The sequence below is a fragment of the Streptomyces sp. NRRL B-3229 genome (assembly GCF_000719505.1).
GTDB classification, from domain to species: domain Bacteria; phylum Actinomycetota; class Actinomycetes; order Streptomycetales; family Streptomycetaceae; genus Streptomyces; species Streptomyces griseorubiginosus.
Genome location: NZ_JOGP01000004.1, coordinates 1 through 115343 on the forward strand (window position 1 = coordinate 1; position 115343 = coordinate 115343).

Consider the following 115343-nt stretch of genomic DNA (forward strand, 5'->3'; position numbering starts at 1 on the left):
GTCTTGCGTTTCCGACTCTATCAGACCGTTTCCGGTTCCGATTTCCTCGGTGCTTTCCAGGTTCCCGCTTCCGCGTTTCCCTTTCCGGCGGTTCCGACTTTATCAGAAGTTCTGAGTCGGAATTCCCGCCCCCCGGAGGCTGGCCCCGGAGCACGAAGCTGGCCGGGTTCCCCCTCGGGCGGAGACGTAAACGTACTGGAGCGGGGAGCCTCGATGCAAATCGAGGCTCCCCGCTCCCAGTTCACTCGGACGGCTGTCCGACGGGCCGTCAGACCTCCACGACCACCGGGAGGATCATCGGCCTGCGGCGATACGTGTCGGAGACCCACTTGCCCAGGGTCCGCCGCACCAGCTGCTGGAGCTGGTGGGCCTCGACTACGCCGTCCTGCGCGGAGCGCTCCAGGACCTCGGTGATCCTCGGGATCACGTCGCCGAACGCCGAGTCCTCGATGCCCGAGCCGCGCGCCTGGATGTGCGGGCCGCCGGTGATCTTGCCCGTGGACGAGTCCAGCACCAGGAAGACCGAGATGATGCCCTCGTCGCCGAGGATCTTGCGGTCCTTCAGCGCCGGCTCGCCGACATCGCCGACCGAGAGGCCATCGACGTAGACGTAGCCCGCCTGGACCTTGCCCGTGATCTTCGCCTTGCCCTCGACGAGGTCGACGACCACGCCGTCCTCGGCGATGACGATCCGGTCGTGCGGGACGCCGGTGAGGGCGCCCAGTTCGGCGTTGGCACGCAGGTGGCGCCATTCGCCGTGCACCGGCATCAGGTTCCGGGGCCGGCAGATGTTGTAGAAGTACAGGAGCTCGCCCGCGGACGCGTGGCCCGAGACGTGCACCTTGGCGTTGCCCTTGTGGACGACGTTGGCGCCCCAGCGGGTCAGGCCGTTGATGACGCGGTAGACCGCGTTCTCGTTGCCCGGGATCAGGGACGAAGCCAGGATCACGGTGTCGCCGTTGACGATCCGGATCTGGTGGTCGCGGTTGGCCATGCGGGAAAGGGCGGCCATCGGTTCGCCCTGGGAGCCCGTGCAGACCAGGACGACCTCGTGGTCGGGGAGGTCGTCCAGGGTCTTGACGTCGACCACCAGGCCCGGGGGGACCTTCAGATAGCCGAGGTCCCTCGCGATGCCCATGTTGCGGACCATCGAGCGGCCGACGAAGGCGACCCGGCGGCCGTACTCGTGGGCCGCGTCCAGGATCTGCTGGATGCGGTGGACGTGACTGGCGAAGCTCGCCACGATGATGCGCTTGCGGGCATCGGCGAAGACCTGCCGCAGGACTTTGGAGATGTCCTTCTCCGGCGGGACGAAGCCCGGGACCTCGGCGTTCGTCGAGTCCGCAAGCAGAAGGTCGATGCCCTCCTCGCTCAGGCGGGCGAACGCGTGCAGGTCCGTGAGGCGGCCGTCCAGCGGGAGCTGGTCCATCTTGAAGTCGCCGGTGTGGACCACCATGCCCGCGGGGGTGCGGATGGCGACGGCCAGGGCGTCCGGGATGGAGTGGTTCACCGCGACGAACTCGCAGTCGAAGGGGCCGATGCGCTCGCGCTGCCCCTCCGCCACCTCCAGGGTGTACGGACGGATGCGGTGCTCCTGGAGCTTGGCCTCGATGAGCGCGAGGGTCAGCTTGGAGCCGATCAGCGGGATGTCCGGCTTCTCGCGCAGGAGGAAGGGGACGCCACCGATGTGGTCCTCGTGGCCGTGGGTGAGGACGATGCCCTCGATGTCGTCGAGGCGGTCCCTCACGGACGAGAAGTCCGGCAGGATCAGGTCGATTCCGGGCTGCTCCTCCTCCGGGAAGAGCACGCCGCAGTCGACGATGAGAAGGCGGCCGCCGTACTCGAAGACCGTCATGTTTCGGCCGATCTCGCCGAGACCACCGAGGGGGGTGACCCGCAGGCCGCCCTCGGGGAGCGGCGGCGGCGGGGCCAGTTCAGGATGCGGATGACTCAAAAGACTCTCCTCACCACACACGCCACGTACCGGTGGGCACGTGGCGCGCGTGACGTTCGTGCGTGTAGCAGTTGTCGTTGTGGTGCGGGCACCGGTGGCCCGCGTATTCAGTTGTTGAGTCCGGTTGCGCGCCGGGCGCGCGAAGTCTGGTGCTAGAGCTGTACCCCGCCGGCAGCAAGATCGATCTTGAGCTGCTCGATCTCCTCGGCGGAAAGTTCCACCATGGGGGCGCGCAGGGGTCCGGCGGGGAGTCCCTGGAGGGCGAGCGCCGCCTTGGTGGTCATCACGCCCTGGGTGCGGAACATTCCCGTGTAGACGGGCAGCAGCTTCTGGTGGATCTCGGTGGCCTTCTGGACGTCCCCTGAGGTGAACGCCTCGACCAGGGCGCGCAGGTCCGGGGTGACCACATGGCCGACGACCGAGACGAAGCCGATCGCGCCCACGGAGAGCAGCGGGAGGTTGAGCATGTCGTCGCCGGAGTACCAGGCGAGGCCGGAGCGGGCGATGGCCCAGCTGGCGCGGCCGAGGTCGCCCTTGGCGTCCTTGTTGGCGACGATCCGCGGGTGCTCGGCGAGGCGGACCAGCGTCTCGGTGTTGATCGGGACACCGCTGCGGCCGGGGATGTCGTACAGCATGACCGGCAGTTCGGCGGCGTCGGCGACGGCCTTGAAGTGCCGGTACAGGCCTTCCTGAGGGGGCTTGTTGTAGTACGGCGTGACGATCAGCAGGCCGTGTGCGCCGGTGCGCTCGGCCGTGCGGGCCAGCTCGATGCTGTGGTGGGTGTCGTTGGTGCCGACTCCGGCGACGACATGGGCTCGGTCGCCGACCGCCTCCAGTACGGCTCGTACGAGGTCCGCTTTCTCCGCGTCGCTGGTGGTGGGGGACTCGCCGGTGGTGCCGTTGATGATCAGGCCGTCGTTGCCTGCGTCCACCAGGTGGGTGGCGAGCCGCTGTGCGCCGTCGAGGTCGAGTGCGCCGTCCGCCGTGAACGGCGTGACCATGGCGGTGAGGACCCGCCCGAAGGGGGTCTGCGGAGTGGAGGTCGGAGCCATGGCATACACGCTACTCGGTGCTCATCGCGCGGTCTGCCCTCGGGGGGCTCGGAAAAGTCAGGACAAATGCGGAGCCCGGCACTGCCTGCTCGGGGGTTCAAGCAGTGCCGGGTCCGTTTGATCAGGCTAGATGAACTTCTCTAAATGCCGCAATACGGACACTTCGCCAGGTGGACCCGTACATGTGTGCTCTGCGGGAAAACAAGCGTCCGTTACGGCGCCACACGGCCGTTCGCATTGAAGGCCGCGTAGGTGAGCGGCATGAGCTTCGCCCACTCCGCCTCCATCTTCTCGCCGACCATCTCGATCTCCCGCTGCGGGAAGGACGGGACCTTCGCCTGTTCGTGCTGGGTGCGCAGACCGAGGAAGTGCATCAGCGAGCGGGCGTTGCAGGTGGCGTACATCGAGGAGAACAGACCGACGGGCAGGACCGAACGGGCGACCTCGCGGGCGACGCCCTCGGCGAGCAGCTTCTGGTAGGCCGTGTAGGCCTGCTGGTAGGAGTCGTCGAGGACGCTGCGGACGATCTCGTGCTGCTGCGGCGAACCCTCGACGAACACGTACTTGCCGGGACGGCCCTCCTGGACGAGCTTGCGGTCCGCGCCGGGGACGTAGAAGACGGGATCGAGCTCCCGGTAGCGACCGCTCTCCTCGTTGTACGACCAGCCCACGCGGTGCCGCATGAACTCACGGAAGACGAAGATCGGCGCACTGATGAAGAAGGTCATCGAGTTGTGCTCGAAGGGGCTCCCGTGCCGGTCCCGCATCAGGTAGTTGATCAGGCCCTTGGACCGCTCGGGGTCCTTCTGCAACTCGTCGAGGGACTGCTCCCCCAAGGTCGAGACTCGGGCGGCGAACAGGACATCGGAGTCCGAGGCGCTGGACTTCACCAGCTCGACGGAGACGTCGCTGCGCGTGGAGATATCGGGGTCACCGACGGGGGTCACGGAAGGTCCTTCCCATCACATCTGCGGTCGGCGCCCACTCTACGCGTCAACCGATTTGGCAATGGTGGGCACCATTTGCGGTACCCGCTCGTCTGTACAGGCAGGAGTTGTCTGTTCGATCCCCGAAGGGAGAAGTGCCCCCATGCTGTTGCGTCGGCGCGAGCCCGTACCGTTCGCCTTTCTCGCCGAAGCCGACAGGTTCCGCAGCGATGTCGCTCCGCCGCCCCGTGAGCGCGCGTCCGCCGGTGAGATAGCCGGGCGTTGGCTGCTGGGACTGACCATCGTCGCCGGACTCGTGGGCTCCCTGGTCCTCGGGATGCCGGCGCTGTCGCAGGATCAGGCGCCTTCACAGAGCCAGCAGTCCCAGGCGTCCCAGGGGCACTGACTCGGACGGGCCCCTGAAGGTGGCTCGCGGGGACGACGGCGGATAGCCTCACCGGGCACATCCACGCCTGGATCGAGTGAGGACCCGCCGTGCCCCTGCCCTTCCTGACGGCCGACCGCGCATTCGACACGACGGACGACGTCGCGTTGCCGTACGACGACCGTGACCGCTGGCGGCGTCCGTACCGGCCCGGTCCGTGGCGGGTGGGGGTGGCGGCGCTCCTGCTGCTGCTCGCCTCGTACGTGCTGTTCGCGGCGGTGATCATCGCGCTGACCGACTCGCCGTCCGAGGCGGCCGCGGTGCTCGGTGTCGCGGTGCTCGTCATCGTCGGCGCGCTGCGGCTGCTGCGCGTGGGGGTGTGGGTGAGCGCCCGCGGGGTCCGTCGGGTGGGGTTCCTGTTCACTCGCACGGTGTCCTGGGACCAGGTCGTCGCCGTGCGCACGGCCCAGCAGCCGGTGCGCTGGCTCGGACTTCCGCGCACCGTCCAGGGACAGGCCCTGACCCTCGTACGGCAGGGGCAGGCGCCCCAGGACGTGCCGCCGCTGCTGACCACGCACAACGCGGACTTCCTCGCGCGCGGCCAGGCGTTCGACCGGGCCGCGGACGCGGTGGAGGCCTGGGCGGCGGAGTACGGGCGGGTCTGACCCTCATCGGTCATGGAGAAGGGCCGCTCGCACCAGGTGGTGCGGGCGGCCCTTCTCCATGCTGGGAACGCTCAGAGCTGCTGAACCGGCCTGCCGTCGTGCAGGGCTATCGCGCGCTGCATCGCCTTGCGGGCCCGCGGGGTGTCGCGGGCGTCGTGGTAGGCGACGGCGAGGCGGAACCAGCTGCGCCAGTCGTCGGGGGCCGCCTCGGTCTCGGCCTTGCGCTGGGCGAAGACCGCGTCGGCCGAGTCGCGGTCGATGCGGCCGCCGGGCGTGCGCTTCAGCTCGTCGACGGGCAGGCCGCCCTCGGCGTCGAGTTCGGCGGCGAGGACGTTGGCCCTGCGGACGAACTGGGTGTTCTTCCACAGGAACCACAGGCCGATCACCGGCAGGATCAGCACCGCGACGCCGAACGTGACGGTGACGAGCGTGCCGGACTCGATCAGCATGACGCCGCGGCTGCCGACCAGGACGAAGTAGAAGACCAGGACGGCGGCCGTGACGGCGTAGGACAGCTTGGCGCGCATCAGCCCAGGTCCAGGAAGTTCTCCAGGCCGAAGGTCAGGCCCGGGGTCGTGACCACGCGGCGGGCGCCGAGCAGGATGCCCGGCATGAAGCTGCTGTGGTGGAGGGAGTCGTGGCGGATGGTCAGGGTCTCCCCCTCGCCGCCGAGCAGGACCTCCTGGTGCGCCAGCAGACCCCGCAGGCGGACGGAGTGGACGGGGATCCCGTCGACATCCGCGCCGCGCGCGCCGTCCAGAGCCGTCTCGGTGGCGTCCGGCGCCGGGGCCGTGCCCGCCTCGGCACGGGCCGCGGCGATCAGCTGGGCCGTGCGCGTGGCCGTGCCCGAGGGGGCGTCCACCTTCTTCGGGTGGTGCAGTTCGACGACCTCCACCGACTCGAAGTACGGCGCGGCGATCTGCGCGAACTTCATGTTGAGTACGGCCCCGATGGAGAAGTTGGGCGCGATGAGGACGCCGGTCTCCGGGGAGTTCGACAGCCAGCCGTTCAGGTGCGCGAGGCGTTCGTCGGTCCAGCCCGTCGTGCCGACGACGGCGTGGATGCCGTGGCCGACGCAGTACTCCAGGTTGTCCATGACCGATGCGGGGGTGGTCAGTTCGACCGCCACCTGGGCGCCGGTCTCGGCCAGGGTCTCCAGCCTGTCGCCCCGGCCCAGGGCGGCGACCAGCTCCATGTCCTCGGCGGCGTCGACGGCCTTGACCGCCTCGGCGCCGATCCGGCCCCTGGCTCCGAGAACGGCCACGCGCAGCTTGCTCATCTTCTTGCTTCCTTCACCAACAGCCGAAAGGGACGGGGTCAGGCAACGGTCTCGTGCAGTCGCGCGGCCTGCTTGTCCTTCAGCGGGCCGATGACCGACAGCGACGGGCGCCGTCCAAGGATCTCGCGGGCGACCGCGCGGACGTCGTCCGGGGTGACCGACGCGATCCGGGTCAGCATGTCGTCGACGGACATCTGCTCGCCCCAGCACAGTTCGCTCTTGCCGATGCGGTTCATCAGCGCGCCGGTGTCCTCGAGGCCGAGGACGGTGGAGCCCCGCAGCTGGCCGATGGCGCGGCCGATCTCGTCGTCGGTCAGGCCGTGCTCGGCGACCTGGTCGAGTTCGTCGCGGCAGATCTTCAGCACGTCGTGGACCTGCGAGGGCCGGCAGCCGGCGTACACGCCGAACAGGCCGCAGTCGGCGAAGCCGGAGGTGTACGAGTACACGCTGTAGGCCAGGCCGCGCTTCTCGCGGACCTCCTGGAAGAGCCGGGAGGACATGCCGCCGCCGAGTGCGGTGTTCAGCACGCCGAGGGCCCAGCGGCGGTCGTCGGTGCGGGCGAGGCCCGGCATGCCGAGGACGACATGGGCCTGTTCGGTCTTGCGGCCGAGCAGTTCGACCCGGCCCGCGGTACGCAGGGCGCGCCTGCCGTCGCGCGGGGCGATGGGGACCGCGTCCTGGTTCTTGAGGGCGCCGGCCTTCTCGAAGGCCGCGCGGACCTGTCGTACGACCTTGTTGTGGTCGACGTTGCCCGCGGCCGCGACCACCAGGTGGGTGGGGTCGTAGTGCTTCTTGTAGAAGCGGCGGATGCGGTCGGCGGTCAGGGCGTTGACGGTGTCGACGGTGCCGAGGACCGGGCGGCCGAGGGGGTTGTCGCCGAACATGGTCTGCGCGAACAGGTCGTGCACGCAGTCGCCCGGGTCGTCCTCGGTCATGGCGATCTCTTCGAGGATGGCGCCGCGCTCGACGTTGACGTCGTCCTCGCGGATGAGGGAGCCCGTGAGCATGTCGCAGACGACGTCGATGGCGAGCGGCAGGTCGGAGTCGAGCACGCGCGCGTAGTAGCACGTGTACTCCTTCGCCGTGAACGCGTTCATCTCGCCGCCGACCGCGTCGAGGGCGGAGGAGATGTCCAGGGCGCTGCGCTTGGCGGTGCCCTTGAAGAGGAGGTGCTCCAGGTAGTGGGTGGCGCCGTTCAGGGACGGGGTCTCGTCGCGGGAGCCGACGTGGGCCCAGATGCCGAAGGTCGCGGAGCGGACCGAGGGGAGGGTCTCGGTGACGATCCGCAGGCCGCCCGGGAGGGTGGTCTTGCGGACGGTGCCGATGCCGTTGTCGCCCTTGATCAGGGTTTGGGTACGGGCGACGGCCCGCGCCTCCGAGGAGGTGCGGGCCGTCGCCGTGGAGTTGCTCGACGTCACTTGTCGGTGTCGTCCTTCTGGTCGTCCGAGCCCTCTTCGCCCTCGATCACGGGGATCAGGGAGAGCTTGCCGCGGGAGTCGATCTCGGCGATCTCGACCTGGACCTTCTGGCCCACGCCGAGGACGTCCTCGACGTTCTCCACGCGCTTGCCGCCCGCGAGCTTGCGGATCTGCGAGATGTGCAGCAGACCGTCCTTGCCCGGGAGCAGCGACACGAACGCGCCGAAGGTCGTGGTCTTGACGACCGTGCCCAGGTAGCGCTCGCCGACCTCCGGCATGGTCGGGTTGGCGATGCCGTTGATCGTGGTGCGGGCGGCCTCGGCGGCCGGGCCGTCGGCGGCACCGATGTAGATGGTGCCGTCGTCCTCGATCGTGATCTCGGCGCCGGTGTCCTCCTGGATCTGGTTGATCATCTTGCCCTTGGGGCCGATGACCTCGCCGATCTTGTCCACGGGGATCTTGACGGTGATGATCCGCGGGGCGTTCGGGGACATCTCGTCCGGGGTGTCGATCGCTTCCATCATCACGTCGAGGATGTGGAGGCGGGCGTCACGGGCCTGCTTGAGGGCCGCGGCCAGGACGGAGGCCGGGATGCCGTCCAGCTTGGTGTCGAGCTGGAGGGCGGTGACGAACTCCTTGGTGCCGGCGACCTTGAAGTCCATGTCGCCGAAGGCGTCCTCCGCACCGAGGATGTCGGTGAGGGTGACGTAGTGCGTCTCGCCGTCGATCTCCTGGGAGATCAGGCCCATGGCGATACCGGCGACGGGGGCCTTGAGCGGCACACCGGCGTTCAGCAGCGACATGGTGGAGGCGCAGACCGAGCCCATGGAGGTGGAGCCGTTGGAGCTCAGCGCCTCGGAGACCTGGCGGATCGCGTAGGGGAACTCCTCGCGGGTCGGCAGGACCGGGACCAGGGCGCGCTCGGCGAGGGCGCCGTGGCCGATCTCGCGGCGCTTCGGGGAGCCGACGCGGCCGGTCTCGCCGGTGGAGTACGGCGGGAAGTTGTAGTTGTGCATGTAGCGCTTGCGGGTCACCGGGGAGAGGGTGTCCAGCTGCTGCTCCATGCGGAGCATGTTGAGGGTGGTGACGCCCAGGATCTGGGTCTCGCCACGCTCGAACACCGCGGAGCCGTGCACGCGCGGGATGGCCTCGACCTCGGCGGCGAGCGTACGGATGTCCGTGACGCCACGGCCGTCGATGCGCTTCTTCTCCTTGATCACGCGCTCGCGGACGAGCTGCTTGGTCAGGGAGCGGTACGCGGCGGAGATCTCCTTCTCGCGGCCCTCGAACTCCGGCAGGAGCTTCTCGGCGGCGAGCGCCTTGACGCGGTCCAGCTCGGACTCGCGCTCCTGCTTGCCCGCGATGGTCAGCGCGGAGGCGAGCTCCGGGCGGACGGCGGCGGACAGCGCCTCCAGGATGTCGTCCTGGTAGTCGAGGAAGATCGGGAACTCGCCGGTCGGCTTGGCGGCCTTGGCGGCGAGGTCGGCCTGGGCCTTGCACAGGACCTTGATGAAGGGCTTCGCGGCCTCGAGACCGGCGGCGACGACCTCCTCGGTCGGGGCCTCGGCGCCGCCCTTGACCAGCTGGATGGTCTTCTCGGTGGCCTCGGCCTCGACCATCATGATCGCGACGTCGCCGTCCTCCAGGGTGCGGCCCGCGACGACCATGTCGAAGACGGCGTCCTCGAGCTCGGAGTGCGTCGGGAAGGCGACCCACTGGCCGTTGATCAGCGCGACGCGGACGCCGCCGATCGGGCCGGAGAAGGGCAGACCGGCCAGCTGGGTGGACGCGGAGGCGGCGTTGATCGCCACGACGTCGTACAGGTGGTCGGGGTTGAGCGCCATGATGGTGGCGACGACCTGGATCTCGTTGCGCAGGCCCTTCTTGAAGGACGGGCGCAGCGGGCGGTCGATGAGGCGGCAGGTGAGGATCGCGTCCTCGGAGGGCCGGCCCTCACGGCGGAAGAAGCTGCCGGGGATCTTGCCGGCGGCGTACATCCGCTCCTCGACGTCCACCGTCAGGGGGAAGAAGTCGAGCTGGTCCTTGGGGTTCTTCGAGGCGGTGGTCGCCGACAGCACCATGGTGTCGTCGTCCAGGTACGCCACGGCGGAGCCGGCGGCCTGCTTGGCGAGGCGGCCCGTCTCGAAGCGGATGGTGCGGGTGCCGAAGGAACCGTTGTCGATGACGGCCTCGGCGTAGTGGGTCTCGTTCTCCACTAGCGTGTTCTCCGTTACTTTCGTCTGCGTTTCGTCTTTTGTCCCTGGCCGCCCGTGTGGCGGGGGGACGTGCGCGGAGAAGCGCTCCATCTGGTGCGGGCCGGTCTTCGATCGAAGCACCCGGGTTCGCAAGGCCCGGGGGCCACTACCGAGGACCGGCGGCGGCGAGGTGCACTTCTCCTCGTGGTACTGCCTTGTTACTGCGTTGTGCTACCACACTACAAAGCGGGTGTGACACCGCGCACGTTTCCAAACGTACGGCGCGCACGTGCGGCGCGCGCATACGGCAAAGGGAGCGGCCCCCGATCGTTTCGGGAACCGCCCCCTTCACGGCGTCCTACTTGGCGCCCGCCGCACCGCGGCGGATGCCGAGGCGGTCGACCAGCGTACGGAAGCGCTGGATGTCCTTCTTCGCCAGGTACTGGAGAAGGCGACGGCGCTGACCGACCAGGATCAGCAGACCACGACGGGAGTGGTGGTCGTGCTTGTGGGTCTTGAGGTGCTCGGTCAGGTCGGAGATCCGACGCGAGAGCATGGCGACCTGGACCTCGGGGGAGCCGGTGTCGCCCTCCTTCTGGCCGAACTCGGAGATGATCTGCTTCTTCGTAGCGGCGTCGAGCGACACGCGTACTCCTCGTAGTCTTCTGGGTAGCCACCGAGTGCCCCTGGTCCACTTCTCAGGGGAGCTTCCGTAACTCGGGAGGCGGGGATCCGCTGGGCGCGGCCTCCAGAACACTGGGCTCCGGGGGTGCGTACACAAACGGCCGTCAGCCAGGGTATCAGCCCGGCGGCAGTGCCCCGGGCCATGCCGGCGTCGTCCACATGCCACGGCGGCTGCCACCCGTACGGGGGACAGCCGCCGTCGGCCGATCGGGGCGGGCGTCAGCTGGTCATGCCGCGGGCCGCCGCGTACAGGTCGAGGACCGCGAGGCACAGCGGGACGAGGGAGAGCAGCACCGCGCCCTCGCTGAGGTCGAGCATGCGTCCCCAGAACGGGGTCACGCCCTTGCGCGGGACGATCAGCGCGACGGCCACCAGGAGCATCGCGCCGAAGGCGACCGCGGCGGAGAGCCAGACGGTGCGGATGTCCAGCGGGGCGTGGTTGTGGTTGTAGACGAGCTCTTCCATGATGTCGGCCGGCGGGTTCAGGGCGAGGCCGAGGACCAGCAGGCTGACGGTGACGATGCCCGAGATCATCAGGGTCACGACCTGGGACGTGTAGAGGAAGAGACGGGCCCGCATCAGCATGGCGAGGCCGGCCGCCAGGGAGAGCAGCTGGGCCCAGCCGCTGGTGGAGAAGCCGAGCACCACGCCGGCGGAGGCGACACCGGTGACCGCGCAGCCGCCGACGAGGCCGAGCAGCAGCTCGTGACCGCGGCGGGCCTGGTCGGTGATGAGCCGGTAGTCGACCGGCTCCTGCTCCTGCTGGTCCTCGGCGCGACCGCGCTTGGCGATCTGGTCGGGCGAGCGGAAGCCGATGGGCAGCCGGGAGAAGCGGGCGGACCAGCCGGGCAGGAAACCGATGCCGGCGATCATGACGACGGCGGTGACGGCGGCGGTCTCGCGCGGCTCGGCCTCGGAGACGATCGCGGCGAAGGTGGCCAGGACGCCGATGCCGGCGCCGACCGCGGCGGCGATGAAGGCCGCGTCGTTCTGCGGGAGCATCAGGACGAGGAGCACCGCGGCCACGAGGACGGCGGCGAAGCCGACGAGGAGGTTCAGCCGACCGGGGCCCTCACCCGCGTCGAGGCCCATGATCCCGGAGCCGCCGACCATCAGGTGCGGCAGCGCGGCGATGCCGAGGGCGACGGCCGCGTGGTGGTCGTCGTAGACGCGGGCCCGAACGGAGGCGAGGGCGACGAGGACGACGCCGGTGACGCCGGCGATGACACCGGGCAGTCCGTGCATGTCGTGGCGCAGCGGCTCGGAGAACCACAGGGCGAAGGCCATCATGGTGAGCAGCAGCGCGCCGGAGATGAGGCCGACGGTGCGCATCATGCCGTCGTTCCAGCTGCGCCGGTCGGCCTCGACGGCCGCGGCCACCGCGTCCACGACGTCGTCGAAGACGGCGGGCGGCAGCGAGTCGGCGAACGGCCTCAGGAGCAGCAATTCGCCATCGCGTATCTGCTGTTCGGCGAGCGAACGGCCGTCGTCGAGGACGGAGCCGTCCCTGCGCACGAGGTTGTACCCGGTGGGCGCGGCCTCCTCGGGCGTCTGTCCCGACAGCCGCAGGATCTCCGGGTATACGTCAGAGAGCGGCACGTCCTCGGGAAGTGCCACGTCGATCCGGCTGTTCGGTGCCGCCACCGTGACCCGGCAGAATCCGGTTGCTGAAACCGTACTCACCTGACGGTTCCCCCTAGTCCAGTACTCGGTGATTCGTCGCGGTTTGCCAGGGCGAAACCCGCCCCGCGCATCGTTCGGTGCGTCACCCTACCGTCCCCTTGCGGCATCTCCTCATCCCCTCCCGGCTCAACAGGCCCGCAGAACAGTAGGATCAACGCCCGACTCATGTGAGGGCCGAGCCCCATGAGTCGACGAACGTACGGGGGCCGTCACACGGGGGCGGTTCGACATTGCTATCGCGTGAAGGACTGGTGGAACGGTGAGCGTCGTCATCGTCAAACGCCCGCCGCGGGTGTACCCGCCGGAGGTGCCGAGCGAGGAGGTCAAGCTCGAGTCCCCTCCCGAACTGCCTCGTACCGAGGACGACAGTCTGCTGATGAACCTGCTGCCCATGCTGGGCATGGGGTCGTCGGCCGCGTTCTTCTTCATGCCGGGCGCCCAGGGCTTCATGAAGATCATGGGCGGCCTGATGATGGTGTCCACGGTCGCCATGCTGGTCGCGCAGATCGTGCGGGCCAGGAAGGGCCCTTCCGGTCAGATGGCCGAGGCCCGGCGGGACTACCTCAAGTACCTCGCGCAGAAGCGGCGCGAGGTGCGGCGCACGGTGCACAAGCAGCGCGACGCCCAGTACTACCTGCACCCGGCGCCGGAGCAGCTGTGGGCGCTGGTCGCCGAGGGCTCCCGGCTGTGGGAACGGCGTTCCATGGACCAGGACTTCGTCCAGGTACGGATCGGCCTCGGCCCGCAGCAGCTGGCCACCCCGCTGGTCGCCCCCGACACCGCGCCGGTGGACGAGCTGGAGCCGCTGACCGCCCACGCGATGCAGCAGTTCATCGCGAGCTACGGCACGCTCGGTGAACTCCCGCTGGCCATCGGGCTGCGCTCCTTCTACCACGTGACGATCTCCGGCGACGCCGAGACGGTCTACGGCCAGACCCGTTCCGTCATCGGCCAGTTGGCCTCGCTGCACTCCCCCGAGGACGTGGTGATCGCGGTCGTGGCCTCGCCGGGCGCGGCGGTGGACTGGGAGTGGACCAAGTGGCTGCCGCACATGCAGCACAAGGAGGCCGACGGGGCGGGTTCGCGGCGTCTGCTCTGCTTCGACCTCGGCGAGCTGGAGGAGATGATCGCCCACCAGCTGGAGGGGCGTCCCCGCTGGAGCCGGGACGGTTCGCCGGTGCTGGACCAGCCGCACGTGGTCGTCGTCCTCGACGGCGGCGGGGTGCCCGCGGACTCGGTGCTCGCCTCCGCGGAGGGCCTCCAGGGGGTGACCATCCTCGAGGTCGTGCCCGGTGAGCTCGACGAGGCGCGGGGCTCGTTGTCGATCCGGGTGTGGCCGGACGCCATGGAGCTGGAGGCGGGCACCGGTGTCTTCACCGGCACCCCCGACGTGCTGTCGCAGGCGCAGGCCGAGTCGCTGGCCCGGCAGCTGGCGCCGCTGCGCCTCGGCGCGGCCGACGCGGACGAACCGCTGCTGGCGAACCTGGACTTCACCGACCTGATGCAGATCGGCGACGCGGCGGGCGTGGACGTCTCGCGCACCTGGCGGCCCCGCACCCTGCACGAGCGGCTGCGGGTGCCGATCGGTCTCGGCGAGAACGGCGAGCCGGTCATGCTGGACATCAAGGAGGCCTCGCAGGAGGGCATGGGCCCGCACGGCCTGTGCGTCGGCGCCACCGGTTCCGGAAAGTCGGAGCTGCTGCGCACGCTGGTGCTGGGCCTCGCGGTCACGCACTCCTCGGAGACGCTCAACTTCGTCCTCGCGGACTTCAAGGGCGGTGCCACCTTCACCGGCATGGGCTCCATGCCGCACGTCTCCGCGGTCATCACCAACCTGGCCGACGAACTCACCCTCGTGGACCGCATGCGCGACTCCATCACCGGTGAACTGACCCGCCGCCAGGAGCTGCTGCGGCAGGCCGGCAACTACGCCAACATCACCGACTACGAGAAGGCCCGGGCCGCCGGTGCCGCCCTCGACCCGCTGCCCTCGCTCGTCCTGATCATCGACGAGTTCAGCGAACTCCTCGCCGCCAAGCCGGACTTCATCGAGATGTTCATCCAGATCGGCCGGATCGGCCGTTCGCTGGGTGTGCACATGCTGCTCGCCTCGCAGCGCCTTGAGGAGGGCAAGCTGCGCGGCCTGGACACCTTCCTGTCGTACCGCATCGGTCTGCGCACCTTCTCGGCGGCCGAGTCCCGTACGGCGATCGGTGTGCCCGACGCCTACCACTTGCCGAACGTGCCGGGCGCGGGCATCCTCAAGTACGACACCGAGACGATGGTGCAGTTCAAGGCCGCGTACGTGTCGGGCACCTACCGGCCGAACGGGCCGATGGCGCAGGGCGGCGGCCGGATCGACCGCTCCCCCGTACTGTTCACCGCGGCGCCGGTGCCGGTGCGGATCCTCGCCGAGCCGGAGCCGGAGACCCGGGGCAACCAGGTCGACGACGCGCTCGCCGACACCGTCCTCGACGTCATCGTCAGCCGCCTGGACGGACAGGGTCCGCCCGCCCACCAGGTGTGGCTGCCGCCGCTGGACGAGCCGTTCAGCCTCGACCAGGTGCTGCCGGCGCTGGGCGTCAGTCCGGAGCGCGGTCTGCACGCCGAGGGCTACCACCTCCAGAGCAAGCTGGCCGTGCCGGTCGGTCTGGTCGACAAGCCCTTCGAGCAGCGCCGTGACGTGATGTACGCCGACCTGTCCGGGTCCGCCGGCCACGCGCTGATCGTGGGTGGCCCGCAGTCCGGCAAGTCGACGCTGGTGCGCACGATGATCACGTCGTTCGCGCTCACCCACACCCCAGCCGAAGTGCAGTTCTACGCCCTCGACTTCGGCGGCGGCGGCATGCTCGCGCTGGAGAACCTGGCCCATGTGGGCGGGGCCGCCTCCCGGTTGGACCAGGAGAAGGTCCGCCGTACGGTCGCGGAGGTGCACGGCATCCTCAACGCCCGTGAGGAGTTCTTCCGTTCCAAGAGCATCGACTCCATGGGCACCTTCCGCAACCGCCGGGCGCAGGGGCACTACCCCGACCAGCAGTGGGGCGACGTCTTCCTCATCATCGACGGCTGGGCGACCTTCAAGAACGACTACGAGATGCTCGACCCGGTCATCGCGGACATCGCGACGCGTGGTCTCGGTTTCGGCATCCACCTGATCGTCACCGCGACCCGGTACACCGAGATGCGGCCCGCGCTGCGCGACCAGATCCTCAGCCGGCTCGAACTGCGCCTGGGTGACGCGATGGAGTCGGAGTTCGACCGCAAGCGGGCCGAGAACGTGCCGATGGGCAAGCCCGGCCGCGGTCTGTCGCCGGACAAGCTGGACTACCTCGCCGCCACGCCCCGTATCGACGGGTCGACGCAGGTGGAGGACCTGGCCGACGGCATGGCGCACCTGGTGCAGAGCGTCAACAGCGCCTGGCAGGGCCCGACGGCTCCCAAGGTGCGGATGCTGCCGACGATGCTGCCCGCCTCGGAACTGCCCGGCGGCGGCGACTTCGGCAGCCGGGGTATCGCGATCGGCGTGGACGAGCTCACCCTGTCCCCGGTGTTCGTGGACTTCGAGACCGACCCGCTGTTCGTCATCTACGGCGAGAGCGAGTCCGGCAAGTCCTCGCTGCTGCGGTTCATCGCCAAGCAGGTCTCCGAGCGCTACCAGCCCAACAAGGCGCTGTTCGTGGTCTCGGACTTCCGGCGCGCGCTGCTCGGCCAGGTGCCCGAGAGCCACATGTACAAGTACTGCGCCTCGGGTCCGCAGCTCCAGGAGGTCATGGAGTCGCTGGCCGGCTCGATGAGCCGCCGTATGCCCGGACCGGACGTCACACCGGACCAGCTGCGCAACCGCTCCTGGTACAACGAGCCCGACGCGTTCATCTTCATCGACGACTACGACCTCGTCGCCACGTCGATGGGCAACCCGATGTCGGTGCTCATGGAGTACCTGCCCTTCGCCCGTGACCTGGGTCTGCGGATCATCCTGGCCCGCACCACCTCGGGCGCCTCCCGCTCCTCCTTCGAGCCGGTCCTCACCCGGATCAAGGAACTCGGCGCCCAGGGCATCGTGCTGTCGGGCGACCCGTCGGAGGGCCCTGTGTTCAACAACATCAGGGCCACTCCGCAGCCGCAGGGCCGCGGCCAGTTCATCTCACGGCGGGCCAGCGGGCAGCTGGTGCAGACGGGGTATCTCCCGGAGAGCTGAGCCCCCGCGCGGACACGGCGACGGCGGCACCCGAAGAGGGTGCTGCCGTCGCCGTATGTGTGCCGGAGTTCCGGTCAGGCCGACCAGAAGTGCAGGACCGCCTGTGCGTAGGCGACGCGGGGGTCCAGCGCCGAGGGGCGGATCTTGTACTTGTCGGTGATGCCGGAGAACTTCAGGGGGGCGGGGCCGCTGCCGGAGCGCCAGACCGTGCGCGAGGGCAGGTGCCAGTCGACGCCGTATCCGCCGATGAGGCTCGCGGCGGTGTAGAGCAGCGTCAGGGGGAAGAGCAGGACGTACACGAACCACCCGGGGACGGTGCCGACCCGGCCGGTCAGGTGGGTGCCGTCGGGGAGTTCCAGTTCGTACCGGCGGCCCTTCGGCGGGTGCAGCACGGCCAGCACGGATCCGTCGGGCGCCGTCACGGTCAGCCGGCCGTTCGCGCCCTGGGGGGCCACGGTGCACAGCGGCTTGTGGCCCGCCTGGTCCTCGTAGAGGGTGAAGTCCGTGGCGAGGCCGCTCGCCGTGCTGTCGCCCGATGATCCTCTGGCCACGTGGACGGGGTCCGCGCCCCGCACCTTGATGACACTCTGGAGGTCGAGGGCCGTGTTGCCCTGGGGGGCCAGCGCGTGCACACCAAAAACAGTCGTCATCGCCATCTCTCTCCGGTGACCGGCTTCAGCCAGCCAGGCAGTGCGTGATGCGGAAGCCCCGCCGCCGACAAGACCTGAAGGTACCCGTTGACCTGGTCGCGGGTTCCGTCGCGCAGCCACACGTGGCGGAACCAGAAGGCCCGCGCCAGCAGGTACAGGCTGAGCGCGAGCAGAAGGGCCACCGGGGTGCACAGCACCACGGCGACCGTCGTGTCGTACGCCGCTCCGCCCAGGGTGTCGGTCAGGAACCAGGCTCCCACCGCCCCGGGCACGAACAGCAGACCGCCCCATGCCCCGCGGGAGTTCATCCCGCCGAGCAGGCGGCGGTGACGCAGGAGCATCGCCGCGACCTGCGGGTCCGACAGGTAGTCGATGCCCCTGTCGGACCCGATCACGCGCGCCGCTTCGGGCAGGCCCGGCACCGTCGCCAGCTGCGCGGCCCTGACCTGCAACAGGTCGAGGCCCGGTGCCGGGACGGTGCCTTCGGCGCCGTTCATCCGAACACGTCTCGCATGGACTGGGCCTGGAGGGGCACGTGGACGCCGTTCGCCGCGTCCGCAGGCGCGCTGGGAGGAACGGCCGCCGGCTGCTCGGGCACGTGCGCCTCGACCGGGCTGTCGCTGTGCACCTCGATGGTGTTCACGATGTTGAAGAACAGGTCGGAGTACAGGTCCCAGTCCTGCATGCACGGAGTGCTGAGTTCGAACAGCACCATCTCCGCCTCCCGACGGAGCGGCAGGAAGACGGCGATCTTCCCGACCTGCACCTCCTCGGGGCGACCGGAGTCGGTGAGCTCGGCCGGGAGGGTCGTGACGTCCGCGGTGAACCGGACCGCCGCCTCGCCGGCCGTGAGCCACACCGTCTCGACCTGGGCCGTCTCACCACCCAGGCCCGCGAGTTCCGCGGCGACACTCGCGGCCGTCATCTTGCGGCCGTCCGGCACCGACTCCAGCAGGGCGCCCGTCACCGTCGCCGTGCTGCGCCGTCCGTCGAGGTCCAGGAGACAGAAGCCGGCGTAGTCGACTCCGGCCTCCATCATCTGCGCGACCAACGGCAGTTGGGTCGCCGCGTACTGGAACCAGAGCTCGGGCGTGCCCTGCGGGTAGATGTCCTGGGCCAGCTCGATCAGCGCCTGGCCGACCTGCTCCTCGCTCTCGTACACGGGGAGTTCGAAGAAGGCGGGGGGCACCCGGAACGTCAGGCGCGGCGTGGCGATGACCGCGGTGCCGGCCGGGCCGCCGCCGGGATACATGGTGCTCATCGGTTACGCCGCTCCCGCCGCAGACATGAACGCGTTGCTGGGCGGCGCGGCGGCCGCCTTGGTGTCGGCGCCGCCGCCCGAGATGAGGCCGAACGCCAGGCCCACGCCCTTGATGCCGCCCATCGTGCCGCGCATCAGCCCGCTGCCGACGTCCACCGCCTCGTCGCCGAGGCCCATCGCCTTGCCGGCCCGCGCCAGGCCCTTGTACATGAGGCCGTCGGCCATGCCTCGGGCCATGTTGACCGAGGTCGCCATCTCGTCGGCGTGGGAGAAGACACCGGCGAGCCGTTCGCCCGTCGCCGCGGCCCTGGCCGCCTTCGCTCCCGCAGTGATGCCCTTGACCGCTCCGATGCCCGGCAGCACACCGAGCCCGGCGCCGACCCAGTCCATCACGCCCACCTTCTCGCCGCGGGCCGTCCTGGCGCCGTAACCGGCGAGCGCGAGGGCGCTGGCGCCGATGGCGAGGCCGCCGAGAATGGCACCCACGGGCGGGATGGCCATGGTGGCCAGGGAGAGGATGGACAGCACGGATCCGATCTTGGAGAACAGGTCCGCGTGGTCGGCGAGGAAGTCCGTGAAGCCGTCCCAGGCGCCCTTCAGACCGTCCGTGATCTTGTCCCAGACGCTGATGTCCGGCGGCCGGTTGTTCGCGGCCTCGCGAATGGCGTTCTCGGCCTTCGCGGCCTGCTCCTCCCAGTACTTGCGCAGCGCCTCGGCGTCCTGGATGAGGAGTTTGAGGTCGGTCGCGGCGTCCTGGGCCGCGCGAGTGGCCGAATCGGCCTCCTCGGACAGGGCCTTGGCCTGCTGTTCGCTGATCTGCTGGAACTGCACGCCCTCGATCTTGACGTTGACCCGGTCGACGTCGGCGTTCTTCTGGTCGAGCCGCTTGCGGGCCTCGACCGCGCGGTCCTCCAGGTTCCTGGCCTGGCGCTGCATGGTCTCCAGCTCGTCGTGCCAGCCCTTGAGCGCCTTGGAGCAGGCGGCCATCGACTCGTGGCCCTGCTGAAGGTACTTGGGCAGCTCGCCGACCTTGTCCTGGAACTTCTTGGCGGCCTCGCCGTCCCAGATGCCGTCCGTCTTCCCGATGCCCACGAGCATCTCGCGCATCTCGTCGAGCTCGTCGCCGACCGTCCTGACGTCGTACGCGAGCGACTCGATCGTGTGCAGGTCGCCCTTGGCCGGATTGAACGTCAGTCCGGGCCAGTTGGGATCGTCGAACATCCCCATCGTCTTCTCCCCGTTGAGTGCGTGTGCTGTGTGCGTGTGCGAGGTGTCTCAGCGTTGCCGGCGAGGTGTCTCAGCAGTGGTGCCGGCTACTTCTGACTGAAGCCCTTCTGCAAATCCTGGTCGATCGTCTGGTAGGCCTCGAGGGTCTTCTGGAGCCCCTCGTGCAGCTGCTTGGCGCCGTCGGCGATCCGCTTGATGCCGTCGCCCCAGTCGTCCTGGAAGCCGTCGCAGGCGTTGTCGAGACCGTCCGTGCCCAGACCCTTGGGACCGACCTTGTTGAGCCGCTCCTGGGCGCCGCGCATGCGGTCGCCCACCTGGTCCAGCCTGCTGATCAGGGTCTTCATACGATCTACATCGATCTGGAAGTCAGCCATCCCCGTTGCCTCCCCGTAGCGTCATCGGTGATCGCCGGTCAGACTATCGGAGCAGCAACTTCCGGCCTACCTCGCGATGTTCGCTGTCGCCAATTCTTGGCCTCCGCAAGCCAGGCGCGGTCCCATACGTGCAGCACGGCCTGTGCACAGGCCAGCCGGTGGTCCAACCGGGTTGCGACCAGACGGTACCTGCGGCCTGTCCGGTACTCGACGGCCGGCTCGGGCTCACCGGCCGCACGCCACCGCGTCCACGTCGGCGGCTCCATCTCCCAGGCGGCTTCCTTCTTCGCCTCGCCCTTCTCGCCGAGCAGCAGCCAGAGTGAGCCCTGGGCGGCCATGACGGCCCAGCCCAGGAAGTACAGCGGGGAGATCAGGACGAACACCGCCCACGCGGTGCGGGTGCCAACCTCGCCGGTCAGCGCCTCGCCCCGGGCGGACTGCACGCTCCAGCGCACGCGGCGCGGCCACGGCAGGGTCCGGCCGCTTCGCCGCGTGATGCGGCCGAGGGGGGCACCGTCCCCGTCGTACACCTCGTAGACACCGTCGCCTAGGGACCGTACCGAGCTGAGCGGTGCGCCGTTCGGGCCGGTCAGGGTGAACGCCGGGCGGGCCTGGCGGCCGCCCTTGGGGGCGTCCTGAGGCACGTGGACGTACGCCAGAGGTGCGCCGTCCGTGCCGGGGGCGGCCTGCCGGAGGGTGGTGGTCGGGTCGCCGGCTGCGATCTTGTCGTAGCTGCGCAGTCCCCTGTCGGGGATGTGGATCACGGTCTCCGTGGGAGCGGGAGGGGGCGCGGTCGCGGGCTCGGGCGCTGGCGCCGGAGGGGGCGCCGGAGCGGTCGCGTGGCTGTGCGGAGGCCCCGGTTGCCGCGTCTGCGGGGCCCGTTGCCGGCTGCTGTGGTTCATGGCCGCCCACTGTCGGTCTGGTTGGCGATGTCGGTCGACAGACTCTCAAAACCGGGTCGGCGATGTCGCGGGGTGGTCGGTGTCAGCGGGGCCTGGGACGACTTGTCCACCGAACATTCACGCCGTGCCCCCCGAAGGACTACGGCCGTCCCGGATCAGCCTCCGGCGCGGCGGGCCTGCCACAGGTCCCGCAGCAGGGCGATCTCCGCCATGTGGTGAATGAGTTCGAGGTTGGAGCCCCACAGCACGGAGATGTACGGCTCGTCGGGGGCCGAGCTGTACGGGTACTGGGAGAAGCCGATCGTGTCGAGCTGCTCCTCGGTGACCTGCCCGACGGCTTCGCGCCAGCGGTCGAGCAGGGACCAGAAGCGTTCCTGGGCCAGGGCCGCCGAGGGGGTGAAGTCGACCAACTGGTGGGGATCGGTGCGGCGTTCGCCGAAGGTCCACTCCCATTCGCCGGCGAAGCAGGAGTGGAGGTGCCCGAGTCGCCAGGCGATCGTGGTGACCGGGCTGATGTCGGGTTCCACCGGGCCGGTGTGGGCGAGGACCTCCTCGACCCGTTCGACGCTCACGCTCCAGTCCTCGGCGATCTTGGCGACGCTCATGCCGTCGGCGGCCTGCCGGGCGACCTCGGCGTACTCGTTGGAGGGGATGTCCGGGGCGCCCTTGTCGATCACCCACGCGCCGGGGCCGTACGCCCGGGGAGTCACCGCCTCGCTCCGGCGCCGGATCGACCAGCAGCCGGGCACCGGCTCCCACAGGTACTCCTCGTCACCGAGCCCCTCGAGCCGGATCTGCGCCCGCTCGCGGACGCAGTCGAACTGGTCCAGCAGTACGCCCAGTCGGTCGGTCCGTACGCGTCCCGTCTCCATGCCCGGCTCCCCTCGCGGCCCACGTCCAGGCGGAGGGTAACCACCCACCCGCGGGGAGCGCGACGGATTTCCGTGCCGTCAGGTTCCGTTCGGAATGGTCTGCGCCAACTGGGCCTCAGATCAAGTCAAGTGACTGTGGATCAACTTGTACACAAGATTCGATCAAAGTTACGTTGCACAGAGAAACTTTCGAACGGGGGCCCTTGTGGGTGTAGTCCTGCCGAACGAGCTGGATGCGGCCCTGGACCTGATAGGCATCAGCTGGCCCAACGTCGACGAGGACGACTACCGCGACATGGCCCAGGCCATGCGGGAATTCGCAGACGACATCGAGGACGGCGCGGCGGACGCGCACCAGGCGATCACCGATCTGGTCGGCGGCAACGAAGGCCTCGCGATCCAGGCGCTCGAGCGGCACTGGGACCTCGTCAAGGGCAAGCATCTGACCAACCTCGCCGAGGCGGGCCGGGTGGCTGCGACCGCGCTGGACGCGGTCGCGGTGCTGATCGAGGGCGCGAAGATCGCCGCGATCGCCCAACTCGGCATCCTGGCCGCGGAGATCGCGGCCGCCCTCGCCGCCGCCCCGCTCACCTTCGGTCTGTCCACGCTGGGCGGGGTCGCCGGTACGCAGGTCACCCGGATCGCCGTGAAGCGCATCTTCGAGGAGGTGTGCGAGGAGATCGCCGGGCGGATCATGGAGGTCGCGATGGGCCCGGTCTTCCAGGCCCTCGGCGCGATGGCGGGCGACCTGGTGGTGCAGATCGGCGGCAACGCCCTCGGCACCCAGAACGGCGTCGACCTCGGCCAGACGGCCAAGGCGGGCGAGAAGGGGCTGGGCGAGGGCGTCGACAGCCTCAAGTCGGGCGGGATGCAGTTGGCGAGCGCGGGCGGGGGCGGCGGCTCGATGCAGCTGGCCGGTGCCGACGGCGGATCCAGTGGGTCCGGCTCGGGCGGCGGTGGTGGCGGTGGCGGTCAGTTCAGCATGGACCTGGAGTCCTACGACCGGGCGGGGAACGGCCTCAAGAGCGCGGGCGGCAAGATCCGCGACGGCGCCGGCAGCAAGCTGACCCGCGCCAGGTCCTCGCACGGCCGCGCCCGCGGCAAGGACCCGCTCACCAACCTCCTCGACCCCATGGTCGACGAGGTCATGGAGGGAATCGGAAAGGGCATCAAGCGCTCCGCCGACCACCTCGACGAGAGCATGACCGGCGGCCTGAAACAGATGGCCAAGCGGCACAAGGACAACGACGACGAGACCGCGCTGTCCCTGAAGCAGCTCCAGAAGGGCAACGACGGCAAGACTCCGATGTATCTCATGGGCGACGACGGTTCGCTCAAGAGGCTGCGGGCGGACGGCGGGACGGACAAGCTGGCTCAGGAGGACCGGGATCGTCTCGGCCTCAAGCTCGACGGCGACAACGCCGGTCGGCCATTGCCGGGGGAACCGAACCTCAAGCTCCACGGCAAGGAGCGGCCGCGCCCCCTCAGCAACTCGCAACAGGTCGAGCTGGGGAGTACGCCTCTGTCCCAGGCCGTACAGCTGGCCCGGCACTCGGACAAGAGCTACGGCAACCACAAACAGGTCAACGGGCAGGACAAGTTCGAGAGCAACAACTACGCCGCCGCCCGGTTCAACAGCGCGAAGCAGGACGACGGCAACTTCATCATGGTCGCGCGCAGTTCGGGATTCCGGCACTCCGAGCGCATGATCGGGTTCCCGGTCCTCAGGGACGGAGCTGGTGGTCGTATGACCGAGCTGTACACGGAAAGAGCTCCCTGTTCGTCCGCGCCGAACTGCAGCGCATGGATGAAGGAAAGACTTTCGCACGTGGATGTGACCCACAGCATCGATTACGGAAACACCAAGGAATCCAGGGCCCAGGGCAACGCGGAAATGATGGGTTATCTGGACCGCCTCAAGGCGAACCGACACAAATAGGCACATGCTAGCATCGGGCACTCCGATCATTCGCAAGGCAGGCAGGTCACGAGATGACGTCCCCCATTGACCGGGAGACCCTGGAATCCGAGTTCGATCCGGAGGAGCTCACCACCTTTTCCGCCGCGGTGGTGGCGAACATCCAGCACCAGCCAAGTGCGGACTTTCTTCGCGATGTCGGCATTCCGGCCCGCCCAAATCCCTGGTTCGACCTCGTGGACGGCTCCCCCGAGCAGGCCAGGACGCTCGGCGAGGCCTACGACGACCTGCGTGAGCGGTGGACGGACCTGCCCCAAGGGGCCGAGAACTGGCTTCTGCTGGGCATGGTGCCCTATGACGACATCGCCTTGGACGGGGTCACCGGGGTCGTGCACTGCCTGCCGGGCGAGGACTCCGAGACCTATCCGCTGAACAAGGATCTCCCCTCCTTCGCCCACTTCCTCTTCCTCCTGGAGAAGGAGCGCCCGAATTACGACTTCGAGTCGGAACTCGAGAATATCGACCCGGAAGGCGCGGCGGCCCGGCTCGCCGAGCGAATGCGGGAGATCGACCCGGCCGCGCTAGAAGTCAGCAATTCCCGTTGGCACGACATCCTGGAGTATGTCGCCGAACCCGAGGCGAGGTAATGCCGATGAATGACAGCGATATTCGGCGCATCGGCGACATCACCGTTCCCCTGACCGTGGGCCCGTACTTCACGACGTCCGGGTCCGACCCCGTACCGCTGCACGAGTTCGCCCGGTCCGTCGACCGCACGGTCGTACTCGACGAGTGCCGGGAGTGGACGCGGTTCGGCTCTGACCGCGGGTTCGAGATCTGTGCCGACCAGGAGGGCGTCGTACGCGCCGTGCTCCTCGACTGGAGCGAGGACCCGCGGTTCGTGAACGCGACCGCGGAGGCCTTCGCCCAGTCGCTCCTCGCCCTCGACCAGGCCCTCGCCGTGATCCTCGGCACCGACGAACCGCGGACGGCCTCCGCCGCGTACGCGGAGTTGGAGCAGCGGTTGCGGAACATCGATCCGCGGGCGTTCGAGGGGCGCGAGCACTGGTGGCCCCTGGTCCTCGACGACATCCGGGACACCGCGAGCGCGGAGTGGTTCACCGCCTTCGAGATCGTCGACGGACAGGGCGAGAAGCAGATCATCACGCAGGCCGGCGACATCGGCGTCCACCCGGAGGAGCGGCTGTGGGCCCGGTTGCAGGCAGCGGGGGTCGAGCCTGACCAAGTGCTGCGGATCCACACCGAGTTGGAGGCCTGCTTCATGCCGGGCCACTACTGCTCGCTGTGGCTCGGACAGGTCTTTCCCGAGGCGCAGCTGACGCACAACTTCCCTTACGGCGAGACGGCCGAGTCCCGCGCCGAGGGCATCCGGCAACTGCGTGAGGCAGCGGCCCAGCAGCCGCAGTAGAGGGGAATCAGCACATCATGACCGCCGGTACGACCGCCGCGACCACCGCCACGCCGGACATCACCGCCTGGCCGCCGCTGGACGAGAACAAGCGGTCCCCGGGGCAGCGGTTGCTCCACTGGGCGGCCGACGGCGAGGGGCCCCGGCTGTGTCTGGTGCGGGGCGCCGGAGGCAGCGGCAAGAGCGCTCTGCTGGCCTGGCTCCTGGCCGGGACCGTCGGCCGGCCGGGCCTCACGATCCATGCCACCGTGCCGTCCGAGGGACTGACCACGGAGACCTTCGCCTGGGAACTGGGCCGCCAGCTCGGCTACGGCGCCCTCTCCCCCGGCCGTCTGCTCGACCGAGTCGGCGCCGACGAACGGCCGTTGCTGCTCCTCGTCCCCGATCTGCACCGGGCGGGAGCGGGCCCGGCGGACCTGCCGTCCGCCGCGCCGGAGACCCTGGTCGCCGAACTGCTGGAACCACTCCTGGCCCTCCCCCACCTGCGCGCGGCCGTCGAGGTCGGGACGTCGGAGTTGCTGGCCACGCACAGCGGTACCGCCGTCGTGGACCTGGGTGAAGGCGTCGGCCGGGGCACCGGGCGGGCGTCGTACGCCGATCTCGCCGCCGCGGTCCCGCGTACCGCAGGCGACCGCCCCGACTGGTCCCGGGCGCCCGCCCCGGTGCGGCGCCGCATCCTCGACGCGGCACTGCGCGCCGACGGCCAAGAGGTGTCCGTCCGGGGCCTGTTGACCGATCCCGGGTTCCTGGTGCACGGCTCGGCCGCCGCGCTCACGGCCACCCTCGCCGACGAACGCATCCCGGTGCCCGGCCGGTTGCGCGAGGTGTGGAGGCGGGCCGCGCCGGAGTTGACGGCGTATCACGCCGACAGCGCCGAACGGGCCGCCCTCCTGCACGCCGCCGCGATCGGCACGGACCCGGACCTCGCCGAGTACCTGCGACCGCTCGCCGCACAGCACTGGTGGTCCGCGGAGTGGGCGCGGCCCGCCCTGCCCGTGACCGCGCTGGCCCTGATCCCTGGCGAGGAGCGCCAGTTGATGGCCTCGGACGCGACCGGGCGGCTGCGGACGTACGACGTGGAGGGCGGGGCAGGGGCACCTCTCACCGCCTCGCCCCGCCTCTCCGAAGAGTCCGCCGACTCGCCGTCGGCGCACCCCTATGCCGTACGACCGCGCTCTCTCGCTCCTCGCGACGCCCGCTCGGCGCTGTTGCTCGACGGGTCCGACGCGCTGCTGCCGCTCGTGACCGAGGACGACCCGACCACGGCGTTCGCGCTCGGGCGGATCGCCGAGCACCACGGCGCGGCCGCGCTCACCGGGGAGGAGTCGCTGGTCACCGCGCTCGGCGGCGGTAGCGACCGGAGCCCGTACGCGGTGGTCGGCGACCGGGGCGGCTCGGTGCACGTGTGGTCCCTGGGCGAGTACCAGGACGTACCGCGCTCCCACCGGGTGCATGAGCAGCCGGTCACGGCCGCGGCCTGCGTCGACACCGCCGACGGGCTGACGCTCACCTTCAGTGCCGGGGCGGACGGTTCGGTGCGGCTGTGGGAGATCTCGGCCGAGCCGATGCCGGTACCGGTGCAGCAACGGCCGCACCGGACCACGGCGCTGGCCGCGGCGGACACCTCCGCCGGCCCGGTGCTGGCCGCGGCCTGGAGCGACGGCGAGCTGCATCTGTGGCACGTGCTGTCCGGCAGGGTGCGGGTACTGCCCTGGCTGCGGCGCTGCGACGCCCTGGCGCTGACCCCAGAGGGGCTGCTGGTCATCGGGGACTCGGAGGGGCTTTGCGGGGTACGGCTGCGGTGGGATGCGCTCTGGGAGGGCTGAGGTGGGTGTCGGCCGACCGACGGGGCCGCATGCCGCGGTGACGGCAGTCACCGGTTCGCGGGCCGGTGCCGGAGCCGTGAAGGAGATCCCGGCTGCCATCAGCGTGGCCGGCGCCGGAAACTCCTCCTCGGCCTCGAAGACTTCGGTGCACACGTACACCGCCACTGCCTGCGGTGTTCGCGGGAGGGCAAGCTGGAAGGTGGCGGTGCGTTCGGCCGAGGTGTACTCCCCAGCGACTTCGAACAGCGCCCCGGGGGCTCTCGGCCTGCCCTCGTGGAGTACCTGCGGCACGTTCCATCAGCTCACCTGCTCACCTGCTCACCTGCTCACTGCGGCGAAGGGACCGCACGGTCACCGGTACGCGCCACCGCCCGCACCATGAAGCCGACGCCTGGAGCCAGCACACCCGCCAGGGCGACCCACCACCGCCAAACCCCACTGTCAGGGACGAGCAGCAGGGTCACCAGGCATCCGAACGCCACCGCGAACCCCGCAACTCCCGACAGGGACGCGGTCACGAGCCATCCGGCCCCGAGATCCAGTGTCCGAACCCGCCGTTCGAAGTCTGGGCGCGCAGCTTCGGTAAGACCCTCCGCTACAGCCTCCTCAGCCACCCGGATCGGGACGGCGCCCGGCAAGTGCCACCCATCGTCGCTCACCAACTCGGCGAGAACATCCCGGCCTCGCCGCTGCGAGGGGTGCCAGAGCAGCCAGCCCCTCGTACCGATGAGCACTTCTCCGGCCGGCTCGATCCCCATCTGGGAGTGAAAGGGAATCCCCTGCCCACGCCCCTCCAGCACAAGGCACTGCACCCTGCGCGTGTTCTCCCGACGCTTCTTCTCATCGGCGCCTTCGGGGCTTCCGGGCGGGGGCACTTCGGTGTGCTGCCCCGTACCGCCGACGGTCACCCGTAGGGCGTGCCAATCGGGGGTCACGGTGCGGGCGGGGCGGTGGGTGGCCTCTGATCGCCACGCACCGACGACCAAGGCGAGGGTCACCAAGGCCCATAGGCCCCCCAAGTCCCGCGCCGTGCCGGACTCCACAGCTCGCCCGGCGAGTTGGCGCTTCACCTCCGCGAGTCGATCATCACCGATGGCACCGAGTTCAGGCTGCTCCGGCACATACGCCACGTACAGCTTGCCGCTGATGCCCTGGCGCCGGTGCGTGGCGGCCTCGAAGGTGGCGGGTACGCCTTCCTTCCGGGTCGGCGAGGGAAGCAGGACGGTGTAGTCGGCCTGTGCGGAGGAACGAGGGCTCCAGCCGGCATCTTCGTTCTCGATCTTCACGATGGGGAGCCGTTCGATCACCGCGCCCGCCTCGGCCAGCACCGCGCTCGTACCTGTACCGCGAGCGTCGGCGGCGGCCAGGGCCACCCACAGCGCCGTCAGCGTAGGCACCACGACCAACAGGCTTACGAGGCGCGCCGACTGCCGGCCTCCCCCTCGCAAGCGCAACGGCACCGTGCCCTCGCCACACCCGGGGGTGGCCGATGCGGCTCGCACGACCCACCGGTACGTATCGCGCCGGGACTGGTCGCCGTTTCGCAGCGTCACCACCCCCCACACCACGAGACACGCGGCAAGCGATGCCAGCGAGCACCACAGGAGGACAGCGCGCACCGGTGTAGCTCCCAGAAAGAGCCACACGGTAGTCAGCACCACGAGGGCCGAGGGGGCCGCCAAGGTGACGAACCGTCCGCACCGCGGAAAGTGGCGGGTGTCGGTCACATCCTTGCTCATGGTCCACCCGCTACTCACCCGAACGCTCCATATCTCCGCTGATCAGGACGCTCCCTTAGAGCCCTGGCGTCCTCACTCGCACGCCTCTTCGCGTCAGCGGCCGCGCCAGGCCTGTCCTTTTCCTCCTCCGCGTTGGGATCGCCGTTGACCGCACCATCGCTGGACTTGGAAAGGTTGCCTCCCGCACCAAGACCGAAACTCACAGGGACGTTGGTGGCCAGATCGCCCGTGAGACCGCGAGCCCGGGACAAGGACCGTCCGTCCGTCGCCCGGTGAACCGCGGCACTTCCAGCCCCACCCGTGAGCCCTCCCGCTACGGCGCCAAGCGTCATCTGTGAGGCGTCGAACCGATCACCGTTGCGAAGGTTGTTGACGGTGTCACCGGCAACCGACGAGAACGCGCCCAACACCGTGCCGTCCACGGCCGTCGCGACCACTCCTCCGCCGAGCCTGGACGCCAGATGGCCTGCGGCGAACGTGCCGCCAAGAGCGCCAAGGCCACCGTTGTACAAGTTGCTCATGTACTCGGGTTTCTCGCCCGTGGCCAGGTTCGTCACGATGCCTGTGCCAGTCCCGGCAGCCCACTGCGCACCTAGTTCGACCGCAAGCCCCAGAACCTTCTTGTCTCTCACGGACGTCCGAATGGTTTGGAAGAAACGTGCGGCAGCCCCCAACAATCGCCCCAACCTCGTAGCCGCCTCCGCAGCCTGCGCTCCCAAGCGCAGCGCGTTCGCCGCCCCGGCCGCCGCCGAGAACCCGACAGTGACGAAGGAGAGCAGTACGGACGCGCCGATCGAAACACCGATCTCGAGGTAGATCTGATGAATCTCGTCATTGATCTCCTCAATGTGGTCCGCCGCCTTCTCGAGCCCTCTCGAGGCCTGCTCGAAAAGCGGCATGGTCTGCTCGACCGCCTTCCCGACATCCCGCCAGTACTCCTGGAAGGCGTCGGCCGATTTCCCTCGCCAGTGCTCACCGAGGACACACCGCACTCTTCGGTCGAGCCCTCCGTACGCCTCCTCCAGTTCCTCCCCCACCGTCCGCCACGCCTTGGCTGCCGTACGCAGCACATCGGGTCGGCCACCGGGATTCACGACCTCGATCCCGGCTTCGTACACCTTCTCGGCGACGCTCTCCTCGCTCAACTCTTCCCACCCTCAAAGAGTCCGGCGAGAGCGTCGTCCGCCGCTTCCGAGTTCTTCGCGTTGTCCTGGGCGGCCTGACTCACCGCCTCGAATTGCCGAGCCAGACTCCCCAACGCCTCGACCATCTCCGCGGCCAGGTCGATGTAGGCCGATGTGACCTCTTCCGACTCCGTCAGAAATCCGAAGCCGTCATGGATCTGCTCCGCACCCGCTCTACGCTCGAATACTTTGACCGCACTTGCCAGGTCACGGGCCCGAGTGTCGAACGCCCCCGCCAGCTGCCCCAGTTCCCGCGCGTCCAAGTAGAAGTTCCCAGACATACGCCGCTCCGCGCTCCCCGTCGTTCGAGATCTTGACGTGCACTTCCGCAACCCCGCTGCGACCGAAGAGTCACGGGCTGCACACGATGGAAGGACGGAGTCAACTCAGTGCGGACGCGCGTCATTGCACCGACGGCTCGGCGAAGTGCGCCGGATCCGCCCGTTCCTTGTCCGTGAGCGGGTCCGAGGAGAACGTCAAGTCGCTGCCCTCGACCGGCGTCCCGCGACGAGCTTGCAGGAGGACACGGGCGCTCACTCCAACGTCGACCAAAAGTCAGCAGCTTGCACGCGATGGGAGTGCTCAGGCTGTGAGGCGCTGGACCGCATGATTGAATCACCCAAATGATCAACGGTACTTGCGGCGGTACCCCCTCGCGCGACCTGCCCACGGTGGTGAAAGCCGTCGCGCAACAGCAGGCCTCACCGCGGGAGTTGCTGGATGCCTGATTGGGCGCCACGGTGTACTGAGCCCGCCCGGACCTCCCGGCGTGTACATCGCCGAAACGCCGGAAGACCAAGTGATGGGCGTCTGAACGCCGTTGGAGGAACTGGCGCGCTTCGCGACCGAGTGCGACTGGTTCTCCACGACGGGATCGGACCTGCTGGCGCAGTTGCCGCCCCGGGTGGACATCGTCCTCGACCCGTCGGGCCTCACCCTCTGCGGATGAGCCCCGGGGCTCTGGACCCCCGACGCAAGCCCCCACCCACCACTTCCCTGCCCCCTGGATGGACCCGATGAGTGGCCTGGTTCCCCACCGTTTCGATGTGCTCGCCTACCACGGAGAGCGGCACGCCCCCGCAGTGCTGCGCTGGGAGGGAGGGGACCACGACTACACCGTGACCGCCGACGGCCCGTGGGGCCGGGTGACCGGCCGAGGGACCGACAGCTTCGAGGCCCTCGTGCGCGTCCGTGAGCAGATCGAGCCCGCGGGCTGGCTTCTCGGCGTCAACGGTGCCCGCCGCGACACCTGGCCCTCCGGGATGTGCCGCGGCATGGGCGGCTTCCTTGTCTACCGCCTGACTCCTCACCAGCGCCTCAGCGGCGCGGACCGCATCCAGACCTTCCACGAGGCGCCCCGGGAAGCCCTGGCCACCGTCGACGAACAGATCCGCTTCGAACAGCAATGGAACGCGACCCCGTGACGACACCTCCCACCGTCCCTCCGGTCACCGAGGCCCTCCGCGCCCAGGCAGCCCGCCAACGCGGCGGCTACGTCTACGCGATCGACCCGTACTTCGACGCCGACGGGGCTGTACCGCCGTACGGGATCGTGGGCGGCTGGTCCGTCGACGAGGAGGGCCGGCTGGTCACCTTCAGCCACAACCCGAACTACCGGCCGTCCCCCGTGGCCCTGGAGTTCCCCGCTCCCCCGACCCCCCTGGACGCCGCCATCCAGAAGGCCGTGACCGGCTACGCGGGCGAGGCGGAACTGCTCGCCGCCTTCCGCGAAGCCACGCTCATGCTCTTCGCCCAGGAGGGACAGCAGGGCCTGTACACGGTCACCGAGGACGACGGCAGCCGTTACGTCCCCGCCTTCACCCACCCGAGCCACACGCCTGACTCCTGGCACCAGTGGCACCACACCCCGGGCCACCAACTCGCGGCCGCGGGCGTCCCGGTGCGCCTCAATCCGGGGCATCGCCTCAGCTTGACGATTCCGGCGGAGGCGCTGCGGCAGCTGGGCGGCCGCTGACGCCGGTCATCTGAGTACGCGGCGCAGAGGACCGGCGTGCATGAGCCGCCGGGTCCTTCACGAAGCGCACCGTCGGACGTGCATCTCCGTCCCGGGAACCATTGGTCGTCCAGCCCCTGCCCTCGGCGGCCGCCGACGCCCACGTTCAAGAGGACAGGGCCGCTGGCTCGCCGCACCCGTGCCGAGCACGACTGCTCGCCGAAGTGCGCCAGATCCGCCCACTGCTTCTTGGTGAGGGGTCAGCCGACCGCACTGCTCACCCGAACAGGGCCCCTGAGGCCCTGCCCCGTTCTCATTCCTTGTGCCCCTGTTCATTGCACAAAGGGCTGGCCAGGTCATTGCGTCGACGAACTACTCGAAGAGTTCGGGGAGCTCGAACCGGAGTTCCCCGTGGAGCGAATCGCGGCACACTTGAACACTTCGCCGCCGATGTACCGCGCGGCGATGGTCGCGGCCGAAGCGAACGTGTTGCGCTGCCCCTTGTCGAGCGTCCGGGTCGGCGGCATATTGGCCACCTCGACTTCGAGGAGTTCGTGCTTGCTCACGGTCCGCCCCTCCCAGGCGCAGGGGATGGCGACGAAGGCACGGTTCTTCTCCACGTACCCGACAGCAGAGTCGACCTTGAACGACTTGACGGTGAAGGCATTGGGCGACCAGTACTTGTCGAGATTCTCAAGATCGTCCGAGTGCCAGAGGTAGTCGATCCGGACGGAGTCCTCTTTCCCAGAGAGCTCGCACCTCCCGGCAGCCGTCCACTTCGCAGGAGAGAACTTGACGGTCTTCTCCGAAACGACACCGCTGTCACCGACCAGCGTCGCGAAGGCCTGCCCCTTGAGCTTGCCGTCGCACACCGAGGTGCTGCGGTTGTCCGTGCTGTCGTCATCCTGGCCGCTGCACCCGGTCAGGACCAGGACTGCCACCGTGACAGCGGCCCAGACCCTCAGGCCCTGCCGAGGTTCACGGGCTACGCGCGCCTCGCGAGGATTCAGCACTATGGAGTTCATCGCCCGCTCCCGGAAGAGTTCCACGTCGCCCCCGTGGTGTGCCCGTCGTCCGCTGCCCGCGCCGCGTACTCGGCCAGTGTGTTGAGCTTCTTAGCGGGCATGTCCACTCCCGAGTTCCTGATTGCTTCGCGGAGCGAATCCGCGGTGGAGTCCCGCACGGCCGTGCGTCCTTCCGCGTACCTGGTGTACGCCTCTTTCTGAGCCTCGTCGGTGGTGTCCTGCTGGACCTGCTCCACCACCATGGCCTGGATGTCCTCGACGGCCCAGCCCGCGATGGTTCCGACGATCGGAGCCGCTGTCCCCGTCACCGCGCCGACCGCCATGCCGAGGCCCCGCCCGGCCCACTTGTCGCCGGTCGCCACAGCATCGTTGAAGTCCTTGTCGGACGCCGAGTGCTCCTCGAAGATCGCCTGATCACGGGCGTCGCTGAGAATCCCGGCCACGATGCCGCCCGGATGCGCCACATTCCCCATCGCGGGAGTCATCACGTCGTAGTCGGGGTGCTGTTTCGCCACCTCCTGCATCCAGATAGCGGTGTTGGCTTGCGAGGCCTCGCTAATCGCGACGTAGGCATCCGGATCGCGTCCGACGTTCGCAAGAAAGGGCACGAGCGTGCCGGTCTCGAAGCCGTTAGGAGGATTGACAGGTTCCCCGAAGGGCTTGATCGTGCCCTGTTCATTCCCGAACGCCGCCTGGACGTCCGCCATGTACTCGGCCGTCATGTTGCCCAGGCTGTCCCGCATCTCGTCACGGGGAGAGCCGCTGACCAGTTCGGGGTCACCGCCGATGGTCTCTACGAGTTCGTTCATCAGGGCCGCGCGCTCTGCGGTGTGCTTGACGGGAGCACCATTGTCGTCGAAGGCGCGACCCGAGGTGGCGGACTCCATCGCGTGGCCGAGGTTGTTGTAGCCGCTCGGGTTGGCAGGGTCGCCCGTGTATCCGGGTCCCTCGGGCCAATGCCGGTCCTTGAGCAGGTAGTCGAGGTGGTCCACCTTCTCACCGTCGATCGTGGCCTCCGAGGTGAGGAACTCGGTGGATGCGTCGGGGTTGTGGCCCAGGGCGTCCATGAAGCCGGTCATCGGGTCGAGCGCCCCGATGTTGGTCGTGCCCAGCGTCCGTGGGTAGCCCCAGTAGGCGTCCGGGTTCTGCCCCCCGTTCGCGCCGTTCTTCTCCGCGGTGATCAGCGCGTCGCCGTAGTCCTGGAGGAAGTCCTTGTCCCACTTGCCCTCGCTCATCAGGCTGCTGGTGAGCTGGTAGCCGCTGAGGCCGTACGGCGACTCGGTGGGGTTGGCGTTGAAGTCGCGCTGGCCCGCCTTGAGGAGGTCGTTCTGGAACTTGGTGATCTCCGGGTCGGGGCCGCCCTTGCGGTGGTCGTCCGACGTCGTGGCCGTACCGATGGTCGTGCCCAGGTTCGCCTTGAGTTCCTTGAGCTGGGCCAGCTGCGCCTTGGAGAGCGTGGTGCCGGCCGGCGGGCTCATGAGCTCGTTGTACTTGCTGAGCATGTTCTCGCCACCGGTCTTGACGGCGAAGTCCCGTGCGAACTCGGGGTCGTTCTTGTTGGCGGACAGGAGCAGGTTGAGCTTGGTGATCTCGGCGTCGGAGAGACGGTCCTTCTTGTTCATCAGCGCGGCGGCCTGATCGGCCTCCACGGCGTCGAGGGTCGTGTAGACGCTGGTGTTGAAGGAATCGCTGTCCCCACCGTTGGCGTCGCGCTCCAAGGCCGAACTGGCCGCCTCGTCGGCGGCGGTGGCCACTTCCAGGACCCGTGTCAGCCGGGAGACGAGCGAGTCCAGCTTCTTCTTGCGCTCCTCGGCGAGGCCCGGCGAGGCAGACGCGGTGGGGCTGTCCTGCCGCGGGTCGACGTCCTCGACGCGGCCGTCGTCGTAGACCTTGTAGTGGTCGTCGCGCGCCTCGTCGAGCAGGGCATGCAACTGCTTCTGGGAGGCGGCGAATTCACCGTGCGCGTCCTGCAACAGCTTGCCGATGCGCTCCGCCTCGGTGGCGGCGTTCTCGTACTCCGTACGGGCCTTGCCCATGGTGACGAAGGCGGCGTCGGCCGCGTCCCCGTCCCAGTGGCCCTTGAGGTGGTTGACGACGCGCTGCTCGAACTCCCTTTGCAGCGCCTCGTACTTGGCCGGCAGGGCCGCCCAGGAAGCGGCGGCGTCGGCCAGCGGCGCCAGGTCGGCCTTGTCGAGGTAGGGGATGGACACCATGTGCGACTGCTCCTTGGGAAGGGTTCCGGTACGACTCGATGGCGCTCCCGGGTGCGGCGCCACAGCCCTGCGGCTCTCGCGCGTCTACGCCTCTACGGCGCGCCCGGGGCGGCTCAGCTCACCCGAAGGGGGTGCTGATCGCGTTCTGCCGGGCCCGTTCCTCCTGCTCGGTGCGGGTGTAGTGCCCGCTGGTGGCGTGGAGCTTGTCGCTGATGTCCTGGAGCAGTCGCTTGAGATTCTGGACCTGGGAGCCCCAGCGGACGTCCATGGTCACCAGGGAGCCGGCGGTCGCCCAGGAGCCGCCCTCGGCCATCCCGCCGGCCGTGTGCTTGTTCAGGCCGCGGGAGGCGCTGAGGCAGTCGTCGTCGGCGCCGTTGTCGACGTTCTCGGTGTCACCGCGCAGCTCCACGAGGGCGTTGGCGGCTTCGTCGAGGCGCTGGGTGTCGACGTTGGTACCACCGCCGCCACCACCTCCACCGCCGTCCGCGGGCACGGAGTTCAGCCGCGTCCGAGGAGTTCCGCTCTGTGATGCCCCGTCGAAGGGAGTACTCATCCCTTATCCCATCCCCGTTGTGTCAGTGGTGGACATGCCCGGTTCGCTCACACGACCGCGGGTTGCGTTGCACGCATTAGCCGTGAGGTGCCCGTTCCGGCCGAACCGAGGGCTCGGCGCCTAGGCAAGAACATGCCAATCAAGCAGGCCGAACATACCGGATCTTTCTTTGCGTGGACCAGCGGTCAACGGGCTGTGAGACCCAGTCGGCTTGACGGACGTCTGCCCGCCAAGCCATAGGTCGTCGATCGGCCGCTGACGCCCCCTTAGTGCCGAGGCGGCCAATGGCCAGGCGGTGGACCGTGCTGCTGGTATGGATTTTGCTGTGGCGGAGCGGGCTGCTGGTACGGGTTCTGCTGTGGCAGAGCGGACGGCGGGACGGATTGCGCATAGGTGACAGGACCGCTGGGCTCGACACCCCAGGAGCCTTGCGCCCGCACGCGACGACTGCCTTTGAAGAGCCAGAAGCCGCCGAGCAGAAGGAGGAGGGTAATGAGGGCTCCTACGGCCGAAACACCGACCATGGCGGAGTCCACCCCCTGCGAGTACGTCTTCGGTGTGCCGTCGTCTCCGGGTCCGAAGTGCAGACCTGTCCCCGTCTCGCCAATCGTCACTTCCTTCTCCGGAGTGAGCTTCGCCGCAGCCTGTAGGGCCGCCTCGGCATTGATCACCCCGTATCCGGTCTCTGCGCTGTATCCGCGGGTTGCATGTGAAGCAGTCCTCTCAAGGACGGTTTCCACCTGGTGCGGCGTGAGATCCGGGTACTTCGAGACGATCAGCGCGCTTACGCCCGCAGCCAACGCACAGGCTGCGGAGGTGCCCCCACCGGACGTGCGCCCGCTGGAGCGGGAATCCGCCTCATTGATCGCAACGCCCGGAGCCGCGATGTCGATGTAGGAGTGCACCGACGAGAACGACGCGCGCGAACCGTCCTGGGTCGAAGCGGCCACGGTGATGACGCCCGGGTAGGCGGAGGGGTAAGAAATGGCGTTGTCGTGCCCCGCCCGCTTGTCCCCCAGGTTGCCGACCGCACCAAGAATGGTGACGCCCTTCGACAGGGCGTAGTCGATGGCTTTCAGATCCCCCACTTGGTAACCGCCAAAGGACTTCCTGGAACCGATGGACATGGAGATGACATCGGCTCCGTGGTCCGTCGCGTAGGCGATCGCCTGCGAAAGCGCGTCAGGGTTGCTCAGGCGGCCACCCTGGTAATTGGGGTCATCCTCCTCTCGGACCACCCGCAGGCCGAGGACCTTCGCTCGGGGAGCGACGTCGAGGACACTGGAGGCCATCGCTGTCCCGTGCCCGCCGTACCACGGCTGGGACTTGTCATTGGCCTTGAGGAAGTCCGGGCCCTCGGTGGCACGGCCTTTCAGCTCTGGATGGTCGGTGCGGATGCCGGTGTCGATCACCGCCACGGTGACGCCCTCCCCCTTGCTGATGGCGTGGGCGGCCGGCACGGACATGGCAGGAAGTTCCCAGCCCTGGGGTGGAGCGGCGGATGCTGTGTTCGCGTTGCTCAAGGTCAGGGCCGCCGCCAGAAGGACACCTGTCACGATGTGCTTGCTCACTTCCCCAACACCGTCCTCCGCAGATCCTCGGCGTAGATGGCCGCGAGGGCCTGCGCGGTTTCCCTGTAGGGGTGCCGTTCCTCCCAGCCGATGAAGGTCCAGGGTTCAGGCAGCTGACCGACCGGACGTGCGGGGTCGGTGGGCCCGGTGGTGATGGTCACGACATAGGGCGAATCAGGCATGAAGACCTGTGCCGAAGCACCTCCGATGCCCATCTTTTCGCTCCAGTCGGCAGCCTGTGTGCCAGGAACGGCAAACGGTCGGACCGTCGGCGCTCGATCAGAACCCGCGGCATCGCTCTGGATTCTCTCGATCTTGGAGTCCACGGCGTTCGCGGCCGCGGGCGAATCAGCTACGACAAGTCCGATGGTCGCGGCCATTTCGCCGCTCAAGTCGGTGTACGTCGCTCGGAGTACGACCTTGCATCCGTCGGCCGTCACATCCCTTGCGAGATCAGCGGTGAACGCCGCCTCGCAGGAAGTGTTCTTGGAAATCCCCTGGCGTTCCCAGACGCTGGCATCGCTGCCGACCGTCTCGCTGGTGAGGCGAGCGGGAAAGATGTCATCGCTTTGCAGGTTGTGCCACGCTTTGGGGATGAAAGCGTCGTTCGAGTTGCGCTCCTTTGAACCCTGAACGGTCTTGTAGACAGTCAGAGCGGTACCGAGGAGCGGAATAACGGCAAACAGGATCAGCAGGATCCCGAATACTTTGCGGGCTCCACCCTTCGATTTAACCTGGGGCGCCGGCTGGTACACCGAAGAGGGCCCTCCCGAAGCAGGGTACGGCACACCGTATTGGGGAGAATCGGGCTGAATGTGCCCTGGAGACGGCTGACTGGAGTGCACTGACTTCCTTTTTACTCTGGCACAACTGAATGCGGCAGACGTGCCATGATCGCTCGCGGCATGTGGCCACGGTCGGCATCGATTGCCATGTGAGCCCATGACCCCACCGGGCGGTCGAGCGATTACTCAGCGCGGCCCCATGCGGTACGGGCGCGACGCTCACCGGCGTCACGCCCGTTCAACGATCCAAGTCGTTCTCGGCTACTGCTGCGGCGGCCACTGACTCTGGGGCGGCGAGGGCTGCTGGTACGGGTTCTGCTGTGGTGGGGCAGGTTGCTGGTACGGGTTCTGATGCGGCGCGGCGGGCTGCTGGCCGTAGTGCGGGTGGCTAGCGGGGCCACCAGGGCCGCCACTGTTGTTCTTGTTCCGCTTGGAAGCCCTGACGACCAGGAAAACGATCAGGCCGACGACAGCGAGGCCAATGACACCGATGACAGCCCAGATGAGCATTGCTTTGTTGTCAGCCTTCTCTTGTTCGGCAGCCGATGAACCCGGCGACGAGGTCGCGGACTTTTCCTTCAAAGACTCGGGGACTGTGAGCGGGCCGTACTTCGAGCCTGCCGGGATATCCGCTTTGAGAGCTGCCAGCGGCTGGATGATCCCATACCCATATCCTTTATCCGGCAGGGAGAGACCCTTCTCAGAATCCGGCAAAGCCGCCGTCTTCACCAAACGGTTTACGATCTGCCCTGCCGTCAAATCAGGATATTTGGAGCGGAGCAAGGCAACCGCCGCTGATGTGTAGGCAGCAGCGTCTGAGGTGCCGTTTGCCGCATGATAACCGTAACCATCTGCGTTCGCTGAGACGATATTGGCACCAGGGGCGGTCAATGCAACGAAACTACCGGTGTTCGATCCACTCCAGAGGAGCCCGTCATTCTTGACAGCACCGACCCCCAGCGCTCCAGGTGAGGCCGCTGGATAGCACTTTCCACCTTTATCATCCTCGTTGCCAGCCGCGCCGACGACCAAAACGTCTTTACTCAAAGCATAGGCCACAGCATCTGATACATCTTTCAACGCTTGCGGATCACTAGAATCAAAGCAAGAGGAGACGTTAATAACGGAGGCGCCATTGTCAACAGCGTACCTAATTGTCCCTGAGAGCTTCACCTTGACCGAATCCCGAATCGGCAAAATTTTTGCCTTCGGGGCCAGCCCAATCACTCCATCATCCACTCCATGCCCATGGGCGGCGATGATCGAAGCCATGGCTGTTCCATGGTTTTCCCCGGGGTCCGGCTCGGTGCTCCCCCCATCTACAAAATCCTTACCCTCTAGGACATTTCCCTTCAGGTCGACATGATCTGCATTCACCCCGTTATCGATTACTGCAACAATGACGCCACTACCCTGGGAGATTTTCCACACGGATTCGGCGTTAAGAGCCTTCAGCGCCCACTGATCATCTCTCACTTGGTCTGCAGTTGCGGTCGGCGCAGATGCGAACAACACCCCGCTGACCGCTGCGCAGTATCCCAAAACTCGAAGTGTTCGCTTGAAGCCCATCCGTGTTTCCTCCCTGAGGCCGACGCGGGGGATGCATCCCGCGAGTGCACCCCCCGCGCCTTCCTACCAGCTACAGCACGCTGGCTGGTCTATTCCTCGATGACCCGAGGTGCCACGTCACGCTGCGGAGTCCAGGTCTCTTCATCCTCGACCAAGTAGTCGGGACGCTCGCCCTCGCGCTGCTCGTCTTCCTTGCGTCGCCCAGTACGCGAGCCGGGGGCACCTGCGATGCCGCCCTTGCGGACAGCGCTCGCACCCTTTCCTGCGGCTCCACGGCTGCTGTGCAGGCCCGAGCCGCCGGCAGTGCCCCTGCCTGCACCCGCACCGGACTTGGGTGTGCCGCCGACCACACCACCACGAGCCGTGCCTCCGACACGTCCAGCCGCACCCTTTGCGCCTCCAGCGCCTCCGGCACCTACGCCGCCAACACCTCCGGCACCAGCACGACCGGCCATACCGGCAGCAGACGCACCTGCACGCCCCGCCATACCAGCGCGAGCGGCACCGGCTCCGGCGGCCCCGCCCACGGCACCGCCGATGAAGCCGCCTCCGCCACTGATGCCACCACCGCCAGCGGATCCACCACCGACCGTGCCCATGCCGCCAACCGTGGTGCCTCCAGTACGGCCCCCCGAGATGCCGTCAATCGCTGTCCCGACGTGTCCCGTCGGTGGGGTCGGCTTATGTGCTCCACCGGTGACTCCTGAAGGCGGAGTCACAGCCTTGGACGAGCTGATGCCACTCGTCTGGGCCGTTCGGGCAGTACCAGAAGACACACTTTGCGGGCTCCGAGGCGAACGGGCCGTCGGCACAGGCACGGGTGTCGGAGCAATTCCGCCGGGATCCCCCGGATAGTCATGATCATCCTCACGCCGGGGCAGCTTGTTCCACGACCCCATAGCCCTGGCCTGAGAGTTATAAGAAGCCCCCAGCGTCTCCATCTTCGCGGCCATCTTCAGCTGCGCCTCCCGGCCCGCCGAAAGGTCGTCCGCGTTCGCGTCGAGGGCGTCCTGCGCGCCCTTTCCGGCAGCCAGGTCCTTCTTCAAGCCGTCGTCGCTGCGCGTGAAGCCGTCGCCCAGGCTGTTCATCGCACTGGAAAGCTTGCTCGGCTTCTCCATCGCCATGACTTCGGGCTTGATGAGGCTCAGCGTGTGGCCCGCGTTCGCCATCGCCGTCGAGGTGTGGCTGGCGTACTTGGCGGTGTCGCCGATGCTCTTGCTGACCTGCTTCGCCTTGGCGGCGAACCTGTCGGCCGCGGCCCCCTTCCAGTGTTCCTGGATCCGGGCCACTTCCTTCTCGAACTCCGACTGGATGCTCGTCAGCTGGGTCGACAGCCCCATCCAGCCCTTGGCCACGCCGGACACGAGTTCAGGCCTGGCATGCTGCACCATGGCCTTCATCTCGTCCATGTCCTTGCCGCTGGCAAAGGGTGTCGTGTGCTTCTCGTTGAAGCACATGTTCATCTCGGTGTAGTCGTAGTCGATGTGGCCGTCGCTCTCAGCCATGCCCCTGTGCCCCCTCGTTGATTCGCACCTCAGCCCTCACGATGATCATCGATCACTGCTTTCCCGCGTTGGGAAAACTTGCCTGGGCGTCATAGTCGGAGTCCTGATACGCCCCGTGCGCGTATTTCGTCTTCTGTCCGAACTCGTCCATGACGGAATTGAGGTACATCACAGCATCCTCGATGTACGTCTTGATCTCGTTGTGAGCGTTGGCGAGCTTTTCCGCCTCGTCAAAGCCCGTTCCCAGCGCACCCGCCGGAAGGTAGGTGTTGGTTTTCGAGTCGGTGTCCGCCTTGCCGAGATCACTGAGGACCCGGTTCAGCGCGGTGACGGTCTTCTCGAGCTCGTCGAGATCGACGCTTACTTCTTCAGCCATGCTCAGCTCCCCGTTGACTCCACGTTGTTACCCACACCCTGCTTGCGTCGCCAGTCGCCCAGTACCCGGCCGCCGCCCACCAGCAGCAGCACCAGGGCGAACCCCGCTGCGACCACGTACAGCGCGTACCGTTCCGTTCGCTGCTGTTCCGTCTCGCCGAGGACCAGTGTCGCGGCCTGGACGTCGGCCGCGTCGCCCACGGGGCCGGCCGAGTCCGGCTTGGGGCCGTCGGCCGAAGGCGTCGTCGTGTCGTCGTTGACCGCTGCGGTCGGGTCGACGACCCCCCAGCCGACGAAGTCGTCACGACCCGCCTTGGTCCGGTCCGCCGTCTGCTCGATCTGGGTGATGACCTGCTTGTAGTCCCAGTCCGGGTGCTTGGCGCGGATCAGGGCGGCCACGCCCGAGACGTACGGCGCCGCGAAACTCGTGCCCTGGTCGACGCAGTTGCCGCCCACCGGGACCGTCGAGACCATGTCGATGCCCGGTGCCGCCACACCGACGAAGGGGCCCGACTGGGAGAACGGGGCGCGGGCGTTGTTGCGGTCCGACGCCGCGACCGCCAGGACGCCGGGGTACGCCGCCGGGTACGTCTCCTTGACCTTGCCGTCCGCCCCGTCGTTGCCGGCCGCGGCCACGATCAGCGCGTCCTTCGACTGGGCGAACTTGATGGCCGACTGGAACTCCGCGTCGACCGCCGGGTCCATCTTCGACGCGGTGTCCTGCGAGATGTTGATGACCTTCGCGCCCTGCGAGGCGGCCCACCTGATGGCGGCCATCATCGTGCCGACATTGCCGCTGCCCTGGTCGTCGTTCTGACGGACCGGCAGGATCGTCGCCTCCGGAGCCAGGCCGATGAAACCGGTGCCGTCGAGCTTCCGGGCCGCGATGATGCCCGCCACCTTGGTGCCGTGGCCCACCTTGTCCGTCTTGCCGTTGCCACCCGCGTGCAGGTAGTCCTTGCCGTTGACGACAGCCTTCTTGAGCTGTGCGTTGACGGTGTCCACGCCGGTGTCGATGACGGCGACCTTGACGCCCTTGCCCTTGGTGTCCTTCCACAGCTGGTCGAGGACCACGCGCTGAAGCGACCAGGGCGTTCCCTTGATCACGTCGGACGGGAACGAGCAGCTGGTGTCGTCCACCTGGAAGCGCACGTCGTCGTCGGCCAAGACGGTCCGTACCCGGTCCGCGGCGGCTGCCGGCGCGGCGCCCGCGAAGGGCAGCCCACAGGCCAGGACCGCCAGGGCGGCGGTACCTGCGGCGCTCCGGCGCGCGGCGGCGGTGCCTGCGACGCGTCGACGCGCCGCGCGCGATGCCCCGGATCCCACTTGTTACGTCCTCCCGTTGTGTTTCCCCGTACGGCGTGTGGACCAGCCGCGAAGGCGCGGAGAGCCGGCGGCCCGGCCCCGCACCCGCACCCGCACCCGCACCCGCACGGGACTCGGCCCGCACAGGGCGGGATTCGGTCCCACGCCAACGACACGACCGCAAGCCACTCAAGCGACCGCGAGCCGACTACCCACTACGCACCAAAGCCCCGGCTATGAACCGAAACGTCCACACACCCCGTGAAGCACCGATGGGGGCGAGCGCGCTGTCGCGCACTCGCCCCCATCAGGCGGTCACGTCAGCCGCCCCAGATCTGGGCGTTCTTCGACTCGGTCGCCTGGTAGTTCTGCGCGGCGCTGTCGAGGGCCTTGGCGATGGCCTCCAGCGTCTGCTGCATGGAGGCGGCGCGCTGGTCCCACTCGGCCTGCTTGGCGCGGTAGGACTCCTGGGCCGAGCCTTCCCAGCTCGCGGAGATCCGCTTCACGCCGCTCTCGAGCTCGTCAAGCTGCGTACGGATCTTGCCCGCGGTGCTGCGGACGTCCTGCGCGGCCTGGGAGATCGTGGCGAAATTTACAAGAATCTGCCCGGACATCTCTTCTGTGTCTCCTCAGATGTATGGATGGTCGATCACGGACGTACGCCGCGGCGCACGGGTGCGATCATCCGAAGGGGGACGAGGCCGCGATGTTCTGGATGGACGCGCGCTGCTCCTCTTCCGAAGCCGCGTAGGCCTTGGTGCTCTGGTCGATCGCTTCCTTGATGTCGTTCAAGATCTGGTTGATCTTGTTCGCATCCTGGTTCACCTGCGACTGCAAGTTGTTGTACGCGGTGGCCGCCGAGCCCTTCCAGCCGCCCGTGATCGTGTCGATCACGGTCTGAAGGCGGGAGATTTCGCCCTGGATCGAGGAGTTGACCGAGGAGATCTTGCCGCTGAACGCGACCATCTCCTCCTCGGTCATGGTGAACTGCTGTCCAGCCATGTCGTGTCCCCCATGAGACGTAGGAGTTCTGAGTAGACCCTCGCTCGGAACGCCGGCCCCGAAGGGGGTCGGTCGTACCCAGTCCGGTCTGGTTCCACTCTAGTCGCATCCGCTGACAGAGCGAACATCAGTTGGGGCATGTAGCAAGATCGCGATGAAGTCAACTCACCATTTTCACAAGTGCGTTCGTGAAGTGTGAGCGGCCCGCGACCCACAGCGGGGCTACGGACTACGACCCCTGCGCCTGCTCCGCGTTCCCGCTGCTCAGTTCCGGCCCCGCCGCCAGCAGGTCCGCCCACGTCGCCGGGACCACCGCCGCGCGGATCTTGCCGTAACCGAGGCGCACCTGGGACGTGTTGGTCTGCTGGGTGTTGGCGTCGGCCTTCTCGCCACCCGTGACCTCGCTGTCGTTGCGTGCGGGGACCGAGTAGCGCAGACCGGTGTCGGTGACGAGGAAGGTGCTGCCGCCGCCGGCGTCGGTGCCCGTGACCCGCTTGAAGAGCAGGCCGCTGCCGGGCGAGACGTAGGTGCGCGAGCCGCTCTGGGAGAGGTCCTTCGGATAGTCCCGGCCGCTCCAGACCGTCATCAGGGGCCGGTTGGTGTTCTCGTTGACCGCGCCGCCGTGCCAGATGCTGCACGAGACCTTGTCGCCGCCCTGCTTCCAGTGCGTGTTGGCCTGCACCACCGTCTCTTCGGGCCACTTCTTCGGCGCCATCCACTCACCGTTCTCCGGGTGGATGTCGTTGAACCCGACCTGGACCGGCGCCGGGGTGGTGCCGGCGTACACGGCGTTGATGAACGGGCTGCTGAGCCACATCTCCGCCGTGAAGTCGGAGATGGGCCGCACCTCGTTCTTCAGCACGATGTACTTCTGCTGCCGGTCCCCGGTGCCGGTCACCAGGACCATGCCCACCTTGGCGACGCGGGTCGGAAGCCCGTCGACGTTCGCCTGCGCCCCGGCGTCCCCGCCCAGCGACGGGAACTCGAGGTCGCCCACGACGTTCAGCGTCTTGATGAAGTCCGGGCTGACGCGCTGCGGCTGCACCCCTTCGCCGAACACGGCGCGCTGGATGTCCTGGAGCGTGTTCTCGCTCGCGAGCCGCCAGCCCGTGCCGCCGATGAGATAGGCGCTGCCGTCCGGAGTGACCATGTACCGCGGTCCGTTGCCGCTGAGCGAGCCGGGGTCCTTCGGTCCCTCGACGTACAGGACCTTGTTCCCCCTCAGCTCCCCGCGCTTTTGCAGCAGCTTCTGGTAGTCGCTCCTGTCCAGCACGTACGTGGCGCTGACCGGCTGGCCGTCCTGGCCCGGGGCCTGGCACAGCGCCCAGGTCTTCGCCGTCTTGGCGTCCTCCGGGGACGGCAGCCGGTCCGGGGCGAAGGGGATGCCGACCGTCGCGCCCATCGAGTACTTGCTGTTGTCGAGCACCGACTCCTTGATCTTCAGGACCTGGGGGTTCTCGCCGTTGAGCAGCAGCTTGGCGGAGGCCAGGTTGAGGACCGGGTGCAGGCTCGGCTTGCTCTCGCCCTTGGTCTTCACGAGCACGTAGCGCGTCGTCGACTCGCTGCCGACGAGGATGTTCTTGCCCTGCGCGTCCCAGCCCTTCGGCGCGGTCGGGCTGAGCATGCCCCAGGCGCCGAATCCGATGAGCACGAGGACCGCCACACCGAGACTCGGCAGGACGGTCTTGAGGGGCCGCGGTGCCGCCTCCTCCGAACCGTGCGGCGACGGCTGAAGAAACGCCGCCACCGTGCGCCTGCGCGCGAAGGAGTAAGCGTTCAGCTCATCCCGACGTGTCGCCATCGATGGGTCAACTCCCCGTTATTTCGCTTTGTTTCCGACTGCGGAACTCCCCAGGGCCGCCCGGTACTCCGTGGCGTTTGCTCCTGCAGGGGCCTCTACTATGCCGTGTGACGATCGCACCGTACGGTACGGGGTACGGTGATCCGCCGCCAGCTCGAGTCGCGGCCAGACAATGCAAAGGGGTTGTACCGGGGGATGAGCACTGCGACCAGGTCCCGGCGCCGAAACGGCAGCCGTCGTACCCAGGAGAACCAGGGACCGGGGCCGGAGCCGGAACCGGCACAGCCGTCCTCGGGCGCGCGGCCCGCGAGCCCTGCCGCACCCTCGCTGGCCCGGCGCCCCGGCAGCATCGGACCCCTGCGCGTCCAGCAGCTGGTCGGCTTCGAACTGGCCGCCGCGGTCCTGCTGATCGGCTGGCTGCTGCGCCCCATCGGTCTCACCGTCGGCATCGTGCTGGCCGTACCCCTGGTCCTGGCCGGGCTGCTGCGCCGCCGCGGCCGTCCGCTGCCCGAGTGGTTCAGCACCGCCCGCGCGCTGCGCGACCGCCGCAGGCGCAACGCCGACCCCGTGCCGCCCGGCACCGACCCCGGTTTCGCGCCGGCCGTCGAGTGCGACCCGGCGCTGCGCACCTACAGCTTCCAGGACCGCGAGCAGCGCGAGATCGGGATGCTCGGCGACGGCACCTTCCTCACCGCGCTGGTTCAGGTGCAGGCCGCCGACACACCGCTGCGTCCGGCCTACGGCACCGGGGACATCCCCCTGGACCTGCTCCAGGGCCTGCTGGAGGTGGACGACATCCGGCTCGCCTCCGTCCAGGTCGTCCAGCACACCCAGCCCGCGCCCGCCCCGCATCTGCCCCCGCAGGCCATGGCGGTCCGTTCCTACGGCCCGCTCCAGGCCCAGAGCATGACGCCCGGACTCCGTATCACCTGGGTCGCGCTCAAGCTCGACCCGGAGCTGTGCCCGGAGGCCGTGGAGGCGCGCGGCGGCGGTATGCAGGGTGCCCGGCGGGCGCTGCTGCGGGTCGCCGACCAGCTGGCCAGCCGTCTCATGGGAGCCGGCATGCAGGCCAAGGTGCTGAGCGAGGCGGACATCTGCGGCGCCATCGCGACCTCCAGCTGTGTGAACCCGATGGCGACGACCGGCGGTGCCGCGCTTGACGGCAGCCGCTCCGGACGCCGTACGGCGGAGAGCACCCGCACCTGGCGCTGCGACGACCGGCTGCACACCACGTACTGGATCTCGAAGTGGCCCCAGTTCGGCGGTGCCGGACCGGCCTTCCCCCGGCTGGTCGGTGCGCTGACCTCGGCGCCGACGCTCGCCAGCACCTTCTCGCTCACCATCAGCAGGCGGCGCGGCAAGCTCCTCGCCCTGTCCGGGCACGTACGGCTGACCGGCCGCGGCGAGAACGAACTGGGCGAGGCCGCCCAGCACTTGGAGCGCGCCGCGTCCGCGTTCAAGGTCGGCCTGGTACGGCTCGACCGTGAGCAGCTGCCCGGAGTCCTGGCCACCCTGCCGCTGGGAGGTACCCGCTGATGTCCGCTCCCACCATGCGTCCCGGCGGCCGCTCCGGCTTCGGGAACTCCACCCCGGGCTTCCCCGGTCAGCGCCCCGGGCATCTGCCCCGCTCCCCCGAGCCCGCCCGGCTCGGTCCCGAGCGGCGCCTGCGGGAGGCGTTCGGCCTGCTCGGCCCGCGCCGTGAGCGCCACCTCGTCGACGCCGACGTGCTCGCGCAGCTGACCCTGCCGGTCGGCGACGACGGCCTGATCCTCGGCATAGACCAGGACAACAACCCCGCCGTGCTGGGCCTGTGCCGTCCCACCCGCCTCGACATGGTGCTGGTGGGCGGAACCTGGATGGCCCAGGTCATCGCCCTGCGCGCGGCGGCGATCGGCGCGCGCGTGGCCGTCGAGACGGCCCGTCCGCAGCTGTGGGCGCCGATGGCGCAGGCGGCCGGCGGGGGCCAGCAGTGCGTGACCGTGCACCAGGTGGGGCGGATCGCCCCGCAGGGCCCGTCCCCGGCCAGCCCGGTGCTGATCATCCGCGACCTGGGCATCCGCCCGCCGCGCAGCCGTCTCACCACGACGCCCTGGCAGTCGGTGCTGACCCTGCTCCCCTATCTCGGCCCCACCGCGCCCCGGCTGCTCGCCAACGCGGACGTCGTCGGGGTGCAGCGGATCTCCCCGCAGGAGTCCCAAGTGGTCGGCAAGTCCATGCGGTTGCCCCAGGGCGACTCCGCGTCCCTGTCCTCACTCGCCGACAACGTCGCCCTGTGGTGCACGCAGAAGTCCCGGCAGTACGTGATGACCCAGCCCACCGACGCGGAGACCGGTCTCCTCGGAGCGCCTCGCCGGATGGACTGACCGGAGCGGTCACGGCAGGCCAAGGCGGCACCCTCTCACACGAGTTCGTGATCGCACCGTAGCGCTGTGTGAGGGGGGCCAGGCCAAGTAGGGTGCTCCTGCACGAGGTTCGCTCAGGAGAAAGGGCCCGCCGACCATGGCTGACGCGGACGACATCGCCGCAAAGACACCGGACGACGACGTCCGGGCGCGAAAGGCGAGGGAACGGGACGAGCTGTACGGCCTGGACATCTCCGGTGTCGAGTGGCACAGCGCGCCCGGCACCGAGGATCACGAGGAACGCGTCGAGATCGCCTACCTCCCCGAGGGCGCGGTGGCCATGCGGTCCTCCCTGGACCCGGACACCGTGCTGCGGTACACGGAGGCGGAGTGGCAGGCCTTCGTACTGGGCGCCCGCGACGGCGAGTTCGACCTGGAGCCCGCGTCGGACCCCGGCGGTCTCCCGGCGGAGTAGGGGCGGCGGCCGGGCCGCGGAACCGACCGTCCCTCCAGAAGACAGCCAGAAGACAGACAACCGTCACAAGGCCGACATCGGGGCAGGCGGACGTCCGGTGCGTGCGAGCGCACAGCGGACGGGCCTGCCCCGCTGACGGGTGTGGCGTTTAGGCTTGATGCGGGTGCGACGCAGGAACCCACGGGTGGGTCGTTCGCGTCCAGGGACTTCAGTCGGATCGGCCGACAGGAACGGTCGCCCCCGGCACGGCACATGAGTGCCCACACGGCACGAGGGTGCTCGACCAACCAGGAGGAATTGTGCAGAGCGATCGGGACGGGCTGCGCGCGGGCTGGACCACGCCCAGCGACGACCAGTCCGACGCGGAGTCCGCCACGGAGATGACGGGCGAGTTCACCATCGACTACGCCGCACCCGCCTGGTACACGCAGAGCGCGGCGCCCCAGCCCGAGCCCGAGCCCGAGGCAGCGCCTCCCGCGCCGACTTCTGCCCCCGCCGCGCCCGCACCGCACCCCGGTCACCCCGATCCGTCCGGTCCCGCGCCGTCGCCGGCCGCCGCGACCCCGCCGCCCCCGCCGTGGTCCGGCGCCCCGACGGCCCCTCAGCCGCCGGCACCCCCGCACCCCCAGGGCGGCTACGGCTACCCGCAACCGCCGAACCCGCAGGCCGGTTACGGCTACCCCCAGCCGCCCGCGCCGCCCAACCCCCAGAGTGGCTACGGCTATCCGCAGCCCCCGAACCCGCAGAGCGGCTACGGCTACCCGCAACCCCCCGCGCCTCCTACGGCGCCCCCCGCGGCCTCGGCACCCCCGGCGCCCCCGGTCGCTCCCGTCTCCCCCGGTGACGCCCCCGCCCCGACGGCGAGCACCCCCGAGCCCCCTACGGCCCCCTCGGCTCCGGTGGCCAACGCCCCCGAGCCCGCGGCACCCGCCGTAGCCCCGCAGGCACCCTCGGAAGCCGAGGCGCAGGCGGCTCCGGCCGAGCCCGCCTCCCCCGAGGAAACCGGATCCGGCAGCGAGGACGCGGACACCGCCCAGGCCTCCGAGGACACGGCACCGGAAGCCCCTGAAGCCCCGCTCACCGCTCCCGCCGTCGACCCCGAGCCCGGCGCCGAACCCCAGGCAGCCGCGCCCGACGCCCCTGCCGTCCAGGCCGACGCCCCGGAGCAGACCCCGGCCGCACCGACCGCATCCCCTGAGCAGCCGCAGGCACCCCAGAGCGCCTCCCCGGAGCAGCCCCAGGCCGCCCAGGTCCCGCAGGTCCCCCAGATCCCGGCACCGGAGCAGCCGCAAACAGCAGCCCAGGCACCCGCTCCCGAGCAGCCGCAGCCCGACACCCAGCCCGAAGGCTGGCGTCCTCCACCGGCGCCGCAGGGCGCGGTCCCGCCGCTGCCGCCGCAGTTCGCCCAGGCGGCCCCGGGTGCGGCCCCCGCGCCGGCGCCGGAGTGGTCGACGGGCGGACAGCCGCAGCCGCCCACCGCTCAGCCCGGCGCCGCGCTCCCGCCCGCCCAGCCGACGCCGACCGCGGGACAACCCCAAGCTCCGCAGGCCCCGCAGCCCGCCCCGGGCACGTGGCCGGCCACCCCGCACCACCCCGACGCCCAGGCGGCACCGGGCGGTTACGGCTACCCGCAGCCCCCGGCTCCCCAGCCCGGTTACGGCTACCCGCAGCCGCCCGCGCCCCAGCCCGGCTACGGGTACCCGCAGCCGCCGGCGCCCCAGCCCCACCAGAGCGGTTACGGCTTCCCCCAACCGCCCGCCCCCCAGCCCCCGCAGAGCGGTTACGGCTACCCCCAGCAGCAGCCCCCGGCACCTCAGGGGCAGCCCGGCCAGCCGGGTCAGCCCGTGCCGCCGCCCCCCGCCCAGCCGGGACCCCCCGCCCAGCCGGAGCAGCCGCAGCCGCAGTTCCCGGGGCAGCAGCCGCCCCAGGCGCCGAACCCCAACCCCTACGCGGGCGCTCCGGGCCAGCCCGGCGTGGACCCCCGTACCGGTGCCGGGTGGCCGGCCGCCGTCCAGCACGACCAGCGGCAGCAGGTCGCCGGCGCGGGTGCGCCGCTCGGCTACAACGCCGCCGTCGAGCTGACCTCGGACCGGCTGGTCAACAGCAAGAAGCAGAAGGCCAAGAGCAGCAGGCCGACGCCGGGCGGATCGAAGTTCAAACTCGGCGGCAAGAAGGAGGAGGCGGAGCGGCAGCGCAAGCTCGACCTCATCCGCACGCCGGTGCTGTCCTGCTACCGGATTGCGGTGATCAGCCTCAAGGGCGGCGTGGGCAAGACGACCACGACCACCGCCCTCGGCTCGACCCTCGCCACCGAGCGCCAGGACAAGATCCTCGCCATCGACGCCAACCCGGACGCCGGCACCCTCGGCCGCCGGGTGCGGCGCGAGACCGGGGCCACCATCCGTGACCTGGTCCAGGCGATCCCGTACCTCAACTCGTACATGGACATCCGGCGGTTCACCTCGCAGGCGCCGTCCGGCCTGGAGATCATCGCCAACGACGTCGACCCGGCCGTCTCCACGACGTTCAACGACGAGGACTACCGGCGTGCGATCGACGTGCTGGGCCGTCAGTACCCGATCATCCTCACCGACTCGGGCACCGGTCTGCTCTACAGCGCGATGCGCGGGGTGCTCGACCTCGCCGACCAGCTGATCATCATCTCGACGCCGTCGGTGGACGGGGCGAGCAGCGCCAGCACGACCCTGGACTGGCTCTCCGCGCACGGATACGCGTCCCTCGTCTCGCGCTCCATCACCGTGATCTCGGGTGTCCGCGAGACCGGCAAGATGATCAAGGTGGAGGACATCGTCACCCACTTCGAGCAGCGCTGCCGGGGCGTGATCGTCGTACCGTTCGACGAGCACCTGGCGGCCGGTGCCGAGGTCGACCTCGACATGATGCGCCCGAAGGTCCGGGAGGCGTACTTCGACCTGGCCACGATGGTGGCCGAGGACTTCGCGCGGGCCCAGCAGGAGCAGGGTCTGTGGACGGGCAACGGCACCAACCAGCCGCCGACCATGGCTCCCCCGATGCCGGGTCAGCAGCAGGCCCCCGGCCAGCCGCAGCCGCCGGCCCCGCAGCCGCCGTTCCAGGGCTTCCCCGGCGCCCAGCCCGGTCAGCCGTGGCAGACGGGTCAGCCGCAGCCCGGATACCCGCAGCAGCCGTACGACCCGAACGCGGGTCAGCCGCCGCAGCAGTGACCCGAACACGGAAGGGGGCCGGCACCTCGAAGGTGCCGGCCCCCTTCCGTGCGTCCGGGGTTGGTCCCGTCGGATTCGACGGTCCCGTCAGTGCCGTCAGTTTCCGGCGGCGGCCTCGATCAGCTCGCCGCAGCGCTTCACGTCCTCGCCCATCGCCTTCAGCAGGGCGTCCAGGGTGTCGAACTTCTGCTGCCCGCGGACGTAGGCGAGGAAGTCCACCGCCACGTGCAGGCCGTACAGGTCGAGCCCGACGCGGTCGATGGCGTACGCCTCCACCGTGCGCTCGGTGCCGTCGAACTGCGGGTTGGTGCCGACGGAGATCGCGGCCGGCATCGCCTCGCCCTGGGCGTGCAGCCAGCCGGCGTAGACGCCGTCGGCGGGGATGGCGGTGTGCGGGAGGGTCTCGACGTTGGCGGTGGGAAAGCCCAACTCCCGTCCCCGCTGGGCGCCTCGGACGACCACGCCCTCCACGCGGTGCGGGCGGCCCAGGATCTCCCCGGCTCCCTCGACGTCCCCCTCGGCGACCAGGCGCCGGGTCAGCGTGGAGGAGAAGGGCTCGCCGCCGCCCGCCGTGCCGGACACGTACAGGTCGACGACCTCGACCTCGAAGTCGTACGTCTTGCCCTGCTCGGCGAGGAAGTCGACGTTGCCCGCGGCCTTGTGGCCGAAGCGGAAGTTGGGGCCCTCGACGACCGCCTTGGCGTGCAGCTTGTCGACGAGGACCTTGACGACGAACTCGGCGGGCGAGAGCTTCGAGAACTCGGTGGTGAAGGGGAGGATCAGGACCGCGTCCACGCCCAGGTCCGCCATGAGTTCGGCGCGGCGGTGGTGCGGGGCCAGCAGCGGCGGGTGGCTGCCGGGGCGGACGACCTCGCTGGGGTGCGGGTCGAAGGTGACGACGACCGAGGGAACGCCCAGCTCACGCGCGCGGTCCACGGCGTGCCGGATGATCAGCTGGTGCCCGCGGTGGACCCCGTCGTAGGACCCGATGGTGACGACGCTGCGCCCCCAGTCCTCGGGGATGTCCTCCAAGCCACGCCAGCGCTGCACTGTGACCGCTCCTCGTCGAACCCGTGTCCGTATTGACTCTCAAGACCTGCGCAGGTCTAAGGGTGCCATGCCGGGCGCCCGTCGCTCGCATCGGCATGGGGGTGTGACCCGACGCACGCGCGCCCGGGACGTGGCGGACCTCAGGCGGGGACCCGTACGCCCGCGAGGTTCCCGATCATCCTCCGGGTGCTGGGCCCGACCACCGCCGCCCACTCCTGCGGGGCCTCGGCGAGCCAGCCGGCCACCAGCGCGGCGAACCCGGGGACGTGCCGGCCGAGGTCGACGAGTCCCCTGTCGAAGCGGGAGGCGCCGTCCGGGGTGCGGACCAGCAGGAGGCCGATGCGGTGCACGAGCTCGCGGATGTCGGCGTCCGCGCGCGCGGCGACCGCGGGCAGCAGGGCGATCAGCACCGCGGGCTCCTCCTCGTGGTCCAGGAGGTGGTCGAGGAGTTCGTCGCGCAGCGGGCGGGAGGCGGGGGTGCCCGGGCCCGCGAGGACGGCCGCCAGCACGGCCCGTACGCGTTCCGGACCGCCGTCGAGGAGCCCGGTGACCAGCGGCAGGAGGACGGCCCGGACGGTGGGCCCCTGGTCGAGGCGCCGGTCGACGTACGCGGCCACGTCCCCGGCGGTCTCCGGGCGTCCCTGGACGGCCTCCCGCACCAGCGCGGCCACCCGGCGGGCCAGGGCGGGCGTGGTGACGTCGGCGAGGGTGCGCAGCACGCCCCCGGCGCCGGGCCGCCGCAGCCGCTCCCGGAAGGCGTCCAGGACCGGGCCGAGGTGGGTGGCGAGGGCGGGGACCAGCGCGTCGAGCGGGAACCGGGGGTCGCCGGCCGCGAAGTGCCCGAGCGCCTGCGGGAGATGACGGTCCCGTGTCTGCGGGTCGCGCACCAGCAGGGCGAGCGCGCCGCCGTGCAGGGTGGCGTCCTCGGGGCGGGCCAGCAGGGCGAGGGCCGCGTAGCGCAGGAGCTCGCGGTCGGCGTCGGTGCGTACGTGCGGCGCGGCCCGCAGTCCGTAGGTCATCGCCGCCACCCTTCTCCCCGGCCGCTCGTCGTGGGCCCACCGGTCCACGGCCCGGCACACCGCCGACGGCTCGTCCTCGGCCAGCACGGTGAGCAGTTCGTCGCCCCGCCGGTGCGCGCAGGCGACGAGCACCTCGGTGAGGTCGTCCAGGGCCCTGGCACGGTGGGTGTGCAGCAGCGCCTGGGCGGCCTCGGCGACGGTCGCGTGCGGGGTCGCGGGCAGCGCCTGGTCGTCGTCGAACCAGCGGGTCAGCTGCGGCTGTACGGCGGTGGGGTCGACGGCGAGCAGCTCCGCCACGGCGTCCAAGAACCGGGGTCCGGGCTCCTGTGGGGGTCCGTCGGCGAGGACGAGTCGGCGCAGCAGGTCGAAGCGGGCGCCCGGCGGGAGCGGGAGGGCGGTCCAGAAGGCGGGTCCGAAGGCGTCCGGGACCGGCTCGCCGCGGCGGCGCCCGGCCACGAGACGGTCGGCGAGCTGTCGCAGGACGTCGGTGTACGGCGTCGCGTCGGTCACCCGCCGGAGGGTCTCGGTGAGGAGCCGGGCGGCCCACCAGGAGCGCGGGTCCGCGTCGAGGGCGTGCAGCAACTCCTCGAGCCGGTGGGCCAGTTGCGGGGTGCCGTGCTGGCGGGCGACGAGCAGCAGCGCCTGGACGACGGGGCCGATGCGGTGGTGCGGGACGGGCAGGGGGTGCTGCGGCGGACCGGAGCGGCGGCGGTGGACGAGGGCGCGCAGGGCCTCGTCCAGGTCGAGGTGCGTGCCCTGGATCCAGTCGGCGAGCTCCTCGTGGGCGAAGCGGTAGCCGGTGCCGGCGGGGACCAGGAGGCCCTCGGCGAGGACGGCGGAGGCCCAGCCGGAGCCGCCGAGCCGCTTCGGCGCCGGCCCCCAGGGGAACACCGCCTCGAACGACGTGCGGTCCAGCTCGCCCTGGCCGGGACCGAGGCTGCGGCGGGCGGCCTCGTGGACCTGCCCGGAGACCTTCGCGGCGAGTCTGCGCACGGCGGTGCCGCGCAGCCCGCCCGGACCGGCCAGCCGGACCGCGATGCGCAGGCACATCAGGTCGAGGTAGGCCTCGAAGACCTGGTCACGGTCGACGGGGGCATGGGGGGTGTCGGGGAGGGCGGCGCGGACCTCGGAGAGCAGCCGGAGGGTGAGGGGGTGCCGGTCGTCCGGGGCGGTGAGGGTGCCGTCGGGGAGGGCGTAGCGGGCCCGGGCCCGGCGGGCCTCGTCGTCGGTGAGGTCGGTGAGGGGCACGCGGGGCGGGATGTGCCGGCCGGGATCGCCGTGGAGCAGGTCCGCCGGGAAGTCCGTGCCCTCCCAGTACTCCTCCCGGCACGCCACCACCAGCCGGGCGCCCGTCTCTTGCAGCCAGCGCGCCGTGCCCCGGGTCCAGTCGCCGAGGCGGTGGGCGAGGACCGGGGGCATCTCCTCGGGACCGTCGAGGAGGAGGAACAGGGGGCGGCCTGCGTCCCGGGCGAGGTGGGCCAGGCGTTCGGGGGTGAGGTCGCCGAGGTCGGCCGGGCCGGAGTCCGCTGAGGTCGCGACGATACGGGCGGCCCGGCCGAGAGCGCGGCGGGCCGCGTCGGCGACCGAGTCGTCGGTGTCCTCCAGGTCGGCGCCGCGCAGCCAGAGGGTGGGGGCCGGGGCGGGGCCTCGGTGGCGGCGGGCGGCGAGGGCGGCGAGTTCCGTCGTACGGCCGCTGCCGGGCGGCCCGACGAGGCCGAGGACGCTGGCCGTGCCGTCGGTGAAGGCGGCGAACTCCCGTGCCGTGACGGCTCGTTCGACCGGTTCCGTCGCGTCCCCCCGGCCCGCGGGTGGGCCGTCCTGGCCCACGGAGGTGGCGGTCAGCTCCAGCACTCCGGCGAGGTTGAGGTCGGCGCCGTAGGCGGGGACGGTGGCCGCGTTCTCCGCGAGGAGACCGGCGAGGGGGCCGGGAGCGGCGGTGCGGAGCGGGATGGCGTGACCGGTGTCGCGGTGGCCGCTCTGGAGGGCGGTGCCGAGGACGGCGACGACGGCTCCGGTAGCGGCGTCGAGCACGGGCCCTCCGGCGGCTCCGCCGCCCAGCCGCAGTGCGTCGCGGCCCGCGGTGCCGATGGCCAGCTCCAGGACGCCGTCGAGGAGATGGCGGCGGTCGGTGGCCGTGTAGGTCACGGTGGCCGGGCCGAGCACGCGGGCCTCGCGCCAGCAGCCCGCGGGCAGGCGCACATAGGTACCGGGCTCGACGGTGTCGCGCGGGGAGAGGGGCAGCGGGTCCACGCCGAGGCCCTCGGTGCGGACGAGCGCGAGATCCTGCCCGGGCAGCGGGGTCACGGCGTCGGCGCTCACCACGCAGCTGCGGTCACCGGCGTGCAGCACGATCCGGGCCAGCCCGTCGACGGCCTCGTGACTGGTGACGACGGTGCCGTGGTGATCGGCCACGAAGCCGACCCCGCGGAGCCGTCCGGCCAGGTCGTGCAGCCGCACGAGATCGTCGTCCCGCCCGGCCCCGCCGCCCTGAGTACGCGCCGACCGCCCACCCGCGTGCCGCAACCGCCGCCCCCACCCCGACGCCCGTCCCCCGACACACCCACCACCAGCGATGCCCGCGCCAGAACCGACCCGCTCGACGCCACCGGCCGCGACACCCGCACCCGAACCGGCCGAAGAGACGTCACCAGCGGCGAGGCCCACACCGGAACCCACCTGCTCAACGTCACCGGCCGCAAGACCCGCACGAAGACCGGCCCGCTCGGCATCACCGGCCGCAGGACCGTCACGGAGACCAACCCGCTCGGCATCACCAGCCGCAAGACCCGCACGAAGACCAACCCGCTCGGCATCACCGGCCGCAAGACCCGCACCCCAACCGGCCCAAGAGGCGTCACCGGCCGCAAGGCAAGCGTCCGCGCCCGAACCCGCCCGAGTCGCGTCACCGGATGTGAGATCCGCGCCGGAATCAGCCCATCCGCCGTCACCGGCCGCAAGGCTCCCACCCCCGCCGGAAATCCGCCCCGCGGCCCCCGCTCCGGCGTCGTTATCCCGCCCGCCCGGCCGGGCCGTCTCCCCCGCGCCCCCGTATCCCCGTCCCCCGCTCTTCCCTGCGGAGCCAACCGCTCCGCCGACGGAGTCACCCCCTGCCGTCATGGTCGAGCCTTCCCGCCGTACGCACGTTCCTGTTTTCGACGGTAGGTGCGGCGTGATCAGCGGGACAGATCGCGTGCGGAACGCGCCCCCTTCCACTCCCCCGGTTCACTCCGAGCGCCTGCCCGCGCGGGTGAATGGAAAGGGACCTGCGGATACACCCTAGGGGTGGGGGAACCGAGGGGGGACCGTGGAGCGGCGGCACAACCCCGTGATCGCCGCTCCACGGGCGAAGACCGCCCCGGTGCCCCGCGAAGAGGCCTCAGCCGAAGACGGCCAGGCTCTTCGCCTTGCCCTTCTGTTCCTCGACCAGCGCGAGGAAGGCGCCCTCGGGGCCGAAGACGGCGACCGTGCCGGCGCCCGCGTACTCCTCGGGCATGTCGAGCCGTACGCCGTTGGCGAGCAGCTTGGCCCGACGGGCGTCGACGTCCCAGCGCGGGAAGGCGGCGGCCGCGGCCTCACCGATGGGCATCACCGTCAGCTCCTGCTGGAGCTGGTCGAGGGTCCGCGCGGAGTCCAGCTTGTACGGTCCCACCCGGGTCCGGCGCAGAGCCGTCAGATGGCCGCCCACGCCCAGGTCGGCGCCCAGGTCACGGGCGAGCGCCCGGATGTAGGTGCCGGAGGAGCAGACCACGGAGACCACCAGGTCGAGGACCGGGGTGCCGTCCTCGGCGACCGCGTCCCGGACGTCGTACACCGCGAAGGACGAGATCCGCACGGGGCGTGCCGGGATCTCGAACTCCTCGCCCTCACGCGCCCGCTTGTAGGAGCGCACGCCGTCGATCTTGATGGCGCTGACCTTCGACGGCACCTGCATGATGTCGCCGCTCAGCTTGGCGATCCCGGCGTCGACAGCCTCCCGGGTGACCTTCGAGGCGTCGACCGACCCCGTGATCTCGCCCTCGGCGTCGTCGGTCAGGGTCGTCTGGCCGAGCCGGATGGTGCCCAGGTACTCCTTCTCGGTCAGCGCGAGGTGCCCGAGGAGCTTGGTCGCCCTCTCGACGCCGAGGACGAGCACGCCCGTCGCCATGGGGTCAAGGGTGCCGGCGTGCCCGACGCGGCGGGTCCTGGCGATCCCGCGCATCTTGGCGACCACGTCGTGCGAGGTGAAGCCCGACGGCTTGTCGACGATGACAAGGCCGTCGGGCGTCCGGTTCTTCTCGGTCATTCGGCGGCGTCGTCCGTCTCGTCCTCGTCGCCCGGCTTACGGTACGGGTCGGCCTCGCCGGCGTACTTGGCGCCGGCCGAGACCTCGCGCACCTTCTCGTCGGACTGGCGGGCCTTGTCGAGGAGGTCGTCGATGGTCTTGGCGGTGTCGGGCAGCGCGTCGGCCACGAAGGTCAGCGTGGGGGTGAACTTCACGCCCGCCGCCGCTCCGACCGCGGAACGGAGCACGCCCTTGGCGCTCTCCAGTCCGGCGGCCGCGGCCGCCCGCTCCTCCTCGCCCCCGTACACCGTGTAGAAGACGGTCGCCTCCCGCAGGTCACCGGTGACCCGGGTGTCCGTGATGGTGACGTGTGAGCCGAGCCGCGGGTCCTTGATCCCGCGCAGCAGCTTCTGGGCCACCACCTCTCGGATGAGGTCCGCCAGCCTCTTGGCGCGCGCGTTGTCGGCCACTGGTCCGTCTCCTTAAGTACTTACTTGTTGCGTCAGTCTTCGTCGCTGTGGAGCCTGCGTCGAACCGAGAGCAGTTCCACCTCGGGCCGCCCGGCCACCAGCCGCTCGCAGCGGTCCAGTACGTCGGTGAGGTGTCCCGTGTCCCCGGACACCACCGCCAGCCCGATCTCGGCCCGGCGATGGAGGTTCTGGTTCCCCGTCTCCGCCACGCTCACCGCGTACTTGCGCTGGAGCTCGGCCACGATCGGACGGACGAGAGAGCGTTTCTCCTTCAGCGAGTGCACGTCGCCGAGGAGCAGGTCGAAGGACAGAGTCCCCACATACATGTGTGTCCGGATGTCCCGCCGGTTCGGGGTACGGGCGCCGCGTCGACGCCGATACGGGAACCGTACACGCAACGGCCGGGGCCGATCGACGGATATTCCCAGAGGGAACGGCTCCGCCGATCGGCCCCGATCGCGTGCTGTGACGGTCAGCTGCGCGGCTTCTCGCGCATCTCGTACGTCGCGATGACGTCGTCGACCTTGATGTCGTTGAAGTTTCCGAGGTTGATACCGCCCTCGAAGCCTTCCCGGATCTCGGTGACGTCGTCCTTGAAGCGGCGCAGACCGGAGATGTTGAGGTTCTCCGCGATGACCTTGCCGTCGCGGACGAGGCGCGCCTTGGTGTTGCGCTTGACCTCGCCCGAGCGGACCAGGACACCGGCGATGTTGCCCAGCTTGGACGACTTGAAGACCTCGCGGATCTCCGCCGTGCCGAGCTCGACCTCCTCGTACTCCGGCTTGAGCATGCCCTTGAGGGCCGCCTCGATCTCCTCGATGGCCTGGTAGATCACCGAGTAGTACCGGACGTCGACGCCCTCGCGCTCCGCCATCTGCGCCGCGCGGCCCGCAGCGCGGACGTTGAAGCCGATGACGATGGCGTCGGAGCCGGTCGCCAGGTCGATGTCCGACTCGGTGACCGCACCCACGCCGCGGTGCAGGACGCGGATGTCGACCTCTTCGCCGACGTCGAGCTGGAGCAGCGAGGACTCGAGAGCCTCCACCGAACCGGACGCGTCGCCCTTGATGATGAGGTTGAGTTCCTGCACCAGACCGGCCTTGAGGGCCTCGTCCAGGTTCTCCAGGGAGAACCGGACTCCGCGCCGGGCGAAGTTGGCGTTGCGCTCGCGCGCCGCGCGCTTCTCGGCGATCTGACGGGCCGTACGGTCCTCGTCGACCACCAGGAAGTTGTCGCCGGCACCCGGGACGTTGGTGAGACCGAGGACGAGGACCGGGGTCGAGGGACCCGCCTCTTCCACGTTCCCGCCCTTGTCGTCGAGCATCGCGCGGACACGGCCGTACGCGTCGCCGACCACCATGGTGTCGCCGACCCGCAGGGTGCCTCGCTGCACCAGGACGGTCGCGACGGCACCGCGGCCACGGTCGAGGTGGGACTCGATCGCAATACCCTGCGCGTCCTGCTCCGGGTTGGCCCGCAGGTCGAGCGAGGCGTCCGCGGTGAGGACCACGGCCTCCAGCAGGCTCTCGATGTTGAGGCCCTGCTTGGCGGAGATGTCGACGAACATGGTGTCGCCGCCGTACTCCTCGGCCACCAGGCCGTACTCGGTCAGCTGACCGCGCACCTTGGTCGGGTCGGCACCCTCGACGTCGATCTTGTTGACCGCGACGACGATCGGGACGTCAGCCGCCTTGGCGTGGTTGAGCGCCTCGACCGTCTGCGGCATGACGCCGTCGTTGGCCGCGACGACCAGGATCGCGATGTCGGTCGACTTCGCACCACGGGCACGCATGGCGGTGAACGCCTCGTGACCCGGGGTGTCGATGAAGGTGATCTTGCGCTCTTCGTCGTTGACCTGGGTGGTGACCTGGTACGCGCCGATGTGCTGCGTGATACCGCCGGCCTCGCCCGCGACGACGTTCGTCTTGCGGATGGTGTCGAGGAGGCGGGTCTTGCCGTGGTCGACGTGACCCATGACGGTGACGACCGGCGGACGCGCGACGAGGAACTCCTCGCCACCCTCGTTCTCGCCGAACTCGATGTCGAAGGACTCGAGCAGCTCGCGGTCCTCCTCCTCCGGGCTGACGATCTCGACGATGTAGTTCATCTCACCGGCGAGCAGCTGGAGGGTCTCGTCGGAGACGGACTGCGTGGCAGTGACCATCTCGCCGAGGTTCATCATCACGGCGACGAGCGACGCCGGGTTGGCGTTGATCTTCTCCGCGAAGTCGGTGAGGGAGGCACCGCGCGACAGGCGGACGGTCTGTCCGTTGCCGCGAGGCAGCATCACGCCGCCGACCGACGGGGCCTGCATGGCCTCGTACTCCTGGCGCCTCTGCCGCTTCGACTTGCGACCGCGACGCGCGGGACCGCCGGGGCGGCCGAAGGCGCCCTGCGTGCCACCACGGCCACCGGGACCGCCGGGACGACCACCGAAACCGGGACGACCGCCGCCACCGGCGCCGGGACCACCCGGACGACCGGCGAAGCCGCCGCCACCGCCACCGGGACCACCGGGACGACCGGCGAAACCGCCACCGCCGCCACCGGGACGACCGGCGAAGCCGCCGCCGCCACCCGGGCGACCGCCGCCGCCACCGGGACGACCGCCTGCGCCGGGACCGCGACCGCCGGGGCCACCGCCGCCGGGACGCGGCCCGGCAGCCGGACGCTGCGGCATCATGCCGGGGTTGGGACGCGGGCCGCCGGGGCCGCCGCCGGGACGGGGACCGCCCTGCGGACGGGGCATGCCGCCCGGGCTGGGACGGGCGCCGCCCGGAGCCTGCGGACGGGGACCGCCCGCCGCGCCCTGGGGACGGGGACCGCCCTGGCCCTGACCCTGCGGACGCGGGGCGCCGCCGGGAGCGCCACCGGGGCCACCCGGGCCGCCGGGACGCGGGGCGCCGCCGGGACGGGGCGCCTGCGGGCGCGCCATGCCGGTGGAGCCACCAGAGGTGAAGGGGTTGTTGCCCGGACGGGGACCGGCCGGACGGGCACCGGGACGAGCACCCTGGCCACCCGGACGCGGGGCGCCGGGACGGTCGGTGCGGTCACCACGGCCCTGGCCGCCCTGACCGGGGGCACCGGCCGGACGCGGGGCGCCGGGACGCGGGGCCTGCTGGCCGGCCGGACGCGGGGCGCCCGGACGCGGGCCGGAGCCCTGGCCCTGCGCACCCTGGCCCTGGGAGGCCGGAGCGGCGGGAGCCGACGGGGGTGCCGTGAATTCGGGCGTGGTCGGAGCCGGGGACGCCGGCGCGGGGCGCGGCGCGGGCTTCGGGCCCGGGGTGGGACGGGGGCCGGGAGTGACCGGCGCGGCGGAAGCCGCGGGCCGCTCGGCGGCGGCCGGCTTGGGGGCCGGCGGGCGCGGGGCGGCCGGACGGGCTGCCTGCGCGGGAGAGGGGGCCGCCGGACGTGCCGGGGCGGCCTTGCGTGCGGGGGCGGCCTTGCCGCCTCCGTTGCCCTGCTGGAGGGCGTCCGTCAGCTTACGGACGACGGGCGCTTCGATGGTCGAAGACGCCGAACGGACGAATTCACCGAGTTCCTGGAGCTTGGCCATGACGACCTTGCTCTCAACCCCGAACTCCTTGGCGAGTTCGTATACCCGGACCTTAGCCACTTCGCTCCTTTTAGGTCCGGGTGTGTCCGGACCGTCGCTACTTCATGGGCGTACTCATCGCGTGCTCATCGAGTGCTCATCGCAATCTCGACCTACTTCCAACTCGCGGGGTACCAGGGCCGCACGGGGGTTCCGCGCGACCTTCCTTACGGTGTTGCCTGCCGGCAACTCTCTGTCTGCTCGACGTACTGGCGCAACGCGTTTGTGTCGAGCGCTCCCGGGGCGCGCAGCGCCCGCGTGAACGCCCGGCGGCGTACCGCCTGGTCGAGACAGACCAGGGCGGGGTGGATGTACGCACCCCGGCCGGGCAGCGTACCGCGATGATCGGGGACGCATGCGTCCTTGATCGCCACGATGCGCAGCAGATCGGTCTTGGCCGCTCGCTGCCTGCATCCCACACAGGTGCGTTCAGGGCATGCTCGGGCGTGCGTCCGGCCAGACACTCTTAAGTCTACCTCCCCGTAACGACCTCACCCCTTGGGGGCAGGGATCGAACGGTTGTTGTCGTGATCTCAGCGGCGTACGGCTTGGATCTATTCCTCAGCCCTGCTCCGCTGTCCTGTGCTGCGGCCCTGACGGTCTCAGCGGTCCTGGTCGGCGGGCTGCTCGGTGTCCGGCCGGATGTCGATCCGCCAGCCGGTGAGCCGGGCGGCGAGCCGGGCGTTCTGCCCTTCCTTGCCGATGGCGAGGGAGAGCTGGTAGTCGGGGACGGTCACGCGCGCGGAGCGGGCCGCCATGTCCACGACCTCCACCTTGGAGACCCGGGCCGGCGACAGCGCGTTCGCCACCATCTCGGCCGGGTCGTCCGACCAGTCGACGATGTCGATCTTCTCACCATTGAGCTCGCCCATGACATTGCGCACCCGGCCGCCCATGGGGCCGATGCAGGCGCCCTTGGCGTTCAGGCCCGAACGGGTGGACCGGACGGCGATCTTGGTGCGGTGACCGGCCTCACGCGCGATGGCGGCGATCTCGACGGAGCCGTCGGCGATCTCCGGCACCTCCAGGGCGAAGAGCTTCTTCACCAGGTTGGGGTGGGTGCGCGAGAGGGTGACGGACGGGCCGCGCACACCCCGCGCCACCCGTACGACGTACGACCGCAGCCGCATGCCGTGCGGATACGTCTCCCCGGGGACCTGCTCCTGCACCGGCAGGATGGCCTCCAGCTTGCCGATGTCCACGAGGACGTTCTTCGGGTCGCGGCCCTGCTGGACCACGCCCATGACGATGTCGCCCTCACGTCCCGCGTACTCGCCGAGCGTCGCGTCGTCCTCGGCGTCGCGCAGCCGCTGGAGGATGACCTGCTTGGCGGTGGTGGCGGCGATCCGGCCGAAGCCCGAGGGGGTGTCGTCGAACTCGCGGGCCTCCTGGCCCTCCTCGAGGTCGTCGGGGTCCTCCTTCGCCCACACGGTCACATGGCCGGTCTCCCGGTTGAGCTCCACGCGCGCGTGACGGCGGCTTCCCTCGGTGCGGTGGTAGGCGATGAGGAGGGCCGACTCGATCGCCTCGACCAACAGGGGGAAGGAGATCTCCTTCTCCCGTACCAAGCCCCGCAGGGCACTCATGTCGATGTCCACGGCTACGCCTCCTCTTCGTTCTTGTCTTTGCGGTTGAACTCGACCTGCACGCGTGCCTTGTCGATGTCGGAGAAGGCGATTCTGCGCGCGGTGGCCTTACGGCCCTTCACACCGGGGACCTCGAGGTCGAGGCCTTCGTCGTCGACGGTCAGGATCCGCGCGACGAGTTCGCCGCCGTCGGTCAGCTGGAACTTCACCAGCCGGTCCACGGCGCGCACGTAGTGCCGGTGCTCCTTGAGGAGCCGCTCGGCGCCCGGGGTGCCGACCTCGAGGGTGTACTCCCCCGCGCCCATCGCGTCGTCCTCGTCGAGCTTCGCCGAGAGCGCACGGCTCACATCGGCGATCTGGTCCAGGTCGGCACCGGTGTCGGAGTCCACGACGACGCGCAGCACGCGCTTCCGGCCGACGGAGTCCACGGCGATCTCTTCGAGATCCAGGCCCTGGGAGGTGACGAGCGGTTCCAGGAGCTCTCGCAGCCTCTCGCTCTGGGTGGTGCTCATCCGGGTGACTCCTCGGCCGCGTGTGCTGTTGTGGGTAGGTCGCGTGTCTGGTCAAAGGGTATCCGGTCGCGGGGGGTGTTGCCGTCCAGGTGAGGTCGGATGCGCGGGTACCGTGATCGCCGGCGGGCCCGACCTCCCGCCCGTGTGTTCGTACGAGCTTCCCGAGGACGTCTGCCGTGTCGTACCCCCCTCCGCCGCGCGTTCCCCCGGGGCCGCGCAGAAGATCCCTGCTCGCGTCGGTCGCCGGGGGCGTCCTGCTGACGGGATGCTCCGACGGCGGCAAGAGCGGCGAGGAGGGGACCGCCGGCAGTCCCTCCGTCGCCGAGCGGGTACGCGCGCGTGCGGCGCGGGACAGCCGGGGGATCGTCGAGCGGTACGACGCCGTCCTGGCCGCCTTCCCTGCGCTCGCGGAGCGCGTGGGGCCGTTGCGGGCGGAAGCGGTGCGGCACGCGGAGGCGTTCGGGGAGACGGCCCCCAAGGCCTCCCCGAGCCCGTCGGTCAGCCCCTCCGGCACACCGGACGGCGCCTCGTCCTCGCCCTCCGCCTCTCCGTCGGCCCCTGTGCCCGCGACCGAGAAGGACGCCCTCGCCCAGCTCGCCGACGCCGAGCGGGCGCTCGCCGACCGGCGGGCCAAGGCGCTGCTGGACGTGCCGGGCGAGCTGGCCCGGCTGCTGGCCTCGGTGGCGGCGGCCGGGGCGGCCCACGCCTATCTGCTGACGGAGGGTTCCCGATGAGCGAGAAGCGTGAGCTGGAGGCCCTTCAGGAGGCGCTGGCCGCCGAGCACGCGGCGGTCTACGGCTACGGCGTCGTCGGCGGCCGGATCGGCGCCGCCCGGCACACGGAGGCCGTGGCCGCCTACGACTCCCACCGGGCCCGCCGGGACGCGCTGGCGCGTGCCATAGGGGACCTGGGCGGCACCCCGGTGGCGGCGTCGGCGGCGTACGCCCTGCCCTTCCCGGTGCCGGACGCGGCCGCGGCCGTACGGTTCGCCGCCGTCCTGGAGGACCGGGTGGCCGGGGTGTACGCGGACGTGGTCCGGGCAACCGAGGGCGAGCGGCGTGGCACGGCCGCCGAGGCGCTGCGGGAGGCCGCGGTGCGGGCGGTGCGCTGGCGAGGCGGCAGCGTAGCCTTCCCTGGGCTCGCGGAGCGGGCGGGAACGGCAACGCCCACGGCGTGAGACGGCGTTCGCGAGCGGCGATCGCACACGGCGGGAACGGCGGGACACGGCAGTCGCCACCTGCGGGACACGGCGGTCGCGCCTGCGGGACACGGCGGTCGCGCCTGCGGGACACGGCGGGACACGGCATCGGAAGGGAACGACTCGCGCATGGCTTTCGAACCGCCGCAGCGGCTGGTACGGGCGCTCGCCGAGAGCGCGCCGGACGGTGACGCCTGGGTGGAGGAGCTGCCCGAGGCGGCCGAACGAGCCGTCGCCGCGCGGGAGTTGACCGTGGAGCGGGTCCAGGTGCCGGGCGGGCGCAGCAGCCTGGTGGTGCTGGTGCGGCTGCCCGACGGCACCCCCGCGGCGCTGAAGCTGGCCCCGCCGCGGTACCGGCCGGAGGCCGAGCGGGCGGCCCTGGCGCACTGGGGCGGGCTGGGGGCCGTCCAGCTGATCGAGTCGGCCGCGACGGACGGTGTCCCGTCGACGGAGGGTGTCCTGCTGCTGGAGCGGCTGCATCCGGAGGTCTCCGTGCGCTCGCTGCCGGAGGCGAAGGCGTGGCTGGAGGCGGCGGGGACGCTGCGGCGGCTGTGGGTGGCGCCGCCCGAGGGGACCGTCTTCGAGACGGTGGCCGAGCGGACCGGGCGGCAGGCCGTGGCCATGCGGGGCGCGTCCGCCCCGGCGGAGGTGGCGGCGCTGGTGGACGCGGCGCTCGCGGCCCGCGAGGAGCTGCTGGCCGCACCGCCCGAGGTGCGGTTGCTGCACGGGACCTTCCGGCAGAGCAAGGTGCTGGCGGGCGACCGCGCCCCCTGGCTGGCGGTGGGGCCGGATCCGGTGGTCGGGGAGTGCGCGTTCGACCTGGCCCGGCTGGTGCGGGACCGGGTGGAGGACCTGATCGCCTCGCCGTCGGGGGCCGCGACCACGCGCCGCCGGGTGAAGCGGCTCGCGGAGTCGCTGGACGTGGACCAGGAGCGGCTGCGCGGGTGGACGCTGTTCCGGGCCGCGGAGTCCGGAGTGCGCGCGCTGCGGGTGGGCCGGCCCCGGGACGCGGAGCTGTTGCTGGAGTTCGCCGGGTGGCTTTGATCCGAGGGGCAGGGCGTCGCCGTCCTGCCCCTCATCACATCGGCCCGGCTGTCGGAGACGGCTCCGACGCGGTGCCCTACGCGCTCAGGCGGGCGATCGCCTCGTCCACCGTCAGCTCCTCGCGCTCGCCGGTGCGGCGGTCCTTGAGCTCCAGAACGCCCTCGGCGGCACGGCGGCCCGCGACCAGGATCTGCGGTACGCCGATGAGCTCGGAGTCGGTGAACTTCACGCCCGGGGACACCCCGGCCCGGTCGTCGACCAGGACCCGCAGGCCCGCCGCGCGCAGCTTCTCGGAGACGTCGAGGGCAAGTTCGATCTGGAGGGCCTTGCCGGCGGCGACGACGTGGACGTCGGCCGGGGCGACCTCGGCGGGCCAGCACAGGCCCTTGTCGTCGGCGGTCTGCTCGGCGAGGGCGGCGACCGCGCGGGAGACGCCGATGCCGTAGGAGCCCATGGTCACGCGGACCGGCTTGCCGTTCTGGCCGAGGACGTCGAGCTTGAGGGCGTCGGCGTACTTGCGGCCCAGCTGGAAGATGTGACCGATCTCGATGGCCCGGTCCAGCTTGAGGCCGGTGCCGCACTTCGGGCAGGGGTCGCCCTCCTGGACGACCACGACGTCGACGTACTCGTCGACCTCGAAGTCACGGCCGACCAGGACGTGCTTGGCGTGCGTGCCCTCCTTGTTGGCGCCGGTGATCCAGTCGGTGCCGGGGGCCACGCGCGGGTCGGCGATGTACTTGACCTTCTCCCCGAGGCCCTGCGGTCCGACGTACCCGCGGACCAGGTCGGGGCGGCCCGCGAAGTCCGCCTCGGTGACCATCTCGACGGCGGCGGGCGCGAAGTGCGCCTCGACCTTGTCCAGGTCGACCTCGCGGTCGCCGGGGACACCGACGGCCACGATCTCGCCGTCGACCTTCACGAGGAGGTTCTTGAGGGTGGCCGCGGCCTCGACGCCGAGGTGGGCGGCGAGGGTCTCGATGGTCGGGGTGTCCGGGGTGGGGATCTCCTCGAGGGCGGGGACGGCGGTACCGTCCACCGGCTTCAGCTCGTAGGTGATCGCCTCGGTGTTGGCCGCGAAGTCGCAGTTCGGGCAGTCCGCGAAGGTGTCCTCGCCGGCCTCGGCGGGGGCGAGGAACTCCTCCGACTTGGAGCCGCCCATCGCGCCGGCGGTGGCCGCGCAGATGCGGTAGTCGAGGCCGAGGCGCTCGAAGACCTTCTGGTAGGCCTGGCGGTGCAGGGCGTAGGACTGTGCCAGGCCCTCGTCCTCGGTGTCGAAGGAGTAGGAGTCCTTCATCAGGAACTCACGGCCGCGCAGGATGCCGGCCCGGGGGCGGGCCTCGTCACGGTACTTGTGCTGGATCTGGTAGAGGATGACCGGCAGGTCCTTGTAGGAGGACGCCTGGTCCTTCACCAGCAGGGTGAAGATCTCCTCGTGGGTCGGGCCGAGGAGGTAGTCGCCGCCCTTGCGGTCCTGGAGCCGGAACAGTTCGGCGCCGTACTCGTCCCAGCGGCCGGTGGCCTCGTACGGCTCCCTCGGCAGCAGGGCCGGGAGCAGGACCTCCTGGGCGCCGATCGCGTCCATCTCCTCGCGGACGATCCGCTCGACGTTGGCCAGCACCTTCTTGCCGAGCGGCAGCCAGGACCAGATGCCGGCGGCGGTGCGGCGCACGTACCCGGCGCGCACGAGCAGCTTGTGGCTGAGGACCTCGGCGTCCGCCGGGTCGTCGCGCAGCGTCTTCGCCATCAACTGCGACATGCGCTGGACCGGTGCGTTCGCCATGGTTCTCGTACTCCTGCCGGGAAAGGGTGATGGCCGGGGATGCCTGGCACCTTCCCGTCGTCCGCCGGGAGGGCGGCCGCGCGGGATCCGGTGCGGGTGATCGCGAGGCGCCGGAGCCACCCTCGACGGGGATCCCCGGCGCGAGTTTAAGCCGGGGGCCGGTGCCGGTGGAAATCCGTCAGCGGCGGCGCAGCGGCAGAGGGGCGCCCATCACGGCGTACGGCTTCGGGGCGCTCGGGAAGAGGACCTGGCGGGCGAGGTCCTGGTAGCCGAGGGAGTGGTACAGGCCGCGGGCCGGGCTGTCGGTGTCGATCGCGGAGAGGATCGAGCGGGGCTGCGTGGCGCCGTCGGTGATGGTGGTGATCAGGGTCCGGCCGATGCCGCGGTTCTGGTGGTGGGGGTGGACGTGCAGCTCGGTGATCACGAAGGAGTCGTCGAGCCAGAGGTCGTTGTGCTGGGCGCGGAGGTAGGGCTCCACGACGGTGGACCACCAGTGGGTGCGGTCGTTGGGCATGCCGTACACGAACCCGACGAGGGCCCCGGCGACCGTGGCGCCGAGGGCTCTCGCACCGGGGTAGGTCATGTGCCGCAGCACGATCTGCCGCCGCACCGCGACCTCGTCCGCACCGAGACCGAAGGCGACGGCCTGCACCGCGAGGGCCTCGTCCACGTGGGCGGACAGGTCCAGGGGGCCGATGACGAGGTCCATGTCGGCAGGGTACAGGGGGTGTTCGGGCGGGGGGCCGAGGGGCGGGGCGGCTGCGGGGCGGAGTGGTCGGCGGGTGGGTGGTTGCGGCGGATCGGTGCGCTGCGCTGCCCCAAGGGCAGGGGTGCCCGCGGCCGGGCATGCCGATCCGTCGGCTCCCATCGGGGGCGGGGCTGCTCGCGGGTGAGCGGGCCGGACCGGCCGGCAGCCGGAGAGTCGGAACAGCACGCCCCGACCGGCAGCCCGAAAGTCAGAACAGCACGCTCATGAACGCCCCGACCTCCTGGAACCCCACGCGCGTGTACGTCCTTCTCGCGGGCGTGTTGAAGTCGTTCACGTAGAGACTCACCACGGGGGCCACGTCCGCGAGGGCGTAGCGCAGCACCGCCGCCATACCGGGGGCGGCCACTCCCCTGCCCCGGTACTCGGGGGCCACCCAGACGCCCTGGATCTGACAGGCCCGGTCCGTGGCCGCGCCGATCTCGGCCTTGAAGACGACCTTGCCGTGCTCGTCGAGGCGGGCGAAGGAGCGGCCGGAGCCGACCAGTTCGGCGACCCGGGCCTGGTAGAGCAGTCCCCCGTCGCCGGCCAGCGGTGAGACGCCGACCTCCTCGGTGAACATCGCCACGCAGGCCGGCATGATCGTCTCCATCTCGTCCTTGCGGATGCGACGGACGTACGGGTCCGGGGCGACCTCGGTGGACATGCGGTCGGTGACCATGAGGGGCTGGTGGGCGCGGACCTCCCGGGCCGGACCCCAGGTGGGTTCCAGCAACCGCCACAGCTGGGCGGTGGGTTCGGCGGGCCCGACGATGGAGGAGCAGCGGCGGCCGGCCCGTCTCGCCCGGTCGGCGAAGGCGCGGACGGCTCGCGGGGTCGCGCAGATGGGCACCAGGTTGGCGCCGGCGTAGCAGAGGGACGTCAGCATGCCGTCCTCGTACCAGCCCCACATCTCGCCGCCGAGCCGCCAGGGGTCGAGGCCGGCCACCTGAACCCTCGACGTCACGAAGGCGTTCGCGACCGGCTCACGGTCGAGGACGGCGAGCGCGGCGTCCAGGTCGCTCGGTTCGAGGACCCGGGAGGTCGTCTGGGTCAACACGGGCGGGCCTCACGGTGGGGTCTGCTGATCTCCGCACTGTACCTGCGGAAGCTGAGCCGTGCCGACCTGTGTTTCGGTGCCGGTCGCTTTGGAGGCCACGGGAGTTCCGGTGACCGTCTCCGGGAGCTGCCGCCCCCGGCCCCCCGCTTCGGCCCCCGAAAGGGCCTCGTCCTCAAACACCGGACGGGCTGGAATGCCTGGCCCGCGCCGGGATGCGCTGCCACACCTGTGCTGAGCTGTGCACAGACAGCACGGGACGACTGAACAACCGGAACCGTGTCCGACCCGGCACCCTCGTGATCTGCGGAGCGCTCGTCACGCCGTCGCTCAAGGGGCGGGGGCTCGCCGGACGTGTGCTCACCGCGCTGCGGGACGCCGGGCAGGAGGCGGGGCTGCGGCGCGTGGTCGCCCCGGTGCGGCCGACCGCCAAGGCCCGTTGTCCCCTGACGCCCATCGAGTCGTATCTGCGATGGCGGCGGACCGACGGAACCTCCCTCGACCCGTGGATCCGTACCCATGAACGCCTGGGCGCCGAGATCCTCGCCGCCGCGCCCGAGTCACAGACGATGACCGGGACCATGGCCGAGTGGGAGGGCTGGACGGGCCCCGCCCTCCCCGAGTCCGGCGACTACGTCATCCCCGACGGGCTGTCGGTGCTGCGGGTCGACCGGGACGCCGACCTCGGCCTCTACCGGGAGCCGAACGTCTGGATGCGGCACCGGTGAGCCACGGGCGTCAGCCCGCCACGGACACCGACGGCTCACCCGACTCCACGCCCGCGTCCTGCATCTGCTCGGCGATCTTCATCGCCTCCTCGATGAGGGTTTCCACGATCTTGGACTCGGGGACCGTCTTGATGACCTCACCCTTGACGAAGATCTGGCCCTTGCCGTTGCCGGAGGCGACGCCGAGGTCGGCCTCGCGGGCCTCGCCGGGGCCGTTGACGACACAGCCCATGACGGCGACGCGGAGGGGGACCTCCATGCCGGTCAGGCCTGCCGTGACCTCCTCGGCCAGCTTGTAGACGTCGACCTGGGCGCGGCCGCAGGACGGGCAGGAGACGATCTCCAGGCCGCGCTGCTTGAGGTTCAGGGACTCCAGGATCTGGTTGCCGACCTTGACCTCCTCGACCGGCGGGGCCGAGAGGGACACGCGAATCGTGTCGCCGATGCCCTGGGAGAGGAGGGCGCCGAAGGCCACGGCCGACTTGATCGTGCCCTGGAACGCCGGGCCGGCCTCCGTCACACCGAGGTGCAGCGGGTAGTCGCACTGGGCGGCGAGCTGCTTGTACGCCTCGATCATGACGACCGGGTCGTTGTGCTTGACGGAGATCTTGATGTCGCGGAAGTCGTGCTCCTCGAAGAGGGATGCCTCCCACAGGGCGCTCTCCACGAGGGCCTCCGGGGTCGCCTTGCCGTACTTCTGGAGCAGCCGGCGGTCCAGGGAGCCCGCGTTCACGCCGATGCGGATCGGGGTGCCGTGGTCGCGCGCCGCCTTCGCGATCTCCTTGACCTTGTCGTCGAACTGCTTGATGTTGCCGGGGTTGACGCGGACGGCCGCACAGCCGGCCTCGATCGCCGCGAACACGTACTTCGGCTGGAAGTGGATGTCCGCGATCACCGGGATCTGCGACTTGCGCGCGATGGTCGCCAGCGCGTCCGCGTCGTCCTGGGTGGGACACGCCACCCGCACGATCTGGCAACCGGACGCCGTCAGCTCGGCGATCTGCTGGAGCGTGGCGCCGATGTCCGACGTACGCGTCGTGGTCATCGACTGCACGGAGACGGGGGCGTCACCGCCGACCGCCACAGACCCGACCTGGATCTGCCGGCTCTTGCGGCGCTCGGCAACCCTGGTCGGAACGGACGGCATGCCGAGAGAAATCGCAGTCATCTGCTGTGCAACCCCAAGTCGTGGATCAAGGTCCAGGTCCCGTCAGCGGCGGGCTCCAGACTTCGAGATTACGGCACCGACCGGCCCACGAGCACATCCCGCCCACCAAACCCACTCAATGGAAGGCGGCCCGGCATGGGGCACACCGGGCCGCCTTGAACGCCGTACGGCTACGAGATGCGGACCGGGTTGACGACGTCCGCGATGAGGACGAGGACCGTGAAGCAGATGAAGATCCCCGCCACCACATAAGCCACCGGCATCAGCTTCGCCACGTCGAACGGGCCCGGGTCCGGGCGCTTGAGGAGCCTGGCCAGGTTGCGGCGGAGGGACTCCCAGAGGGCGCCCGCGATGTGGCCGCCGTCCAGGGGGAGCAGCGGGAGCATGTTGAAGAGGAACAGGGAGAGGTTGAAGCCCGCCACCAGCATCAGCGCCATGGCGAGTTGCTGGGTGGGCGGGATGTCCAGGGTGAAGATCTCGCCGCCGACCCTCGCCGCTCCGACCACGCCCATCGGGGAGTCCGGCTGGCGCGGGGCGTTGTCGAAGGCCGCGTTCCACAGGGCGGGGATCTTGCCGGGCAGGGCGGCGAGGGAGTCGACGGCCTCGCCGACGCGGTCGCCCATCCACACCACGGAGTCGCCGAAGTCCTGCTTGACGATGCCGGTGGCGGCGCTGAAGCCGAGGAAGCCGGCGGTGACGTACTCGCCCTGGACGTACTGGCCGCTGGAGTCCTTCTTGGCGACCTGGTTGGAGGCGATCTTCGCGGTGAGGGTGAGGCCCTTGCCGTCGCGCTCGACGACGATCGGGACCGTCTTGTCGGGGTTGGCACGAATGAGGTCGGAGAGCTTGTTCCAGTCGTCCGTCTTCACGCCGTTGAACGCGATGATCTTGTCGCCCGCCTTGAGGCCGGCGGCCGCGGCCGGGGAGGCGGGGTCGGAGGCCTTGCAGGTCTCGCGGTTCTGGCTCTGGGCGATCACGCACTTGGAGACCGAGCTGACCGTGTTGGTCTGCTGGGAGATGCCGAAGCCCATGAGGACGGTGAGGAACAGGGCGACCGCGAGGACGAGGTTCGCGAAGGGGCCCGCGAACATCACGATGACGCGCTTCCAGGGCTTACGGGTGTAGAAGAGGCGTTTCTCGTCGCCCGGCTGGAGTTCCTCGAAGGCGGCCGAGCGGGCGTCCTCGATCATGCCGCGCCAGGGGGAGGTCGAACGGGCGCTGATCCGGCCGTCGTCGCCGGGCGGGAACATGCCGATCATGCGGATGTAGCCGCCGAAGGGAACGGCCTTGATGCCGTACTCCGTCTCACCCTTCTTGCGGGACCAGACGGTGGGCCCGAAGCCGACCATGTACTGCGGCACGCGGATGCCGAACAGCTTGGCGAAGGACAGGTGACCCAGTTCGTGCCACGCGATCGAGACGAGGAGGCCGAGGGCGAAGAGCCCTATGCCGAGGATGAACATCAGGGTCGTCATGCACGGGCCTCCGCCGTCTGTGCCGTCAGTTCCCGGGCCCGGGTCCGCGCCCAGGTCTCCGCTTCGAGGACGTCCGCGACGGTGAGCGAGGTTCCCCGGCTCGGGGTTCCGTGCTCGTCCACCACCCGGGTCACGGTCTCCATGATCCCGTTGAACGGCAGTGCGCCGGCCCGGAAGGCCTCGACGCACTCCTCGTTGGCGGCATTGAACACCGCCGGGGCCGTGCCCGCGAGCTCGCCCACGTGCCGCGCGAGGTTCACCGAGGGGAACGCCTCGTTGTCGAGCGGGAAGAACTCCCAGGTCGACGCCTTGCTCCAGTCGAAGGCGGGGGCCGCGTCGGGGACGCGCTCGGGCCAGCCGAGACCGATGGCGATCGGCCCCCGCATGTCGGGGGGCGTCGCCTGGGCGATCGTGGATCCGTCGGTGAACTCAACCATCGAGTGGACATACGACTGGGGATGCACGACCACCTCAATCCTGTCGAAGGGAATGTCGTAGAGGAGGTGTGCCTCGATGACTTCGAGTCCCTTGTTGACGAGGGTCGCGGAGTTGATGGTGATGACCGGGCCCATGGCCCAGGTGGGGTGGGCGAGGGCGTCCTCGACGGTCACCTGGGCGAGATCTGCTTTGGTACGGCCGCGGAAGGGGCCGCCGGACGCGGTGACGACCAGCTTGCGGACGTCGGCCCGGGTCCCGGAGGCCAGGGACTGGAAGAGGGCCGCGTGCTCGGAGTCGACCGGGATGATCTGGCCGGGCTCGGCGAGTGCCTTGACCAGCGGGCCGCCCACGATGAGGGACTCCTTGTTGGCGAGCGCGAGGGTGCGGCCCGCCTTCAGGGCGGCGAGGGTGGGGGCGAGGCCGATAGAGCCGGTGATGCCGTTGAGGACGGTGTGGCAGTCGGAGGCGGCCAGGTGGGTGGCCGCGTCGGGTCCGGCGAGTATGTCGGGGAGCGGTCGACCCGGGCCGTGGAGACTGGTGAGCGCCTCGCGCAGCTGCGGGACGACGTCCTCGCGGGCGACCGCGACGGTCCGTACCCCGAGCCGGTGTGCCTGCTCGGCGAGGAGCGCGACGCGGCCGCCGTTGGCGGAGAGCCCGGTGACCCGGAACCGGTCGGGGTTGCGCAGCACGAGGTCGATGGCCTGGGTGCCGATGGAGCCCGTGGAGCCGAGGATCACCACGTCCTTCGGCCCGTCGCCCGCGACCGGGTCGTAGACGAGGTGCGGGTCGGCGAGGGGGGCTGGACTGTCGCTCATCGTTCCATTGTGGCCGTAAGGACGGCGTAGGAGGACAGCGCGTCCCCTCAGGGGGTGCGCTGTCCTCGCGGGGTCACCGGATCGGGCGGTGGACGTTCTCCTTCTCGGAGGGGCCGGGGGTGGCGTCGGCGATCCAGGCGCCTTCGCCGGAGGGGTCGACGATGCCGTCCTCCAGCCAGGCGTAGGTGCCGGACATGACTCCCTTGACGACCTTGCGGTCCTGGTCGTCGGTGTTGTTCCAGAGGCGGCCGAAGAGTTCCTCGACGCGCAGCCGGGACTGGTGGCAGAAGGCGTCGGCGAGCTGGTAGGCCTCGCGGCCGTGGGACTCGGTGCTGCGCAGCAGTTCGGCTCGGACGCAGGCCGCGGACATGGCGAACAGCTCCGCGCCGATGTCCACGATCCGGCCGAGGAAGCCCTGCTTGGTCTCCATGCGGCCCTGCCAGCGGGACATCGCGTAGAAGGTGGTGCGGGCTAGCTTGCGGGAGGTGCGTTCGACGTAGCGGAGATGCGTCGAGAGGTCGACCTCGCGTTTGAACTCGGCGTAGGAGGTGGGGAGTTGTCCGGGTCCTGCGACCAGTTTGGGGAGCCACTTGGCGTAGAAGACGCCGGCGTTCGCGCCTGCCTTGGCCTTGTCGGACAGGGACTTGTCCGGGTCGATCAGGTCGCCCGCCACGGAGAGGTGGGCGTCGACGGCCTCGCGGGCGATGAGGAGGTGCATGATCTCGGTGGAGCCCTCGAAGATGCGGTTGATGCGCAGGTCGCGCAGGACCTGTTCGGCGGGGACGGCCTTCTCGCCGCGGGCGCGCAGGGACTCGGCGGTCTCGAAGCCGCGGCCGCCGCGGATCTGGACGAGTTCGTCGGCGACGAGCCAGGCCATCTCGGAGGCGTAGAGCTTGGCGAGGGCGCCCTCGATGCGGATGTCGTTGCGGTTCTCGTCGGCCATCTGGGACGAGAGATCGAGGACGGCCTCCAGGGCGAAGGTGGTCGCCGCGATGAAGGAGATCTTGGAGCCGACGGCCTCGTGGTGGGCGATCGGCTTGCCCCACTGCTCGCGGGCCGCGGACCATTCGCGGGCGATCTTCAGGCTCCACTTGCCGGCGGCCACGCAGGAGGCGGGCAGGGAGAGGCGGCCGGTGTTGAGGGTGGTGAGCGCGATCTTCAGGCCGGCGCCCTCGGGGCCGACGCGGTTCGCGGCCGGAACCCGGACCTGGTGGAAGCGGGTGACGCCGTTCTCGATGCCGCGCAGGCCCATGAAGGCGTTGCGGTTCTCGACGGTGACGCCGGGTGAGTCGGTCTCCACGACGAAGGCGGTGATGCCGCCCTTGTGGCCCTCGCTCCTGGGGACGCGGGCCATGACCACGAGGAGGTCGGCGACCACGCCGTTGGTGGTCCAGAGTTTCACTCCGTCGAGGATGTAGTCGTCCCCGTCGGGCAGTGCGGTGGTGGCCAGCCGGGCGGGGTCCGAGCCGACGTCCGGCTCGGTGAGCAGGAAGGCGCTGATGTCGGTGCGGGCGCACCGGGGCAGGAACTTCTCCTTCTGCTCCTGGGTGCCGAAGAGTTTGAGCGGCTGCGGTACGCCGATCGACTGGTGGGCGGAGAGCAGCACGCCGATGGCGGGGCTGGCGGAACCCACGAGGGCCAGTGCCTTGTTGTAGTACACCTGGGTGAGGCCGAGGCCGCCGTACTTGGGGTCGATCTTCATGCCGAAGGCACCGAGTTCCTTGAGCCCGTTGACGATGTCGTCGGGGATGCGGGCCTCGCGTTCGATGAGAGCGCCGTCGACCTTCGTCTCGCAGAAGTCGCGGAGCTGGGCGAGGAACTCCTCGCCGCGCCGGGCGTCCTCGGCGGGGGGCACGGGGTGCGGGTGGATGAGGTCGAGCCGGAACCGCCCGAGGAACAGTTCCTTGGCGAAGCTGGGCTTGCGCCAGTCCTGCTCCCGGGCGGCCTCCGCCACCTCGCGGGCCTCGCGTTCGGTGACGACGGGCTTGGTGGACGGTGCGGACATTGGGGCTCACCTCGTCGCGAATCGGGATCTTGGTGCCGATGCGTTACTGACCGGTGCTACTCGATCGTATGTACCTGATCCCGGGCGAGGCCACCACCCCGCGCGCGGCCGTTCGGCCGAAGCCGACGGAACGCGACGCGGTGTCGAGCGGTCGGCGCCCCGGAGGGCCCGGTACCGGCGGCGTACTCGTGTTCGGTGTTCCTGTCGTGGTAGGCAGGAGGCCTCGTCCCGCACAGGAGTCTCTGTCGAAGCGCTTCGACAGCCTATGGACACCCACTCGCGGGGGAGCTACTGTCGAACCACCCCCCACCCCCACCTGTTCGCACTGCGCACTGTCGAAGCGCTTCACAAAGCTTGGAGAGCTGGATGGTCACCCTCGCCGAGGTCGCCCAGCACGCCGGAGTCTCGGCCAGCACGGTGAGCTATGTCCTCAGTGGCAAGCGGTCCATCTCCACGACCACCCGGCACCGGGTCGAGCAGAGCATCCGGGAACTCGGCTACCACCCGAACGCGGGCGCCCGCGCGCTCGCCAGCAGCAGGTCGAACATCATCGCGCTGATGGTCCCGCTCCGCACCGACATGTACGTGCCGGTGATGATGGAGATCGCCATCGCGGTGGCCACCACGGCCCGTACGCACGGCTACGACGTGCTCCTGCTGACCGGTGAGGAGGGTCCCGACGCGGTGCGCCGGGTGACCGGCAGCGGTCTGGCGGACGCGATGATCCTGATGGACGTCGAGCTCGACGACGAGCGGCTGCCGCTGCTGCGCGGCACCGACCAGCCGTCCGTGCTCATCGGCCTCCCCGCCGACACCTCGGGGCTGACCTGCGTCGACCTCGACTTCCGGGCCACCGGCGCGCTGTGCGTGGAGCATCTCGCGAAGCTCGGTCACCGCGACATCGCTGTCATCGGCGAGGCCCCCGCGGTCTACGAGCGGCACACCGGTTTCGCCGAGCGCACACTCGACGGACTGCGGTCCCGCGCCCTGGAATTGGGCGTACGACTGCTGCACCGGCCGTGCGACGGCGGGTACGACGCGATGGCCGTGACCGTCGCCCGGATCCTCGACGAGCGCCCTGCCACGACCGGGTTCGTCGTGCAGAACGAACAGGCGGTGGAGCCGCTGCTCGCGCTGCTGCGGCAGCAGGGCCGGGCCGTCCCCGAGGACGTCTCGGTGGTCGCGATCTGCCCCGAACAGGTCGCCCTCCAGGCCTCGGTGCGGCTGAGCTCGGTCTCCATCCCCGCCCAGGAGATGGGCCGGCACGCCGTGGAACGTCTCGCCGCGAAGCTGGAGGGCCGCGGTGAGGACGAAGTCGTCCTGCTCGAACCCGAGTTGACGGTCCGGTCGAGCACGGGGCCGGCGCCTTCGGTGTCCTGACACCACCGGAGCCAGTCCATCGGAGCCCTTCCACCCGATCCCGTCCACCGGATCCCATCCGTCGGCCCCATCCGTCAGATCCCGCCCACCGGATCCGACCCACCCCACACCACGCGTTCCGTGACTGTGCGGCACGCCCCTGTCCGCATGCCTTCAGGAGCCCCCTCGTGAACCAGCCTGCCGCAGTACAGCCCAAGGTCAGCCTCGCGCAGTCCTCCCCCACCGTCGGCACCTTCCGGGAGCGGGACGGCGCGCTGGAGTGGAGCGGGCGCCAGGAGACCGTGCGCATCGAGCCCTGGGGCCCGGACGCGGTCCGGGTGCGGGCCCGGCTCGGCGGGCCGGTCCTCGAGGGGCTGCCGGGCGCTCTGCTCGACGAGCCGCCGGCCACCGAGAGCACGGTCAAGACCGTTGACGGGGAAGCCTGGTTGACCGTGGGCGCGCTGACCGTCCACGTCGACGCCGAGGGGCAGCTCCGCTTCCTGCGCACCGAGGACTCCGCCGAACTGCTCGCGGAGGCCCGCGCCCACTTCTGGTGGCCCGGCTCTCGCCTCTACACGGCGGTCGGCAACGGCCACCACCGGCTGGAGCAGCGCTTCGCCGCCTACGACGACGAGAAGCTGTACGGGCTCGGCCAGCACCAGCACGGCAGGCTGGACCAGAAGGGCCTGGTGGTGGACCTGGTCCAGCGCAACGCCGAGGTCGCCATCCCGGTCCTGGCCTCCAGCCGCGGCTACACCCTGCTGTGGAACAACCCGGCGATCGGCCGAGTGGAACTCGCCCACAACGGCACGCGCTGGGTGGCCGACTCGGCCCGCCAGATCGACTACTGGATCACCGCGGGCGACCCGGCGGACGGCCAGCGCCGCTACAGCGCGGTGACGGGCCGTACGCCGATGCTGCCGGAGTGGGCGGCCGGGTTCTGGCAGTGCAAGCTGCGCTACCGCACCCAGGACGAACTCCTCGGCGTGGCACGGGAGTACAAGCGACGCGGGCTGCCCCTCTCGGCGATCGTCTGCGACTTCTTCCACTGGACGCACCTCGGCGAGTGGAAGTTCGACCCGGCCGAGTGGCCCGACCCGGCGGCGATGGTCCGTGAACTGGAGGAGCTGGGCATCAAGTTGGTGGTCAGCGTGTGGCCGTCGGTGTCGCCGCTGAGCGAGAACCACCCCGTGATGGAGCAGCGCGGGTACTTCATCGGCACCCAGTACGGCCCGATGGCGCACGCCGACTGGCCGGACAAGGAGGTCGCCTCCACGGTCCAGGTCGCCTTCTACGACGCCACGAACCCGGAGGCCCGCGAGTTCGTGTGGTCGCGCGTGAAGGAGAACTACCTGGAGCCGTACGGCATCACGGCGTTCTGGCTGGACGCGTGCGAGCCGGAACTGAAGCCGGGCTTCCAGGAGAACCTGCGCTACTGGGCGGGGCCCGGACTGGAGGTCGGCAACAGCTACCCGGCGGAGAACTCCCGCACCTTCCACGAGGGCCTGACGGCGGCCGGCGAGGAGGTCATCACCCTCAACCGCTCGGCCTGGGCGGGCAGTCAGCGCTACGGCGCCGCGCTGTGGTCCGGTGACATCGGCACCGACTTCGCCACCCTGCGGACGCAGATCGCGGCCGGACTCAACACCGCGATGTCCGGGATTCCCTGGTGGAACACGGACATCGGCGGCTTCCACGGCGGCGACCCGGACGACCCGGCGTACCGCGAGGTCATGGTCCGCTGGTTCCAGTTCGGCGCGCTGTCACCGCTGATGCGGCTGCACGGGTTCCGTGACCCGGGGATGCCGCTGGGGCCGGACATGACGGGCGGGCCGAACGAGGTGTGGTCGTACGGGGAGGAGGCCGGCGCGATCCTGGAGAAGTACCTGCGGCTGCGGGAGCGGTTGCGGCCGTACGTGCTCCGGGTGATGCGCGAGGCGCACGAGGAGGGGCTGCCGCCGATGCGGCCGCTGTTCCTGGAGTTCCCGGAGGACCCGGTGGCGTGGGGGGTCGACGACGCGTATCTGTTCGGGGCGGATGTGCTGGTGGCGCCGGTGCTTGACGCTGGAGCGAGGGCCCGGGCCGCTTATCTTCCGGTGGGTTCGTCGTGGACGGATGCTTGGACGGGAGTGACGTATGAGGGTGGGGCCACGGTGACTGTCGATGCGCCGTTGGACCGGATTCCGTTGTTTCTGCGGGACGGGGCGCGGGTGCCGATTCGGGAAGGGGCGCAGTAGGTCGTTCCTCGGGTGCGGCTTCGCTGTGGCTGGTCGCGCAGTTCCCCGCGCCCCTAAAAGAAAAAGACTCCTTCAGCCCCGGCAGATTGACGGCAGCGCCCTGTGCAGGGCTCGGGTGTGCAGGGCGTCCAGGTGGTTCTCGTAGTGGACCTGGAAAGTCGCCAGGGCCAGTTCGGGGCGGCAGACGAAGGTGCCGCGGTTCTCCGCGGTGTCGGCCAGGGCCTGGACCAGTGCGCTGGTGATCTGGTTGATCTGCTGGCGTACGACGGTCAGGTCCGGCTTGGTCGTCGGGGCCTGGTCGGGGTGGTCGGTCCAGCGCTGGAACAGACCGCGCTGGACCACCTTGTTGGCCTCGATCTGGTCGCGGAAGATCGTCCGGATCTCGTCCGGGTCGGCGCCGAGCTGCTGGGCCTGGGCGGCCACGTTGTCGAGGACCTGCTGCTCGCGGGCCGGGTCGTCGATGGGGCTGTCGGTGCCCCACTTTGCGGCGGCGACGAGGTCGGCGGTGGCCAGGCGCTCGGCGGCCAGCTCGACGACCGGGTGCAGGGGGGACAGGGAGAGGGCGGCGGCGTGGGGGGCCGTGGCGGTGCCGGAGACCGGAACCGCGACCGCGGAACCCGTCGCGCCGAGGACGACGGCCGCGGTCGCGGTCACGGTGATCAGGGCACGTCGGAGGGGGGTGGTGGTACGCATGTGCCCATCCAACCCGACGTACTCCCAAGATCAGGTCAACTGCTGCTCACGGTCAGGTTGTTGGCCGTGAAATTCAGGCCGCCGGAGGAGCTGGTGATCTCGAAGCCGAACTGCACGTCACCGATGGTCTCGTTGCCGAACCAGCCCTTGGTGTCCTTGATCCACTTCAGGATCGGCAGGATGTTCACCGTGCCGGAGCTGGAGTTGGAGGTACGGACGAAGGAGAAGACCTGGTTGGACCCGTTGGTGCCCTTGTAGACGGTCCAGGTGTGTCCGCCGAGCGACACGTTGCCCTGCGAGGTGCCGAGCGGACCCACCGCCCCGGTCTTGTTGACCCAGAGCATGATCTCGTAGCGGTAGGCGGTGTCCCAGATGTCGTACGACGTGTTGTACGCGCCGGACGACGGGACCGAGACGTTGTAGTTGCTGGTGAGCGAGCCGAGCGAGTTGATCGACTTGTTGATCACCTTCTTGGAGTCCGGGTAGGACTTGATGCCGCCGGTGTTGGGGTGGTCGGCCCAGACGCCCCAGTTGGTGCCGGAGTTGGCCCAGATGCACTGGCTGCCCGCGCCGGAGCCCCAGATGTTGTTGTAGAGGGTGTAGCCGTTGAGGCTGGTGCTGCCCCACTGGTCGCAACTGCTCCAGACGGCGGCGGACGCGGGGGCGGAGGCGAGGCCGACCAGGGCGCCGACGGCCATCGCCGGGGCCAGCACCGTCGTGGTGATCTTGGTCAGGGTGCTCTTTGCCATGGTGTCCCTTCCATGGGTGGGGGGAAATGCGGGGGGAGTTACCACGCCTCCAGACGGATGACGTGGTCTTCCCCGGCGACGAGGTCGAGCGGTTCGGCGCCGGAGGAAGTCCTCAGTGCGACCCGGTGGGTGCGCGGACGGGTCCGTCGTTCATCGTTCGAGTACCGCCACTCCGTAGCGGCCCAGCGTCAGCCGGTCGGTGCCGGTCTGCCCCGTCAGCAGGTCCCGGTGCGGGCCGGGCACCTCGACGGTGACCGCCTCACGGCTGTGGTTGAGGAGGAAGAGCAGGTCACCGCGGTGGACCGCCTCGACCTGGTCGGGCAGTCCGGTGAGGGCGGGCCGCACTCCCGCGTCGTGGGCGATCCGGGCGAGCAGCTCGCGCAGGGCGTGCGGTTCGGGAAGCGTGGAGAGGTACCAGGCGCGGCCCCTGCGGAGGATCGCGGGCATCCCGTCGAGCTCACCGCCCTTGTAGGCGGCCTCCGTGACGGCGTCCTCGGTCGCCTCGATCTCCTCGGACCACAGCGTGCCCCGGAAACCGCCCGGCGCGCTCTCGCACTCGGTGTGCTCGCCCGCGTCCAGCGGCCACCACTCGTGCAGGGTGCGGATGCCGAACAGTGCGCGCAGCCGGGCGTCCATGCCGCCGGGGCGTATCCGGTCGTCCTCGTCGGCGACGCCGGTGAGGAAGCCGGAGACGAGGGTGCCGCCCTGGCGGACGTAGGCGAGGAGCTTGTCGATCGCGGCGTCGGTGAGGAGGTAGAGCTGGGGGACGACGACCACCTTGTAGGGGGTGAGGTCGTGGTCGGGGTGGGCGAAGTCGGTGGTGAGGTGGGCCTCCCAGAGGGCGCGGTGCCAGGACGTGAGTACGTCCGCGTGATCGACCTCGCCGGAGAGCCGGCCGTCCTGGGCTCCGGCCCACCAGGCGTGCCAGTCGTGCAGGATCGCGATCTCGTTGGTGGTGTGGCTGCCGGTCACCTTCCGTGCCAGCCGGGCGAGTTCGGCGCCGAGCTGCTTGACCTCCTGATAGGTGCGGCCGTCCTCCCCTGCGTGGCTGACCATCCCGGAGTGGAACTTCTCCGCGCCCTGGCGGGACTGGCGCCACTGGAAGTAGCAGACGGCGTCGGCGCCGCGTGCGACGGCCTGGAGGGACCAGAGCCGGTTCAGGCCCCGGGGTTTGGGGTGGTTCACGCCCCGCCAGTTGACCGGCCCCGCGGCCTGCTCCATGAGCATCCAGGGGCCGCGGGCCTGGGAGCGGGTCATGTCCTGCACGAGGGCACCCTGTTGGGCCCCGAGCGGATCACGCGGGTCGGGATAGATGTCGACGGAGACGACGTCCTCCTCCTCGGCCCACCGCCAGGCGTCCTGCCCGGACCACAGCGGCATGAAGTTGGTGGTCACGGGGAGGTGCGGGGTGGCCCGGCGGACGATGTCCCGCTCGGCGAGGTAGCACTCCAGGAGCATGTCGGAGGTGAACCGCCGGAAGTCGAGAACCTGGGTGGGGTTCTTCATGTAGTGCGCGTGCCGGGGCGTGTGCACCTCGGCCCAGTCGCCGTAGCCCTGACTCCAGAACGCTGTGCCCCAGGCGGAGTTGAGGGCGCCGAGGGTGCCGTAGCGTCGCTGGAGCCAGACCCTGAAGCGGGCGGCGGCCGCGTCGCTCCAGTCGTAGGTGCAGTACTCGTTGTTGATGTGCCACATGGTGAGGGCTGGGTGGCCGCCGTAGCGGGCGGCGAGGTCCTCGGTGATGGCGGCGGCGAAGCGCCGGTAGGTGGCGCTGGAGTGCGAGAAGTGCTGGCGTCCGCCCCAGTGCTCGGTGCGGCCGTCCTGGTCGACGGGCAGCGTGTCGGGGTGCAGGTGGCCCAGCCAGGGCGGCGGCGAGGCGGTCGGGGTGGCGAGGACGACGCCGATGCCGTTCTCGTGCATCAGGTCCATCAGCCGGTCCAGCCAGCCGAACTCCCGCTCTCCTGGCCGGGGTTCGAGCTTCGCCCAGGAGAAGACGCCCAGCGTGACGGAGTTGACGCCGGCGGCCGTCATCAACCGCACGTCCTCCCGCCAGGTCTCCTCCGGCCACTGTTCGGGGTTGTAGTCGCCGCCGAAGAGGATGCGGCCGCGGGTCGCCGTGCTCAGGCCGGGCATCAGACCGGGTCCCCGTACTGGATGCCCCGACCGTTGGTGGCGATGTAGACACGGCCGTAGACGCGCGGGTCGCCGCTGATCGTCTCGCCGGTCCAGCCCCACTGGTGCCGGTCGTCGTTGATCCGCACCCAGGTCTTCGCCTCGTCGTCGGAGCGGTACACGGCGGTGCTGCTCTCGGTGGAGCCGACCAGGTAGAGCGCCGGATAGTCGGCGCCCTCGGCGGCCTTGCCGAAGCCGAGCGTGTACGAGGCCCGGCAGCTGGTGAGCTTGGTGAAGGTCGCACCGCCGTCGGTGGACCGGTAGAGGCCGTTCCACTTGGCGGAGAGCCACAGGTCACCGACCCGCCCGGGCGCCGCGACCAGCTCGAACTGGGTGTCCCCGGAGGGCAGTCCGGTGGCGCCCGCGGTGAAGGAGAGGCCGCCGTCGGTGCTGGCGTAGACCGTTCCCGTGTCGGTGTCGTAGGCGTAGAAGCGCTTGGGGTCGACCGGGTCGGCGACGGGTGTGGCGCCCTTGGGGAAGGTCGGGACCTCGGACCAGACGGCGCCGTTGTCCGTGGAGCGCCGGGCCGGGTACTTGGTGCCGTCCCAGTGCACGAAGGTCCACAGCAGCACGCTGCCGTCGGTGTTGGTCGCGATCGGTCCCGGCGCGTCCTTGGCGAGGGCGGGCTGGGTCGCGAAGGGCTCCCAGGTCTTGCCGCCGTCGTTCGAGAAGGCTCCGTTGCCGTGGTCGCCGAAGCCCGTGCGGACGACGTAGGAGGGCTTGGCGGCGGCCTGGGCGAGTCCGGTCGCGGACCCGAAAACGGGGTTCGAAGCCATCCCTCGCGAGGGCGATGCGGTGAGGCGCTCGTGGTACATCACCCCGACGTCCCCGAGCCCGCTGAGCAGGTGCGCCCGACCGGTCGGGGGCGAGATCAGGTGCCGTACGGAGGTCTCCTCCAGGCCACGGATCTGCGGGGCCCAGTGCTTGAGGTCCCGGGTGCCGTAAAGGGTGGCGCCGGTGCCGTACACGATGTGCTTCGAGTCGTACGGGTCCAGGGCGAGGGCCTGGATCCACCAGCCGAACTTGGGCTGGTCGGCGCCGAAGGTGAGGAACGGCGTCTCGGACACGTCGAGGACCGCGGAGTCCTTCAGGGAGGTCCAGGTGCGGCCGCCGTTCGTGGACCGGTACACGGTGTCGCCGGCCGCCCAGCGGTCGTTGGTGGAGACGACGAGGGTGCCGGGGCGGCGGGCGTCGACGGACACCCCGCCGTAGCCGAAGGTGTCGGCGGAGCCGTCGCTCGTGGTGCCGCCCGGCTTCACCGGCGTGACGTCCGTCCACGTGCCGCTGCCCTTGCCCTTGCCCTTGCCCTTGCCCTTGCCCGCGGCCAGCTTGTGCACGCTGCCGTCGGCCTGCCCGTTGGGACCGGGTGCATCGGCGTAGGTGACGTACAGCTCGCGGGTGTGGCAGTCGTAGGAGGCCCGGATCGGCACCTTGGCACTGATGCCGGAGGGCTGTCCGGGGACGGCCTCCCAGGTGGTGCCGTCCGAGGTGCGGAACAGGCTGGGGGTGGTGCCGTCGGAGTCGCCCCAGCCTGCGTAGAGGGTCCGGCCGGCGGCTACGAGCAGGGTGACGCCCTGGCCGCTGCCGCTCGGGGTTCCCGGGAAGCCGCTCGCCGTGGCCCAAGTGGCGCCCCGGTCCGTGGACTTGAGCAGCCCGTCGTGTCTGGTCCCCAGCCACAGCGTGTCACTGTCGCGGGGATCGACGAGCAACCGCTCCCCCGTCCCCCGTCCGTCCTCGTTCCCGCCGAGCTTCACGGTGAGGTCGGTCCGCGCCCAGGTGGCACCCCGGTCCTCGGACCGCAGCACGGCACCGTTGCCGGCCCAGGACTGGGTGTAGGTGCCGAGCGCGAGATAGACCCGGTCGGGGTGGGCGGGGTCGACGGCCATGGCCTCGACACCGAGCAGGTTCCAGTCGTCCCACCCGAGATCGTCGTTGAGCGGGATCCAGCGCGCGCTCCGGTCGTCCCAGCGGTAGGCCCCGCCGATGTCGGTACGGGCGTAGGCGAGCCCACGGACGGAGGGGTGGAAGAGCACCCCGCTGACGAACCCGGTGCCACCGATGACGACTTGGCGCCATCGGTAGGAGGGGGAGGGGGAACCGGCCGCCGCGGCCACGGCGGGGAAGGACGGAACGGCGGTGACAGCGGCAGTGGCAGCGGTCGCGGCGAGAACGGCACGACGGCTCGGCCCGGACGAAAGCATGACAAACCTCGCTCTGAACGCAGGAAAAGTGAACCCACTCAGGGGCGCGGGGAACTGCGCGACCGGCCACAACGAACCCGCGGCCGCCGTCAGTCAGAACCACCCCTTCTGGATGGCGAACGGTCAGCCCTTCACGGCCCCCGTCAACATGCCCTTCTTGAAATGCCGCTGCACGAACGGCGAAGCCACGGCAACCGGGATCAACGCCATCACCATCACGGCCATCTGAAGCCCCAGCGGCGACAACTGCCCCGTACGCACCGCCTGCTGCAACCCCGTAGGGGCCTCCGTGTTCTTCTGCACCAGCTGGATGAGCACGTTCTGCAACGGCATCATCGACTGGTCACTGAGATAGATCGACGCGTTGAACCACGCGCTCCAGTACCCCACCGCGTAGAACAGCGAGATGACGGCCAGCACGGCCCGGGACAGCGGCATGATGACGGTCAGCAGGATCCGCAGGTCCCCGGCGCCGTCGATGCGCGCGGACTCGGTGAGTTCGGGCGAGATGCCCATGAAGAAGGCCCGCAGGACCAGGATGTTGAAGACGCTGACGGCACTCGGCAGGATCAGCGACAGATAGGTGTCCGTCAGACCCAGCGACTGCACCAGCAGATACGTCGGGATGAGGCCGGCGCCGAAGAACATCGTCGCCATCATGGTCACCAGGAAGAACCGGTGTCCCACGCTCCCCGGCCGCGACAGACCGTAGGCGGCGAGCACCGACACCGTCATCGAGAACAGGGTGCCGAAGAGCGTGACCCCGACCGACACCATGATCGCCCGGCTGACCTGGCCGCCGCTGAGCAGTTCGGTGTAGTTCACGAAGGTGATGCCCTCGGGGATCACCACGAGCCCGCCGACCCGGTCGATCACCGGTTTCGGGGAGAGGCTGGTGACGATCACGATCCACAGCGGACCGAGCACGCCCAGACAGCACAGCAGGAGGAACCCGCTCTTGGCAGTGATTCCGGCCTTGCTGGGCTCCTCCTCCCACACCGGCCGGGGCGGCGCCTTGAGGCTGCGCACGAGCTGCGTGTTGAGGCTCATTTCTGGTACACCCCCTGCTCGCCCAGCAGGTGCGCGAACTTGTTCGCGGACAGGACGAGACACACTCCGATGAGTCCCTTGACGAGGCCGACCGCGGCCGCGTAGCTGAAGTCGCCGTTCTGGATGCCCATGTTCCAGACGTAGGTGTCCAGGACCTCGCTGGCCCCGGCCCCGACCGCGCTCCGCTGGAGCAGGAACTGCTCGAAGCCGACGCTGAGCGCGTCACCGACCCTGAGGACCAGCAGCAGCGCGATCACCGGACGCAGCGCGGGCAGCGTCACGTGCCACATGCGGCGCCAGCGCCCGGCGCCGTCCATGGCGGCGGCCTCGTAGAGGTCGGTGCTGACCGCGGCCAGCGCGGCGAGGAAGACGATGATCCCCCAGCCGGCGTCCTTCCAGACGGCCTGCGCGGTGACCAGGTACTTGAACAGGCTCGCGTTGGTCATCAGGTCGAAGCCGCTCCAGCCGTGGTCCTCCAGGGTCTGGGCGATGATGCCCGCGCCGCCGAAGATCTGCTGGAACACGGTGACCACGAGGACCCAGGAGAAGAAGTGCGGCAGATACATGATCGCCTGCGCCACGGCCCGCACCCGGGGCCTGATCACGCTGTTGATGACCAGCGCGAGGGCGATCGGGACCGGGAAGAACAGCACCAGCTGGAGCACGAACAGCACGATGGTGTTCTTCGCGGCGCCCCAGAACAGCGGGTCGTCGATCATCCGTGAGAACTGCTCGACCCCCACCCAGGGGCTGTGGAAGATCGCGGTGATGCCGTTGCTGGAGATGTAGGGGTCGTAGTCCTGGAAGGCGACGACGTTGCCGAGCAAGGGGACGTAGTTGAAGATCAGGAGCAGGACCATGACCGGCAGGGTCATGAGGATGAGCGTGCGGTCGCGGCGCAGCCGGACCTTGAGGGGAACCTTCTCCGCCCTGCCCGCCCTGCGTTCCTTGCGCGGCGCCCTCGCCTTGGTCACCGCGGCGGTGACCGCGGCCGTCGGTTCCTCCACGGCCGCGGGCGGACGCGTCCCGTCCGGCCTGCTCCCGGCGGTGAGGGACATCAGTTGCCGCTGCCGTTCTTGTCGATGAGCTCCTTGTACCAGTCGCGCAGCTTGTCGCCGCCGGACGACTTCCAGGTGGAGATGGCCGCCTGGACGTCGGAGAGCTTGCGGTTGCCGCGCACGTAGTCGATCTCCAGCTGCTCGAACTGGCTGGAGAGGTTGGCGTAGCGGGTCGGCTCGACGATGTTCATGCCGAAGGTGGAGGTCTTCTTCATGAAGGCGCCCATCCGCTGCTGCCACTCGACCTGCTTGCGGGCGATCTCGGGGAGGTCCGGATGGGCGTAGTAGGCGGCCGGCGCGGCGAGCATCACCCAGGCGTTGAGGACCTCGGAGTTGCCGAGGTCGTTCTTGACCGGGACGCCGTTCTTGACGGTGTAGTGGGTGCCCTCGACGCCGTAGTCGACGAGCATCCGCTCCTTGGTGCCGTAGGGGGCGGCCGAGAAGTCCGCGGCGGCGAGCGCGTTCTCGATCGTCGTCTTCGAGGCGCCTTTGCGGATCAGCGACCAGATGGTGGCGGGCGAGGACGCGTACAGCTTCGGGTTGCCGCCGTCCGCGCCGAAGAGGTCCATGGCGTCGATCTTCAAGCTCGGGTTGGACTGGGCCTGCTCGGAGGCCTTCCCGTACCAGTCGGCGATGTTGGTGTTCCAGACCAGGATCTGCCCGGAGGTGAACCGCTGGCCGGCGTCGCCCGTGCGGGCCTTGTCGTCAGGGTGGACTAGGCCCGCGTCGAACACCTTGCGAACCCACTCCAGGGCTTCGAGGTACTCGGGCTGTTCGATGCGGTACGTCAACTTGCCGTCGGAACCGATGTCCCAGCCGATCGGCCCGGAGCCGCGGACGCCGAAGAAGCTCCACGCCGACCAGGTCAGGTTGCCGTCGCAGGCCCACACCTTGGCCTTGGAGCTGGTGGCGTCCTTGGCCCAGCTCAGGAACTCGTCGGCCGACTTGGGTACCGTGTAGCCCTTCTTGTCGAAGATGTCCTTGCGGTACAGGGGAGCGATCCCGGGCGCGGTGGCGGCCGGCATGGGGATGCCCCGCAGCGCGCCGCCGAAGATGCCCATGCGCCAGGCGTCGGAGGGGATCGCGGCCAGGTTCGGGTACTTCTTGACCTTGTCGCCGGCCAGGTAGGGGCTGAGGTCCATGAACTTGGCGCTGACCGCGTTGGCGATCTTGCCGACCAGTTCCCAGCCGGGCACGACCACCATGTCGGGTATGGAGCTGGAGGCGAGGACCGCGCCGAGCTTCTCGCCGTAGGTGTTGCCGTCCTGGTTCTGCCAGGTGATCTTGGTACCCGCGGCGGCGTCGAGCGCGGTGTAGTAGGCGCAGCCGGCCTTCGGCGGAGAGCCCCAGAACGGGGACATGATCTTGAAGGGGGCGCCGGTGCCGAGCTTCTGCGGGACCGAGGTCTTCAGGCCGGCGAGGTCGACCTTGCCGGTGTAGCCGGCGGCCGAGCCGTTCTTCGACGGGAGGTCCGGCGTGGCGACGGTGCTGGCGACGTACGCCGGGAGCATCTTGTCCGCGGCCTTGCCCGAGGTGGTCCCGTCGCGCGACCCGCTGTCCGAACCACCGCAGGCGGCGAGCAGCGGCATCCCCCCGGCCACCGCGGCGGTGGCGACCGCGGTCGAGGCGAGGAAGCTTCTCCGGCTGGGCCCCGAGGAGGCGGCGGAGGAGGAAGCGGCATTCGGCGTCATTGCGTCAACCCTTCATGGCGCACCAGGACACCCGGCGGAGAGCCGTCGGCTGCGGTGTCTCGAGGAGAACTGGCTGAGCTGAAGCGCTGCGTCGATCGCTGCGAAATCCTTAGTCGAAGCGCTTCGATGTTGCTGTGAGGTTAAGTGAACCCCCCGGGGCGCACAAGGGTCGTTCCCAAGATTCCTCCGCGGTACGGGAGGTGACCTTTTCTTATGCACCGCTTGAAGTGACGGTGTCGATCCCTTGACACCCGCCCCGGTGTCGAACCAGCATCGAAGCGCTTCGAAAGCATCGAACCGATCCATCGCAAGGGGATCCCCACGTGACCGCACACCCGCCGCCCACCCCGCCCTTTCGCGACCCTCAGCTGCCGTTCGCGAAGCGCATCGACGACCTGACGGCACGCCTGACCCTCGCCGAGAAGATCGGCTTCCTGCACCAGTTCGCCCCGGCCGTGGAACGGCTCGGCATCGGCGCGTTCCGCACCGGCCAGGAGGCACTGCACGGCGTCGCGTGGATGGGCCCGGCGACGGTCTTCCCCCAGGCGGTGGGCCTCGGCGCGACCTGGAACACCGATCTCGTACGGCGGGTCGGCGAGGCGGTGTCGAAGGAGGTCCGCGCGATGCGGGCCCGCGACGACCGCGTCGGCCTCAACGTGTGGGCCCCGACGGTGAACCTGCTCCGCCATCCGCTGTGGGGCCGTAACGAGGAGGGCTACTCGGAGGACCCGAAGCTCACCTCGGCCATCGCCACCGCCTACACCCGGGGCCTGCGCGGCGACCACCCCACGTACTGGCGGACGGCCCCGGTGCTCAAGCACTGGCTCGCGCACAACAACGAGACCGACCGGGCCACCGCCTCCAGCTCGGTGCGCCCGAGGGTGCTGCACGAGTACGACCTGCGGGCCTTCCGCGAGGCCGTCGAGGCGGGCTCGGTGGCCGGGGTCATGCCGGCGTACAACCTGGTCAACGGCCGCCCGAACCACGTCGGTCCGTATCTGCGCGAGCAACTGCGCACCTGGACGGACGAGGACCTGCTGGTCTGCTCGGACGCGGGGGCGCCCTCCAACCTGGTCGACTCCGAGCACTACTTCGACACCCACGAGGAAGCCACGGCCGCCTCCCTGAAGGCGGGCGTCGACAGCTTCACCGACCACGGCACGGACAGCTCGCAGATGGTGGGCCGGATCGAACGGGCTTATGAGCAGGGCCTGTTGACCGAGGCTGACATCGACACCGCGGTCCGCCGCCAGCTGTCGGTGCGCTTCCGGCTCGGCGAGTTCGACCCGCAGGCCGACCCGCACGCCGACGCCAAGGAGTTCGACACCCCGGCGCATCGCGCGCTCGCCCAGGAGGCCGCCGAGCAGGCGATCGTCCTGCTCAGGAACGACGGCGTGCTCCCGCTGCCGCCCAGTTCCCGGATCGCGGTGGTCGGGCTGCTCGCCGACGAGTGCAAGCTCGACTGGTACAGCGGCACGCTCCTGCACCGCTCCACTCCGCTGGAGGGGCTGTACGAGCGGTTCGGCGCCGAGCGGGTGGTGTTCGCGGAGGGGGTGGACCGGGTGCGCCTGAAGACCACCGCCGGGACGTTTCTGCATGTCCCGGCCTCCGACAGCGCCGAGGACGCGGTGCGCGGTGCCGAGGGCGCCCTGGACCCGGCGCTGCTCACGGGCCGTACGGATCTGCCGCCGCTGACCACCGACGCGACCGGCACGGAGTTCGCGCTGATCGACTGGGACGAGGGCGTGCTGACGCTGCGCGCCCCCGACGGCCGCTACCTCTCGGTCGCCGAGGACGGCTACCTGCGCGCGTCCGCGGACCAGCCCGGGGGCTGGGTCGTCCAGGAGACCTTCCGCCTGGAAGCGCACGCCGGCGGTCACCTCCTCAGGCATCTCGGCACGGGCCGCCACGTCACGGTCGCCGCGGACGGAGTGAAGGTTGCCGACGGGAACGACGAGAACGCCACGACCGCGGAGACCTTCGAGCTGATCATCGCCGAACGCGGCGAGGACGCAGTGACCCGCGTCACATCCGAGGCGGACGTGGTCGTGGTCGTCGCGGGCAACGACCCGCACATCAACGGCCGCGAGACCGAGGACCGCGCCTCCCTCAGGCTCCCCCCGCACCAGGAGCGGCTGCTGCGGGCGGCCCGCGCCGCGAACCCCCGCACGGTGCTCGCCCTGGTCTCGTCCTACCCCTACGCGCTCGACACGTCCGGCCTGGCAGCGGCCCTGTGGACGGCCCACGGCGGCCAGGCGGCCGGCACCGCCCTGGCCCGCGTCCTGGCCGGTGACGTCTCCCCCGCGGGACGCCTCCCGCAGACCTGGTACGAGAGCGACGCCGACCTGCCCGGCCTCCTCGACTACGACGTCGTCGGCAGCCGCCAGACCTACCTCTACTTCGAGGGCTCACCCCTGTTCCCGTTCGGCCACGGGCTGTCCTACGCCTCCTTCTCCTACGACGACCTGACGACCCGGATCGAGGACGGCACGGTCCACGTGTCGTTCGCTGTCACGAACACCGGGGACGTCACCGCCGACGAGGTCGCCCAGCTCTACACCCGCGCGGTGGACCCGGCCCTGCCCCGCCCGCGCCGCGAACTGGTGGCGCACCGGCGGATCACGCTCACCCCGGGCGCCCGGGAACGGCTGTCCTTCGAAGTGCCGTTGCGCGCCTTCGAGTTCTGGGACGTGGCGCGCGGCGGACGGCGACTGGAGCCGGGTCCCTACGAGTTGCTGGCCGGCGCCTCCAGCGAGGACATCCGACTGCGGACGACGGTCCTGCTCGACGGCGAGCCCGGCGCACCGCGCCCCGTCCTCCAACGGGGCCTGGAGGGCGCGGACTTCGACGAGCAGAGCGGTGTGGAGATCGTCGACCGCTCGCGGTCCACGGGTGACGCGGTGACGGCGGCCGGGGGCCGTACCGGCGAACTGGTCTACCGGGACTGCGACTTCGGCGCCGGCGCGACCGAGGTGACGGCCCTGGTCTCCGGCACGGGATCGGTCGAGCTGTCACTGGACGGGGGCGCGGTGCTCGCCGTACTGGAGACGGCGGAGTCCGGTTCAGGGCCGTACGACTACACCGCCCTCGGCGCCGCGATCGCCGCCCAGGGTGTGCACGACGTGCGCCTGGGACTGCGCGGCCCGCTGCGGCTCGCGCGGGTCGACTTCTCCGGTTGAGGGTCCGGAGGAGTCGGCACACAGGAAGGGGCCCGGCACCGGAAGGCATCGGTGCCGGGCCCCTTCAGGGCGGCGGGTCAGCGTCGCTGCCGCAACACTACATGAAAATGGTTCCCATTTGCCAGCGGGATTCCCGGAGGCCGGGGGACCTCGGAGCGCCACGGGGGTCCTCAGACCATGGGAGCCCTCAGAGCGCCAGGCCGGTCAGCACCAGCACCCGCTCGTAGGTGTAGTCGTCCATCGCGAACTTCACGCCCTCGCGGCCCACACCGGACTGCTTGGCACCGCCGTACGGCATCTGGTCGGCCCGGTAGGAGGGGACGTCACCGATGACGACACCGCCGACCTCGAGCGCCCGGTGGGCGCGGAAGGCGGCCTGCACGTCGTGGGTGAACACGCCCGCCTGGAGGCCGTACTTGGAGGCGTTGACGGCGGCGAAGGCCGCGTCCTCGCCGTCCACCTTCTGCACGGTGAGGACCGGTCCGAAGACCTCCTCGCAGGAGATCGTGGTGTCGGCCGGGACGTCGGTGAGGACGGTCGGCGCGTAGGAGGCGCCGTCGCGGTCGCCGCCGGTGAGCAGGGTGGCGCCGGCCTCGACGGCCTCCTTCACCCAGGACTCGACACGCTGGGCGGCGTCCTCGCTGACCAGCGGGCCGACGTCGGTCTTGTCATCGGAGGGGTCACCGGTGACCTGGGCCTCGACGGCGGCGACGATCCGCGGGAGCAGCCGGTCGTACACCGAGGCCTCGGCGATGACCCGCTGCACCGAGATGCAGGACTGGCCGCCCTGGTAGTTGGAGAAGGTCGCGATACGGGTCGCGGCCCAGTCCAGGTCGGCGTCTGAGGCGTAGTCGCCGAGCACGACCGCGGCGCCGTTGCCGCCCAGCTCCAACGTGCAGTGCTTGCGCGGCACCGAGTCCATGATCGCGTAACCGACCTTCTCGGACCCGGTGAAGGAGATCACCGGCAGGCGCTCGTCCTGGACGAGGGCGGGCATCCGGTCGTTCGGGACCGGCAGAACGCTCCAGGAACCGGCGGGCAGCTCGGTCTCGGCCAGCAGCTCGCCGATGAGGAGGCCGGAGAGCGGGGTGGCCGGGGCGGGCTTCAGGATGATCGGCACGCCGGCCGCTATCGCCGGGGCGATCTTGTGGGCGCAGAGGTTGAGCGGGAAGTTGAAGGGCGCGATGCCGAGCACAACCCCCTTCGGGAAGCGCCGGGTCAGCGCGAGCCGGCCCTGACCGCCGAGGTCGGTGTCGAGGCGCTGCGCCTCGCCGCCGTTGAACCGCCGGGCCTCCTCGGCCGCGAAGCGGAACACCGACACCGCGCGGCCGACCTCGCCGCGGGCCCACTTGACCGGCTTGCCGTTCTCGGCGGAGATCAGCTGCGCGATCTCCTCGGTGCGCTCGACGAGCCGACGGCTCACGTGGTCGAGGGCGGCGGCGCGGACGTGGGCGGGGGTGGCGGCGAACTCGTCCCGTACGGCGTACGCGGCGGCCACGGCCTCCTCGATCTGCGCGTCGCTCGGCACACCCACCGTGCCGACCAGCCGGCCGTCCCACGGAGAGGTGACGTCGAAGGTGTCCTCGCCGGTGGCCTGACGGCCGGCGAGCCAGAAGGCGGTGGTGGAAGTCATGCCTCCACCGTAGGGCCGGGAGGGCGGAAACAGATTTGTCCGGGGTGTAGTAGTGACAGGGATCCGCACTCCAGCCCGGCCTACTCCGTCGTGGTCGCCACCCCGGCCCGGCCTACTCCGTCGTGGTCGCCACCCCGGCCCGGCCTACTCCGTCGTGGTCGCCTTCAGTGCCAGCCACAGCTCCATGCGGACGTCCGGATCGTCCAGGGAGCGGCCCAGGATCTCCTCGACCCGGCGCATCCGGTAGCGCAGGGTGTGCCGGTGCACGCCCAGGTCGGCGGCGGCCGCGTCCCACTGCCCGTGCCGGGAGAGCCAGGCCCGCAGGGAGTCGATCAGGTCGCCGCGGCCGGTCGCGTCGTGTTCGTACAGGGGCCGCAGCAGGCTGTCCGCGAACGCTCTGACCGCGTCGTCGGCGAGCAGCGGCAGCACCGACCCGGAGGCCAGCTGCTCGTGCTCGGCGTAGAGCCGGCCCCGCCGCCGGGCGACCGACAGCGCCTGTTCGGCCTGCTTGTATCCCGCGGCGGCGGCGATCGGCCCGACCGGCGCGGAGACCCCGATCACCAGCTCGTCCTCGTCGCGGACCGCGACCGGCCGGCCCGGGGCCCCGGCGCCGCCCTGCGCGGGCTGTTCGCGTGCCGCGCCGGCCCGCGAGGCCTCCAGCTCCGCCGCGTGGTCCGCACAGGCGGCCACCGCGGCGCCGCCGTCCGCGGCCAGCACGACCAGCCGCTGCCCCTCGCCGTCCGCCTCGGGCACGACCAGCACGGCCTCCCCCGCCCGCGCGGCGGCCGACTCCACGATCTCGGTGAGCGCGGCGAGCGGATCGCCGTTCGGGCCGCCCAGAGCCCCCGGGCCCGTCACGGCGGCCTTGGCGTCCAGGTGGGCGTGCGAGTCCACGGACATCCGCACCGCCGCCGGTTCGGCGACGACCAGCCGGAAGGGAGCGTCCAGGAGTCCGCCGTACAGGTCGCCCGCGACCGTGCGCGCATGCTCCGGCTCCCCCGCGAGCAGCATCCGCAGGACGGCGGCGCCGATCCGCTGCTCGGCGGCGTGCAGGGAGCGGGAGCGCTCGGTGGTGAGGGTGAGCAGCGCGATCGCCGAGTGCACCGCGTACCGCTCGGCGGTGCCGGGGGCGGCGGCCGTGCCGACGGCCAGCGCGGCCCGCGGCCGGCGTCCGGTGCCGAGGGTGTGCAGTTCCACCCGGTCGTCGTCCTCGGGGCCCGCGACCACGGACGAGGCGGGCGCGGGCCGCTCCCGCAGCCGTTCCACGTCGGCGGTGATCCGCGCCGCCCGGCGGCCCGCCCATTCCGGGGCGGTGGCGACGACGGCGCCCGAGGCGTCGTAGAGCGCCGTCCAGCCGTTCACCTGGGAGGCGAGCGCGGCGAGCAGCCCCTCCGGGCCGTCGGTGAGGGCCTGCCGGGTGAGTTCGCGCTGGGCGGCGAAGCCGGCGGTGACGGAACGGTACTGGTCGGCCGCGATCGCCGCGGAGACCGCCTTGCTGATGGCGAGGAAGGGGGTGCGGCGCGGCACTTCGAGCAGCGGCAGCCCCTCGTCGCGGGCGGCGTCGACGAGGGCGGCGGGGATGTCCTCGTAGTTCACCCCGACGGCGAACCCGAGGCCGACGACACCCGCTCCGACCAGCCGCTTCACGTACCGACGCATGGCCTCGGGGTCCTCCGCGTCCAGCTTCAGCGCGGTGATCAGCAGCAGCTCGCCGCCCTCCATGTACGGCACGGGATCGGCGAGTTCGCTGACGTGCGCCCAGCGGACGGGCACGTCCAGCCGGTCCTCGCCCGCGCGCACGGTCAGCTTGAGCGCGGAGTGGTGGACGAGCGAGGCGAGGGTGGGAGGCATGCGGCCTGGGACCTTCGGAGAGGTGTGATCTTTTGGCCGCCGTGTATGAACGGCCTGGAAGAAGTCTGCCTCACTGTACGGTCCTCGGGTCACCTCATCCGCGCAGATCCACCAGCAGGGGCGGCGCGTGTTCCCCCGTCACGCTGGTCAGGGACAGCACCGCGTGCCCCGGCGGCACCCCGTGCGCGAGCTCGGAGGCGGACCACCGCTCCCGCTCGACCTGCCGTACGGTCACCGCCCGGGCGGTCGGCGCCTTTCCGGTGATCACCTGGCGCACCGCGTGCAGCACCTTGCCGGCCGGGGTCTCCGCGATGATCTGCCGGTCGGTGACGTCCCGGGCCTCGATCCACTCCTTGCCCCACACCTCGGCGAAGTCCTGCCCGTCCCACGGGGTGAGCCCCGACAGCGCCATCCGGCACCCGGTGGCGCCGAGGAGGGGCCCGCGCAGGGGCCTGGGCACGTCATCGAGGGTCCGCAGAGTCAGTACGACGCCCGCGTTGCCGGACCGCAGCCGCTGGATGCCCCGCACGGCCTCCGGCGTCACGACCCCGGTGGCGTCGTCGAGGACCAGGCAGGCGAACAGCGACCGGTCCTCGCGCACCGCGACACTCGCCGTGAACTGCGCGAGCACCAGCCGCGCCAGCATCCGCGAGGCGTCGGCGTGCCCGCGCTGGGGGAGGTCGATCCGCACCCGCACCGGATGGTCCAGGGCCTTCAGCGAGAACGGCCGCGACTGGCCCGACGTGTCGAAGAACGCGGCGAAGGCGGGCCGGTCGAGCAGCGCGACCCGGTCCGCGAGAATCCCGCCGACATCCCCCGGATGCCCCATCTGCCGCTCCCGCGCGTCGAGTTCACGCAGCAGTGACTCCTGCCCGGAGGCCTGGAGCCCCTTGCGCAGCGCGGCCAGCGGGGCGGGCGCGCCGTCGAGCAGCTGCCGCAGCTCCGGTACGGAGGGGAAGCGGCCGTGCACCGCGCGGAACGGTCCGAGCAGCTGGGCGAGGACGGTGGTGGAGCGCCGGGTGTCGCCGCCCTGGTGCGGCTCGGCGAGGTCCCCCACGAGTGCTTCCGCGAGCACGGCGGCGGCCTCGTCGGGGTCGGTGGTGCCCCCGTATAGGTCGAGGTCGTACACCGACTCCGGATTCCCGATCTGTACGACGACGTCGTAGGCGTCGGCCGGTCCGAGCCCCGCGCCCGCCGCACCGACCACCACGACGGCGGCCCGCCCGGCGAGGGCGTGCAGACACAGCGACTCGGCGAGCGGCCTGACGACGGTCCCGGTCTTCCCGGATCCGGCCGGTCCGACGGCGACCAGCGAGGTGCCGAGCAGTTCGGGGTCAAGGCCGAGGCCGGTGCCCCGGTAGGCGTACGGGTTGCGCGCGTCGTCCGCCGTGGTCCCGAGCCGCACCTGCCCGGTCAGCAGGTCGTGCCGGGCGATCCGGCCGGGCAGGTCGCGGGCGCCGGAGGGGTGCAGACAGGCGGCGGCGCCGTCCTTCAGAACGGTGCCGGTGAAGGTGGCAAGACTGAACCGCCCCGTGCGCACGCCCTGCCACGCCCTGAGGATCCGGGCATGATCCACATCCCGCATCACCCCGGCCCGAGCATCGGCAGCAAGCCGCTCCGCGGCGTCTACGGCACCGGCGGCACGGAGTTGGGGCCACTCGACGGGGTCCTCGGCCGGAGCGGGGGCGGCCGGCTGCTGCGGCAATGTGCGGTGCAGCTTCGGGGTGACGAACCGGCGCCACACCTCGCCCCAGCGCCCCAGCTTGCCCACCGCCACCATGATCACCAGGGCGATCAGAAGCTCGTATCCCTTGTAGAGGACGAAATTCCAGGTCTCGTTGCTGGTGTAGCGCCAGGAGTCGGGGACCAGCAGCTTGAAGGGCAGCGCCCACCAGGCGCCCAGATAGCCGTTCTGGAGCAGCGACCAGACGAGCCAGCCGACCAGGAACGCGATCAGCGCTCCGGTCAGCAGCTGGCGGCCTGGTACCTCGTCGGGCTCCTCGGCCGGGCGAGGCCGGTACCCGAACCGCCACACCCCCGGCACCGCCTCCGGCCTGGGTGTCCGCAGCCAGGTCAGGAAGGCCGAGCCGTCCTGGGGCCGTGCCGCAGGCGCTTCCGTGGGCATCGGCGGCATCACGGAGCGTGCTCGTGGCACAGGATTCGCCTGCGTACCCCGCGCGTCCTGCGTCCCGTCGCTGTCCATCGCCCCTGCTCCCTGACCAGCCGTTCCGTCCACCGTCAGCGGTCAATCTAACGCGGCCGCAAGGGGAGTTCACCGATTGCGCGGCCGAGGCGTCACACCGCCGCGGAAACCGGCTATGTCCACCACGGACAACAGACCGCTCGGACAACGCCCACATGGAGCATGCCCACCCCCCGCCCCCCGACCTAGCCTGCGAGAAGAGAAGGTAAGCGTCGGCAATACCCCAGGAGCCCCTCATGACCGCACTTCCGCAGGAGCGCCGCCTCGTCACCCCCATCCCCGGACCAAAGTCGCAGGAGCTCCAGGCCCGCCGCCTCGCCGCGGTCGCGCAGGGCGTGGGGTCCGTGCTGCCCGTGTTCACGGCACGCGCCGGCGGCGGGATCATCGAGGACGTCGACGGGAACCGGCTCATCGACTTCGGTTCCGGCATCGCCGTGACCAGCGTCGGCGCCTCCGCCGAGGCCGTCGTCCGCAGGGCCGGCGCCCAGCTCGCCGACTTCACCCACACCTGTTTCATGGTCACCCCGTACGAGGGCTACGTGGAGGTCGCCGAGGCCCTCGCCGAGCTCACCCCGGGTGACCACGAGAAGAAGAGCGCCCTGTTCAACTCCGGCGCCGAGGCCGTCGAGAACGCGGTCAAGATCGCGCGGGCGTACACCAAGCGCCAGGCCGTCGTCGTCTTCGACCACGGCTACCACGGCCGCACCAACCTCACCATGGCGCTGACCGCGAAGAACATGCCGTACAAGCACGGCTTCGGACCCTTCGCGCCCGAGGTGTACCGCGTCCCCGTTGCCTACGGCTACCGCTGGCCGACCGGCCCCGAGAACGCCGGCCCCGAGGCCGCCGCGCAGGCCATCGACCAGATCACCAAGCAGGTCGGCCCGGAGAACGTCGCCGCGATCATCATCGAGCCGGTCCTCGGCGAGGGTGGCTTCATCGAGCCCGCGAAGGGCTTCCTGCCCGCGATCAGCGAGTTCGCCAAGGCCAACGGCATCGTCTTCGTCGCGGACGAGATCCAGTCCGGCTTCTGCCGCACCGGCCAGTGGTTCGCCTGCGAGGACGAGGGCATCGTCCCGGACCTGATCACCACCGCCAAGGGCATCGCCGGCGGGCTTCCGCTCGCCGCCGTCACCGGCCGCACGGAGATCATGGACGCGGCGCACGCGGGCGGCCTCGGCGGCACCTACGGCGGCAACCCGGTGGCCTGCGCCGGTGCGCTCGGCGCCATCGAGACGATGAAGGAGCTCGACCTCAACGCACGGGCGAAGGCGATCGAGGCCACCATGAAGGCCCGGCTGACCGCCATGGCCGAGAAGTTCGACGTCATCGGGGACATCCGCGGCCGCGGCGCCATGATCGCCATCGAGCTGGTCAAGGACCGTACGACCAAGGAGCCGAACCCGGAGGCGACCGCCGCGCTCGCCAAGGCCTGCCACCAGGAGGGCCTGCTGGTCCTGACCTGCGGCACCTACGGCAACGTGCTGCGCTTCCTGCCCCCGCTGGTCATCGGCGAGGACCTGCTGAACGAGGGCCTCGACATCATCGAGCAGGCCTTCACCGGCGTCTGACGGCACAGCCGGAGCGCAGCGGGATCCGGGGCTGAGGTGGCGAGGGTCAGAGGGTGTGAAGAAGTGGTGCGAGGTGACGGTGAGGACGGGATTCCGCCTGTCGTACGCCGTCGCCCTGCCGTAGGTTCTACCCAGATGAGAGATACACCCCGCCCACAGGGGACTGTGGGCGACGCCAGGCCGGGGCCTCCCCAGCTTCGACCTGGTCGTGCCCTCGCGCACACTGCTGGAGCCTCTGGCTCCGGATCTCCTCACCGATCGGACAGTCGCCCGCCCCAAACCCCCCGGGGCGGCCGACGACCCGATCTGATCGGCCGCCCCGGAACCACCCCCCCTGTTCCGGGGCGGCCGGCCTTCCTCATCCTCCTTCTCGGCATTCCGGCCCTCCTCTTCGCCCTGATCACCTGGCAGGTCGTGGAGGACGGGCCGCTTCTGCGTGTCGACGAACGGGTCAGCCGCGCGCTGATCCACCCGGACCGCGCCTCGGCGCTCCTCTCCGACCTCGGCAACATCGCCGTCGCGGTCCCGGTCCTGGTGGCCGCGATCGTCTTCTCCGCCTGGCGTGGCCGCCGGACCGCCACGGACCGCTGGTGGTTCCCGCCCGTCGCGGCCGCCGTCCTGATGGCCCTGGTCCCGGCCCTGATCGTGCCGCTCAAGGAACTCACCGACCGCCCGGGCACCCCGGCCGTCCCGCCCGCGACCGGCTACTTCCCCTCCGGACACACCGCCACCGCAGCCATCGCCTACGGTGCCGCGACCCTCCTGGTCCTCCCCTGGCTCCGTACGCCCCGCTCCCGCCGAGCCCTCGTCCTCGGCTGCACCCTCGTCGTCCTCGCCGTCTCCTTCGGCCTGGTCCGCCACGGCTTTCACTGGCCCCTGGACGTGGTGGCCAGCTGGCTCCTCAGCACGGACCTCCTGCTCGCCTTCCGCCTCCTGCTCGCGCGCCACAGCCGCCGCTGAAACCCTAGGGCCCGCCAGGCGTGGCCGCACTGGCCCCTGGGCTGCACGGAGCTCCTGCTCACTCTCCGGCTCTCTCGCGGCACCAACGCCGCAGAACTCCTGGGCGCACTGGGCGTGGCCGCTGCCGGTCGGGGGATGCCCGCAGCGCCGCACTCCCCCTGTGCACAGGACGGTACGGTCCGCGTCGGCCGCACGGGCGGCCGACGACAGCGCGGTGGGCGTCGGGTCAGCCGTCGCCTCAGCCGTCGCCTCAGCCGTCGCCCTGTTCCGTCGCCAGGCCCGCCGCCGCCTCGTGCATCGCCAGTTCGAGCAGTGCCGGGTCGGTGAGGGTGCCCGAGCCGTCCGGTGGGACCAGCCAGCGCACTCCGGCGCCGGCCACCCGGCCCGGATACGGCACCACGATCCACGTACCGGCGCCCGCCGTGCGGATGCCGGTGCCCAGCCAGCGGGCCGCGGTGCCCGGCGGCACGAAGAAGCCCATGCGCGCGTCGCCGAAGTCGACGAGCACCGGGCCGAGCTGGTCGAGGATGCGGGTGAGGACGTCGAGCGTGGGATAGCCGAGCTCGCCCGGCAGGATCAGGACGTCCCAGGCCTTGCCCGCCGGCAGCAGCGCCACCCCGAGGGGGTTGCGCTCCCACTCCCAGCGGCAGGCCTCGGGGTCCGGTGCGACGGATGCCAGCCACTCGACCGCCGTCTTCGCCCCAGTCATGAGAAGACCTCCCTGTCTCTCGTCGACGCTGGTCGCGTCACGAGGGAGAGGGAGGTCCCCCGGCAGGCATTACGCGGGTTCTGACCACCCGTTGGAGTGAATCAGATCACCTGGGATCGTTCAGCTGTCGAATCCCAGGCCGAACTTGTCCATCGTCCTGAGCCACAGATTGCGCCGGCCGCCGTGCGAGTCGGCGCGGGCCAGGGACCACTTGGTCAGCGCGATGCCGGTCCAGGCGAAGGGTTCCGGCGGGAAGGGCAGCGGCTTCTTGCGGACCATCTCCAGCGAGGTCCGCTCGGTGCGCTCGCCGGCCAGCAGATCCAGCATCACGTCCGCGCCGAACCGGGTGGCGCCGACGCCGAGGCCCGTGTAGCCGGCCGCGTAGGCGACCTTGCCCTGGTGGGCGGTGCCGTAGAACGCGGAGAACCGCGAGCAGGTGTCGATCGCGCCGCCCCACGCGTGCGTGAAGCGCACTCCCTCCAGCTGCGGGAAGCAGGTGAAGAAGTGCCCGGCGAGCTTGGCGTACGTCTCGGGCCGGTCGTCGTACTCGGCGCGCACCCGGCCGCCGTACGAGTAGACGGCGTCGTAACCGCCCCACAGGATCCGGTTGTCGGCGGAGAGCCGGAAGTAGTGGAACTGGTTCGCCGAGTCCCCGAGCCCCTGCCGGTTCTTCCAGCCGACCGCCGCGAGCTGCTCCTCGCTCAGCGGCTCGGTCATCAGCGCGTAGTCGTAGACCGGCACCGTGTACGCCCGGACCCGCTTGACCAGGTTCGGGAAGATGTTGGTGCCGAGGGCCACCTTGCGCGCCCTGACGGTTCCGTAGGGAGTGCGTACGGCCATGCCGGCGCCGTACGACTTCAGCTCAAGGGCGGGTGTGTTCTCGTAGACCCGGACGCCGAGTCCGAGGCACGCCCGTTTCAGGCCCCAGACCAGCTTGGCCGGGTTGAGCATGGCCACGCCCCGGCGGTCCCACAGTCCCGCCTCGAAGGTGGGCGAGGCGACCTGTTCGCGCACCGCGTCGGCGTCCAGGAAGTCGATGCCGTCGGCGAGGCCCTTCTCCCGGAGCTCCTCGTACCAGTCGCGCAGCTCCCACGCCTGGTACGTCTCGGTCGCCACGTCGATCTCGCCGGTGCGCTCGAACTCGCAGTCGAGGTCGTGCCGGGCGACCGCCTTCTCGATCTCGTCGAGGTTGCGGGCGCCCAGCTCCTGGAGCTTCACGATCTCGTCCGGCCAGCGGGCCAGCCCGTTGGGCAGACCGTGGGTGAGGGAGGCGGCGCAGAAGCCGCCGTTGCGACCGGAGGCGGCCCAGCCCACCTCACGGCCTTCCAGCAGGACGACGTCCCGCTGCGGATCGCGTTCCTTCGCGTTGAGCGCGGTCCACAGCCCGCTGTACCCACCGCCGACGACCAGCAGGTCACAGGTCTCGGCGCCGGTGAGGGCGGGCTCGGGGTGGGGCCTGCCGGGGTCGTCCAGCCAGTACGGGACCGGCTGGGCTTCGGAAAGTGCCTTCGTCCAACGGCTCATGGCGCTCGGGGCCATGATTTCAACTCCCTACAGGGGGTTCGCGAAAAGGGCCTAAGCCTTTTGCTTGTTACGGCGGTTGCTGATGACCATCGAGGTGAGCACCAGGAGTACGGCGACCAGGAACATGGCCGTACCGATGACATTGATCTGAACCGGGGTGCCACGCTGCGCCGAGCCCCAGACGAACATGGGGAAAGTGACCGTCGAGCCCGCGTTGAAATTGGTGATGATGAAATCGTCGAAGGAGAGCGCGAAGGAAAGCAACGCGCCCGCGGCGATCCCGGGGGCCGCGATGGGCAGGGTCACCCGGAGGAAGGTCTGGACGGGACTCGCGTACAGATCCCGGGCCGCCTCCTCCAGGCGCGGGTCCATCGACATCACGCGCGCCTTGACGGCGACGACGACAAAGCTGAGGCAGAACATGATGTGGGCGATCAGGATCGTCCAGAAACCCAGCTGAGCACCCAGGTTGAGGAACAGGGTGAGCAGCGAGGCCGCCATGACGACCTCGGGCATCGCCATCGGCAGGAAGATCAGCGAGTTCACCGTGCCCCGCGCACGGAACCGGTAACGGACCAGCGCGAAGGCGATCATGCTGCCGAGGACGGTCGCGCCGACCGTCGCCCAGAAGGCGATCTGGAGGCTGATCGACAGCGAGCCGCACATGTCGGCGACGCCGCAGGGGTCCTTCCAGGCGTCCGTGGAGAACTGTTGCCACTGGTAGTTGAAGCGCCCCTTCGGTTTGTTGAAGGAGAACACCGTGACGACGATGTTCGGCAGCAGGAGATATCCGAGAGTCAGCAGTCCCGCGATGACGACGAAATGACGCTTGAGCCAGTTGACGAGGGCCATTTAAACCAGATCCTCCGTCCCGGACTTGCGGATGTAGAAGGTGACCATGAGGAGAATCGCGGCCATGAGGATGAAGGAGAGGGCTGCCGCTGTCGGATAGTCCAGAATCCGCAGGAACTGCGTCTGGATGACGTTTCCGATCATGCGCGTGTCGGTCGAGCCGAGGAGTTCGGCGTTGACGTAGTCACCGGCCGCCGGGATGAAGGTCAGCAGCGTCCCGGAGACCACGCCCGGCATCGACAGCGGGAAGGTCACCTTGCGGAAGGTGGTGGCCGGCTTGGCGTACAGGTCGCCGGCCGCCTCGTGGAGCCGTCCGTCGATGCGCTCCAGGGAGGTGTAGAGCGGCAGGATCATGAACGGCAGGAAGTTGTACGTCAAACCGCACACCACCGCGAGCGGCGTGGCCAGCACGCGGTCGCCGGCGGTCCAGCCGAGCCAGTTGGTGACGTCCAGGACGTGCAGCGTGTTGAGGGCGCCGACGACCGGGCCGCTGTCCGCGAGGATCGTCTTCCAGGCAAGGGTGCGGATCAGAAAGCTGGTGAAGAACGGCGCGATCACCAGGACCATGATCAGGTTCCGCCAGCGGCCCGCGCGGAACGCGATCAGGTACGCCAGCGGGTATCCCAGCACCAGACAGAGGATCGTCGCGGCACCGGCGTACAGGATCGACCGCAGGAACTGCGGCCAGTACTCGGACAGCGCGTCCCAGTAGGTGGCGAAGTGCCAGGTGACCTTGTAGCCCTCCTCCAGGGAGCCCGTCTGCACGGACGTGGAGGCCTGGTAGATCATCGGCAGCGCGAAGAAGACCAGCAGCCAGAGGATGCCGGGCAGCAGCAGCCAGTACGGCGTGAGGCGGCCCCTCTTGCGGGGCGGCTTCTTCTCCGGCGCGGTCGGCGAGAGAGGCGGGGGCGCCTCGGTGAGGGTCGCCATCAGACCGCCGCCTCTTCCTGGATGCCGGCGTCGATGTCCTGGGCCGCGTCCAGACCGAAGGTGTGGGCCGGGTTCCAGTGCAGGACGACCTCGGCGCCGGGCACCAGCCTGGCGTCGCGGTCGATGTTCTGGGCGTAGACCTCGAACTCGGGACAGACCGGGCTGTCGATGACGTACTGCGTGGAGACGCCGATGAAGGAGGAGTCGGCGATCGTCCCGGTGATGCGGTTGCGGCCCTCGGGGATCTCCCCGGCCTGGTCCGCATGGGTGAGGGAGATCTTCTCGGGCCGGACACCGACGAGCACCTTGCCGCCGGTCGCCGCGGGCCCGGAGTAGCGGGCCTCGGGCAGGACCAGCTTGCCGCCGCCCGCCTTCAGGACGATCTCGCCGCCGCTCTTCGAGTCGACCTCGGCCTCGATGAGGTTGGAGGTGCCGAGGAAGTTGGCGACGAAGGTGGTCTGCGGGTTCTCGTACAGGTCGGTCGGCGAGCCGAGCTGCTCGACGCGGCCCGCGTTCATCACGGCGACCGTGTCGGCCATGGTCATGGCCTCCTCCTGGTCGTGGGTGACGTGCACGAAGGTGATGCCGACCTCGGTCTGGATGCGCTTGAGCTCCAGCTGCATCTGGCGGCGCAGCTTGAGGTCGAGGGCGCCGAGCGGTTCGTCGAGGAGCAGCACCTTGGGCGTGTTGATCAGCGCCCGCGCCACGGCCACGCGCTGCTGCTGGCCACCCGACAGCTGGTGCGGCTTCTTGCGCGCCTGCTCCCCCAGCTGCACGAGCTCCAGCATGTCCTCGACCTGCTTCTTCACGGACTTGATGCCGCGCCGGCGCAGCCCGAAGGCGACGTTCTCGAAGATGTCGAGGTGCGGGAAGAGGGCGTACGACTGGAAGACGGTGTTCACGGGCCGCTTGTAGGGGGGCAGCCGGGTGACCTCCTGGTCGCCGAGGTGCACGGTGCCCGTGGTGGGCTCCTCCAGGCCGGCGATCATGCGCAGGGTGGTCGTCTTGCCGCAGCCGGAGGCGCCGAGCAGGGCGAAGAAGGAGCCCTGGGGCACGGTCAGGTCCAGTGGGTGCACGGCGGTGAAGCCGTTGTCGTACGTCTTGCTGATACCGGAGAGGCGGACGTCGCCGCTGGTGTCCTTGGTCATCTTCGTCACGCCCCTGTGAGCTTCGCGAACTTCTGCTGGTAGGCCGTCTCTTCCTTCGAGCTCAGCGCGCGGAAGGCGTGGGACTTTGCCTGCATGGCCTTGTCGGGGACGATCAGCGGGTTGCTCGCCGCCGTCTTGTCGATCCTGGACAGATAGGGCACCACTCCCGCGACCGGGCTGACGTAGTTGACGTAGGCGGCGAGTTCGGCGGCCGGTTCGGGCTCGTAGTAGTAGTCGATGAGCCGCTCAGCGTTCGTCTTGTGCCGTGCCTTGTTCGGGATCAGCATGTTGTCGGTCGACGTCATGTAGCCGCTGTCGGGGATGACGTAGCCGACGTCCGGGTTGTCCGCCTGAAGCTGGACGATGTCGCCGCCCCAGGCCACGCACGCGGCGAAGTCGCCCTTGGTGAGGTCGGACGTGTAGTCGTTGCCGGTGAAGCGGCGGATCTGTCCCTTGTCGACGGCCTTCTGGAGCCGGGCGATGACGGCGTCGTAGTCGTCGTCGGTGAACTTCGCCGGGTCCTTGCCCATGTCCAGCATGGTCATGCCGACGGTGTCACGCATCTCGGTCAGGAAGCCGACGCGGCCCTTGAGCTTGGGATTGTCGAGAAGGTCGGAGATCGACTTCACCTCGACGCCGTCGAGGGCCTTCTTGTTGTACGCGACGACGGTCGAGATGCCCTGCCACACGTACGAGTAGGCGCGGCCCGGGTCCCAGTCGGGGCTGCGGAACTGGTCCGAGAGGTTGGCGAAGGCGTGCGGCAGGTTCGACGCGTCCAGCTTCTGGACGTAGCCGAGCCGGATCATGCGGGCGGCCAGCCAGTCGGTGAGGACGATCAGGTCGCGGCCGGTGTCCTGGCCCGCGGCGAGCTGCGGCTGGATCTTGCCGAAGAACTCGTCGTTGTCGTTGATGTCCTCGGTGTACTTGACCGTGATGCCGGTCCGCTTGCGGAACGCGTCCAGCGTGGGGTGGTGCTTCTCGCTGTCGTCCACGTCGATGTACTCGGGCCAGTTCGAGAAGTTGACCTCCTTCTCCTTGGCCGAGTGGTCGTCGGCGGACTGGCCGCCCTGTGTCTTGCCGGCCGCGGGGATGCCGCAGGCGCTCAGCGCGCCGAGGCCACCGACGGTGAGCGCGCCGCCCGCGGAGGCGCGCAACAGGGACCGGCGGGTCATCGCCGCCCGGCCGTTGCGAAGGCTGCGCCGCATCGCGGCCGCCACGGCCGGCGACAGGCGGTCGGGCTCGTACTGCTCCATGCGCTGGTGCCCTTTCGGGAAAGTGGGCGGCCGCTGGTCGGGCGGCCTGAACGACGGCTATCGGTCCCCGAAGATCGTGCGGTGCCAGTCCTTCGCGGCCACCGCGGTGTTGTCGAACATGACGTGCTTGATCTGCGTGTACTCCTCGAACGAGTACGCGGACATGTCCTTGCCGAAGCCGGACGCCTTGTACCCGCCGTGCGGCATCTCGCTGATGATCGGGATGTGGTCGTTGACCCACACGCACCCGGCCTTGATCTCCCGCGTGGCGCGGTTCGCCCGGTAGACGTCCCGGCTCCAGGCGGAGGCGGCAAGCCCGTAAGGGGTGTCGTTGGCGAGCCGGATGCCCTCGTCGTCACCGTCGAACGGCAGCACGACCAGCACCGGCCCGAAGATCTCGGACTGGACGATCTCGCTGTCCTGGGCGGCGTCGGCGACAAGGGTGGGCTTGTAGTACGCCCCCTTGGCGAGCTCCCCGCCCGGCACCTCCCCACCGGTCACCACGCGCGCGTAGCCACGCGCACGGTCGACGAACCCGGCGACCCGGTCCCGCTGGACGTGCGAGATCAGCGGCCCGAGATCGGTACCGGCGGCGAACGGGTCGCCGAGCCGGACGGTGTCCATGAGGGCGGCGGTCCGTTCCACGAAGGCCTCGTACAGCGGCCGCTGCACGTACGCGCGCGTGGCGGCCGTGCAGTCCTGCCCGGTGTTGATGAGCGCGCCGGCGACGGCCCCGTGGACGGCGGCCTCCAGATCGGCGTCGTCGAACACGACGAAAGGAGCCTTGCCGCCGAGCTCCAGATGCAGCCGCTTGACGGTGGCGGTGGCGATCTCGGCGACCCGCTTGCCGACCGCGGTCGACCCGGTGAAGGAGGTCATGGCCACGTCGGGATGGCCGACGAGACGCTCCCCGGCCTCCTTCCCGGTCCCGGTGACGATGTTGACGACACCGTCCGGAATCCCCGCGTCGGTGGCGGCCTGGGCGAAGAGAAGCGAGGTGAGAGGCGTGATCTCGGCGGGCTTCAGGACGATGGTGTTACCGGCGGCGATGGCCGGAAGGATCTTCCAGGCGGCCATCTGGAGCGGATAGTTCCAGGGCGCGATGGACCCGACGACCCCGATGGGCTCCCGCCGCACGTACGAGGTGTGGTCGCCGGAGTACTCCCCCGCCGACTGCCCCTGAAGGTGACGGGCGGCCCCAGCGAAAAAGGCGGTGTTGTCGATGGTCCCCGGGACGTCGAACTCCCGGGTCAGCTTCAGCGGCTTCCCGCACTGGAGGGACTCCGCGCGGGCGAAGTCCTCGGCCCGGTCGGCGAGCACGGCGGCGAACCGGTGCAGGGCGTCGGACCGCTCACCGGGAGTGGCGCCCGCCCAGCCCGGGAAGGCCGCACGAGCAGCGGCGACGGCGGCGTCGACATCCTCCGCGCCCGCCAGCTCATAGGTGAGGACCTCCTCCCCGCCCGCGGGGTCCACGACGGCGTGCGTACGTCCGGAGGTCCCTTTGGTGAGACGCCCTCCGATGAACTGCGCGCCTTCGGCGAACCGCTCCTGGGCCGCGAACCGGTCCGGGGTGGCACTGCCCGGCTTGTGCATGTCGCTCTCCTCCGCCGTCACCCCTCGGTCCCGAGGGTGGGTGGCGTAGCTCCAGCTCGATTTGAGTGCCGATCCTGACAGAGCAATGACACTCCTACAAGTGATTCCGTTGTTGCCTTTCGGTTACGCGACGGAATCTGTCGACCAGGTGTCGAGTCGTCCCCGAAAAGGAAGGACGGAGTGTCAGTGGTGCCTGTCAGACTCGCGTGCATGGGGAAGATCACGGGGAAGATCGACACGCAGGACGCCCTGGTCAAGCAGGTCCGAGCCGGCGCACACATCAAGTATCTGCACTTCTGGGGACACCGCCCGCGTCCGGACGGCCGCGTCGGCGCGAGCTGCCTGAGCCAGTGGTGGCCGTCACCGTTCGTGGTGGACGGAGTGACCTATGCGACCGCCGAGCACTGGATGATGGCGGGCAAGGCGCGGCTTTTCGAGGACCGGGAAGCGGAAACGCGGGTGCTGGCCGCCGGACACCCGTCCGAGGCCAAGAAGGCGGGCCGTCTGGTGCGCGGTTTCGACGAGCAGGTCTGGCAGCGGGAGCGCTTCGGAATCGTCGTCGAGGGCAGCGTCCACAAGTTCGCGGCCCACGACGACCTGCGCGCGTTCCTCCTGGGCACCGGCGACCGGGTGCTGGTGGAGGCCAGCCCGGTCGACCGCGTCTGGGGCATCGGCCTCGCCGCGGACGACGAGGCGGCGAGCGACCCTGAGCGCTGGCGTGGCCCGAACCTGCTGGGCTTCGCGCTGATGGAGGCGCGGGAGCGCCTCAGAGCCGCCTGATCGGCCGTCAGTACTGCTGGGCCGCCGCGACAGTGGGCAGGGAGCCGTCGTAGTAGTCGGGCTCCTCGTCGGAGTTGACGGCGGCCACGATGACGAAGGCCATGAAGACGAGCATGATCAGGCCGAGGATCGTCCCGATGATCCCGGTGATGAAGCCGGCCTGCGCCTGTCCGCGGTTGGTGGCCTCACCGCGCTCGGCCCGCTTGCGTCCCTTGATACCGAAGACGATGGCGAGGACACCGAGGATGAGCGAGAGGATGCCGTAGACGCAGAACAGGGCGCAGGACAGGATGCCCAGCACCATCGCGGCGACACCCATCCCGTTCTGCGGGGGCATCGGCGGGGCCCAGCCGTAGCCCTGCGGGGCTTGCGGATAGCCGGGGTATCCGTATCCGGCCCCTGCACCGGGACCGCCGGGGGCGAGGGGAGGCGGCGGCACGAACCCGGGCCCACCGGGGCCCTGCTCGGGGGCGGGGTAGCCGTAACCGGGAGTGGGGCCCGCGGGGGCGGGGGGCGGAAAGCCGTACCCGTCACTGGGCACCGACGTCACGGTGTTCTGATCGTGCACGGAGGGCGGCGGCGGGCTCTTCTCCAACGAGGGCCCACTCTCCGGCGCGGCCCACGGGTCCCGCCCACCCTCCCCACCCGACTGCGTTCCGTCCGTCATGCCCTTGTCCCCCTTGGTCGTTCGTACGGCCATGCTACCCGGGAGGGCAGCGGGGGTGGGCTTGAGCAGGGGGGATGTGGGGGTGCGGGTTCGTTTGGAGCGCCTAGGGGGGTGCCGGATTCGGTTGTCGGGCGGCTTGCGGTGCGTTGTGGCTGGTCGCGCAGTTCCCCGCGCCCCCAGGGAGTTGCAGTCACGCGCACCCCAACGGACCGTTTGCCGCCGACGGTGCGAAGGGGACGGGGTGGGGGGTGTCCGCCCGCAGCGGCCGGCGTCCGGAACCGAGAACCGCTCAAGAGACCGAGCCGCCGGACCGAGGACGGACACCCCCCACCCCGGCACCGACCCACAACCCAACCGCACGCGCCACACAAGCCCCCACCGGACCGCAACAGGCCGCCGCAGGCATTTCAGGGGCGCGGGGAACTGCGCAAAACGCCCGCCCCCACCAAGCAGCAGACAACCAGACCCGCCCCCAGCCACCACACCCCCCGTCCTACGATGACCACACAGATCACCCGATCAGGGAAGGCCCGCATGCCGACGACACCCGACACCGACACCAACCCCCTCCCCGCCTTCATCGCCGAACTGCCGAAGGCCGAACTGCACGTCCACCACGTCGGCTCCGCCTCCCCCCGCATCGTCGCCGAACTCGCCGCCCGCCACCCCGACTCCAAGGTCCCCACCGACCCCGAAGCCCTCGTCGACTACTTCACCTTCACGGACTTCGCCCACTTCATCGACGTCTACCTCAGCGTCGTGGACCTGATCCGCACCCCCGAGGACGTCCGGCTCCTGACCTTCGAGGTCGCCAGGGACCTCGCCCGCCAGCAGGTCCGCTACGCCGAGCTCACCGTCACCCCGTTCTCCTCCACCCGCCGCGGCATCGACGAGCGCGCGTTCATGGAGGCGATCGAGGACGCCCGCAAGGCTGCGGAGTCCGAGTTCGGCACGATCCTGCGCTGGTGCTTCGACATCCCCGGCGAGGCAGGTCTGGAGGCCGCCGAGGAGACCGTACGGCTCGCCACCGACGACCGCCTCCGCCCGGAGGGCCTCGTGAGTTTCGGGCTCGGCGGCCCCGAGATCGGCGTCCCCCGCCCCCAGTTCAAGCCGTACTTCGACCGGGCGATTGCGGCCGGCCTGCACTCCGTCCCGCACGCCGGCGAGACGACCGGCCCGGAGACGGTGTGGGACGCCCTCACCCACCTCCGCGCCGAACGCATCGGCCACGGCACCAGCTCCGCGCAGGACCCGAAGCTGCTGGCGCACCTGGCCGAGCACCGCATCCCGCTGGAGGTGTGCCCCACCTCCAACATCGCCACCCGGGCCGTCCGCACCCTCGACGAGCACCCGATCAAGGAGTTCGTGCGGGCCGGGGTCGTCGTCACGATCAACTCCGACGACCCGCCGATGTTCGGCACCGACCTCAACAGCGAGTACGCGGTGGCGGCGAGACTCCTGGACCTCGACGAACGCGGTCTGGCGGAGCTCGCGAAGAACGCCGTCGACGCGTCCTTCCTGGACGAACCCGGCAAGGCCAGGATCAAGGACGAGATCGACACCCGGACCGCCTCCTGGCTCGCCCCCTGAGCCACCGGAGCGAACCCGCCGCAGCCAACCACCGGAGCGGACCCACCACAGCGAACCCACCACAATGGGCGCATGCAGAAGCTGACGGCCGTGGCACACCGCGGCGCCCCCTACCGCGTCCGTGAGAACACGATCGACTCCCTGCGTACCGCGCTCGACCTGGGCGCGGACGCGGTGGAGGTCGACGTACGGCTCACCAGGGACGGCGTGCCGGTCCTGCTCCACGACCACACGCTGAAACGGCTGTGGGAGCACGACCGTCCGCTGCTGTCCCTGTCCGCGGACGAGGTGCGCGGGCTCACCGACGGCCGGGTGCCGACGCTCGCGGAGGCGTTGCGGGCCACGGAGGGCGACCGCCTGATGCTGGACCTGCCCGGCACCCGCGAGGTGCGGGTCGCCCGCCGCATCGTCGACGTGGTCCGGGAGGAGGGCGCCCAGGACCGCGTCTACTACTGCGCCGACGCGACCGCCATGCTCGCCGTCCGCGAGGCCGACCCGTCCGCGGAGATCGCGCTCACCTGGACGAGCCTCGCACCCCCACGCCCCGCCCTGCTGAACGCGGTCAAGCCCCGCTGGCTCAACTACCGCTTCAGTCTCATGGACCGGGACCTCGCCGAACGCATCCACACGGACGGGTACCTGATCTCCGTGTGGACCCCCGACACCCGCCGCTCGATGCGCCGACTCGCCGAGATGGGCGTCGACTCGATCACGACAAACCGCGTGGACCTGCTCTGCGCCCTACGGACGGCCGACACCGCGGGGTAGCCCCCTGAGCCCAGCCCACGTCGCCCTTTCCGGTCAGCGCCTCTCCCCTAGGGGGATTCTCCAGGCAACTCCCCTACAAGAAGCGGGAGTTGCTCAGGGTCTCACCAGGGTCGAGGCCCTCCTCCGTGAGGATCCCGCCCGCTCCGCGGCCCCGCAGGATGATCACACACCATCCACAGCCCCAGGAGCCGACCCGTGCCTGACCTCCCTCGCAGAAGCCTCCTCGCCGGCGCCCTCGCCGCACCCCTGGCCGTCGCTCTGCCTGCCTCCCCGGCGATCGCGTACACCGGTTCCGGGGCGGACGCCAGGGCATTGCGCGCCGCAATCGCCGGGCTTCCGGACGTGGACGCCAGGGCATTGCGCGCCGCAATCGCCGGGCTTCCGGACGCGGACGCCACCGCCGCCCTGGTGCGCGTCGGCGGCCGGGACGGCAGGTGGCGGGGCAGTGCGGGCGTGCACGACCTGGAGAGCGGGCGGCCCGCCGACCCCGACGCCCGCTTCCGGGCCGGATCGACGACGAAGGTGGTGACGGCCGCGACCGTACTGCGGCTCGCCGCCGAGGGGCGGATCAACCTGGACGGGCCGGTCCAGCGCCATCTGCCCGGTCTCCTCGGCGGCCGGTTCCGGCCGGTCACCGTCCGGCAGTTGCTGAACCACACCAGCGGCATCCCGGCGGGCGACGGTCTGGGCACCACCTTCGAGGAGGTGTACGCCCGCCGCTTCGAGACGCTCGACCCGCAGCGGGTGGCCGCGTCCGCGGGCGCGAAGGAGCCGGAGTTCTGCCCGGGGAGGCGGCAGCACTACCTCAACATCAACTACACGTTCCTGGGCCTGCTGATCGAGCGGGTGACGGGGCGGCCGTACGCCTCGGAGGCGACTCGGCTGGTGCTGGCGCCGGCCGGAATGCGGGACACGTACTTCCCGGGCACCGACCCGCGCATCCTCGGTCCGCACAACCGGGGCTACCAGGCGGTGCGGAGGGCTGACGGAACCACGGAACTCCTGGACGTCACGGAATGGAACCAGGCGGACCGGTTCGCGGCCGGGGACATGATCTCCACGACCGCGGACCTGGAGCGCCTGCTCACCGGTCTCTTCCGGGGACGGATCGTCCCGCGGCCTCTGATGAGGGAGCTGTTCGCGGTCCCGTCGGACATCACGGGTGCGAGTTACAGCGCGGGCGGCCTCCAGCGCCACGAGTCCGGCGGGACCGTGTACTGGGTCAAGACCGGTGGCCGGTACGGCTACAACTCGGCGATCGCCGGCACGTGCGACCTGCGCCGCACGATCGTCTACTCGGTCAACTCCACCGACGCGAAGAGCGAGGACAGGAACCCGGTCGTCGGCCGGATCATCACGGCCGCACTCAAGTAGCGGGCACCGGGCGGACGCTGGGCGGGGTGAGCGCCTCCAGCCGCTTGATCCTCTTCCGTACGACGTACGGCGGCACCACTCCGACCACGCCGAACGCCATGTCGAGCACGCTCCACCAGAACGGGATGCCCCGGATCGGCCCGCAGATCAGGGCGAGCGGGATGATCCCCGCGCAGGCGATCATCCCGAACTCGACGACCCAGATGTTGCGGACCGGGTCGCGGTAGGGGCCGTAGAAGGCGACCGCGATGACCAGGTGGGCGAAGGCCAGCCAGTCCGTGCCGTAGAGGAGGAAGGGGTAGTCGGCGTCGGCGGTGTCGAGTCCGCGCCGGACACGGGTGATCCAGTCCGTGAGGGCGTCCGGCGCGGGCAGGTGACGCAGCACTTCCTCGGTCCACCGCAGTTCGTGGACCAGCGGGAACGCGGTGGCCCCACTGAGTACCAGGCAGACGACGAAGACCACCAGCCATGCGCGGATGCCCCTGAGTTGGGCGGCTCTGTCGCTCATGACAGCAGCGTACGCCTGGAATTGAACATGTTCAAAATGCTGGGAGGGTGCGGGTTCCTCCGTCAGGACGCCGCCGCTGTCTCCGCCAGCTTCTGGAACTCGCCGAGGTCGTAGTTGGCGAGGACCGAGTCCAGATTGGTCAGGGCGCCGAGGTGTTCGATGAACCCCTGGGGGTCGTACTCGACCTGGAGGGTCACCCGGCTCCGTGTGTCGCCGATCCGGTGGAAGGTGACCACGCCCGCGTGATGCACGCCCTCCACGGTGTGCCACGCGATGCGGTCCTCCGGGACGACCTCGGTCAGCTCGGCGACGAAGTTCCGGTCGGCGCCGGGCAGTTGGAGCTGCCAGGCGAAACGGCGCTCGTCCAGCCGCTCCACCAGACGTACGTGGCTCAGGAAGGCCGGCCACCGGGTCACATCGCTCCACAGCGACCAGGCGACGGCGACGGGGGCCTCGCTATCGACCGTTTCCACGAGCGACGCGGACATGCGCTACCTCTCCTCCGACGGGTGCAGTGCGAAGCGGATACCCCCGCCGGAACGGCACACACCGTCGCCGGAACGGGACACCCGGCCGCCGGAACGGCACACAGGGCCGC

The 115343-nt window shown here is 70.2% G+C and carries 95 protein-coding genes; 28 read left to right on the forward strand and 67 right to left on the reverse strand.

The genetic code is table 11. From position 1 onward, the window contains the following. Positions 1-268: 268 nt before the first annotated feature. From IF54_RS0106815 to thyX, 3 genes are all read right to left on the reverse strand, one after another. Positions 269-1954 (reverse strand): ribonuclease J, encoded by a 1686-nt coding sequence (locus IF54_RS0106815; RefSeq protein ID WP_030315596.1) that lies wholly within the window; start codon positions 1952-1954, stop codon positions 269-271. Between the two features lie 152 nt (positions 1955-2106). After that, a complete protein-coding gene (gene dapA, locus IF54_RS0106820; RefSeq protein WP_030315598.1) occupies positions 2107-3006 on the reverse strand; it encodes a 4-hydroxy-tetrahydrodipicolinate synthase in 900 nt (299 codons plus the stop codon). A gap of 212 nt (positions 3007-3218) precedes the next feature. After that, positions 3219-3953, reverse strand: coding sequence for an FAD-dependent thymidylate synthase (thyX, locus tag IF54_RS0106825; protein ID WP_037819501.1), 735 nt, complete (start codon positions 3951-3953; stop codon positions 3219-3221). A gap of 145 nt (positions 3954-4098) precedes the next feature. Here thyX and IF54_RS0106830 point away from each other — a divergent pair, with 145 nt between their 5' ends. Together IF54_RS0106830 and IF54_RS0106835 are read left to right on the forward strand one after the other, a co-directional pair. Further along, complete coding sequence (locus tag IF54_RS0106830) at positions 4099-4338, forward strand: hypothetical protein (protein WP_030315604.1); 240 nt, start codon at positions 4099-4101, stop codon at positions 4336-4338. Positions 4339-4427: 89 nt separating this feature from the next. Then, positions 4428-4982 carry a hypothetical protein gene (locus IF54_RS0106835; RefSeq protein WP_030315606.1) on the forward strand — a complete coding sequence of 185 codons (555 nt, stop codon included), beginning with the start codon at positions 4428-4430 and terminating at the stop codon, positions 4980-4982. A 71-nt stretch (positions 4983-5053) separates the two neighbouring features. Here the strand turns inward: IF54_RS0106835 and IF54_RS0106840 are convergent, their stop codons facing one another. The 6 genes from IF54_RS0106840 to eccD all read right to left on the reverse strand — a co-directional run bounded on the left by IF54_RS0106840 (position 5054) and on the right by eccD (position 12241). Next, entirely contained in the window at positions 5054-5509 is a 456-nt protein-coding gene (locus tag IF54_RS0106840; RefSeq protein ID WP_030315608.1) for a hypothetical protein, read from the reverse strand. After that, a complete protein-coding gene (gene dapB / locus IF54_RS0106845; protein ID WP_030315610.1) occupies positions 5509-6261 on the reverse strand; it encodes a 4-hydroxy-tetrahydrodipicolinate reductase in 753 nt (250 codons plus the stop codon). The genes IF54_RS0106840 and dapB overlap by 1 nt, the downstream gene beginning before the upstream one ends. Positions 6262-6299: 38 nt before the next feature. After that, entirely contained in the window at positions 6300-7679 is a 1380-nt protein-coding gene (locus tag IF54_RS0106850; RefSeq protein WP_030315611.1) for a M16 family metallopeptidase, read from the reverse strand. After that, positions 7676-9895: a polyribonucleotide nucleotidyltransferase gene (locus IF54_RS0106855; RefSeq protein ID WP_030315613.1), complete on the reverse strand. Its 2220-nt coding sequence runs from the start codon at positions 9893-9895 to the stop codon at positions 7676-7678. The genes IF54_RS0106850 and IF54_RS0106855 overlap by 4 nt, the downstream gene beginning before the upstream one ends. A 337-nt stretch (positions 9896-10232) precedes the next feature. Next, on the reverse strand, positions 10233-10520 hold the full coding sequence (rpsO, locus tag IF54_RS0106860; RefSeq protein ID WP_028802543.1) for a 30S ribosomal protein S15: 288 nt from the start codon (positions 10518-10520) through the stop codon (positions 10233-10235). A 257-nt stretch (positions 10521-10777) separates the two neighbouring features. Beyond that, positions 10778-12241: a type VII secretion integral membrane protein EccD gene (eccD, locus tag IF54_RS0106865; RefSeq protein WP_030315617.1), complete on the reverse strand. Its 1464-nt coding sequence runs from the start codon at positions 12239-12241 to the stop codon at positions 10778-10780. 259 nt (positions 12242-12500) lie between these two features. Between eccD and IF54_RS0106870 the strand changes: the two genes are divergently transcribed. Next, complete coding sequence (locus IF54_RS0106870) at positions 12501-16439, forward strand: type VII secretion protein EccC (RefSeq protein ID WP_030315619.1); 3939 nt, start codon at positions 12501-12503, stop codon at positions 16437-16439. 74 nt (positions 16440-16513) lie between these two features. Here IF54_RS0106870 and IF54_RS0106875 read toward each other — a convergent pair whose 3' ends face one another. From IF54_RS0106875 to IF54_RS0106905, 7 genes are all read right to left on the reverse strand, one after another. Continuing rightward, complete coding sequence (locus IF54_RS0106875) at positions 16514-17089, reverse strand: hypothetical protein (protein ID WP_234438922.1); 576 nt, start codon at positions 17087-17089, stop codon at positions 16514-16516. Beyond that, the gene (locus IF54_RS0106880; RefSeq protein ID WP_030315621.1) at positions 17086-17586 is read right to left on the reverse strand and encodes a hypothetical protein; all 501 of its coding nucleotides are present in this window, start codon (positions 17584-17586) and stop codon (positions 17086-17088) included. The genes IF54_RS0106875 and IF54_RS0106880 overlap by 4 nt, the downstream gene beginning before the upstream one ends. After that, a complete protein-coding gene (locus IF54_RS0106885; protein WP_030315622.1) occupies positions 17583-18350 on the reverse strand; it encodes a hypothetical protein in 768 nt (255 codons plus the stop codon). The genes IF54_RS0106880 and IF54_RS0106885 overlap by 4 nt, the downstream gene beginning before the upstream one ends. Before the next feature lie 3 nt (positions 18351-18353). Continuing rightward, the gene (locus IF54_RS0106890) at positions 18354-19577 is read right to left on the reverse strand and encodes a putative T7SS-secreted protein (RefSeq protein ID WP_030315623.1); all 1224 of its coding nucleotides are present in this window, start codon (positions 19575-19577) and stop codon (positions 18354-18356) included. A gap of 86 nt (positions 19578-19663) precedes the next feature. Beyond that, the gene (locus IF54_RS0106895) at positions 19664-19951 is read right to left on the reverse strand and encodes a hypothetical protein (protein WP_030315624.1); all 288 of its coding nucleotides are present in this window, start codon (positions 19949-19951) and stop codon (positions 19664-19666) included. A gap of 38 nt (positions 19952-19989) precedes the next feature. Next, positions 19990-20715, reverse strand: coding sequence for a hypothetical protein (locus tag IF54_RS0106900; RefSeq protein ID WP_234438924.1), 726 nt, complete (start codon positions 20713-20715; stop codon positions 19990-19992). A gap of 293 nt (positions 20716-21008) precedes the next feature. Beyond that, on the reverse strand, positions 21009-21725 hold the full coding sequence (locus tag IF54_RS0106905) for a DinB family protein (RefSeq protein WP_030315626.1): 717 nt from the start codon (positions 21723-21725) through the stop codon (positions 21009-21011). Between the two features lie 205 nt (positions 21726-21930). Between IF54_RS0106905 and IF54_RS40745 the strand changes: the two genes are divergently transcribed. From IF54_RS40745 to IF54_RS0106925, 4 genes are read left to right on the forward strand one after another with little or no spacing between them, the layout of a single operon-like run. Next, the gene (locus IF54_RS40745; RefSeq protein WP_063754928.1) at positions 21931-23664 is read left to right on the forward strand and encodes a nucleic acid/nucleotide deaminase domain-containing protein; all 1734 of its coding nucleotides are present in this window, start codon (positions 21931-21933) and stop codon (positions 23662-23664) included. 53 nt (positions 23665-23717) lie between these two features. Beyond that, positions 23718-24290, forward strand: coding sequence for an SUKH-4 family immunity protein (locus tag IF54_RS0106915; RefSeq protein WP_030315628.1), 573 nt, complete (start codon positions 23718-23720; stop codon positions 24288-24290). Between the two features lie 5 nt (positions 24291-24295). Then, positions 24296-25072: a nucleic acid/nucleotide deaminase domain-containing protein gene (locus tag IF54_RS0106920; RefSeq protein ID WP_159002087.1), complete on the forward strand. Its 777-nt coding sequence runs from the start codon at positions 24296-24298 to the stop codon at positions 25070-25072. A gap of 17 nt (positions 25073-25089) precedes the next feature. Beyond that, on the forward strand, positions 25090-26898 hold the full coding sequence (locus IF54_RS0106925) for a WD40 repeat domain-containing protein (RefSeq protein WP_030315631.1): 1809 nt from the start codon (positions 25090-25092) through the stop codon (positions 26896-26898). Between the two features lie 326 nt (positions 26899-27224). Here IF54_RS0106925 and IF54_RS0106930 read toward each other — a convergent pair whose 3' ends face one another. From IF54_RS0106930 to IF54_RS0106940, 3 genes are read right to left on the reverse strand one after another with little or no spacing between them, the layout of a single operon-like run. After that, positions 27225-28637, reverse strand: a complete 1413-nt coding sequence (locus IF54_RS0106930) for a hypothetical protein (protein ID WP_234438925.1) — start codon at positions 28635-28637, stop codon at positions 27225-27227. A 14-nt stretch (positions 28638-28651) separates the two neighbouring features. Then, the gene (locus IF54_RS0106935; protein WP_030315635.1) at positions 28652-29782 is read right to left on the reverse strand and encodes a WXG100 family type VII secretion target; all 1131 of its coding nucleotides are present in this window, start codon (positions 29780-29782) and stop codon (positions 28652-28654) included. After that, positions 29779-30102, reverse strand: coding sequence for a hypothetical protein (locus IF54_RS0106940; RefSeq protein WP_030315636.1), 324 nt, complete (start codon positions 30100-30102; stop codon positions 29779-29781). The genes IF54_RS0106935 and IF54_RS0106940 overlap by 4 nt, the downstream gene beginning before the upstream one ends. 539 nt (positions 30103-30641) lie before the next feature. Here IF54_RS0106940 and IF54_RS43875 point away from each other — a divergent pair. From IF54_RS43875 to IF54_RS0106955, 3 genes are all read left to right on the forward strand, one after another. Continuing rightward, positions 30642-30770: a hypothetical protein gene (locus IF54_RS43875; RefSeq protein ID WP_267884946.1), complete on the forward strand. Its 129-nt coding sequence runs from the start codon at positions 30642-30644 to the stop codon at positions 30768-30770. A gap of 67 nt (positions 30771-30837) precedes the next feature. Further along, a complete protein-coding gene (locus IF54_RS0106950; RefSeq protein WP_159002089.1) occupies positions 30838-31245 on the forward strand; it encodes a hypothetical protein in 408 nt (135 codons plus the stop codon). Continuing rightward, positions 31242-31796 carry a type VII secretion system-associated protein gene (locus IF54_RS0106955; protein WP_030315639.1) on the forward strand — a complete coding sequence of 185 codons (555 nt, stop codon included), beginning with the start codon at positions 31242-31244 and terminating at the stop codon, positions 31794-31796. The genes IF54_RS0106950 and IF54_RS0106955 overlap by 4 nt, the downstream gene beginning before the upstream one ends. A gap of 335 nt (positions 31797-32131) precedes the next feature. Here IF54_RS0106955 and IF54_RS39480 read toward each other — a convergent pair whose 3' ends face one another. The 12 genes from IF54_RS39480 to eccB all read right to left on the reverse strand — a co-directional run bounded on the left by IF54_RS39480 (position 32132) and on the right by eccB (position 45479). Beyond that, a complete protein-coding gene (locus IF54_RS39480) occupies positions 32132-32800 on the reverse strand; it encodes a hypothetical protein (RefSeq protein ID WP_234438926.1) in 669 nt (222 codons plus the stop codon). Further along, on the reverse strand, positions 32797-35013 hold the full coding sequence (locus tag IF54_RS0106965) for a DUF6571 family protein (protein ID WP_030315643.1): 2217 nt from the start codon (positions 35011-35013) through the stop codon (positions 32797-32799). The genes IF54_RS39480 and IF54_RS0106965 overlap by 4 nt, the downstream gene beginning before the upstream one ends. A 118-nt stretch (positions 35014-35131) precedes the next feature. Beyond that, complete coding sequence (locus tag IF54_RS0106970) at positions 35132-35566, reverse strand: hypothetical protein (protein ID WP_234438927.1); 435 nt, start codon at positions 35564-35566, stop codon at positions 35132-35134. A 266-nt stretch (positions 35567-35832) separates the two neighbouring features. Further along, positions 35833-37137, reverse strand: a complete 1305-nt coding sequence (locus tag IF54_RS0106975) for a S8 family serine peptidase (protein WP_159002091.1) — start codon at positions 37135-37137, stop codon at positions 35833-35835. Further along, on the reverse strand, positions 37134-37892 hold the full coding sequence (locus tag IF54_RS0106980) for a hypothetical protein (protein ID WP_030315651.1): 759 nt from the start codon (positions 37890-37892) through the stop codon (positions 37134-37136). Before IF54_RS0106980 ends, IF54_RS0106975 begins: the two co-directional genes overlap by 4 nt. Before the next feature lie 291 nt (positions 37893-38183). Continuing rightward, on the reverse strand, positions 38184-39491 hold the full coding sequence (gene mycP, locus IF54_RS40945) for a type VII secretion-associated serine protease mycosin (RefSeq protein ID WP_234438928.1): 1308 nt from the start codon (positions 39489-39491) through the stop codon (positions 38184-38186). A gap of 89 nt (positions 39492-39580) precedes the next feature. Next, positions 39581-40996, reverse strand: coding sequence for a PPE domain-containing protein (locus tag IF54_RS40950; protein ID WP_078851896.1), 1416 nt, complete (start codon positions 40994-40996; stop codon positions 39581-39583). Between the two features lie 52 nt (positions 40997-41048). Further along, on the reverse strand, positions 41049-41372 hold the full coding sequence (locus tag IF54_RS0106995) for a hypothetical protein (protein ID WP_030315658.1): 324 nt from the start codon (positions 41370-41372) through the stop codon (positions 41049-41051). Between the two features lie 2 nt (positions 41373-41374). Further along, the gene (mycP, locus tag IF54_RS0107000; RefSeq protein WP_030315660.1) at positions 41375-42697 is read right to left on the reverse strand and encodes a type VII secretion-associated serine protease mycosin; all 1323 of its coding nucleotides are present in this window, start codon (positions 42695-42697) and stop codon (positions 41375-41377) included. A 299-nt stretch (positions 42698-42996) separates the two neighbouring features. Beyond that, the gene (locus tag IF54_RS0107005; protein WP_007385065.1) at positions 42997-43290 is read right to left on the reverse strand and encodes a WXG100 family type VII secretion target; all 294 of its coding nucleotides are present in this window, start codon (positions 43288-43290) and stop codon (positions 42997-42999) included. Between the two features lie 67 nt (positions 43291-43357). Then, positions 43358-43678 carry a WXG100 family type VII secretion target gene (locus IF54_RS0107010; RefSeq protein WP_007385064.1) on the reverse strand — a complete coding sequence of 107 codons (321 nt, stop codon included), beginning with the start codon at positions 43676-43678 and terminating at the stop codon, positions 43358-43360. A 229-nt stretch (positions 43679-43907) separates the two neighbouring features. Beyond that, positions 43908-45479, reverse strand: coding sequence for a type VII secretion protein EccB (gene eccB / locus IF54_RS0107015; RefSeq protein WP_030315663.1), 1572 nt, complete (start codon positions 45477-45479; stop codon positions 43908-43910). Positions 45480-45674: 195 nt separating this feature from the next. On the opposite strand from eccB, the gene eccE reads away from it, so the two are divergent. The 4 genes from eccE to IF54_RS0107035 all read left to right on the forward strand — a co-directional run bounded on the left by eccE (position 45675) and on the right by IF54_RS0107035 (position 51499). Then, positions 45675-47015: a type VII secretion protein EccE gene (eccE, locus tag IF54_RS0107020; protein ID WP_030315665.1), complete on the forward strand. Its 1341-nt coding sequence runs from the start codon at positions 45675-45677 to the stop codon at positions 47013-47015. Beyond that, positions 47015-47842 (forward strand): hypothetical protein, encoded by an 828-nt coding sequence (locus IF54_RS0107025; protein ID WP_030315668.1) that lies wholly within the window; start codon positions 47015-47017, stop codon positions 47840-47842. The genes eccE and IF54_RS0107025 overlap by 1 nt, the downstream gene beginning before the upstream one ends. Before the next feature lie 136 nt (positions 47843-47978). Further along, the gene (locus IF54_RS0107030; protein WP_030315671.1) at positions 47979-48296 is read left to right on the forward strand and encodes a DUF397 domain-containing protein; all 318 of its coding nucleotides are present in this window, start codon (positions 47979-47981) and stop codon (positions 48294-48296) included. A 299-nt stretch (positions 48297-48595) separates the two neighbouring features. Continuing rightward, complete coding sequence (locus IF54_RS0107035; RefSeq protein WP_030315673.1) at positions 48596-51499, forward strand: SCO5717 family growth-regulating ATPase; 2904 nt, start codon at positions 48596-48598, stop codon at positions 51497-51499. A gap of 96 nt (positions 51500-51595) precedes the next feature. On the opposite strand, the gene IF54_RS0107040 is transcribed toward IF54_RS0107035, so the two are convergent. Beyond that, positions 51596-52549, reverse strand: a complete 954-nt coding sequence (locus tag IF54_RS0107040; protein WP_030315675.1) for a bifunctional riboflavin kinase/FAD synthetase — start codon at positions 52547-52549, stop codon at positions 51596-51598. A gap of 140 nt (positions 52550-52689) precedes the next feature. Next, complete coding sequence (locus IF54_RS0107045; RefSeq protein ID WP_030315677.1) at positions 52690-56025, reverse strand: trypsin-like peptidase domain-containing protein; 3336 nt, start codon at positions 56023-56025, stop codon at positions 52690-52692. Here IF54_RS0107045 and IF54_RS0107050 point away from each other — a divergent pair. Continuing rightward, complete coding sequence (locus tag IF54_RS0107050; protein WP_159002093.1) at positions 55969-56730, forward strand: hypothetical protein; 762 nt, start codon at positions 55969-55971, stop codon at positions 56728-56730. The two genes, IF54_RS0107045 and IF54_RS0107050, sit on opposite strands and share 57 nt — an antisense overlap. Before the next feature lie 214 nt (positions 56731-56944). Here the strand turns inward: IF54_RS0107050 and truB are convergent, their stop codons facing one another. The 7 genes from truB to rimP all read right to left on the reverse strand — a co-directional run bounded on the left by truB (position 56945) and on the right by rimP (position 63992). Then, positions 56945-57850: a tRNA pseudouridine(55) synthase TruB gene (gene truB, locus IF54_RS0107055; RefSeq protein ID WP_030315685.1), complete on the reverse strand. Its 906-nt coding sequence runs from the start codon at positions 57848-57850 to the stop codon at positions 56945-56947. Then, entirely contained in the window at positions 57847-58299 is a 453-nt protein-coding gene (gene rbfA, locus IF54_RS0107060) for a 30S ribosome-binding factor RbfA (protein ID WP_020138838.1), read from the reverse strand. The genes truB and rbfA overlap by 4 nt, the downstream gene beginning before the upstream one ends. Before the next feature lie 32 nt (positions 58300-58331). After that, entirely contained in the window at positions 58332-58625 is a 294-nt protein-coding gene (locus IF54_RS0107065; protein ID WP_030315687.1) for a DUF503 domain-containing protein, read from the reverse strand. Between the two features lie 146 nt (positions 58626-58771). After that, positions 58772-61915, reverse strand: coding sequence for a translation initiation factor IF-2 (gene infB / locus IF54_RS40955; protein ID WP_078851897.1), 3144 nt, complete (start codon positions 61913-61915; stop codon positions 58772-58774). A gap of 146 nt (positions 61916-62061) precedes the next feature. Continuing rightward, positions 62062-62358, reverse strand: a complete 297-nt coding sequence (locus IF54_RS40960) for a YlxR family protein (protein ID WP_078616769.1) — start codon at positions 62356-62358, stop codon at positions 62062-62064. Positions 62359-62496: 138 nt separating this feature from the next. Beyond that, the gene (nusA, locus tag IF54_RS0107075) at positions 62497-63492 is read right to left on the reverse strand and encodes a transcription termination factor NusA (RefSeq protein ID WP_030315690.1); all 996 of its coding nucleotides are present in this window, start codon (positions 63490-63492) and stop codon (positions 62497-62499) included. A 2-nt stretch (positions 63493-63494) separates the two neighbouring features. Further along, on the reverse strand, positions 63495-63992 hold the full coding sequence (rimP, locus tag IF54_RS0107080) for a ribosome maturation factor RimP (protein ID WP_030315692.1): 498 nt from the start codon (positions 63990-63992) through the stop codon (positions 63495-63497). Positions 63993-64168: 176 nt separating this feature from the next. Between rimP and IF54_RS0107085 the strand changes: the two genes are divergently transcribed. The 3 genes from IF54_RS0107085 (at position 64169) to IF54_RS0107095 (ending at position 66234) form a co-directional block, all read left to right on the forward strand. Next, on the forward strand, positions 64169-64726 hold the full coding sequence (locus IF54_RS0107085; RefSeq protein WP_030315693.1) for a hypothetical protein: 558 nt from the start codon (positions 64169-64171) through the stop codon (positions 64724-64726). After that, positions 64723-65169: a ferritin-like domain-containing protein gene (locus IF54_RS0107090; RefSeq protein WP_030315695.1), complete on the forward strand. Its 447-nt coding sequence runs from the start codon at positions 64723-64725 to the stop codon at positions 65167-65169. Before IF54_RS0107085 ends, IF54_RS0107090 begins: the two co-directional genes overlap by 4 nt. 150 nt (positions 65170-65319) lie before the next feature. Continuing rightward, positions 65320-66234 carry an aminoglycoside phosphotransferase family protein gene (locus tag IF54_RS0107095; protein WP_030315697.1) on the forward strand — a complete coding sequence of 305 codons (915 nt, stop codon included), beginning with the start codon at positions 65320-65322 and terminating at the stop codon, positions 66232-66234. Between the two features lie 76 nt (positions 66235-66310). Here IF54_RS0107095 and IF54_RS0107100 read toward each other — a convergent pair whose 3' ends face one another. The 3 genes from IF54_RS0107100 to IF54_RS0107110 form a co-directional block, all read right to left on the reverse strand. Continuing rightward, on the reverse strand, positions 66311-68014 hold the full coding sequence (locus IF54_RS0107100) for a proline--tRNA ligase (protein WP_030315698.1): 1704 nt from the start codon (positions 68012-68014) through the stop codon (positions 66311-66313). Between the two features lie 178 nt (positions 68015-68192). Further along, on the reverse strand, positions 68193-68723 hold the full coding sequence (locus IF54_RS0107105; protein WP_030315699.1) for a GNAT family N-acetyltransferase: 531 nt from the start codon (positions 68721-68723) through the stop codon (positions 68193-68195). 247 nt (positions 68724-68970) lie between these two features. Continuing rightward, positions 68971-69819 (reverse strand): GNAT family N-acetyltransferase, encoded by an 849-nt coding sequence (locus tag IF54_RS0107110; protein ID WP_030315702.1) that lies wholly within the window; start codon positions 69817-69819, stop codon positions 68971-68973. Between the two features lie 296 nt (positions 69820-70115). On the opposite strand from IF54_RS0107110, the gene IF54_RS0107115 reads away from it, so the two are divergent. After that, positions 70116-70544, forward strand: a complete 429-nt coding sequence (locus tag IF54_RS0107115; protein WP_234438929.1) for a hypothetical protein — start codon at positions 70116-70118, stop codon at positions 70542-70544. Positions 70545-70554: 10 nt separating this feature from the next. On the opposite strand, the gene ispG is transcribed toward IF54_RS0107115, so the two are convergent. The 4 genes from ispG to IF54_RS0107135 form a co-directional block, all read right to left on the reverse strand. Next, positions 70555-71712: a flavodoxin-dependent (E)-4-hydroxy-3-methylbut-2-enyl-diphosphate synthase gene (gene ispG, locus IF54_RS0107120; RefSeq protein WP_028809840.1), complete on the reverse strand. Its 1158-nt coding sequence runs from the start codon at positions 71710-71712 to the stop codon at positions 70555-70557. A gap of 170 nt (positions 71713-71882) precedes the next feature. Continuing rightward, a complete protein-coding gene (locus IF54_RS0107125; protein ID WP_107047806.1) occupies positions 71883-73175 on the reverse strand; it encodes a M50 family metallopeptidase in 1293 nt (430 codons plus the stop codon). An 8-nt stretch (positions 73176-73183) separates the two neighbouring features. Beyond that, on the reverse strand, positions 73184-74440 hold the full coding sequence (dxr, locus tag IF54_RS0107130) for a 1-deoxy-D-xylulose-5-phosphate reductoisomerase (protein WP_030315709.1): 1257 nt from the start codon (positions 74438-74440) through the stop codon (positions 73184-73186). A gap of 73 nt (positions 74441-74513) precedes the next feature. Next, entirely contained in the window at positions 74514-76445 is a 1932-nt protein-coding gene (locus IF54_RS0107135; protein ID WP_030315711.1) for an acyl-CoA dehydrogenase family protein, read from the reverse strand. 366 nt (positions 76446-76811) lie between these two features. Here IF54_RS0107135 and IF54_RS0107140 point away from each other — a divergent pair, with 366 nt between their 5' ends. Continuing rightward, positions 76812-77825 carry a LacI family DNA-binding transcriptional regulator gene (locus IF54_RS0107140; protein WP_030315713.1) on the forward strand — a complete coding sequence of 338 codons (1014 nt, stop codon included), beginning with the start codon at positions 76812-76814 and terminating at the stop codon, positions 77823-77825. Between the two features lie 167 nt (positions 77826-77992). After that, positions 77993-80041, forward strand: coding sequence for a TIM-barrel domain-containing protein (locus IF54_RS0107145; RefSeq protein WP_030315716.1), 2049 nt, complete (start codon positions 77993-77995; stop codon positions 80039-80041). A 72-nt stretch (positions 80042-80113) separates the two neighbouring features. On the opposite strand, the gene IF54_RS0107150 is transcribed toward IF54_RS0107145, so the two are convergent. From IF54_RS0107150 to IF54_RS0107180, 7 genes are all read right to left on the reverse strand, one after another. After that, positions 80114-80734, reverse strand: a complete 621-nt coding sequence (locus IF54_RS0107150; RefSeq protein ID WP_030315718.1) for a chorismate mutase — start codon at positions 80732-80734, stop codon at positions 80114-80116. A gap of 35 nt (positions 80735-80769) precedes the next feature. After that, on the reverse strand, positions 80770-81483 hold the full coding sequence (locus IF54_RS0107155) for a glycoside hydrolase family 12 protein (protein WP_030315719.1): 714 nt from the start codon (positions 81481-81483) through the stop codon (positions 80770-80772). 150 nt (positions 81484-81633) lie between these two features. After that, positions 81634-83613: a beta-galactosidase gene (locus IF54_RS0107160; protein WP_030315720.1), complete on the reverse strand. Its 1980-nt coding sequence runs from the start codon at positions 83611-83613 to the stop codon at positions 81634-81636. After that, a complete protein-coding gene (locus IF54_RS0107165; RefSeq protein ID WP_030315721.1) occupies positions 83613-85853 on the reverse strand; it encodes a WD40/YVTN/BNR-like repeat-containing protein in 2241 nt (746 codons plus the stop codon). The genes IF54_RS0107160 and IF54_RS0107165 overlap by 1 nt, the downstream gene beginning before the upstream one ends. 123 nt (positions 85854-85976) lie before the next feature. Further along, positions 85977-86903, reverse strand: a complete 927-nt coding sequence (locus IF54_RS0107170) for a carbohydrate ABC transporter permease (protein WP_030315722.1) — start codon at positions 86901-86903, stop codon at positions 85977-85979. Further along, positions 86900-87961 (reverse strand): ABC transporter permease, encoded by a 1062-nt coding sequence (locus IF54_RS0107175; protein ID WP_030315724.1) that lies wholly within the window; start codon positions 87959-87961, stop codon positions 86900-86902. The genes IF54_RS0107170 and IF54_RS0107175 overlap by 4 nt, the downstream gene beginning before the upstream one ends. Further along, positions 87961-89652 (reverse strand): extracellular solute-binding protein, encoded by a 1692-nt coding sequence (locus IF54_RS0107180; RefSeq protein ID WP_030315726.1) that lies wholly within the window; start codon positions 89650-89652, stop codon positions 87961-87963. The genes IF54_RS0107175 and IF54_RS0107180 overlap by 1 nt, the downstream gene beginning before the upstream one ends. Before the next feature lie 323 nt (positions 89653-89975). Here IF54_RS0107180 and IF54_RS0107185 point away from each other — a divergent pair, with 323 nt between their 5' ends. Then, positions 89976-92831: a glycoside hydrolase family 3 C-terminal domain-containing protein gene (locus IF54_RS0107185; RefSeq protein ID WP_030315729.1), complete on the forward strand. Its 2856-nt coding sequence runs from the start codon at positions 89976-89978 to the stop codon at positions 92829-92831. Between the two features lie 187 nt (positions 92832-93018). Here IF54_RS0107185 and IF54_RS0107190 read toward each other — a convergent pair whose 3' ends face one another. The 3 genes from IF54_RS0107190 to IF54_RS0107200 form a co-directional block, all read right to left on the reverse strand. After that, positions 93019-94464, reverse strand: a complete 1446-nt coding sequence (locus IF54_RS0107190) for an aldehyde dehydrogenase family protein (RefSeq protein WP_030315731.1) — start codon at positions 94462-94464, stop codon at positions 93019-93021. 144 nt (positions 94465-94608) lie between these two features. After that, positions 94609-96315 (reverse strand): PucR family transcriptional regulator, encoded by a 1707-nt coding sequence (locus IF54_RS0107195; protein WP_030315733.1) that lies wholly within the window; start codon positions 96313-96315, stop codon positions 94609-94611. Positions 96316-96409: 94 nt separating this feature from the next. Next, the gene (locus tag IF54_RS0107200) at positions 96410-98518 is read right to left on the reverse strand and encodes a hypothetical protein (protein WP_030315735.1); all 2109 of its coding nucleotides are present in this window, start codon (positions 98516-98518) and stop codon (positions 96410-96412) included. A gap of 236 nt (positions 98519-98754) precedes the next feature. Here IF54_RS0107200 and gabT point away from each other — a divergent pair, with 236 nt between their 5' ends. Next, the gene (gene gabT, locus IF54_RS0107205; protein WP_030315737.1) at positions 98755-100089 is read left to right on the forward strand and encodes a 4-aminobutyrate--2-oxoglutarate transaminase; all 1335 of its coding nucleotides are present in this window, start codon (positions 98755-98757) and stop codon (positions 100087-100089) included. Positions 100090-100254: 165 nt separating this feature from the next. Next, on the forward strand, positions 100255-101049 hold the full coding sequence (locus tag IF54_RS39485; RefSeq protein ID WP_030315739.1) for a phosphatase PAP2 family protein: 795 nt from the start codon (positions 100255-100257) through the stop codon (positions 101047-101049). Positions 101050-101299: 250 nt separating this feature from the next. Here IF54_RS39485 and IF54_RS0107215 read toward each other — a convergent pair whose 3' ends face one another. The 7 genes from IF54_RS0107215 to IF54_RS0107245 form a co-directional block, all read right to left on the reverse strand. Further along, positions 101300-101758, reverse strand: coding sequence for a hypothetical protein (locus IF54_RS0107215; protein ID WP_030315740.1), 459 nt, complete (start codon positions 101756-101758; stop codon positions 101300-101302). A 120-nt stretch (positions 101759-101878) separates the two neighbouring features. Continuing rightward, entirely contained in the window at positions 101879-103297 is a 1419-nt protein-coding gene (locus IF54_RS0107220) for an NAD(P)/FAD-dependent oxidoreductase (protein WP_030315743.1), read from the reverse strand. Between the two features lie 36 nt (positions 103298-103333). Next, the gene (locus tag IF54_RS0107225; protein WP_030315745.1) at positions 103334-104134 is read right to left on the reverse strand and encodes an ABC transporter permease; all 801 of its coding nucleotides are present in this window, start codon (positions 104132-104134) and stop codon (positions 103334-103336) included. Then, on the reverse strand, positions 104135-105064 hold the full coding sequence (locus tag IF54_RS0107230) for an ABC transporter permease (RefSeq protein WP_030315747.1): 930 nt from the start codon (positions 105062-105064) through the stop codon (positions 104135-104137). Next, entirely contained in the window at positions 105064-106212 is a 1149-nt protein-coding gene (locus tag IF54_RS0107235; RefSeq protein ID WP_030315748.1) for an ABC transporter ATP-binding protein, read from the reverse strand. The genes IF54_RS0107230 and IF54_RS0107235 overlap by 1 nt, the downstream gene beginning before the upstream one ends. A gap of 5 nt (positions 106213-106217) precedes the next feature. Beyond that, positions 106218-107465, reverse strand: a complete 1248-nt coding sequence (locus IF54_RS0107240; protein ID WP_020138797.1) for an ABC transporter substrate-binding protein — start codon at positions 107463-107465, stop codon at positions 106218-106220. A 57-nt stretch (positions 107466-107522) separates the two neighbouring features. Beyond that, positions 107523-109058 carry a gamma-aminobutyraldehyde dehydrogenase gene (locus tag IF54_RS0107245; RefSeq protein WP_030315750.1) on the reverse strand — a complete coding sequence of 512 codons (1536 nt, stop codon included), beginning with the start codon at positions 109056-109058 and terminating at the stop codon, positions 107523-107525. Between the two features lie 210 nt (positions 109059-109268). On the opposite strand from IF54_RS0107245, the gene IF54_RS0107250 reads away from it, so the two are divergent. Continuing rightward, positions 109269-109838, forward strand: coding sequence for an NADAR family protein (locus IF54_RS0107250; protein ID WP_030315752.1), 570 nt, complete (start codon positions 109269-109271; stop codon positions 109836-109838). A 7-nt stretch (positions 109839-109845) separates the two neighbouring features. On the opposite strand, the gene IF54_RS0107255 is transcribed toward IF54_RS0107250, so the two are convergent. Further along, positions 109846-110505: a DUF4190 domain-containing protein gene (locus IF54_RS0107255; RefSeq protein WP_037819511.1), complete on the reverse strand. Its 660-nt coding sequence runs from the start codon at positions 110503-110505 to the stop codon at positions 109846-109848. 534 nt (positions 110506-111039) lie between these two features. On the opposite strand from IF54_RS0107255, the gene IF54_RS0107260 reads away from it, so the two are divergent. From IF54_RS0107260 to IF54_RS0107275, 3 genes are all read left to right on the forward strand, one after another. Then, a complete protein-coding gene (locus tag IF54_RS0107260) occupies positions 111040-112095 on the forward strand; it encodes an adenosine deaminase (protein ID WP_030315755.1) in 1056 nt (351 codons plus the stop codon). 72 nt (positions 112096-112167) lie between these two features. Next, a complete protein-coding gene (locus tag IF54_RS0107265) occupies positions 112168-112863 on the forward strand; it encodes a glycerophosphodiester phosphodiesterase (RefSeq protein ID WP_030315757.1) in 696 nt (231 codons plus the stop codon). Positions 112864-113058: 195 nt separating this feature from the next. Continuing rightward, entirely contained in the window at positions 113059-114237 is a 1179-nt protein-coding gene (locus IF54_RS0107275; RefSeq protein WP_030315759.1) for a serine hydrolase domain-containing protein, read from the forward strand. On the opposite strand, the gene IF54_RS0107280 is transcribed toward IF54_RS0107275, so the two are convergent. Next, on the reverse strand, positions 114230-114745 hold the full coding sequence (locus tag IF54_RS0107280; protein ID WP_030315762.1) for a hypothetical protein: 516 nt from the start codon (positions 114743-114745) through the stop codon (positions 114230-114232). The two genes, IF54_RS0107275 and IF54_RS0107280, sit on opposite strands and share 8 nt — an antisense overlap. A gap of 62 nt (positions 114746-114807) precedes the next feature. After that, positions 114808-115233, reverse strand: coding sequence for an SRPBCC family protein (locus IF54_RS0107285; protein WP_030315763.1), 426 nt, complete (start codon positions 115231-115233; stop codon positions 114808-114810). Positions 115234-115343: the final 110 nt, after the last annotated feature.

Coding starts and splice junctions, on each gene's coding strand:
- IF54_RS0106920 (WP_159002087.1), top strand. CDS start 24,296: ATGAATGACAGCGATATTCGGCGCATCGGCGACATCACCGTTCCCCTG.
- IF54_RS0107235 (WP_030315748.1), bottom strand. CDS start 106,212: ATGACCAAGGACACCAGCGGCGACGTCCGCCTCTCCGGTATCAGCAAG.
- IF54_RS0107140 (WP_030315713.1), top strand. CDS start 76,812: ATGGTCACCCTCGCCGAGGTCGCCCAGCACGCCGGAGTCTCGGCCAGC.
- IF54_RS0106875 (WP_234438922.1), bottom strand. CDS start 17,089: ATGACGACTGTTTTTGGTGTGCACGCGCTGGCCCCCCAGGGCAACACG.
- gabT (WP_030315737.1), top strand. CDS start 98,755: ATGACCGCACTTCCGCAGGAGCGCCGCCTCGTCACCCCCATCCCCGGA.
- IF54_RS0106895 (WP_030315624.1), bottom strand. CDS start 19,951: ATGGCTGACTTCCAGATCGATGTAGATCGTATGAAGACCCTGATCAGC.
- IF54_RS0107010 (WP_007385064.1), bottom strand. CDS start 43,678: ATGGCTGGACAGCAGTTCACCATGACCGAGGAGGAGATGGTCGCGTTC.
- dapB (WP_030315610.1), bottom strand. CDS start 6,261: ATGAGCAAGCTGCGCGTGGCCGTTCTCGGAGCCAGGGGCCGGATCGGC.
- IF54_RS0106925 (WP_030315631.1), top strand. CDS start 25,090: ATGACCGCCGGTACGACCGCCGCGACCACCGCCACGCCGGACATCACC.
- IF54_RS0106915 (WP_030315628.1), top strand. CDS start 23,718: ATGACGTCCCCCATTGACCGGGAGACCCTGGAATCCGAGTTCGATCCG.
- IF54_RS0106930 (WP_234438925.1), bottom strand. CDS start 28,637: ATGAGCAAGGATGTGACCGACACCCGCCACTTTCCGCGGTGCGGACGG.
- IF54_RS0107225 (WP_030315745.1), bottom strand. CDS start 104,134: ATGGCCCTCGTCAACTGGCTCAAGCGTCATTTCGTCGTCATCGCGGGA.
- IF54_RS0107220 (WP_030315743.1), bottom strand. CDS start 103,297: ATGGCCCCGAGCGCCATGAGCCGTTGGACGAAGGCACTTTCCGAAGCC.
- IF54_RS0107030 (WP_030315671.1), top strand. CDS start 47,979: ATGGCTGACGCGGACGACATCGCCGCAAAGACACCGGACGACGACGTC.
- IF54_RS0107250 (WP_030315752.1), top strand. CDS start 109,269: ATGGGGAAGATCACGGGGAAGATCGACACGCAGGACGCCCTGGTCAAG.
- IF54_RS39480 (WP_234438926.1), bottom strand. CDS start 32,800: ATGAACTCCATAGTGCTGAATCCTCGCGAGGCGCGCGTAGCCCGTGAA.
- IF54_RS0106970 (WP_234438927.1), bottom strand. CDS start 35,566: ATGAGTACTCCCTTCGACGGGGCATCACAGAGCGGAACTCCTCGGACG.
- IF54_RS0107265 (WP_030315757.1), top strand. CDS start 112,168: ATGCAGAAGCTGACGGCCGTGGCACACCGCGGCGCCCCCTACCGCGTC.
- IF54_RS0107105 (WP_030315699.1), bottom strand. CDS start 68,723: ATGGACCTCGTCATCGGCCCCCTGGACCTGTCCGCCCACGTGGACGAG.
- IF54_RS0107160 (WP_030315720.1), bottom strand. CDS start 83,613: ATGCCCGGCCTGAGCACGGCGACCCGCGGCCGCATCCTCTTCGGCGGC.
- IF54_RS0107240 (WP_020138797.1), bottom strand. CDS start 107,465: ATGGAGCAGTACGAGCCCGACCGCCTGTCGCCGGCCGTGGCGGCCGCG.
- IF54_RS0107165 (WP_030315721.1), bottom strand. CDS start 85,853: ATGCTTTCGTCCGGGCCGAGCCGTCGTGCCGTTCTCGCCGCGACCGCT.
- IF54_RS0107090 (WP_030315695.1), top strand. CDS start 64,723: ATGAGCGAGAAGCGTGAGCTGGAGGCCCTTCAGGAGGCGCTGGCCGCC.
- IF54_RS0107175 (WP_030315724.1), bottom strand. CDS start 87,961: ATGTCCCTCACCGCCGGGAGCAGGCCGGACGGGACGCGTCCGCCCGCG.
- rimP (WP_030315692.1), bottom strand. CDS start 63,992: ATGAGCACCACCCAGAGCGAGAGGCTGCGAGAGCTCCTGGAACCGCTC.
- IF54_RS0106880 (WP_030315621.1), bottom strand. CDS start 17,586: ATGAACGGCGCCGAAGGCACCGTCCCGGCACCGGGCCTCGACCTGTTG.
- IF54_RS0106940 (WP_030315636.1), bottom strand. CDS start 30,102: ATGTCTGGGAACTTCTACTTGGACGCGCGGGAACTGGGGCAGCTGGCG.
- IF54_RS0107135 (WP_030315711.1), bottom strand. CDS start 76,445: ATGTCCGCACCGTCCACCAAGCCCGTCGTCACCGAACGCGAGGCCCGC.
- IF54_RS0107025 (WP_030315668.1), top strand. CDS start 47,015: ATGTCCGCTCCCACCATGCGTCCCGGCGGCCGCTCCGGCTTCGGGAAC.
- IF54_RS0107170 (WP_030315722.1), bottom strand. CDS start 86,903: ATGAGCCTCAACACGCAGCTCGTGCGCAGCCTCAAGGCGCCGCCCCGG.
- dapA (WP_030315598.1), bottom strand. CDS start 3,006: ATGGCTCCGACCTCCACTCCGCAGACCCCCTTCGGGCGGGTCCTCACC.
- IF54_RS0106950 (WP_159002089.1), top strand. CDS start 30,838: ATGAGTGGCCTGGTTCCCCACCGTTTCGATGTGCTCGCCTACCACGGA.
- IF54_RS0107155 (WP_030315719.1), bottom strand. CDS start 81,483: ATGGCAAAGAGCACCCTGACCAAGATCACCACGACGGTGCTGGCCCCG.
- IF54_RS0107285 (WP_030315763.1), bottom strand. CDS start 115,233: ATGTCCGCGTCGCTCGTGGAAACGGTCGATAGCGAGGCCCCCGTCGCC.
- IF54_RS0107215 (WP_030315740.1), bottom strand. CDS start 101,758: ATGACTGGGGCGAAGACGGCGGTCGAGTGGCTGGCATCCGTCGCACCG.
- IF54_RS40950 (WP_078851896.1), bottom strand. CDS start 40,996: ATGGCTGAGAGCGACGGCCACATCGACTACGACTACACCGAGATGAAC.
- ispG (WP_028809840.1), bottom strand. CDS start 71,712: ATGACTGCGATTTCTCTCGGCATGCCGTCCGTTCCGACCAGGGTTGCC.
- IF54_RS0107195 (WP_030315733.1), bottom strand. CDS start 96,315: ATGCCTCCCACCCTCGCCTCGCTCGTCCACCACTCCGCGCTCAAGCTG.
- IF54_RS0106965 (WP_030315643.1), bottom strand. CDS start 35,013: ATGGTGTCCATCCCCTACCTCGACAAGGCCGACCTGGCGCCGCTGGCC.
- eccE (WP_030315665.1), top strand. CDS start 45,675: ATGAGCACTGCGACCAGGTCCCGGCGCCGAAACGGCAGCCGTCGTACC.
- IF54_RS0106995 (WP_030315658.1), bottom strand. CDS start 41,372: ATGGCTGAAGAAGTAAGCGTCGATCTCGACGAGCTCGAGAAGACCGTC.
- IF54_RS0106885 (WP_030315622.1), bottom strand. CDS start 18,350: ATGAGCACCATGTATCCCGGCGGCGGCCCGGCCGGCACCGCGGTCATC.
- IF54_RS0107200 (WP_030315735.1), bottom strand. CDS start 98,518: ATGGACAGCGACGGGACGCAGGACGCGCGGGGTACGCAGGCGAATCCT.
- IF54_RS0107065 (WP_030315687.1), bottom strand. CDS start 58,625: ATGTATGTGGGGACTCTGTCCTTCGACCTGCTCCTCGGCGACGTGCAC.
- dxr (WP_030315709.1), bottom strand. CDS start 74,440: ATGAGCGACAGTCCAGCCCCCCTCGCCGACCCGCACCTCGTCTACGAC.
- IF54_RS0107280 (WP_030315762.1), bottom strand. CDS start 114,745: ATGAGCGACAGAGCCGCCCAACTCAGGGGCATCCGCGCATGGCTGGTG.
- IF54_RS0107260 (WP_030315755.1), top strand. CDS start 111,040: ATGCCGACGACACCCGACACCGACACCAACCCCCTCCCCGCCTTCATC.
- IF54_RS0106840 (WP_030315608.1), bottom strand. CDS start 5,509: ATGCGCGCCAAGCTGTCCTACGCCGTCACGGCCGCCGTCCTGGTCTTC.
- mycP (WP_234438928.1), bottom strand. CDS start 39,491: ATGGGCTTCAAGCGAACACTTCGAGTTTTGGGATACTGCGCAGCGGTC.
- IF54_RS0107230 (WP_030315747.1), bottom strand. CDS start 105,064: ATGGCGACCCTCACCGAGGCGCCCCCGCCTCTCTCGCCGACCGCGCCG.
- IF54_RS0107005 (WP_007385065.1), bottom strand. CDS start 43,290: ATGTCCGGGCAGATTCTTGTAAATTTCGCCACGATCTCCCAGGCCGCG.
- IF54_RS0107095 (WP_030315697.1), top strand. CDS start 65,320: ATGGCTTTCGAACCGCCGCAGCGGCTGGTACGGGCGCTCGCCGAGAGC.
- eccB (WP_030315663.1), bottom strand. CDS start 45,479: ATGGCGACACGTCGGGATGAGCTGAACGCTTACTCCTTCGCGCGCAGG.
- IF54_RS0107125 (WP_107047806.1), bottom strand. CDS start 73,175: ATGTTCATCCTCGGCATAGGGCTCTTCGCCCTCGGCCTCCTCGTCTCG.
- IF54_RS0107190 (WP_030315731.1), bottom strand. CDS start 94,464: ATGACTTCCACCACCGCCTTCTGGCTCGCCGGCCGTCAGGCCACCGGC.
- truB (WP_030315685.1), bottom strand. CDS start 57,850: ATGACCGAGAAGAACCGGACGCCCGACGGCCTTGTCATCGTCGACAAG.
- IF54_RS0107100 (WP_030315698.1), bottom strand. CDS start 68,014: ATGGCGAACGCACCGGTCCAGCGCATGTCGCAGTTGATGGCGAAGACG.
- IF54_RS0107180 (WP_030315726.1), bottom strand. CDS start 89,652: ATGACGCCGAATGCCGCTTCCTCCTCCGCCGCCTCCTCGGGGCCCAGC.
- IF54_RS0107245 (WP_030315750.1), bottom strand. CDS start 109,058: ATGCACAAGCCGGGCAGTGCCACCCCGGACCGGTTCGCGGCCCAGGAG.
- IF54_RS0107150 (WP_030315718.1), bottom strand. CDS start 80,734: ATGCGTACCACCACCCCCCTCCGACGTGCCCTGATCACCGTGACCGCG.
- IF54_RS0106890 (WP_030315623.1), bottom strand. CDS start 19,577: ATGGGGATGTTCGACGATCCCAACTGGCCCGGACTGACGTTCAATCCG.
- IF54_RS0107255 (WP_037819511.1), bottom strand. CDS start 110,505: ATGACGGACGGAACGCAGTCGGGTGGGGAGGGTGGGCGGGACCCGTGG.
- IF54_RS0106905 (WP_030315626.1), bottom strand. CDS start 21,725: ATGGAGACGGGACGCGTACGGACCGACCGACTGGGCGTACTGCTGGAC.